Genomic DNA, 115,343 nt, shown 5'->3' with positions numbered 1-115,343 from the left:
ATCTACGCATGCCTGGGATATTATACAAGGCGTGCTCGTTGATGATCCTGAAAATTCTGTTGCCCTTAAGTTGAAAGCAACCATGGAAAAACATGCCGGTCCATGAGTGTCTCCCAATGAAGCACGGCAATAATGGCGATATGTTGTAATGAACATGGAAAAAAAACGTTTGCAGGAGAAGGTGCGTCAGACTGTATCAACTGTGATTGATGTCGTGCATAAAGTCAAAGAAGGCAAACACAGCCATGACGATGGTTGGGTCATGACGTCGATTCGCTCTGTTTATTATGTTATCACTTCTTTTTTATCCCATCGATGTCTTCTCTTAGCATCCTCGTTGTCATATACAACGGTGTTGTCATTTGTTCCATTCCTTGCTGTTGCATTTGCCGTGACAAAGGCATTTGGAATTTATGAGTCAGAGTTTATTCGGCAAGTATTACTGAAATTAACGGCTGATAGATCCATGGCTGTTGATGCAATTTTGGAGTATATCCAAAATACAAATGTCAAAGCTTTGGGGATTGTCGGTGTCGCGACATTGGTTTTTACAGCTATATCGCTTTTGTCAACAATAGAAGGGATTCTGAATATAATTTGGAATGCTAAAAGTCGTCAGTTTAGTTGGCGCAAGTTTTCTGACTATGCAACAGTTATCGTTGTTTGTCCGATATTTATTATTACTGCATTTAGTGCAACAGCTTCATTTGAGAATAATACATTTGTAAAATGGTTTCTTGATTTTCGTATTTTAAATTATATGTATTTGACTGTCATTTCTGTTATGCCACTTTTTATGGTGTGGGTGGCTCTTTTTATTTTGTATCGTTTTTTACCAAACACAAATGTCTCGCTACTTGGTGCTGCTATAGGTGCGATATTTGCGGGGACGTTATGGCAAATAACTCAAAATGTGTATATTAGCTATCAGGTTGGATTTGCCAAGTATAATGCTATTTACGGGAGTTTTGCACAGATACCGTTGCTTCTCATTTGGCTTTACATCAGTTGGGCTATTGTTTTAATTGGAGCTGAAACAGCGAGTGCCGTTCAAAATTATAGGACATATAGACAAGATCTTATGGTACGTTTCTATAGTCGACGTGATAAACATAAACTCATGTTGCTCGTCGTACTATATATTACTTGGCAGTTTGAGCACGGGAATAAACCAGCATCGACAGGGAATATTGCATCGCATTTTGGTGCTCCTCTTCGGTTTGTAAACGAAATTATGCGATTGCTATTTATGAATAATATTCTCCTTGCAGTCGATGATCCTCAGTCCCAGGAAACATATACATTTGCAAAACCACCAGATTCGTTGACAATACATCAAGTGTTACAAATGATGGATAATTATAGGGCTGGCGACGTTACAATACCTTTTGAGGAAGAATACTCTTTTATTAACTCGGTATATGACGAACTGGCACAGTTTGGCGGAGATAGTGCTATGACACTCCGAGAGTTTAACGTCCGTTTTGGTCATGATTTGCATCTCAATGTATCGTAAAAGAAGAAAATGAACTGTTACGTCTTATTGTAAACCGTATATTGTGTTGCATGGAACTTATCATTTCGATGTCCAAATCTTGGGTTGTGTTTTTCCGTGCGTCAGTGCTAAGTTAAGCACGGGATACTATGGAAGGTGCGTTTTATGTCGTACTGTCTTTTTCAAGGCTATACGCTGAGAAATTGATGATTGAGTATTTTAATACGTGGAGTACGTATGAGAAATCTTAAAGTTGGCCTTAAAATTGGCCTCGGCTTTGCTGTATTATTACTCATTATTTGCATATTTGGAGGGATGTCTATCCTGAGTATGCATGATGGCGCAATCAATGCGAGACGTATGGCTCAAGAATATGTTCCAGAAGTCGAAATGGCGAATGATCTTGAACGACATATTTTGAGTTTGATGTATGCCATGCGTGGATTTTCTTTGAGTGAGAACATGGTGTACAGGAGAGATTCTGTAGAAATTTTGAAGCAAATTGACTCAATTGTTAAAAAATCGCAGATGCATGCGCAAGTATATCCGGAGCTGGTCAAACTTCAACAAGAGCTTATTGGAGTAAAAGGTGCAATTGGGACGTATGCCAAACTGGCCACGCAGACCGAAGAGTCAATTGTAGCCATTCAAGAAGATCGTCATGCGATGGATACGGCTGCCGCAGCGTTCATGATGGCGGCAAATCAATATCATGATACCCAGGAGAAGGAATTAAACAATAGTATAAAACATCTTGACCCGAATACTGCATTGTTAGATCGTTATAATAAGTTGAATGTTCTCAATGAAGTCGTTAACCTGGGGAACGATATTCGAGTCAAGAATTTTAAATCTCAGGCACTTGATGATCCAACGTTAATGCGCAGAGGGATTGAGAATTTTTCTAAAATTACAACGCTTTTGCAGGATGTTTTATCGAATACCCGTCAAGATAAAAACCGCAAGGCTCTTGGTGACATCCAACATGCTGCCCAACAATATGAAGAAGCCATGGAGACTATGCTCGTCAAATGGGATGAGCTGGATAAACTGGATGCAGAGCGTGGAATTCTAGCGAATAAACTCCTTGAGTCTGCGAAGAGTATTGCCATTGCTGGTATCCAAAACACCGAGAAAATAGCAAAGAATGATGTTGCCAATCTCAATGCGTCCCGTATCATCATGATTATTGGACTTGTTGCCGCGTTGATTATTGGGATTCTTTTCGCGCTTTTTATCACCAAGACTATAACACGGCCTCTTTTTACTACTGTGGTCTTTGCGGAAACAATTGCCCAGGGAAATTTGGATAACGAGTTGGAATTGAAACAACGAGACGAGTTCGGACGCTTGGCAGACAGTTTGCGGGACATGGTTGCTAATCTTAAAGAACGAATTGTTGAAGCCAACATGAAGTCAGAAGAAGCCGCGACAGCGGCTGAAGAAGCAAAGTCGGCAATGGTTCAGGCTGAAGCTGCACAATCTGAAGCAATGGCGAAGACCGAATCCATGTTTGAAGCCGCAAGAAGACTGCAATCCGTGGTGGAAATCACAACGTCAGCTTCAGAAGAATTGTCAGCGCAGATTGAACAGTCGAGCCGTGGTGCTGAACAACAAGCACAGCGAGCAGCTGAAACCGCTACCGCTATGGAAGAGATGAATGCGACGGTCTTAGAAGTGGCCAAGAATGCGTCGACCGCTGCAGGAACGTCTGATGAAGCAAGAGAGAACGCAGAGAAAGGCGCTGGCATCGTTGCAAAAGTTGTCCAAGGTATTGGTACTGCGCAACGCCAAGCCTTAGCGTTGAAGGGCGATATGTCCAAACTTGGCAAGCAAGCTGAAGACATTGGGCAGATTATGTCCGTCATTTCAGATATCGCTGATCAAACGAATTTACTTGCTCTTAATGCCGCTATTGAAGCCGCTCGGGCTGGCGAAGCTGGTCGAGGATTTGCGGTTGTGGCCGACGAAGTCCGTAAACTTGCCGAAAAAACCATGACGGCCACCAAAGAGGTCGGCGATTCCATTCGAGGTATTCAAGATGGAACTCGTCGCAATATGAGTAATGTCGATCAAGCCGTCCAATCGATTGATGAGGCGACCGTTTTGGCCAATAGCTCCGGAGAGGCTCTTGAGTCTATCGTGCACCTCGTCGAGCAAACTTCGGATCAAGTTCGTGCCATTGCTGCCGCTTCGGAAGAACAATCGTCCGCAAGTGAGGAGATTAATCGCTCCATTGAAGAGGTGAATGTCATTTCCAATGAAACGGCTGAAGCCATGGCACAGGCGAGTGAAGCGATTATGGAAGTTGCTCGACAAAATCAGGAACTCAAAACACTTATTGAAGAAATGCAATCGGATGGGGATCAAGCGCCTCGGACCAAGGCGTTGGGATCATCGAAGAGACTTGCCCTGACATAACGGGATAGGTGCATATCCCGCGTAATGGACTTGAGCTTTACGATTGAGCATAGTCCCCAATGATGAAAAAGCGGCCTGGACATAGTTCAGGCCGCTTTTTTTGAGGGAACAGATTCAATATGTGCGTGCAGATGCGTGCCATTTGTTGCTTTATTTCACCTGTGTTCCGAAAGATCGATAAGCAAAAACATTAAACACGAGAAGGAGCGGGAGAACCAAAACCATGACCGTCGATTGAAAGCTTAGTGCATTTGACGATGTGGCCGCGACGGACATGCCATCTGCAAGAGAGAGAGTTGATGGGTCAAGGCTGAGAAGAAATGCGATCAGACCGAGAGCGGCAATGATGAGCCCCCAAGGAATCGAGAGCGAATGGGTTCTAAGGCTGAAAATGAGCATGAAGGCAGAAATAACGGCCAAAACCGTCAAGCTCAGAAACCACGCGAACAATCCTCCACTCACGTGCGGAGCAGGCATGATAGAGCACCGCAGTGTCAATCCAAGAATTGTCATGCTCACACCTGCGCCGGCAACGAGAAACATAAGGACATGGCGATGTATCAGGTGTTTTCCCTGCGCTGTGTGGTCAAGCCACAGTGCTCCTAAAAAGAGGGAAAGTGAAAGGAGGGAAGTCGTCACTATGGGAACGACTTTCCATAATAAGCTCGACGATGTGAATGCCGTTTGGCTTGTGAGTATCGCCGCAAAAATAATGCCCTGACAAAGGATTATGGCAAATGCTCCGAATCCGGCGAGAAAACGCCATGGTCGTTTGGCAGTGGCGTAATGTCGGTATTCGATGGCGATTCCACGAATGATAATTGCAACAAGCAGCCCTAGAACAGGTAAATATAATGACGAGAGTACGTCAGAATACAGTGTGGGGAAACCACCGAAAAGTGCTGCTCCTAAAATGACGAGCCATGTTTGGTTGGCGTGCCATATGCCGTCGATGGTTCCGAGTATGGATTCACATGTATCGTCATTCGACGCAGTCAACGAAATGAGACACACGCCGAGATCAAGAGCACTGAGTACGATATAAAGGACGAAAACCACCTCGCATGCCAGCGAAACAATTCCAAAGACAATCGTGGTGTTCATTGGATGCCCCCCGTTTCCGTTTCATATGTATTCGAAATACGGTTTTGTGTTGGAGGTATTTCGTCTGTATCTGGACCTTGGTGCAGGATGCGCCTGACAAAAAGAAGAAAGAAGACGAACAGCACACTATACAGCGCAATATATATCCAAAGTGACGTGATAACAGAGGACGAAGAGAGCGGAGTGGCCGCATCGGCAGTGCGGATCATGTTATAGACTATCCACGGTTGTCGGCCCACCTCACGCATAATCCAGCCCATCCAGACAGCGATATAAGCGAAAGGAGCCATGAGAACACAAGCCCAAAGAAGAGGACGTTGGGTTTGGAGTCGTGCCGGTGATAATCGGCCAGAACGCCACGCCCACGCAGCCCATAACGCAAGAAAGATCATACACGTTCCAATACCGACCATGATGCGAAATGAGTAAAACAAAGGAAGAATGGGAGGTCGGTCTTCGCGGGGGATGTCTTTGAGGCCGGTCACTTTGCCAACAGGATTGTGTGTTGCCAGCAGGCTCAGCACATATGGAATGCGCAACTCAATGATATTGCGTTCGTTGTCTGGGTCAGGCCAGGCAATAACGGACCAGGCAGCCCCCTGTCCCGGTGCATTTGTCTCCCAGTGGGATTCGGTGGCCGCAAGTTTTGCAGGTTGATGTTTGGCAACAGTTTGTCCTGAAAAATCTCCCGTAATGGCTTGGAGCGGTGCAAGAATCAATGCCGCAGCAATGGAAAACTTGAAGGAACGCATAAAGAAATCCGTCTTGATTCCTCGAAGTAAAAACCAAGCACTGACACCGCAAAGAAGAAACGCTGTTGTTGCCAGACATGCCAACCACATATGGGTAAAGCCAACGGGCATATCCGGATTGAAAATAGCGTCTGTCATATTTTTGAGGACAAAGACCCCATTGACCATCTCTCCGCCGGCGGGTGTTTGCATCCAAGAATTCGCCACCATAATCCAAAATGAGGATATCGTTGCTCCCAGTGCTACCATGCCGGTTGAAAAGAGGTGAAATCGGGGAGAAACACGTGACCAGCCCGCAACCATGATATAGAGGAATGCGGCTTCGATCATGAAGCCCAATGTGGCATCAATGGAAAGCATCTGACCGAGAAAATGACCGGTTTGTGTCGAAAACCCTGACCAGTTTGTGCCAAATTGAAATTCGAGCGGTATTCCACTGGCAACGCCTACTGCAAAGTTGAGCAGGAATATTTTGCTCCAGAATCGGGCTTGATGGTACCATCCTGCTTTTTTTGTCCTGAGCCAAAGAATTTCGGCCGTGAAAATAAAAATAGACAAGCCAATGCTCAGAAGCGGCCATGTGATATGAAATAGCGTGGTCAGGCCGAACTGAATTCGTGAGAGGACAATGTGGTCCATGCAAATTCTCCGGTCATTTGTCGTTTTTTTGCTGGAATGTACGCTTTCGACATGTGGAACTCTTATCCAGCGATGCGTTGGCCGTCACCAGAGAAAGGTGGGTGAGGCCTTGTGGAAAATTACCCACCATGCAGTGCCGTGAGGGATCGTATTCTTCGGCAAACAGACCAAGATCGTTTCCTACATCGACAGTGCGTTCAAACAATGCAAGAGCCTCTTCGCGACGCCCCTGACACGCCAGACATTCAACCAACCAAAACGTGCAGGCAAGAAAATATCCTTCACGTCCTGTAAGTCCATCACCGGTATTGCTGCTGTCGCCAGTCTGACGATATCGTAAAAGCAAACCATCTTCCATGAGTTCGTCCATAATACAGTCTACAGTACGGAGCATGCGTGGATCCATATGATCGACGAACCCGATGATGGGTAAAAGTAAAAGGGCTGCGTCCATCTGGGTGTTGTCATACGATTGGACAAACACACCTCGAGCGGTATCATACCCATGTTTTTCCACGTCATTCCGTATTGTATGACGGATTTCACCCCATTGATCAAACGGTGCCGGACGAGACAAACGATGGGCCAAAGATATTGCACTGTTTAGTGCAGACCAGCACGCTGCTTTCGAATGAACAAAGTGTCGGACTGGTCCGCGAATTTCCCAAATTCCCCGGTCTGGTTTGTGCCAATTTTGTATAGCTGCCTCGATCGTTTCGCAGAGAAACTCCCAGTAGTCATCATCCGGACAATGCCCAATATCATGCCATCGGTGGGCCAGATCAAGCAATTCTCCATAGAGGTCGTGTTGCTTTTGTCTGCTGGCGGCATTACCGACACGAACCGGGCCATGCCTGCGCCACCCTTCGAGCGTTGTAATATGGATTTCGGGCAGGCTGCGTTCTCCTCCCAAGCCATACATGATTTGGAGATCTTCTGCACTGCCGGCGGCGCTTCGTTCAATAAATCGTCTGAAGCCATCGGCTTCACGCTCAAAACCCAAGGCAACAAGGGCTCGGACGGAAAAAACCGCATCACGGACCCAACTAAACCGATAATCCCAATTGCGATCTCCTTCCAAACTTTCAGGGAGCGATGTCGTTGCAGCGGCGGCAATGGCCCCAGTGGGAGCATTGGTCAGTCCTTTGAGAATACAGGCTGAGCGCATGGCAAGGTCCGGGCGAGGCCCATCAGCATGACCTCGTTGAGCCCAACGCTGCCACCAGTCAGTGGTCTCAACGAGCATAACATCGAGTTCTTCAATCTCAGGAAGGGTATAATGCTGTGCGTCGATGATTTCGGGCTGACAATACATGCAGGATACTCTCGCTTTTTCTCCGGCTTGGAGTCGAAAAGAAGCGACAAGATTGTGTCGGCCATCTTTTTCCAACGTTGGAAGGCCTGTAATGAGAAACCCATCGGCTCCACCTATAACGGAAAAACACGGGCAATTATGCCCTCGAAGAGACTGTATCCAAGGACGAATTGCACCAAAATCGAGTCGTGGTGCAATATGAACGGAGAGGTCTACCCAACCGCTTAAGCCGTCAACGATACGAAGAAGTTGTTTGCGAGGAGAGAGCCTCCCACCTTCGCACATCGTAAGACAGTCCCGAAGGCGAACAGTCCCGGTTTTTGTTGTAAAGACCGTTTCAAGCACCAGGGTATTTTCAATGTATTGACGAGTCGACGAAAATTCGTCTGTTGGAGTTATAGAGAATGCCCCTCCACGTTCGTTGTCGAGCAGACGAGCGAATACTGCACGAGAATCAAACCTTGGCATGCAACACCAATCTATTGAACCCGTCTGAGAAACCAGGGCAGAGCTGTGACAATCAGAGATAAAACCGTAATTCTCAAGTGGGGAATATGCTGAATAAGGCGATGCTGCATTGGATGTATATTTTTTTTCTTTGGCCATTATACAATTCTCATAGGATTTACATCGATAAATGACGTCACTTGGTAAAGGGCCATATGTTTGTGCTGAAGAGAAAAGGAAAAAATCATAACCATCAATGCAGTTCTTATCCTTACTTATGTATATTTCGTTTCAGACAAGCAATACACATCAACATAATGCGATCACATTAACTTCTCTATGTTTACATATGCTCAGGGGAGGATGCATTTGTCAAGAAAGGAATAATTTCATCTTAAAATGGCTGTTTTATATGAGAGACATGGTTTCGAAATGATGACGATGTATTTCCCAAAATCGCGTTGACAATCGCAATAAGTTTGATAGGCTACATACTATCTTCCATACGTTCGTTTTTCCTTTAAATTATGGTATCGGCTCAGGAACGACTATGCACACGATGACCGGCACGTTGGCAACGGATTTGACTTTATGGACCCCTGGGGTCTTCACTCTGATTGTCTACATCTTCCTTGTTTTGGGACTTATTGGAACCATTCTGTTGCTGGTGGTTTTACTCAATCCCAGACGACCACGTCCGGAAAAAGGCAGACCGTATGAGTGTGGCGTCATTCCCACTGGCCATGCTCGTTTCCGTTTTCCGACGCCGTTTTATCTTGTGGCTGCGTTCTTTCTTCTTTTCGATGTGGAAGCAGTCTACATCGTCAGCTGGGCTGTCTCGTTTGAGAGGCAGAATGTGGATGCATTCGTGCGAATGACAGTGTTTATTGTCGTTCTTTTGGCAGGATTGTTCTGGATATGGCGTAAGGGAGGCCTGGAATGGGGCGTCAAGCCAAAACGATGAACGGTCAGCCAGGTGGAGACACCATGTCAGTATTCTCAGATATCATACAAGAGGACGGGCGAGTGTTGGGGCTTGCCGATATAGCAATCAATTGGTGTCGAAAAAACAGCTTGTGGCCGTTCTTTTTTGGTCTTTCCTGTTGTTTTGTCGAAGAGGCGACGACATTCACCGCTCGTTACGATATTGCCCGCTTTGGATCAGAAGTTTTCCGTGGAACACCGCGAGAAGCCGACGTCCTGATTGTTTCCGGGACAGTCTTCAAAAAAATAGCACCGGTTGTCTTGCGATTGTACGAGCAGATGGCCGAACCGAAATGGGTTATTTCCATGGGCTCGTGCGCCAATACGGGCGGCATGTACGATGTATATAGCGTGGTTCAGGGGGTGAATCAGATTATTCCTGTGGACGTCTATGTTCCGGGATGTCCTCCACGGCCAGAAGCGCTTTTGCAGGGGCTTGTGACATTGCAGGAACGTATTGCTCGCAACGAGCGTCCGATACGTCCCGTGCTTGGATTGTCCGGTGGACATCAAGGCGGAGGAGAGGATGTGCTGGTGGATGGAGCCTCGATGTTTCGAGATACACGAGGACCGGGCATGAACGGCATACCGGCACGAGGAAGTGACGTCACCCCACCGCATTTTTTTGATAGTCGATGTGATGATATGTGGACCCCTTCGGCACCGCGCATTTCATTGACAGCCGCACAAAACAATCTTGTACACGCCCTCCAGCAGCGATTTCCCGGTGATGTTACGATTGATGACAATGCCGTCGATATGCCCACCGTGACGGTTTCTGTGTCACTATGCATCGATGTTTTGCACTGGCTCAAATACGATGCGCCGATTCGATTTGTTCGCCTGGAAGATCTGACGGCCATCGATGAGCGGACGCGCCGTGAACTGGAGGGGCGTCCTGACTTCACCATGATTTATACGCTGACGTCATTGGATGATGCCAGTTGCTTTCGTGTCCGTGTTCCTCTTCACGGTGAGTATCCTGAAGTACCGTCGTTGATGCCGATTTGGCCGTCAGCGAATTGGTACGAGTCGGAAGTTTGGGATATGTTCGGCATTCACTTTTCTGACCACCCCAATCTGACGCGACTCATTATGCCAAAGGAGTGGAACGGACATCCGCTTCGAAAAGACGCAATTCATCGGGCAACCGAGATGTCTGGCTATACTACGGACGACGCCAGAGCCCTGCAACCGGTTGATGCCGCAGAGTTGTTTGTCGACCACTTGGGGAAACAGACAGGTGATGAAGAGTTTTTACTCAATATTGGTCCCCATCATTACAGTACTCACGGACTGATTCGTTTTGTCGTAGAACTCCACGGAGAAGAGATCACCGACATGGTGACCGAGATCGGCTACCACCATCGCGGAGTAGAGAAAATCGCCGAACATCAATCTTGGCATCAGTTTATTCCCTATACTGACCGCCTGGATTATTTGAGCGGAACAGCGAACAATCTCACGTATCTTTTAGCGGTAGAGAAACTGTGTGGCATTGATGTTCCCGATCGAGCACAGTGCATTCGAGTCATGCTGGCCGAATTTTTCCGATTGTCCAACCATCTTCTCTGGTTTGGCACATTTGTGCAGGATTTAGGAATGATGACGCCGATTTTCCATGCATTTCGCGAGCGTGAAATGATTATGGATATCGTGGAGACCATTACGGGAGCGCGTTTACATCCTGCCTGGCTTCGCGTCGGTGGGCTTGCTATGGATTTACCAGAAGGCTGGAAAAATCTCGTTGGTGATTTTGTTCGCATTTTCGGGAAACGTATTGACCATTATGAAAGTTTAGTTTCGGGAAATCCCATTTTCAAAGCGAGAGTGAAGGGTATCGGCTATCTTCCACAGCATGAGGCCATTGATTGGGGGATTACCGGTCCGAACTTGCGAGCAAGTGGCGTTGCCTGGGATTTACGCAAAGTCGCGCCGTATTCCGGATACGAACATTTTGATTTTGAAGTTCCTACGCGTGATGCTGGAGATTGTCTTGCTCGGTATGAAGTCCGTATGGAAGAAATGCGGCAGAGTCTTCGTATTATTGAACAAGCAGCGCGACTCATGCCTGGGGGCAGGGTGAAAGCGGCAGATTATCGATACAGCCTGCCTAATAAAGACGAGACCTTGCATGATATTGAGAGCCTTATTCATCATTTTATCAATGCAACCAGAGGGCCGAAAATTCCACCGGGCGAAGCCTACGTTGCTACGGAAGTCGCACGCGGTGAGCAGGGCTTTTATATCGTTAGTGATGGACTCGACATGCCGTATCGTTTGCACATGCGTTCCCCCGGATATGCCAATGTGCAGGCATTGCCGATGCTGGTGAAAGGACACAGTGTCGCCGACTTCATCGCCATTATTGGTTCTTTGGACTACATTTTAGCCGATATCGACAGGTAATTGCTGGGAGAGCGTCAATCCCGTGTTGTACCTATGGAAGACATATACACGTTAAAAACTATGCATTGGTTTTGTGATGCATTTCCTCTCGTGATTGCAAACGGTTTGTTGAGGATGAAAAAGCATGCTGCCTGAAGATCTGGAACAACGACTGCAAGATATGGTTGCTGCGGCAGAGTTCTCCCGCGAAAAGATCGTTGACGTGATGTATGTACTGCAAAATCATTTTGGCTATCTGACCGATTCGGCAGTACGTCACACGGCGCGTTTAACGGGTGTCACACCGGTTGAAGTCGAAGAACTGGCGACATTTTACGATTTTATCTATCGGCAGTCTGTTGGGCGATATGTCATTCATGTCTGTGACGGTGTCGTATGCTGGATGCACCACGAAAAAAATATTTTTGGTCATCTCTGCGACAGGCTTGGTGTGGGGATAGGTGAAACAACACCAGACGGTCTTTTTACAGTGTTACCGACGGCTTGCCTTGGTGATTGTCATAATGCACCGGCATTACTTATTAATGGAAAATTTTACGGCCCCCTGACCCCGGAAAAAGTCGATGCAATTTTGCAAGAACTGCGTGAAAAGGCCGAAGACGACCCCATGGCCATGTGCAGGTAGCCTATGCCTGAGCTCGTATTATTAAAGAATCAGAAACCCGGGAGAGCCGCTACACTGGAAGAGTATCGCGCCAGTGGCGGGTACGAAGGGCTCAAACGTGCATTAAACTCACTTGCGCCCAAAGAACTCATCACCATGGTGCTTGATTCAGGCTTGCGTGGTCGAGGTGGCGCCGGGTTTCCCACTGGACGCAAGTGGTCTTTTCTCAAAGACGATGCCCCGCATCCGCGGTACATCCAACTCAATACGGATGAGATGGAACCCGGCACGTTTAAAGATCGTATCCTCGTCAATACCGACCCGCATCTTGTTATCGAAGGTGTCATCTTGACGGGATACGCGATCCAGGCCCAGGAAGGGGTCTTTTTTATCCGGCCTTCCTACGAAGCGGACGCGGTCTTACTCGAAACATCATTGCAAGAAGCGCGAGATGCCGGGTATTTGGGAAAGAATATTTTAGGCAGTGATTTCTCCTTCGACATTATCGTGCACCGCAGTGCCGGCCGGTATATATGCGGTGAAGCCACAGCCCAAGCCAACGCTATTATGGGACGTCGACCCAATCCGGACAAGACAAGCCACATGATAGCAAGTGGTCTGTGGGGGCAACCGACTGTTGTTAATAATGTGGAAACACTTGCGTTTGTGCCTCATATTGTGCGCAATGGCGTCGAGTGGTTCAAGGAACTGGCCGCAACACCAGGGGGAGATGGCACGAAGCTTTACTGTGTCAGCGGCAAGGTCGCAAAACCGGGCTGTATTGAGATGCCCATGGGAACAACCTTGGGAGAGATCATATTTGAGCAAGCTGGGGGCATGCTTCACGGTGCTGAATTTAAAGCTTGTCTTCCTGGTGGCGCATCGACGGGGTTCCTGCGCGGCAACCATCTTTCGCTTCCTCTTGATTTTGAATCCATGAAAGGCGCAGGGCAACGTTTGGGGACGGGATCCATTATCGTGTTTGATAAGAAAACCTGCCTCGTTCAGGCCACAATCAATATTCTTTCATATTTCGCTCGCGAATCGTGCGGTTGGTGTACCCCGTGCCGTGAGGGCCTGCCGCTTATGTTGCAAGTGCTCAAAAAAATCGAATCGGGTCAGGCAACACCTGACGATATGCAAACACTCCGTATCATGGCGGCCCAGATGCGACATGCGTATTGTGGCCTGGCTGAAGGGGCGGCAGCCCCAGTGTTGGGACTTCTCGACGAATTTTCCGATGAAGTCCGTGATCATCTGAATGGCAAAGGGTGTCCTTTTACGCGCGACGGAAGCTTCCCGAAACCCGGCGCCTGGAATGACAGGTCGGTTAAAACCGAACGGAGAGGCCCATGAATCGTGTTGCGTGGGCAGTGGCCCGAGGTGTGTCATGCCCAAATTGATTATAGATGGTCGTGAAATCGAGGTGGAAAAAGGCACCTTAGTCATTGATGCGGCTGAACAGCTCGGCATCATGATTCCCCGTTTTTGTTACCACGAAGCCTTGGGCAACGTGGGTGCCTGCCGATTGTGCGCGGTTATGTTTGTGGATGGGCCGGTGAAAGGGTTGCGGATGAGCTGCATGGTCGAAGCCAAAGACGAGATGGTCGTTGCAACGAATCATCCCGAAGCGGTGGCGTTTCGATCGGCCGTCATCGAGTGGCTCATGGTCAATCATCCTCATGATTGCCCCGTGTGCGACGAGGGCGGGCATTGTCTCTTGCAAGATATGACCGTTGCGGGTGGGCATGGGAGTCGGCGTTATTGGGGGCCTAAACGAACGTATGCCGATCAGCATCTTGGCCCGCTTGTTCAACATGAAATGAATCGATGTATTCATTGTTATCGGTGTGTGCGCTATTACCGTGAATATGCCGGATACGAAGATTATGGTGTCTTTGGGATGGCCCAACGAGTGTACTTCGGACGGTTTTCTCCCGGACGTCTGGAGAGCCCCTTTGCTGGCAATCTTATCGATGTGTGCCCAACCGGGACGTTGACGGATAAACCTTCACGGTATCGGGCGCGACGATGGGATCTGCAACGCGGTGCAGGGATTTGTCTCCACTGTTCCTTGGGCTGCTCTATTACTACCGGCGTACGATATCGGGATGTTGTTCGGATTGAAGCGCGCAAAAATCCGGAAACAAATGACTATTTTATCTGTGACCGTGGTCGGTATGGTTTCGAATATGCTAACCTGCCGAAAAGGCCTCGTCAGGCACAGATTGATGGTCAGCCCGCCAGCATGGACGATGCCATTCTTGCCGCTGCTGCGCGACTTGAGCAATACAAAAAGACAAACGCACTCGCGATATATACATCCGCGCGAGCCAGTCTTGAAAGTCAGGCCATGGCAGTTCACCTGGCACATCATGCCGAGTTCCCTGCGCCATCATTTTTTTCCGGGCAATATGAACGGGAGATCGTTCGAGAGATCGTCGCGGAATTGGATGAAGAAATCGTATGCAGTCAAAAGGATATCCGAGACAGTGATCTGATTATTGTCGTTTTGGCCGACGCCTTGGGCGAAGCACCGATGTTGGCGTTAGCATTGCGGCAAGCTGCGCGCAGAGGAGCCGATGTCATTGTCGTTGATCCACGTCCAGTGGAGTTGCCATGTTCCTGCACACATATTCCTGCGTCACGCGCTCAGTCTATTGGGGTTTTGGGAGCGATAACTCGTCATACGTTTGCCGCGCCCGAAAAAGACAGCGGGTTTTATGAGTTCTGGGATCAGTTGCCCGATGCGTTCCCCAAAGAATTGGACGCCACGGTGTGCGATGTCGTTGCGAAAAAACTTTCACAGGCTCGGCGTCCTTGCGTGGTTTCAGGAACACGGCTGGCATCGGCCGGTTTTCCCGGTGTTTTTGCGGGACTTGTTCGATTGTGGCGAGAACGTGGCAAAGATGCTCGACTTTTTACCATACTCCCTGGACCTAACGCTTTTGGCGCGGCATTGCTTGACACGACAGCGGGACGAAGTGCTGAGGAATTGCTTCATGCCATTGAATCCGGCGATGTCACTGGGTTGATATGCGCCGAAGCAGATATCTTTTCCTGTTCTATCAACCGTGAACGAACACGAAAGATTTTGGAGAAGCTCGAAACATGCATTGTCTTGGATCATGTGCCGTCAGACACGAGCGAAATGGCACATGTGTTTATCCCCACACAAAATGTTTTTGAAGCTGGCGGCGGATTCGTCAACCAAGAAGGGCGGTTGCAATACTCAACACCGGTTTATGCCGGTGGGCTTCCGGTGCGACAAGATGGGGCAGGTAGTCATCCTCCACGCACGTTTTCTTCCCATATTCCAGGCGGTGATCCCAGACCATTATGGCAGGTGTTTGCGCAGATTGAAAATGCTTTGGTACCGCAATCTCCCTGCATTACATCAGGGTGGGATGTGATAAAAAATGTATTTCCCATTGTACCGGATACACCGCCACAGTCTTCGGATTGGGGAATGCGTCTTGTCCCGGCGATGAAAGACGGACCGCGCATCGGCGCCGTGGTGTGCCCTCCGTGTATTATCGGACCAGCGACCCTTGATGTGCTTGCCGTGGAAACTGTCTTCGGCACGGAAGAATTGTCGGCGTACGGTCGTCTTGTTCCTGGATTGGCTGCCGGGCCGGAAGCCTTCATGCATGAGAACGAAGCGGCAAAACGCGGTTTTATTCAAGACGATATCATTGTTATGTCTCTTGCTGATGGACTTGTACGCGCGGTGTTGCATGTGCGGAATGATATGGCCGAAAATACGTTGGTACTACGACGTCCCGAAGGCTTGTGTACATTGGTGGCCGGCCGCATACCGGATAGCGGTATTGAGCATCAGGTGTGGAAGGAACGTGAGAACGAGAACGCCGGGCGGGTTGAATACGACCCCATTGAAACCGGGGAGGAGTGTCCATGGAAACAACGATAATGTCCGTGGATTTCCTGCTTGGCGCAGGGTATACGATTGTCTTGATTGCCCTTGTCCTGTTTGTGGTCTTGACGCTGGCCGCATACCTCGTGCTTCTTGAGCGTAAGCTTCTTGGTCGTATGCAACTGCGGTATGGCCCCAATCGTGTCGGTCCCTTTGGCCTGCTGCAACCCTTGGCCGACGGCGTCAAACTGTTGCTCAAAGAAGATTTGGTTCCGGACGGCGCTGAGCGTTTCATTTTTCTTATTGCTCCAGCGATGATGGCCTTGGTGACATTTATTGGCTTCGCCTTCATTCCCTTGGGCGGAGACATCACCATATTCGGCCATACACTTCCCTTCGTCGTGAGTAATCTTGATGTGGGATTGCTGGTCATTTTGGCCCTGTCGTCTATCGGGGTGTACGGCGTGGCCCTTGGGGGATGGGCGTCCAATAACAAATTTTCTTTGCTGGGAGCGGTGCGCGGTGCAGCGCAAATGATCAGCTATGAGTTACCGTTGTCATTATCACTGGTGCCCATCATCATGTTGAGCGGCTCGTTGAGCCTCGTCGATATTGTGAATGCACAGGCCTCGTATCCATTTATCCTTGTACAACCTCTTGCCTTCATTATCTTTTTTATCAGTGCTCTGGCCGAGTCCAAACGGATTCCCTTTGATTTACCCGAAGCCGAGAATGAACTCCAAGCCGGATTTCACACAGAGTACAGCGGGATGCGTTTCGCTCTGTTTTTTTTGGGTGAATATGTCAACATGATCCTTCTTGGCGCCTTGGTTGCGGTCTTTTTTCTCGGTGGATGGCGCGGCCCGTTGCTCCCCGGTCCGGTCTGGTTGTTCATCAAAATTATGATTGTCCCTATTTTGTTGATTTGGACTCGAGGGACACTCCCTCGTTTTCGCTATGATCAACTCATGCATTTCTGTTGGAAAGTGCTTGTGCCGCTTGCACTCGTTAATATTGTGTTCACGGGAATCGTTCTTGTGGCCATGGGATCATAAAAACGGTGCACAGAGGGAGAGAACGTGATGGATATGAAAAAAAGCCTGTATGAAGCAGCAACCGCCGTGCTTGATGGAGGGCGTGGATTGCTTGCCGGGTATGTGAAAACGGCGCAAGCGACATTCACCCGCCCAATAACGGAACAATATCCCGAAGAAAAACGAATATTACCGGCCCGGTCACGTGCCCGCATTATTCTGACACGTTCTCCGGATGGGGATGAACGATGCGTGGCCTGTTATCTTTGCTCGGCAGCCTGTCCGGTAAGCTGCATTTCTATGGAATCGGCAACACGAGATGACGGCCGACGATACGCCGCCTGGTTTCGTATTGATTTCGGACGCTGCATTTATTGCGGCTTTTGTGAAGAAGCGTGTCCGACGTTGGCGATTCAATTGACGCCGAATTTTGAATTTTCAGCAACAGACATGCTCAACTTGGTGGCAGAGAAAGAAGATCTCCTCAAAGGGACAGGGGGCAAACATCCCCACTATGATTTTTATGCGCATGCCGGAGTGGCGGAGAAGTCTCCGAAAGGCACGCATGAAAATGAAAAGCCGGTCGTCGACTACAGGACGAATTTGCCATGAATGCGAACAGGAGACCGTCATGACCTTCTATGCGGGACTGTTTTATGTGCTTGCTGCGGCGACGCTTTTTGCCACAGGCATGGCGGTGACGCGCCGGGTGCTGATGCATGGCGTCATTTGGATGAGCTTGGCGCTTTTTGCCACGGCATTGATTTTTTTTCTGCTTGGTGCACCGCTTTTGGCGGTCTTTGAAGTCATCGTCTATGCCGGAGCAATTATGGTGCTGTTTTTATTTGTCATCATGCTCATGCAGCAGCGGAAAGATTCCTCCGGGAAAACGGCACCTCTTTTTTCCATCAAACGGCTCTTTATTCCATTGGCATTGGTTTTTCTTTCAATCATGGCGTGTGTGTCATTGCTTTCGTTTGAACCGTCCGGCTCACGTCTGTTGACATTGGCTCGTTCGGAACCGCGTGAGCTCGGTGCATGGCTTATGGGGGCGGCGTGGCCGGCTGTGGAGGCTGTCTCGGTGTTGCTTTTGGCGGCATTGGCCGGTGTCTTTTTCATCGGGCGGCGACCACTTGGACCGATCCTGATGTCATCACAACCGTCTGGTGGGACAGTGGAAACAGCACCGACGAGAGCGGACGAGGAGAAGACATCATGATTGTCCCTTTTGAACATGTCATCTTTTTCGCTAGTCTGCTGTTTTTCATGGGGCTTGCGGCCGTGGTCATTCGACGCAATCTTGTCATGGTGCTTCTTGGCGTTGAAGTCATGCTCAATGCGGCCGGTATTGTTTTTGTCGGTGCATCATTGCGCTGGATGTCTCTGGAAGGACAAGGATTCGTGTTATTCATCATGGGGGTGGCAGCGGCGGAAGTCGCCTTGGGGTTGGCCTTGGTTGTCTACGCCCGATCGCTCAAAGACAGCCTGGACCCAAACGATTTCAGCGAACTCAAGGGGTAGGCCGTGTTGGGATATGTTCTTCTCTGTTTGATCTTACCGCTTGCCGGGGCGTCAATTTTGGCCCTTGGAGGTAGGTTGATACCGCGCCGGGCTGGTGAGGTTATGGCCTGTGCCACCGTTGCCGGTTCGCTTGGCTGTGCCGTGTCGGCTTGGTGTATGCTTGTTCACTCTGGTCAGTCCGAAATAGTGGTGCATCTCGTCAACTGGTTTGAGGCTGCCGGACTCCATGTCGCCGCCAATGTTTTGCTCGATCCTCTGTCGGCCATCATGGCAATTATGGTGTGTTTCGTCTCGCTCATCATTCACATTCATTCTGTCTTTTTTATGCGGCATGATGTTGAATGGGCACGATATTTCGGTTTACTCAATCTCTTTGTCTTTTTCATGCTGGTTATTGTGCTGGCCGACAATATTGTGTTTCTCTTCCTTGGCTGGGAAGGAGTAGGCTTTTGTTCGTACGCGTTGATCGGTTTCTGGTTCACCGAGGTGGATCGGGTCATCGCTGGTCGAAAAGCCTTTTTAGTGACGCGTGTTGGTGATGTCGCGTTTGTTGCAGCCATTATCCTTTTGTTCACGCATTTCGGGCGTCTTGGACTCTCGGATATCACAAGCCACGCAGCCATGGTTTCCACCGGCATGGCAACCTTGTTGGGAGTATTGTTTTTATGGGCTGCTGTGGGCAAATCTGCGCAGTTGCCGTTACTCGTCTGGCTCCCCGATGCCATGGCTGGTCCGACTCCGGTTTCTGCGTTGATACATGCCGCCACCATGGTCACGGCCGGCGTCTATCTCCTTATGCGACTTTTTCCTCTGTTGTCCGTCTCCCCGGCGGCACTGGCAGCCATTGCCATTGTCGGAGCGGGAACAGCACTCTTTGCCGCGTGTGCGGCGTTGTTTCAACGCGACATCAAGCGCGTTCTCGCGTGGTCTACCATCAGTCAAGTGGGGTATATGTTTCTCGGCATCGGAGCCGGCGATCCCACTGGCAGCTTCTTCCAACTCCTCTGTCATGCTTTCTTTAAATCATTGCTGTTCATGACAGCCGGGATTGTCATTCAGGCGCTTGGAGAAGAGCATGATATTTTCACGATGGGGAAACGTACTCGTAAGGCCGCTCTTGGTGTCATGTGGGCGTTCTTGTGTGGAGCTGTTGCATTGTCCGGTTTACCGCCGTTTTCCGGATTTTTCAGCAAAGGCCATATATTGATGTACACATTTGGCCACCCGGACACGGATTATTTCGGATTGTGGCCTATACTCTATATTATCGGCTCCATAGGAGCACTTTTTACGGCGATTTATACATTTCGCATGTTCTTCGTCACCTTTACGGGAGAAGCGACCTATACGTCGCATCACAAGAGTGAACCGGTCCCAGGGGGAATGCTGCATGTCCTGTGGCCGTTAGCTTTGTTCGCCTTGGTGGCTGGAGCTTTGAATTTGCCCGAATCGTTTGCCCACCTCACGGGATTGCCTGAACACTGGCTGGAAAAGGCACTGCATTTTACGTCTTCGGTTGAGCATGAACCGCATGACATTGTCGAAGTCATTGACGGTATTCTCGCAGTGACGGGGCTGATTACAGCATGGGCATTCTTCGGGCCACATCGAAAACAGCGCATTCCATTGAATACGGAACAGCCAGGTTTGCCAGCATGGGCGTTTTCCGGGTTTGGCCTTGATTGCCTCTATACGCGGTGGATTGCCGGTTCTTATGTAAGAGCATCCCATGCGCTCTGGAGGGGAGCCGATGTCCATGGTGTGGATGCAGCGGCAAACGGGTTAGGCGCCTTGGCTTCGGCGTGCGCCGGTCAGGTCCGTCGCTTGTCCACGGGACAGGTGACCGGATATGTGTTGTGGCTTTTGGTGGGGCTGACGTTTGTACTTCTCGTGCTGGCCAGTGTGGGCATACGGTAACCGAAATGAGCATGCCATGAATACCTTTCCGCTTTTGACATGTATCGTCTTTTTGCCGCTTGCCTGTGGGCTTGCCGGTTTGGCTGTGCAGCGTCAACCCAATCAGGTTCGTATCCTTTGTCTCGTCAGTCTGTTGGCCGAATTGGCCTTACTGCTCGCCATTCCTGGCATGACGGGATATTCGGAACTTCATTTACGCGAAGATTTCACATGGATAGCGCCACTGCATGTGCGGTATACCCTTGCAATGGACGGTTTTTCCTATGTCATGGCAATACTGACAGTCTTTTTGGGCGGTCTTGGTATTCTGGCATCGTGGCGAGAAATTGAGCATCAAGTTGCGGGATTTCATGCGTTACTTATGGCGTCGTTAACATCGGCTTTAGGCGTATTTTTGGCGCAGGACGTGTTTTTGTTCTACCTCTTTTGGGAACTGCAGCTTGTTCCTATGTTTTTTCTTATCGGTCGATATGGTCACGAGGAGCGTCGCCAAGCGGCAACAAAATTCGTCTTGTTCAGTATCGCCGGTGGATTGCCACTGCTGCTTGCCGTTATTCAACTCATGTTGACGCGTACCGATTTGTCTCTGACAGCACTGACCGCCATGCCTCCAACTCCAGCGGTTCAGCACTGGCTCTTTGCGGCTTTCCTGTTGGCGTTTGCCGTTAAAACTCCCCTTGTTCCCGTGCATACCTGGCTTCCGGATGCACATACCCAGGCGCCGACAGCCGGTAGTCTGCTTCTTGCTGGCGTCCTCCTCAAAACCGGTGCGTACGCTATTCTTCGCTGGGCTTTACCGTTGTTTCCGCAGACGGCCGGAGTGGTTGCGCCTTGGCTTGCTGGTATCGGCGTCCTCGGATTGTTTTATGCGTCGTGGATCGCTTTGGCGCAAACTGATCTCAAACGGCTTGTTGCCTATTCGAGTGTCGCTCATATGGGCATGATCATGCTCGGGCTGGCCGCTGACACGCTTCTATCGCTCTCCGGTGCTGTGCTGCAAATGATTAGTCATGCGCTGACAACCGGGGGGCTGTTTATCATGGTCGGTATGCTTGTGGAACGCACTGGCAGCCGTGAATTTTCCGTGTTTGCCGGAATGTGGAAGCGGATGCCGATCTTCGGCGCATTTTTTCTCTTTTTTGCTATGGCCGCAGCCGGTTTACCGGGACTGTCGCAATTTGTAGGCGAAATTATGATTTTGATGGGATCCTTTGCCGCTTGGCCTGTCCTGACCTCTCTTGCGCTGGGAGGGCTTGTTGTTGGCTTGGTATATATTCTGAAAATGGTTCACGCGACATTGTACGGGCCGGTGAACGAGTCTCCCGATATCGAATTTGTTGATCTGTGTCCGCGGGAAATCGCGGTGTTAGCGCCGCTTGCTCTGGCCGTGCTTTGGTTAGGGCTGCATCCCTCGTCTGTTCTGGATTTTGTGAACGGGCCTTTGCTTACGTTGGCCGCTGCTGTCCCGAAATAACTTGCCAAGGAGCGTGCCATGTCCTCTGCCAGTCTCTATATGCCGCATCTCGTATTGGTTTTGGGAGCCATTATCCTTCTTGGACTTGGCGCATGGAATCAGATCCGCACAGCGTTGTACCCCATTGCGGTCGCATCGGTCATAGCCGCAGGAATCGCCTGTCTGGCGGCATATCCATCGGCACCGCCCACGGACGCGGCTTTGGCGGCGTTTTTTGATACGGGAGCGCTGTCTGCGTTTTATTTACCGGTGTTGTGTCTGCTTGGGGTCGTCGCATTGTTCTTTTTCGGACCGTTTGCCATGGAACGGCAGTTTGATCGCGACGAGCCGTATGCCATGTTGCTGTTTGCATTATGTGGAGCGCTTTTACTGGCCGGGGGAAGTGGGTGGCTTTCCTTATTTCTTGGTTTGGAACTCTTGTCGTTGCCACTTTACGTCCTTATTGCATCACATCCAATGCATTGTTCTTCCGATGCAGGAACTGAAGCCGCACTGAAATATTTTGTGCTTGGAGCGACTGCAAGCGCTTGCCTGTTGTTTGGCATTGCCTTGGTGTATGCAGGCAGTGGGAGTCTTTCTATAACAACAAGTCTTGCTCAACCGGAGGGTGCAAACACGGTGCTGTTGGGTCTGTGTTTTGTGTTGGCCGGTTTTGGGTTCAAACTGGCACTCGCTCCGTTCCATCTTTGGGCGGCCGATGTGTACCAGGGGGCACCGGCTCCCGTATCTGGTTTTTTGGCTTCTGTGGCGAAAGCGTCGGCCGTTGCCGCATTGCTACGAATTGCGATGGCTTTAGGTCCGCAATTTTGGCCAGCATTCACCGTGGGATTGTGGATTATGGCAGCAGCCAGCATGGTGCTAGGGAATTTTGCTGCTCTTCGTCAGACCAGTCTCAAGCGTATGCTGGGCTATTCGTCCGTTGCACACATGGGGTATTTGCTTATGGCTGTCCTCTCCGTGCGAGAGGCCGGTCCCGGCCCGGTCTTGTTTTACTCGGTGACCTTGGCCGTCATGGATCTTGGGGCTTTTGGTGGGTTGTCGTTGCTCAGTTCACGAGAGAGTGAAGCTGACCAATTGGACGATGTGCGAGCTCAAGGAGAAATTCGTCCGTGGAGTGCAGCACTCCTTGGACTGAGTCTGCTTTCCCTTGCCGGCTTACCCCCGACGGCAGGATTTACAGGAAAACTTTTTGTTTTTCGCGCAGCAATGTCGGCGGGGCATCTTTGGTTGGCCGCCATCGGTATCGTGGCTGCTATCGTCTCTATTGCCTACTATTTACGCGCTCTTGCCGCATTGTACTTGAGGAAAGCCTCGATCAACTGGACTCCACCTGTTGTCGGCATATCGGGGAGTCTTGCCATTATCCTGGTGTTTGGCGCGCTCTTGCTGTTGGGGATCATTCCCACGCCGGTGTATGATGCGGTTGCGGCAAGCGGAATCGGGATGCCGTAAGCCATGTCCTATTGCGTTTGTGATAGTCAGGAGACCACAGAAATCAGATTTTAATGAAAGAGAAGGGGAGAGGTGTCTGCGGCGTATTCGCTAAACGTTCCACCTCTCCCGTATTCTATTGCATTCTATTGACCGTTGCGAATCATACGTCCATCTTTCTCTTCTCCATCCCGGCCAAGCGTTCCTGGATATCTTCAAATGCGCTGGCTGCGGCCGTCGCACCTTGACCAACAGCGGTGACAATTTGACGAATTCCGCCGCGAACGTCTCCGGCTGCAAAGAGACGAGGGATGGTTGTTCGCAAACGTTCATCGGTCTTGATGCTGCCATCATCCTCGAGTGCCAAACCGAGATCTTCGGCCAGTTTTGAGTTGGATGCTTCACCAATGGCGACAAAGACTCCATTGGTTTCCAACTCGCGTTCTTCACCGGTGACGGTCTCACGTAATTTGACAGCCCGGACTTTTTTTGAGCCGAGTATCTCTTCAACAACCGCATTGGTGATGGTTTGAATACCTTCTTTCTGTACGGAATCCTGCAAATGCTGTTCGGCTCGAAACGCATCGCGGCGATGAATGATCGTCACATTGACGCCGATATTATGCAGGTAAAGTGCGTCCGTCAGAGCCGTGTTGCCTCCTCCTACCACAACGGCGGATTTGCCTTTGTACAAATACCCGTCACAGGTCGCACAATAATTGACTCCATGGCCGAAGAGCTCGATCTCTCCTGGAACATCAAGCTTTTTCCACGTGGCTCCGGTGGCGAGGATGGCGGCATGACAGAAAAAGTAGTGATGAGTTGTCAGTACTTCCACGTACTTGCCAAATTTTATTTCTAAGACCTCTTCTCCTTGGAGTATTCGGGCATATTGCTTGGCCTGTTCGGCAATAATATCCATGAGTTGCGCACCGGGAATATTGCTGTACCCCGGATAGTTCTCAACAACAGGTGTGATGGTCACTTGCCCACCAATCGCATTGCGTTCAAGGACGACTGTTTTGAGCCCGCTTCGGCCGGCATAAATCGCCGCGGTGAGCCCAGCCGGCCCGGCTCCGACAATGACGAGGTCGGCCACTTCCGCTTCAAGGGCATCATGGTCGTGATGATGATGCTCGGAGGCGGTTAATGTGACAAGCTCTTCAATAAACTGCTCTTCAGGTTCTAGGCCAAGGACGTTGAGTGTGTCATTGATAACGGTATGCGGAATACTGCCCACATTGTATTGTTCTGCTAAATCGGGATTCTCACCTGTTTCAATAATATGAGCGGACACCAGGTCGGGACGTTCAATGGCGGCACGGACAGCATTGACAGCCTGTCCCGGGCAATAAGGACACGATGGAGAGACAAACACTTTGACCACACGCTTGTCTTCGAGTTTGGCCATGTTGGCCCGGGATGCATCTGATAGCACCGAATCGGCTGCAGACACATAGAGAATGGTTTCCAGAAATGAACGCCCTTCTTCTCCCGATGGCGCTCCGATGAAGCGGATATCGTAACGATCCGGGGAAAAAAGAATCGTCGGAGAGCGATCCACGCCATATTTTTGAGCATCTATATGGTCAAGGTCACGATGGACCATGGTGATATGGGAGGATAACCTCGTTATATCACGGGTAAATTTGAGCGTGAAATCGTTAAACGTATCATTTTGACCGTCTTTGGTGAAAACGTAAATCGGTACCGGGCCGGCCAAAGTCTTGAAGGTCTCCTGTAACGTTTTTCGACTTTTTTCCGGCAAGTACCATTCTTCGTCATTTTTAGGGGCGGATTTGTCTTTACCAAGTCCGAACACCATTTTATCTCCTTGTGTTGCTGTATTGTATGCTGCCTGGAAAGAAATGTGTCTATGGTGTTATCATCGTTTCATCGTGCGATTCAAGATGCTTTTCTTTTTTCTGGCAGACTGCTAGATCCCTGATGAAACCCAAAGCTGCCCTTGTGGCAGCTCATGTTGAAGCCGAAGGAGAGAATACATGTCCGAAAAGAAACCCGGAATTGAAACACTGGCCCTCCATGCCGGGCACGTTCCCGACCAGGATACCCATTCCCGTGCGGTCCCTATTTATCAAACAACAAGCTATACGTTTCGCGATACCAAACATGCTGCCGATTTGTTTGGCTTGCGCGATTTCGGCTTCATTTATACGCGCATCATGAACCCTACGACGGATGTTTTGGAAAAACGCCTTGCGGCAATGCACGATGCTGCCGGGTGTGTGGCGACAGCGTCGGGGATGGCGGCTATTTTCTATACCGTTGCCGCCATTACACAGGCCGGACAGAATATTGTGTCCGGAACAAATTTATATGGTGGGACCGTGACGCTGTTCACGCACACCCTCAAACGTTTCGGCATTGAAGTGCGGTTCGTCGATACCGCCGATCCTGAGAATGTTGCCCGCGCGATCGATGAGAATACCCGGCTGGTTTTTATGGAGTCTATTGGGAATCCGCGATGTAATGTCCACGACATGCCGCGCATTGCCGAGATTGCTCATGCAGCCGGGGTGCCATTTGTGGTGGACGCCACGGTATCACCGCCGCCGATTTTCAATGCATTTGATCATGGTGCTGATATTATCGTGTACTCATTGACAAAAATCATTGCCGGACACGGGAATAGCATTGGGGGAGCCGTGTTGGAAAAAGGGATGTTCGATTGGCGCGTGGACGATCGGTATCCTGAGATCACGCAACCGGACCCCTCGTATCATGGCATGTCATTTTACCAAAGTTTTTGCGGGCTTTCTGCCGAAGAGGCTTCGTGTCAGGCGTTTGCACTTAAAGTGCGTACCGGGCTTTTGCGCGACATCGGCGCGGCATTGTCGCCGATGAACAGTTTTCTCATTTTGCAGGGATTGGAAACGTTGCCCCTTCGGGCTCGGGCCCATTGTGAAAATGCGGCAAAAACCGCTGCATTTCTGGCGTCGCATCCGGCCGTAAGCTGGGTGAACTACGCCGGGTTACCCGATCATACGGATTTTGAACGAGCGAAGACGTTTTTTCCTTTGGGACCGGGAGCGGTATTCGGATTCGGCGTGAAAGGTGGCGCTACTGCCGGGGCTAAATTCATTGAATCCGTGAAGTTATGTTCGCATTTGGCCAATATTCTCGATGCCAAAACGTTGGTGATTCATCCGGCAAGTACAACACATTCGCAGTTGACTCCCGAGGAATTGGCAGCCGCTGGTGTACCAGAAGATCTTGTGCGCATCTCTGTGGGAATTGAATACATTGACGATATTCTCGCTGATCTCGATCAAGCACTTCAAGCGGCGCAGGCATAGTCATCGATGGGTATTGATCATGAAAAGACACCATTTGCTCGGGCCAAACGGTCTTTAGGTCAGAATTTTCTTGTCGATGATAATATCGTTCGCAAGATTGTTGGCGCACTGGGATCGATTCACGAAGAAACCATCGTTGAAATCGGTCCCGGGCGAGGTGCATTGACCAAAGCCATAATGGCGGCTTCTCCAGGGCGGTATGTGGCGATCGAAATGGATCGAGAACTTGCTCCGCATATCAAGTCTACCTTTGCAGAGAAGGCCCGCGTCGATGTGATTTGCGCCAATGCTCTCGATATGCAGTGGGAAAAGCTCTCCGGGCTTGCACCGGTGAAGATTGTTGGAAATCTTCCATACAACGTTGCTTCACCGCTGATGTGGGATATTGTATCACGGGCCAGGCAATGGTCTCTGGCTGTGTTTATGGTTCAGTATGAAGTGGCGCGTCGTATTGTGGCTACTCCAGGAAATAAAGAATATGGCGGACTGTCTGTGTGGCTTCAAAGTTACGCAACTCCACGACTCTTGTTTAAAGTGCCACCATCGGTTTTTCGGCCTCGACCAAAGGTTGATTCAGCTGTTGTTGCGTTTGTCCCGCGTTCTTTCACTGAGTTACCTCTTCACGGGGCATACTTGGCTCGACTTATTAAACAGTGCTTCGGAAAGAGAAGAAAACAGATGCAATCCATCTTACGTGATGATTTTGATAGTGAAGTAGAGAGCATTTTCGTTGCCGCTGGAGTACATGGTCGTTCTCGCCCTGAAGAATTGTCGCCTGAAGTGTTCGAAAAATTATCGAATGTATTGGCGCAACGGGCCTAATGCTTGACTTGAGATTGAAAATTTTGTTTGATTCGCGCAATCTTGAATATCCGGGAAAGCCCGGTGGCATGGGATTTCTCGGGTCAGCCTCGTCGTGGGGTGGTGCTGTTCCGGTTTTCCCTTGTCGGTACTCTTGTTTGATTGCATGTACGAAGTCTATCGACGCCGACCTTTGGTATTGGACGGCATGATATGGTTGCACGAGGTGTTTCAGGGATGGCTGGGGTCCGGCCCGTGGCCGGCGGAGCGAACTTTTTGAGAAGGAGTGAGGACCGATGACGAAGGCTGATCTGGTCGGTAAAATTGCAGACAAGGCCGGGCTGAGCAAAGCCAGTGCCGAACGCAGTCTCAATGCATTTATTGAATCTGTGGAAAATACACTTGTGACTGATGGTAAGCTCACATTGACCGGTTTTGGTACGTTTCTCGTTGATGAGCGTCAAGCTCGCACGGGACGCAACCCCCGTACCGGGGAAGAGATTCAGATTCCCGCCTCCAAGGTTGTTAAGTTTCGACCTGGTAAGCTTCTCAAAGATGCAGTGAAGTAACTTTTCTACCCCATTTAACCATCTGGAGTTTCCCCCTATGTCGTTTATGATGATTCACGGTGAAACTGTCCACAGTCCGCTGCCGCAGGACCTTCCGTTGTGGTCGGCTGATCATTTTGTTTTTTTTAGCGTGCTCTATCTCGTTATTCTGATTTTAGGATCGGGAATGGGCTATGTCATCCTGAAAAGCCTCCGGGAAACCTGTGAGAAGGATGACGCAAACGCGCATTAAGCTTTTGTAAGCGTTTTCCGGTTCCCCAAGTGGAGCCGGAGAACGCTTTTTTCTACCTTTGAAAATCGACCAGCCGTATTTAGGCTGGACGAAATTTTTTTTGTTTTTGCATTGACAACCTTGTGTTGCGGCGATATGAATCTGAGTTCGATTTTGCCCGCATAAGGTCGGGAAGAGGGGAGGTGATTTGTTTGCCAGGTGTCTATCTTGATGAGTCGGATAACTTCGATATTGCGCTCCGCCGCTTCAAAAAGCAGGTGGAAAAGGCCGGTATTCTTTCTGAGCTGAAAAAACGCCAGCACTTTGAGAAGCCCAGCGTTATGCGCAAGAAGAAGAAAGCTGCCGCTCGAAAGCGGTTGCTCAAGAAAATGCGTAAATTCAATATGATGTAATGAATCTCCTCAATCAGATCGAAAAAGACTTCATCACGGCGTATAAAGCCAAGGACGAAGTGGTGGTGGCTGTTTTGCGAATGGTCAAAACAGCCGCCAAAAACAAGCATGTAGAGCTTGGTCGTCCTCTCTCCGATGATGAGACTCTGGATTTGCTGGCCAAACAGGCCAAGCAGCGTCAGGAGTCCATTGAACAATTTTCTAAGGCCGGTCGGGCGACCTTGGCCGAACAGGAAGAGCGGGAACTTACCGTTCTCCAGCGCTATTTGCCCGAGCCGCTTTCACCCGAAGCTTTGCAGGCGGCGGTTGAAGATGCTGTGGCCGAGACCGGCGCTTCGTCCATGAAAGATATGGGACGTGTCATTTCGACGGTCATGGCCAAGTATAAAGGGCGTGTCGACGGCAAAGATGTCAGTGCCTTGGTAAAGGCACGTCTTTCTGCCTGATACGCACGCTGCCAGCGCGTTCCGCGTTCAAACTCTGTTGCCTTTTTTTCTTCGAAGCTGCCTATGGAATCCAGAACACGCAGGCTGTTGGAGTTCCCCAAGGTGCTCGACGCGCTGGCCCGCAAAGCGCAGTCTTTGCCGGGCCGCGAGGCGTGCCTTGGGATTTCCTCGTTTCAGAACTCGTTTGCTCTTGAATACGCACGAGCTCTGTTTCGTGAAGCCGAAGTCTTTTTTGGTGAAAACCGATTTCGCCCCGGTGATTTCCCTGATTTGCGCGGTGTCTTCAGCTTTCTCGAAAGTGGAAGAGGACACCTTGATCTTGATGCGCTGTTTGCCATAGCCGATGTGCTTGGTGCTGCCAAGACGGTAGCCGAGTTGCTTGAAGAAGCGACCTCAACAGCGTCTGCGCTTGATCGCTACCCCTTTCTTATTGAGAAAATCAGAAAAGCTGACGACCCCGTAAAAACTCGCTCGGCGCTCAAGCGTTGTTTGGGGAAAGATGGCTTATTGCGTGACGAAGCCTCTCCGGAGTTGTTTACGGCACGTCAGGAAATTCGGGGTATTCACAAGACCTGCACGACGAAAGTCAAAGACTTCACCCAGCGTGAGGGCTTATCTGCCTTCTTACAAGACGATTTCATGACGATTTCGTCGGACCGCTATGTGTTGCCTCTGCGCACCAATTTTAAAGGAAAAGTTGCCGGCATTGTGCATGACTATTCCCAGACCGGGGAAACATGTTATGTCGAGCCGTTCTTTCTTGTTGAACTGAATAACCGCTTACAAGAACTCAAGCAGGAAGAACGCGAAGCAGAATTGGCTGTCATGATCTATCTGACCGGACTTGTTCGGGAGGAAGAAACAGCCATTCAAAGTGCGTTTGATTTGCTTGTTGATCTTGACGTTCTTCAGTCAAAAGTCGCCTTTGCCAGCGATCTCGATGCGGTGCTGCCCGATATTGACGAGAATGCGCCTTTACGTCTGGTCGGGGCCCGGCATCCGGTGCTCTTGCTCGGAGGCAAACGCGAACAGGTTGTTCCCCAAAACATTATGCTTGAGGCAGATCAACGCGGTTTGGTCATCAGCGGAGCAAATGCCGGCGGGAAAACTGTATGTCTGAAGACATTGGGACTTCTTGCATTCATGGCGCAATGTGGTTTGCCTGTTCCTGTCGAAGAGGGCAGCAGCTTGCCGGTCTTCAATAAAATTTTTGTTTTTCTCGGCGACGAGCAAAGTCTTGAAGATCATGTCAGTACATTTACGGCGCAAATTCGCCATCTGAGCACGGCATGGCCCGATATTGATGAAAAGACTTTGATACTGCTTGATGAATTTGGTGCCGGAACTGACCCCACGCAAGGCGCTGCTCTTGCACAGGCCGTTCTCGATGCACTCATGGAAAAGCAGGCATATGTTGCGGCGGCTACCCATTTTCCTGCATTAAAAGCCCATGCCTTGGCGACAGACGGCGTGCGTGCTGCCGGAATGTTGTTTGATCCGAAAACAAAAAAACCGCTGTATAAAATTGTATACGACCAAGTCGGCGCCAGCATCGCCCTTGATGTCGCCAGAGAACATGGTTTGCCTGATGCGATCTTGCAAAAAGCCAATCGCTATTTACTTCTTGATGATGGTGATTCGTCATCCGTGTTTGATCGTCTCAATGCTTTGGCCATGGAGCGCGAAGAGTTGCTTGACGATTTGCGTAGCCAGAAAAAAGAGTTTGAAGAGCGGAAAACGCGTCTTTCGGCTCGGTTTGAACGCCTGACCCACGAATTGACCGATGAAATGCGCGAACATGCACGCGAAATTTTGCGTAAATGGGAAGCGGGCAAAATTGGTCGAAAGAAGGCGCTGGATGAGCTCGGTAACGCCCGGAAGAAATTGGAAGAAACCGGACGGGAGTTTGCTGCCGAGACACCTCAGGAAGCCGCTCCTCAACCGCTTGATATCACGACGCTCTCTCCTGGTGATTCGGTGCGTCTTCGTTCGTTCGGTCGCAATGGGAAAGTTGTTGAGACAGACGCGAGACGCAATCAAGTCAAAGTCGATATGGGCGGTGTCAGCTTGTGGGCTGGTGCGGCAGACGTTGAAACGAGTATTGCATCTCCAGCTAAAGCCAATCGAACGGCCGGTGCAACCGTGGTGCCTCGTTCCAACGAATTTTTGAGTATGACACTCGATCTGCGCGGGAAGCGGGCCGATGTCGCAATTAGCGAACTCGAACGCTATCTTGACGCAGCCATGTTGCGCGGTGCACACCAAGTCGAAGTTGTGCATGGACGTGGGACTGGTGCACTTCGACGTGAAGTTCATGAATTTTTGCGACGTTTTCCTACTGTAGCCGGGTATGAGCTTGCTCCGGAAGATCGCGGTGGGGATGGCATGACCGTGGTGGAACTCAAATAAGGCGACAAGGCACGTATTCATGGCCGACACCATCGCCGAGGTGAAAGAGCGGATCGATATTGCCGATATCGTTCGTCGCTATGTCGAGTTGCGGCCTGTGGGGGGCCGTCTGGTTGGCGTGTGCCCATTTCACCATGAGACCAAAGGCTCGTTCAATGTGCATTCGGACAAAGGGTTCTATCATTGTTTCGGGTGCCAGGCATCGGGTGATGTCATTGATTTCTATAGCCGGATAAACGGACTTGGTTTTCGCGAAGCACTGGAACAGCTTGCAGCCGAAGCGGGTGTTGAATTGGATCGTGCACCCAATCCCGAAGCTGGAGCAAAACGCAAAAAGCGTAAGACCTGCTTGGCGATGCATGAACTTGCGGCTGCTTTTTATCGTGAGGAACTTGTGCGCCCGGGAGGGAGCGGTGCGGTTGAGTATCTCAAGGCTCGCGGTATGGATGGTAAAACCGCCAAAGTCTTCGGGCTCGGCTATGCGCCGGACGCATGGCGTGCCTTGGAGCAGCACCTTGAGCGTCATGGTTTTACTCCGGCTGAAATGGTTGAAGCCGGTCTTCTTGTCGAACGTGATGGGAAGGTCTGGGATCGATTTCGTGGCCGCGTGATGTTTCCTATAGCAGATATTTCGGGTCAGGTGGTTGCATTCGGCGCAAGAATACTTAGAGATGGAGAACCAAAGTATCTCAATAGCGCAGATTCACCGATATATAAGAAGGGCAATCATCTTTACGGTCTTTTTCAGGCACGACCCACATTATCACGCACGCGATCGGCGCTTGTAACAGAAGGGTACATGGACGTTGTGACCCTGCATCAGTTTGGGTTTACCAATGCATGTGGAGTACTCGGAACAGCATTGACGCCAAACCAAACCAAGCGCTTGGCCGGATTGTGTACAACAGTGACGTTGCTGTTTGACGGCGATGCTCCTGGACGAACTGCAGCCAGAAAAAGTGCAGAGATGTTTTTAGCGGCCGGATTAACCTGTCGTGTCGCACTGATGCCCGAAGGTGAAGATGTGGACAGTCTACTTCAATCCCATGGGAAAGTGGCTTTGGATGAACGTCTCGAAGCGGCGCTTGATGGGTTGGAGTATTGTCTTGAGATGGTGAAACGTGACCTCGCTCCCAAAGAAATGGTGGCGTGGGTCCGTAATTTTTTTGCGGGATTGGCCGATACAGGGTTGGCCGCCGCATATATTCCTAAAGTAGCCCTCGGGCTTGGTATGGCTGAGGCTGAACTACGGACCACGGTACTTGGCCGAGCAGCGGTCAAACCGCCGACCGCGGCGACCCAAACCGTCAACACCCGAGCCGCCAAGACAGCATCGGTTCGGCGGGATGAAACGGAAATTGTCGAATTTGCCATACGCCACCCTGAAACTATAGGTGACCTGGCTGAAAAAGGGACGCTTCTCGTCTTGTCTTCGGATTTTATGCGACATCTGTGGGACAAGCTTGTCGTTGCGGCCAAGTGCAACCAGATTGCGGAATTGTTTTCTCGGCTTGATGAAGCTGAACGGGCGTTTTGGGCGCAATGTGAACTCAAGGGGCCGATGTCCGAAAAAGACATGCAGACCCGGTATGCGGAGATTGTCCGATTTATTGCGAAAATGAGTCGTAAGCAGATGATACGCGACGTGCTCGAGGCCATGCGACACGCAAGGGCTTCGGGTGACGCACGTTCGGAAAAAGAGCTTTTTGCCCAGTACATGGACCTTTTAGGGGGGGACAATGAGCAACCTCAAAGAAATCCAGCAGATTAAAACCCTTATTGCCAAGGGCAAACAAAAGGGGTTTTTGACCTTCGACGAAGTCAACAAAGCACTTCCGTCTGAAGTCAATAACCCTGAGCAGATTGAAGAAGTAATTTCCATTTTTGATCAGCTTGATATTTCCATTGTCGATTCCGACAAGGAAGGGCGAAAGATCGAAGTGATGTCCTCCGAGTCAGAAGAATCTACCGATTCGTCAGGGCTCGAATTGACCGAAAGCGAAGATACGCTGGATTACTCCTCGCGCAGTACAGACCCCGTGCGCATGTACCTTCGGGAAATGGGCGCAGTCCCCCTGCTTGACCGTGAAGGCGAAGTCGTCATTGCCAAGAAGATTGAAAACGGGGAAATGGACGTCCTTTACGCTCTGGTTGAAGTTCCTGTCGCGATTGAGGAACTGGTCAACGTGGGTGAAGATTTGAAGCAGGGACGCATCAAACTCAAAGATGTGGTCAAGACCATTGAAGAAGATGACCCATCTGAAGACGAGATGAACCAACGTCAGCGTGTTATTTTCCTTTTGGAAGAACTCAAGGGGATCTTTAAGAAGCGCCGAAAGATTTATTCAAAGCTTGATTATTGTGCCCTGACGGCCAAGCGAGTCTTTGGTGTACAAAAGGAAATCATCGGTTTCAAGGATGAAGTGGTTTCGCGGCTCCGCGACATCAAACTTGAAAAAACACTCATCGACCGTGTTATTGAAACCGTTGAAGACTATGTGCGGCAGATGAATAACTGTCAGCGCGACCTGTCGGCCTACATTTTGTCGGTGGGAAAAACGCAGATTGAAATTCAAGAGATATTTCAGCAGCTTGACGAACGTGAAATCAATCCTGTTGTAGCCGCCGAAGAATTGGGCATGACCGTGGAAGAGTTGTTTTCATTCAAGGAAATGCTCTCTGCGAAAATGGAAATCCTGGCTCGTTTGCAAGACAAATGCTGCCATCAGGTTTCGGACTTGGAAGAAGTCCTGTGGCGCATTAAGCGAGGGAATTCCGCGGCTCAGCGCGCCAAGCAGGAGCTCATTCGCGCCAACTTGCGACTTGTTGTCAGCATCGCCAAAAAATACACAAACCGCGGCTTGCAATTTCTCGATCTCATCCAGGAAGGCAACATCGGCCTGATGAAGGCAGTGGACAAATTTGAATACCAGCGCGGGTATAAGTTCTCGACATATGCTACATGGTGGATTCGCCAGGCTATTACTCGTGCCATTGCCGATCAAGCTCGCACCATTCGTATTCCGGTGCACATGATTGAGACGATTAACAAACTTATTCGTACGTCACGCTATCTTGTACAGGAACTTGGGCGCGACCCGACGCCTGAAGAAATTGCAGAGCGCATGGACTATCCGCTTGAGAAAGTGAAAAAAGTCCTCAAGATTGCGAAAGAGCCCATTTCTTTGGAAACACCAATCGGTGACGAAGAAGATTCGAGCTTGGGTGATTTTATTGAAGATAAAAAGGCGCTGGCCCCGGCTGAAGAAGTGGTCAACACCAAACTTGGCGAGCAAATTGGTCGCGTCTTGTCCGATCTTACGCCTCGTGAAGAGCAAGTCCTGCGCAAACGTTTCGGTATTGGCGAAAAGTCCGACCATACGTTGGAAGAAGTCGGAAAGCTCTTCAACGTCACGCGTGAACGTATTCGTCAGATTGAAGCCAAAGCACTGCGGAAGTTACGTCATCCCGTTCGTAGCCAGCATCTGCGTTCGTACTACGAAAGCTAGAATTTAGCGCTACAACGAGTTTTTTCATGAAAACGCGGTCCCCGGATGAATATCTGAGGACCGCGTTTTTCCATTGAATGCGTGTATTCCGGAAATAGACGCATCATTTATATATTTCAGAATATTCTTACTGAAATTTATACTGTTGTCTGTGGCGTGTCTTCTTTCGATTCCTCATCTTTGAACGTTGCGGCAATACGTATAAACTCCTGTTCAATGGTGAGAAAAGTTTCGACGACTTCGGGATCGAAATGTTTGCCATCCCCTTCGAGAATGATGGCTTTGGATTTCTCATGGGAAAAAGGCGGCTTGTAGTGGCGTTTGCTGATGAGTGCGTCATAGACGTCTGCCAGGGCCATGAGTCGTCCGGAAAGTGGGATATTTTCTTCTGCAAGTCCGAGAGGGTAGCCAGAACCGTCCCATTTTTCATGATGGGTATAGGCGATTTCCCCTGAGAGATCGAAAAATTCTTTTTCATCTTGCCCACGGCTCGCATTCTCTACGATTTCTTTGCCGAACACCGTGTGTTTTTTCATCTCTTCAAATTCTTCAAAGGTGAGTTTGCCGGGTTTTAAAAGGATATGGTCCGGTACGCCGACTTTTCCGACATCATGTAATGGTGCGGAATGAAAAAGGAGATCAATAAATTCATTGGTCAGTTCCGGTCGATTGCCGCGTTTCGCTAATTCTGTAGCCAAGGCCTTAACATAATGCTGGGTACGTTTGATGTGCCCACCTGTTTCAGGGTCACGTGTTTCGGCAACCGCGGCCATTGCTTCCAACGTTGTTTGTCTGGCCCGGGAGAATTGTTTGAGACGAATATAGGCCAAGCGACGCTCTCGCGCATACAGAAGGAGAGATAGGATTAAAAGCAACACAAACGTTGTTCCAAACTGGCCAGACATGGGGAGCAACACGCCTTGAGCAAAAAAGAAAAATACACTCAGCACAGGAAAGAGGAGGCAGAGAAGAAGGGCTCCTGTTGCAGCCCATCCCGGACCTACAGAAACAAAAAGGAATGTCACTAACAGTCCTGTCACAAGCGTCGTTAACCCGGTATACGTCGTCTTCCATACCGGTGTCCGATAGGTTTTTCCGGATAAAGCATTTTCCGTAAGAATTGCATGCGTTAAGGCACCTGGAAGCTCTGGGCTCACCGGGGTATGATGCAAGTCGTTGAGACCCGCTGCCGAACAGCCTAGAAAGACGATTTTTCCTTGCAGTGTCTCCGGGGGGATTTCTCCGGTCAGGATACGCACGACAGAGAGTCTTTGGGGACAGTGTTCTCGATTCGGAAACGCGATGACCGCCATACCGGTTGCATCAACAGGAATACGTGTCTCGCCGATGACGAGGAGAGGACCGAACATGTCACTATCGATGGATATCGAATTTTGACCAAGCGCTTGCATTAATGTGGCAAGCGTGAGGTTTGGATACCATGCGCCGTTGTATGCAATAAGGAGCTGCATTTTGCGCAACATCCCATCACTATCCAGGCGCGTATTAATGAAGCCATACCGGGTGAGACCGGCTTGAATCTTTGGAGTATTGCAGAGCACACCAGATGCCTCAGGAGGCGATATGAGGTCCGTTTCACCGGTTACGTGCAATGGCGTTGGCGTGCATTCCACAACCGCGTTGTAGAGGTCGAAATACATGAAGATCGCGCCAACAGCTCCTGTTCTGTTAAAAACGTAACTTAAATATGCATCGTTGTCGTCAAGCCCCGGTGGGACGCCCTGGAATTGCAGGTTGAGGTCAAACTCTTTTTGAAATGCCTTTTGGATAGTGAGCAAAGAGGTCTGATCTGGCTCCGGGAAGATAATATCGAGGCCTATGGCGGTCGATTTGGCTTCGGCGAGAGTATTCATTACAGCCGCTATTCTATATCTGGGCCAGGGCCATTGACCGATAGAAACGATACTCTCTTCGTCTATATCAGCCATAATGGCCTGGTCCATTGAAGGATGTTGTGCACCGCCAAGACGAATAAAAGCATCGTGGACGGCATTATCCATCGTGATGACCGGAGGGAGGTTGCGCCATGCTAAAAATGCGAGAAGCGCAGACACAACGGCCCCCGTTACTATCACGGCCAGATTGGAAAGAAGTCCGAATGACCGTTTTTTCTGCCAGATGGAATCAAGCACAGCGTGACTTCTGAATTACTTAACGGATAAAAACTTCCACACGCCTGTTCTTCGGCTCGGACACACCGTCGGCTGTTGGAATGAGTGGGTCGTTTTCACCATGACTGAAGATGTACATGCTTTTTTCGGGGACTCCATCTTTCATAAGCAATGCTTTCACGGTTTCGGCGCGACGAAGTGAGAGCTGCAAGTTGTAATCTTTTTCCCCCATCGCGTCCGAATGACCGATGATGCTCACTTCAGGAGCCGGTTTGGCAAGGATTTCTTTGGCTATCCCCGGAATTTCCTTCAGAGATTCCGGCTTGAGCGTTGTTTGGTCTGAATAAAAATAGAGTAAACGACTGATGGGAGGCTGTGGTTCTGCTTGGAGAGCTTCGCCGAAAACCTTTTCTATTTTGGCGGTCGACATCGTTTTTACTGCATCCGGACGCTCTGAACTTCCAACTTCAGTATAGCCGTTTGCGGTGGAGATATGTTCCGAGGCTTGGGCGCCCGTAACTTCAATTTCACCTACGGTCCCGTTCTCGTCTGGTAACAAGACGACCGTTGTTTTCGCACACGCACTCAGAAACAATACCATGACCAGTGTCATAATGATCCGCATATCCATTCTCCCTACTGAACTTTGACCACAAATTTTGTTCCTCGAACACCGACCGTCGCTTTGGGTGTACGGAATGAAACGGATTTCGGATCCAGTTTGCCGAGTTTTCCCGAACTGTATACGGCGGAACCTTTTTTCAGGAAAACATCAAAAGCGTACTGTTTTTCCAGAGGGTTGAATGTATACTGTGCGACCGTCATTTCAGACGATTCTCCCATGCCGATTCGTGTTCCATCAATAAAGGTAAATCCAACCGAACCATCGCTTTTTGTTCGGATGATGTCACCCTTTTGGAGTTTGTCCCCGACAACCGGAACAAATGTTGTGCCTTTGCGTTCCACATCAACATCGCCCGCCACATCCTTCATCGTGGCTACATGATCTTGAGCTAAGGCCGAAGTGGCCAAAGCAGCCAAAAGCACGATGCTCGTTATGAAAATTCTCATTATTTTCCCTTCCATACTTCTGCTCCTCTTCACAATCTTGCAAAACTTGTTGGAAAACACCTCTTTTCCTCAATAGAGAGTATATTGTATGATTTGTCACCTGAACAGCTAGAGATTGTCAATACGATATGTACGTATTTCAATGCGTTCCTAACCATCTTGAATACCAGGCACTACAAGTACAATGGGTCATTTACCGTGGTGCGTTGTTGTAGAGCTAAAGATATTAAGAGATGTATTGGGTTATTTTTTACATTTTTCAGAAAAAAAGCTGAAAATTCGGTCTTTCCAACGGGCAGACGTTGACATGGGGATAGGGCGTAGGTATTTTTTATTATCTCGCACTGTCTGCATACGGCCGGGACTCTTTGGGTCGAGCCGGTCGGCCAGAGGGCCTATATTTCGTTTCTGTCCACTCCCTTCTGCTGGGCCCGTTTCAGGCCGGTGTCGCCTTTCTGAAGTCCGTCGCTTCCAGCTCAATGCTCAAACGAGAGGTGACTCCCCTTGGCATTTATTTCCTCAGATAAAACGTTTTACGATTTTCGTATTGAACGAGATCGCAACGAATGCATTGATTGCCAGGTCTGTGTTCGCCAATGTTCCTATGGCGCACATTATTGGGACGAAAATCGTCAATGCGTCCGACATGACAATTCCAAATGTATTGGTTGTCATCGTTGTGCTGCATTGTGTCCGACCCAATGTTTAACAATTCGAGAAAATCCAAGCACGTTTCGACCCAACGCCTTATGGCGATCCGTTTTCATTAAAAATGTTTACAAACAGGCAAACTCCGGAGGCGTGCTGTTGGCCGGTATGGGGAGTCCTGTCGATATTCCCATTTATTTCGACAGTCTTCTTCTCGATGCGAGTCAGGTGACGAACCCGTCAATTGATCCGTTGCGGGAACCAATGGAGCTCCGCACATTTCTTGGAAGTAAACCCACGCGACTTTCGTTTGAGCGTACAGATAATGGCCCCAAACTGACAACCAGATTGAAGCCGCAAATTCAACTTGAAGTGCCGATCATGTTTTCAGCCATGTCGCTTGGCTCCATTAATTACAATTTGCATAAAGCTATGGCGCGAGCGGCAACGGAACTTGGGACGGTTTACAATACGGGTGAAGGGGGGTTGCATCGATCACTCTACGAATACGGACCGAATACCATTGTACAGGTGGCTTCAGGGCGTTTTGGTGTCGATCGCGAATATCTCAATGCCGGGTGTGCTATAGAAATTAAAGTTGGACAAGGAGCCAAGCCAGGCATTGGTGGGCATCTTCCCGGCGAAAAAATCAATGATTTGATTTCGCAGACGCGCATGATTCCTCTTGGATCAGACGCCATTTCTCCCGCACCACATCATGATATCTATTCCATTGAAGATCTCCATCAGCTTATTTACGCGCTCAAAGAAGCCTCGCAATATCGTGTGCCGGTCAGTGTTAAAATTGCTGCGGTTCATAACGTTGCAGCGATTGCGTCGGGAATTGTTCGTGCTGGGGCCGATATTGTAGCGATTGACGGAATGCGTGGTGGTACCGGGGCCGCGCCGGCTATGACGCGAGACAATGTCGGTATTCCCATTGAACTGGCATTGGCTGTCGTGGATCAACGTCTGCGTGACGAAGGGATTCGCAACGATGCTTCCGTTGTCGCTGCGGGAGGCATTCGTTCGAGTGCCGATGTCATCAAGGCCATCGCACTTGGTGCAGATGCTGTCTATATCGGAACGGCAGCGCTTTTGGCTGTAGGATGTACGCTCTGTGGGCGTTGTTATACCGGAAAGTGCCCGTGGGGTATTGCCACGAACGAGGCTTCATTGGCTAAGCGCCAGAACCCGGATGTGGCGACAAAGAAATTGATCAACCTGGTACGGGCCTGGGGACATGAAATTGAAGAAATGCTCGGCGGCATGGGACTTAATGCTATTGAAAGCCTGCGGGGGAATCGCGAAAAACTGCGCGCCGTGGGGTTGAACCAGGTTGATCTTGATACGCTCGGTGTCAAACCGGCGGGAAGGTAGACGTATGAAAAAAGTCCATCCCATAAAAGAGGTTTGTATAGGGTGTCATCTGTGTGAAATCGCTTGTGTCACAGCACATTCTCAAAGTGGCGATATCGTTATCGCCTGGCGTGAGGAGCGACGACAGGGGTTGATTGAGTCGTGCCGGCACGTTGTACACAAAGGCCCGGTATGCGTGGCTTTGAGTTGTCGTCATTGCGAGGAACCGGCATGTGTCGCAACATGTATTTCCGGTGCCTTGACCAAAGACCCCGTCTCCGGACGCACCGAATATGATGCAAGTAAATGTGTCGGGTGCTGGTCGTGTCTCATGGCGTGTCCTTTCGGAGCTATCCAACGTCATCCCACACGGAAATGTATTGTCAAATGTGACCTCTGTGCTGGTCGAGAAACTCCTGCATGCGTTGAAGCATGCCCAAACATGGCGCTTGTCTTTGAGGATCGTTCCAAAAAGAAAGACTGATATTGCATGGTAATGCTTTCGCCGAATCTCGGCCTGCAACGCCTGCGAGGAGAAGATCGCTCATGAAAGCTCCCCTTCGTGATTACGACTTTCAAAAAGACATCGCCGGTTGTGGTGTCTTTGGTGTCATCGATAAGAAAAAGAATCGTATTCCGGGCTCTATGCCCATACAAGCCATGTGTACCATGCATGATCGTGGTAATGGGCTTGGGGGTGGGTTTGCAGCCTATGGAATTTATCCTGAACTTGCTGGAATGTATGCGTTTCATCTTATGGCCGATGATCAACATGGACTCGATCAAGCTGAAGAAATCTTAAAGCATTTCTTTAGAATTCATGAATCGCAGCCTATCCCGACACGGAAAACTTTGGCGATCGCCACCCCCCCGTTGGTCTGGCGTTTTTTTTTAAGTATGCCGGAGAGACGGCCGGAATGGGTGGAGCTGAGCGAAGAAGATTATATTGTTGCTGTAGTCATGCACATCAATACGCGCACAGGAGCATTTGTATTGTCCTCGGGGAAAAATATGGGAGCCTTCAAAGGCGTGGGATTTCCCGAAGACATTGCCGAGTTTTTCCGGCTGGATGAGTATAGTGCATATCTTTGGACCGGACACAATCGTTTTCCCACCAATTCACCGGGGTGGTGGGGCGGGGCTCATCCGTTCACCATCCTGGATTGGTCTATTGTTCATAATGGTGAAATCTCGTCCTACGGTATCAATAAACGGTATCTGTGCGAGCACGATTATGAATGTACACTGATGACCGATACGGAAGTCGTGGCGTATCTTCTTGATCTTTTGGTCCGAAAACATGGGCTGACGCGACGTGAAGCAGCCTGGGTCTTTGCGCCGCCGTTTTGGGATGAGATAGACCGTATGCCCGAACCACAAAAAAACGCATTTACGGCCTTGCGTTCTGTTTACGGATCGGCCATGCTCAACGGCCCCTTCGCCATTTTGGTGGCGGATTCGACATCGCTGATGGGACTGAATGATCGGATCAAACTGCGACCGCTCGTTATCGGAGAGCAGGGAGATCGGGTATTTATGTCGAGTGAAGAAAGTTCCATTCGCGATGTTCAACCCGATCTGGATCGTGTGTTCAATCCGAAAGCCGGTGAACCCGTCATTGTGGAAGTGGAGGGGTAGATGACCATGGATACTCTGTGCATCAATGCCAATGGGATAGGCTATCGCCAACTCAATGAACAGGTTCGTGAGGCTTTGGCCCGGGGAACGACGCATTTCGAGATAGATAATGTTTGCGGTCAGCGCTATATTGCCGCGGCTGCAACCGGTGATGCCGTGTCATTCCGATTGTGTGGAGTTCCTGGACAAGATATGGGTGCCTTTCTTGCTGGACCGTTTATTCGGGTTGAAGGCAATGCTCAAGACGGCGTGGGAAATACCATGGATGCCGGAACCATCGTCATCAATGGTTTGGCTGGTGATGTCCTCGGATATGCCATGCGGGGCGGACGAATTTTTGTACGAGGCGATGTCGGGTACCGTGTTGGTATCCACATGAAAGCCTATAAAGAAAAATGTCCGATCATCGTGGTAGGAGGCAAAGCCGGTGATTTTCTTGGCGAGTACATGGCCGGAGGGGCCATTATTGTACTCGGTATGTATTCCGGCAATCCCAACGCACCCCTTGCCGGGCGGAGCCTTGGGACGGGAATGCATGGCGGAGTCATCTATGTTCGAGGCACAATCGATCCGTATCAACTCGGACCAGGGCTTATCGCCGAGTCTGCGGATGAAAATGACCTTGCCTTTTTGGCGAAACATCTTGATGATTTCGCCAAAGAATTTGACGTTGATGCCAAAGAAATTCGAGCCGAGGGATTTTGCAGAATCAAGCCATTTTCGCATCGACCCTACGGCAATTTGTATGTTCCGACTTAGGATGTTTGCAAACCAAATATGTGATTACCGTTAAGGAGGATTCATGTTTTTTGAAAGTGTTGCTTACGCCATGGGAGGGGCGCCGGGTGGCGCCGAGCAAGGCAATCCGATTATGTCAATGTTGCCGCTTATTCTCATGTTTGTCATTTTCTATTTTTTGCTTATTCGTCCGCAGCAGAAAAAAGCCAAAGAACATAAGCAAACGCTGTCGAGCCTGAAGAAAGGCGACTTTATTATCGTCAGCGGAATCTATGGCCGCATTATGGAAGTAAGCGATGAAGTTTTGTCGGTTGACGTAGGAAACGGCAACCTGATAAATGTCAACCGCAATTTTGTTTCCGGTTTGGCCGAAAAACCTTCCATGCCGAAAGAGCAGCGTGGAAAGAAGTCCAAAGCCAAAGCTGTGGAAGCGCCTGCTGAACCGGCCAAAGAATCTGCTGACAAGGCTGCCGAAGACGACGCTTCCTAAGGTCTCATGCCGGGCATTTCACGCACACTCGCATTGATGGGAGTGCGTGTTTCTCATGTGATCAACCAAGCGCTCTCCAATCGTTTGATCGGAAGAGCGCTTGGTTTTGCCGTTGATGTCGGTGTTCCAGTTCGTGACACCTCATGCACCGCGAAGGAGCTAAAATGTCGAGCTTGCGTTGGCGCATCGCCCTTGTTGTTGTGATCGCCGTATTGGGAATTGTGTATACCTTGCCGTCGTTTCAAGCGGTTCGTGACTCGTCGCTTGGGGCCGTTTTACCTGAGGACGAAATCAATCTCGGACTGGATTTACGCGGAGGAATCCATTTGACGCTCGGCGTCGATGTGGACAAAGCTGTGGAAAATTCTTTGTCTCAAATGGGGCAGGATATTAAAGACCAAGCGAAAGAAGATGGCATTGCTTTGGTCCGGTTTACCCCGCAGAAAGATGACACGCTCTCTTTTTTATTGACCGATGCTTCCAAAAAAGGCGCGCTTGATACGGCCATTACAGAACGTTTCGGTAAAATTCTTCAGGTTGTTTCAGCAACACCCGAAGCGGATAACCGGATGCGTTATGTAATTGAATTTCTCCCGACCTATCGGCGATATGTCGCTGATTTGGCTGTGGACCAGGCCATCAAGACGATCCGGAACCGTATCGACCAGTTCGGAGTTGCGGAGCCGGATATTCGCCGTCAGGAAGGCAATCGTATTCAGGTTCAATTGCCTGGCCTGCAAGACCCGCAGCGTGCAATTGAGATTATAGGCAAAACCGCCCACCTTGAATTCAAGATTGTCAACGATAAGGTCGATCTCGCCAAAGCGCAGAAAGGTTTGCTTCCTCCCGGCACCGAATTGTCGGCCATTGTTACACGAAATTTGGATGGTACCACGACGGATCGACCGATTGTCCTGGATAAGGATACGGTCATGACCGGTGAATATATTTCCGATGCGAATGTCGGTTTCGATCAGTCGAACCAAGCCTATGTTTCTTTGACGTTTAGTCCCCGTGGAGCGCGGCTTTTTGAGCGTGTTACCGGAGACAATGTTAAGAAACGGATGGCTATTGTACTTGACGGAAAAGTCTATTCCGCTCCGGTCATTCAAGAAAAAATCGCAGGCGGTAGAGCCAGTATTACCGGGCACTTCACAACGGAAGAAGCCCGTGACTTGGCGATTGTGCTTCGCGCCGGTGCGTTGCCTGCACCCGTCAATGTGCTTGAACAGCGCAGTGTCGGTCCTTCCCTTGGACAAGAATCCATTGAAAAGGGTGTCTATTCGGCACTCGTCGGATTTAGCTTCGTTGTTATTTTCATGGTTATTTACTATCGGTTTGCGGGAATTGTGGCTGACGTTGCCCTCATTTTGAATATCATTCTTATTACTGCCGGCCTGGCTGCATTCGGCGCAACGCTGACATTACCCGGCATCGCTGGTATCATTTTGACCATTGGTATGGCGGTCGATGCCAACGTCCTCATCTTCGAACGTATTCGTGAAGAGGTGCGGCGCGGGTTGACCACCCGTGCTGCGGTGCAGGAAGGCTATAGCCGCGCTACGTTGACAATTCTTGATGCGAACATCACAACGGTCATTGCTGCGCTTGTCTTGTATGAATATGGAACTGGTCCTATTCGTGGTTTTGCCGTGACACTTATTTTAGGCACGATTGCCTCCATGTTTACGGCAATTTTTGTTTCTCGTGTCTTGTTCGATATTTGGCTCGGCATGAAGCAGCATAAAAGCTCTGCATTGAGTGTATAAGGCGTTTTCCATGCCCGGTGAGTTCGGGTATGTCTCTGTTTTGACGAACGCGATCGGAAAGACCGGTCGCGTTCGTCTTTTTTTATGCTAGAACAGGGATGCCATCATGTCTGGCATGATGCTTCCTCGTACTTCCTGGGGGCGACAAATCATGTGAGCACCATTGAAGCTCATGTTTTTCAACGGCACTTCGAATCTATCGGGAGGATACTATGCCGGTGACTATGACTTCCAGTACTGAATATCATGATGCCGTAGCGTACGCGCGGCATACCATGACGGGGCGTATGCTTGATTGGACTAATCAACCATCCGTCTACAAGATTTATCGCCACGTGCCACAACGTCCGCTGTCTTGGCCGAAACAATTGCCACATACCGGATATTTTGACTGTTTGCACCAGGCGCAGCGAAAACAGCCGTTCAACAGGGCTCTTGATGAAGAGACGTTGGCAGTACTTCTTGCTTCATCCGGAGGGATATCAGAGGTCCGTCCTGCACAAGGTGGTGAAATTCATTTACGAGTGGCACCTTCTGCCGGTGCTCTGTATCCTTGTGAACTCTATATTGCAGTCCGCAACGTGGCTGGAATCGAGCCTGGATTATATCATTACTTTGTTGCACAGCATACGCTCAGCAAACTTCGAAGTGGGGTGTTTACAGCGCAAGCCATGGGAATCGAAGGGAGGGCGGAGAATGCTGCCGCACTTGTTTTCGTTTCAACTATTTTTTTTCGCAGTGCGTGGAAGTACGATAAACGTAGTTATCGCTACCTCAACCTGGATAGCGGACATGTGATCGAGGCAATGGGGGCTGCTGCCGATGGTCTTCATGTTGGATGTACCCAGGATTGGGTTTTTGATGATGATGCAGTTCATCGGTTCCTTGGAGTCGATAGAACGCGTGAAGCCTGTCTTGCTATTATGCATCTCAATGCAAAGACAGCACACCAGGAGCGTGAAGAATCATCGGTTACCGTTGAATCGTCGCTGAGCGGGTTAAGTAAAGCCGCACCACAGGACGATACCCCAGAGGCGGTTTGGGCAATCCATGCGCTTACGTCGGCAACGGGAGCTGTCCGGAAAGAATTGGCAGAACCGAAGGTATCAGGAGACGCTTCATCCGATACGAATTGGCGAGCCCTGGATATTTTAGATGAGCGTCAAGTTGACGAGAAACCGCTTTTTGAGACTGTCATGTTGCGCCGATCCAAACGCAATTTTATTACGGAGACCGTAAGACGTGAGACATTTTCATTGCTGGCATCCTGTTTTGCTCAGCCGCTTTCCATGGCGAATGAGGAGTTTGTCACGTCACACATCGGCATTGCCATGGCGTTACAGTCTATTGAGGGGTGGCAAAATGGAATTTATTGGTTGGACACGAATCGTACTCATGCTCGACAAGCTGCGCATGGCAGTTTTGGTCCAGACATCGCCAAAGCGAGCTTGGAGCAAATGTGGCTGTCCAATGCAGCTCTTCTTGTTGGATTCTTTCTTCGTTCCGGAGAGATAGATAGGCATCTTGGACCACGGGGATATCGTGCCTGTATGATGGCGTGCGCAGAATTCGGCCATCGTCTCTATCTTGGCGCTACCAGTCTTGGTTTAGGAGCTTGTGGTATCGGGGCGTTTTATGATGAGGAAGTGGCGCGGTTTTATCACGCGCAATCGGGGGAACGACCTGCGTATATTGTTGCTGTTGGTCCGATCAAAAAATAGCGTACCAGCCGCAAAAAGCGGCCGGTACGCCCATGCAATGATTAGACACCGACATCCATACGAAATGGATTGAAGCTTGTGTTGTAGTCGTAATAGTCTTCGCGTTCGGCATTCTTCAAGAAACCAACAATAAGATAGGTCAGTGGAGTAAAGAGAATCTCGACCATGGTTTTGAAGATATAATTGGAAATAATGATCGTGATGAGAAGATCGGTGGAGAATACGCCCCAAAAAGCGATGACAACAAAAATGACAGTATCGACAAACTCTCCCGCGATGGTCGAACCGATAGTCCGTACCCAGAGAAATTTGCCTTTGCTCACGATTTTGAGCCTGGCCATGGCATAGGAGTTGACAAATTCTCCAAGAAAATAGGCAACAAGCGATGCAATGACGATGCGGGGTGTCAAACCGAGGATCGTTTCATATGCACTTTGATGTGGCCAGTCTGCTGCAGGAGGTAGTGCTCCGACAATCATGAGCACGGTCGACATGAGAAATGCGGAAAAGAAACCGAGCCAAATCACGCGACGGGACCGGCCATATCCGTACACTTCAGTCAGGATATCGCCAAAAATATAGCTCAATGGGAATAAAATCGTGCCACCATCGAAGGTGAACGAGCCCAATTCGAGAATTTTAGTTGAAGCAATGTTCGAGATCAGCAAGACGCTGACAAAAAAAACAGTGATGATGTCCAAGTATCTGAATTGTTTCATGAAAGTCCTCTTTCTTCGGAATGATGAAATACAAAACAGATAAATCTATTCTTTTTCTTATGCATTGGCAAGTGTACATAACACAGAGCAACATATGAGCATTCGTGTGATTCGTTTTCGTTTGTAATGCGGAAAGAAGTTGACGGGCGAGCAAGACGCTGACCTAAATTGTATTATGATCAAAGAACTGTCAGCGTGTTATGGCCTGCTCCCAGGCATCCATAAGTGATATAGGCCGGTTTCAAGTCCGATTGCTGTGCCAATCGTCCCGAGATCAATAAGAGACGCGTTTGCGTTTGAGGAGCTTGGGTTGAAATATGTATCATCGTGGATTTTGTTGCGGCGATAGATGATGACTTTGGGATCGTCATCAAGATTGGCCTTGGTTGTGGCCAGTTCAATCGCATCATCCATGTACCCTATCGTATCAATGAGTCCGTTTCTCTTAGCCTGGCTGGCCGTATAGACTCCGGCTTGAGCGATATCGGCCAGAGCGCTCTCCGAGACATGGCGCCGTTTTTTTACGAGTTCGAGAAAGCGGCTATTGAGGGTATCTATCATTGACTGGACGAGTTTTTGCTCTTCGGGAGTCGACTCCCGAAACGGTGTTCCCATGTCTTTGAGTTTTCCGGATTTGGTGACTTCCGCACCGACCCCAAGTTTATCCATCAATCCCTGTACTTTCGGGGTGATAAAAATCGTTCCGACTGACCCAACAATACTTGTCGGGTGAGCGACAATAGTGTCAGCCGCCATGGATACATAATATCCTCCTGAAGCGCCGACACTCATGATGCATGCCACCATGAGTACATCGTGGTCACTGCGAAAGCGCATGAGCTCATGGTAAATGATATCGGCGGCAGTCACGGTACCACCGGGACTGTTGACGAGAAGCACGACAGCTTTGATGGAGTCGTCTTGTGCTGCTTTGTGCAAGATGGAGGAGACCGTTTGCACAACACCGGGACGTTGAGACACGAGCCCTTCACGCGGTGATTCCGAAAGAAAGCCTCGGATCGGGATGATAAGAACCTTGTTTGAGCCGGAGCCTTCAAGAACATACTCTTTGAGCGGATCGCTTGCTTTGCCGAAAACATCGACATTTATCGTACAACCGACACTCAATAGAAGTAGAGCGAGCAAGGCGGTCAGGGCACAACACAAAGGAGCTCGTAATATCATGGGAGGGCACCGTTATTGATCGTCGGCCAAGCGGCTATCCACCCGCAAAAGCCGGAAAAATGTCTATGCGGTCTTCATCCTCCAGGAGCGTGTCCAAGGAGGCTGTGTTTCGGTTGACGAACACCATGAAACTTTCGGTATCGTCAAGCCCCATTCGCGAAAGCAAGTGCGCAACCGTTTCGTCTACAATGTAATCGTGTCCGGCTGGAGCGCAATCGAGACTGTCACATGACGAAACAGGATGATATTTTATATAGAGCGCCATTCCTGTCTCCCGTTTTGCACGTTTTCTGGGAAAGCGCGTTATGCCATAGTGTTTGCTGCGGGCCAAGTCTGTTGCGTTGCAAAATTTTTGGATAAGCAGGAATGGGGATGCCTGAATTGGAAGATCCTTGACGTATCACTGCTTTCTCGAACTCTCCTTGCTTCGTGAGCTGGCTCGGTTTATAGCTGGTAATATGGATATCCGAAATTTGTTCAAGTGCAATGCTAAACCTGCTCATTTGATGGTTTTGAATGAGTGAAGAAACATCAACATACCTACACGGGGGGTGCCATGGCACAAAGGAATCTTTTCCAATTTCCAAAAGGAACCCTTGCCGGTATGTCCCGTCGCGAATTTCTGAAATGGCAAGCCAAAGGAGCATGTGCCATGGCCGCGTGCGCCGGGGGCATACTTATGCCTTCAGGACTGTGGGCAGATGTAGGGTGTGACATTGGTCTGGCCAAAGGAGACCCTGCTGCCGCCACACGGGCAGCCGTTGGGCTTGTTGGAGGTATGGAAGCCTATGTCAAACCGGGGGACAAGGTTGTCATCAAGCCGAATTTTTCTTTTGCCAATCCACCTGAAATGGCAACAACAACGCATCCTCTCGTGGTCTCATCGCTTGTGGCTATGTGTAAAGAAGCGGGAGCTGACCGGGTTCGCGTTTTGGACCATCCCTTAAATTCGGTTGAACTCTGTCTGCAGCAGACTGGTATCAGTACAGCCTGCCAAGCTATCGACCCGAACGCCGTTCATGCCGTTGTCGATCGTCGTCTTTATGCCGAAACCGAAATATCTCAAGGCAAAGCATTTCGGACAACCGATGTCATGAAGGATGTCCTTGAAGCGGATGTTCTTATCGCTGCTCCTGTGGCCAAGTCGCACGGTTCGACTGGAGTGAGTCTTTCCATGAAAGGTATGATGGGACTCATTTGGGAGCGCGGTATCATGCATTATCGTTTTGATTTGAACGAAGCGATTGTCGATTTGTGTACTTTACTTAAAGCTGATCTCGCTGTGATCGATGCAACCCGAGTGTTGACGACAAACGGTCCGTCCGGTCCGGGGAAAGTCGATATTCTCAATACAGTGATTGCTTCCCCCGATATGGTCGCAGCCGATGCACAGGCCGTAACCATATCCACGTGGTATGGCCGGTCTTTTCGGCCGAATCAGGTCAAGCATATCAAATTAGCCGCCGAACGTGGGTTGGGACGACTGGATATTGAAAATCTGCGTGTGAAGCGAGTGGAAATCTAATGGTCGATTTCCGTCGTGTTCTCCAGACCATTTTTCTACTCATTTTTTGGCTCTTGCTCGGATTGACGGTTTTTCCGTTTGTTATCGGAATTACTGTTCAATGGGCGCTTGTTTTCGATCCGTTTTTGGTCGTGGGAACGGCGTTGGCAACACGGACCTTTCCGGCCATGTTCGGCCTGGGTATACTTGTCTGGATGTCGGCTTTGATCTTGGGACGTGCCTTTTGCGGGTATATGTGCCCTATGGGGGCGACCCTGGACCTTGTCGGTTGGATATTACGTTCACCTCGTAAGCCTGCGATGTGGTCTCCGCGCTTGTTTCGATGGAAATTTCTGTTTCTTATTGCCTGTCTTGCCGCGGCTACATTTGGAGTATCACTGGTTTTTCTGGGTTCACCACTTTCTCTGGTTACGCGGTTCTATGCACTGCTTCTTGAACCTGTGGCGTCATTTCTTGGAAATACGGTTCTCGATGGCATGCGCACGGCCCTCGACTGGGTCGGTATCGATGCATTGCGGTATATTCATTGGGGATCACGGAAATATGCTGCCGTGGCATTTGTGCTTGTCACATTTGGTGCGCTATTCTGGTTGGCTCGGACAACACCGCGTTTTTGGTGTCGGTATCTCTGTCCGGCTGGGGCCATGCTCGGTCTGGCTTCGAGACGGCCAATTGTTCGGCGCCGCGTCGATGCCTCTTGCATCGACTGCAAAAAATGCGTCGCCAATTGTCCTATGAATGCCATCCCCGATGATCCTCAAACGACCCGGCTGGATGAATGTATTCTGTGCCAGACCTGTGCGCAGGTCTGTCCCGTTAGGGCTATTGCGTTTACGCGTCTCTCCGACCAGTCACAGCACCGTACACATGTGGACGACCTGTCTCGCCGCGCTGTACTGACGGCAGCTTCAGCCGGAGTCGGGGTCGCAGTACTTGTATTGACGGGGCTGCATGAATCGGCGTCCTTCGATGACGGTGGGGGACGCATTATGGACCCGACTTTGATTCGGCCACCCGGTGCCGTACCGGAACACAGCTTTCTTGCGGCCTGTGTTCGCTGTGGTGCGTGCATGCGCGTGTGTCCGACCAATATGTTGCAACCGACGTGGCTTGCGTCGGGATTTGCCGGATTATCCAGTCCGATTGGTGTTCCCCGACGCGGACCGTGTGAACCATTGTGCAATGCATGTGGTCTCGTTTGTCCGACTGGAGCTATTCGACCTCTTATCTTGGAAGAAAAAATGTGGGCCAAAATGGGAACGGCTCACATTACACGGCAAAAGTGCCTTGCCTGGGAACTTGATCGGAAATGCCTTGTGTGTGATGAAGCGTGTCCCTACGATGCGATCAGTTTGCGTCAGGTTCCGGGGATTGTTTCGGCCGTGCCATTCGTTGACGAGAATAAATGTGCAGGATGTGGTTTTTGCGAGCGGTATTGTCCTGTCACAGCTTTGCCGGCCATTTCGGTGGAACCGATGGGAGCCGTTCGTTTGGCGTCGGGATCCTATGCCGAATATGGTCGTGCAGCCGGTTTGACGATAAGCCGAAAAGTAAAAGTCGCACCGACTCTTTCCAATCAGGAACAGGATACAGGGGAGCTGCCGCCAGGATTTCTTGTCGATTAAACGCAGAAAAAAGCCAGAGTCTTGCATTTATCGTAAAAATCATTAGGGAGTTGACCTTACCTCTGAGGTCACAGAAGTATGCTCTACGTCAAGCACCGTATTGCATCTCACGGTTCGACTTGATTCTCATTTTATGGTGATGGATAACGGAAAAGGAATGGATTTATGGAACCAGATGAAATTTCACAACGTATTGAAGAACTTCAGCCACTCGTGGCAGCGGTCAAAGCAGAAATGGCCAAGGTTGTTGTCGGCCAATTCGATTTGATTGAAGGCTTGCTTATCGGGCTGTTCACCAAAGGGCATATATTGCTTGAAGGCGTTCCCGGACTCGCCAAAACGACTGCGGTCAAAGCCTTGGCTGCGGCCGTACATGCCCGCTTCAAACGTATTCAATTCACCCCGGATCTGTTGCCGGCCGATATTCTCGGAAACCGTGTTTATCATCCTGAAACTGGCTCTTTTTCGACGAAAAAAGGACCACTCTTCAACAACATCATTTTAGCTGATGAGATCAACCGTGCCCCTTCGAAGGTGCAATCCGCGTTGTTGGAAGCCATGCAGGAACGGCAGATTACGATTGGTGAAGAGACATTTCCCCTGGATGATCCATTTCTTGTGCTTGCCACGCAAAACCCAATCGAACATGAAGGCACATATCCCTTGCCTGAAGCGCAAGTCGATCGATTCATGTTAAAAATCATTCTTGGGTATCCGAGCATGGAGGATGAGCGTGAAATCGTCAAACGCCATGGTTCGGCCTTGGCTGAGCCTCCGCAAGCTGTTCTGACACGTCAAGGATTGGACAGTATCTCTCGCGTCATACAAAATGTGTACATTGACGACGCTATTCTCGAATATATTCTTCGCATTGTTTTTGCTACCCGATTTCCCGGTGAGTCCAATCTTGGTGATATTGCTGGGTTTATCGAGTTCGGCGCATCGCCGCGGGCGTCAATCTGTTTGAGTGAAGCTTCCCGTGCTCGGGCATTTCTGCATGGTCGAGAATATGTTGTCCCCGATGATATCAAGGCCGTGGCGCTCCCTGTGTTGCGGCATCGATTGATCTTAACCTACGAAGCGGAAGCCGAATCTCAAGACGCTGACGCGGTTATCCATCATATTCTTGCGCACGTCCCGACTCCGTAATCGCGTCGTTCCATCGTGAAAACTCTGTTCTGAAAGGAGAGGCCACAGGGGCAGGCTTGGTCATGGCTTTTCTCACGCAGTGGACGGCTGCGAAGATGATCGTTCGTAAAATCGTCATAATGCAGTCATCTCATTGTGTTACCGATTGTCGACGTTCGGAGAATTGTTTCCGAAAATTTCATCAAGGCTTGTCATTATTTCTTGTGCGCTGTGTTGATTTTGCGACGAGCCTTCAGGAACGTGAACGAAGACAATGATTATGAGTACCATGATGTCTGCTGTGCAATCGAAAGGAACCGTTGATTCTTCTGAAATCGGGAGCAATGGATGTCGCGAGACGGACAATGCCGAAATACCTTCGGCACAGTTTCTCCTGTATGGGAATGGCTCGCTCTGTGAAAGTGAATATGTCCCAGGGGTCACCCAACTCCCCGAATTACTGGATGATCAGATTTTGTGGGTAAAAGTTCTTGGTATTCATGATTATCCATTTGTGAAGACAATATGTGAGCAATTCGCAATTGATGATGATTTGTTAGAGGATACGGTCGATACAAGCATGCGGCCGCGATATCTTGAATTGGATAACGGGATCTCCATTACCATCAAGAGCATCGACATTGATCCTGTAACGCGTTCAATCCATGCCGAACATGGAGCGATGATTTCCATGGGGCAGGTCGTTTTGACCTTTCAAGAGTGTCGTACACACCCATGGAATGATTTTGTGAAGCGATTGCGCCGAGGAAGACATTGGAATAAAAGCGATCCGCATTACTTGGTTTTTTCACTGGTCGATACGATATTGGACCATTATCTGGCATCGATGGGCTCGATGACAGATACCTTACAAGAGCTTGAAGACAAGCTCCTTGATGTCCAAACGCAGGAAACACTTCTGGAAATGTTTCGGATCAAGCGTGAAATTGCCTTGTTGCGAAAAAATATATGGCCCTTACGTGAAATTGTTCAAGGGCTTTCGCATAAAAGGAAATCCAAAAAAGTCAGTGAATATGCGCTCGATATCTTGCGTGACATTCGAGATGACGTCAAAGAAGTCATTGACTTGCTCAATACGGTGGACAACGTCATTACGGGTCTTATTGATTTGAATTCAAGTATTGCCGATATGACGATGAACAGAGTGATGAAAGTGCTGACCGTCATGGGAACAATCTTTCTTCCACTCACGTTTATTACCAGCTTGTACGGGATGAACTTTAAAAATATGCCGGAATTGGAATGGCACGACGGCTATTATATTGTTCTTGGTGTCATGCTCGCCATTACTCTCGGTATGGTATGGTTCTTTCGTCGTAAGCGATGGATTTAATCCTCTAAATCAGCATTTTTCCATAGAGGAAGAAACACGTTTTCTCGTCCGTCAGGTGCACCCGATATGGATTTTTCATAGACCTTGGGGCACTATGGCATGATTCTTCGCACGGCAAATGATGGATGCGAAACGATGTGTGCCGTGGAATTCGAACAGTACATATGACGTTTTTCCGCTCGATTCCCCCTCATGCAGCAACGCGACAGTCTTTGAGACGCTTCTCAAAATGCAATGCGTTCTCGTTACTGGAGAGACATGATATGATTTCCCCGCCGCTTTATAAACAGCTTCGCCGTATTCACCTTCGAGGAAAACGTATTTCGGATGCACTCATGGCCGGTCATTTTCGATCCGTCTTTCGAGGACATGGTGTCGAATTTGAAGAAGTCGGGGTGTATGACGAAAACGATGACGTGAAGCATATCGAATGGAACGTCACGGCCCGTATGGGGAGACCGTTTGTTAAACGATACCGTGAAGAACGTGAACAGACCGTCATGTTGCTTGTCGACACGAGCGCATCGCTCGGAGTGGGACATGTCGGGCACCGCAAACTGGAAACGGCGGCGGAGACCGCCGCGTTGCTGGCTCTGTGTGCGCAGGGAAACGGTGATGCTGTTGGGGCCATGTTGTTCAGTGAATCCGTTGAAATGGTTTTGCCGGCAAAAAAGACGCAATCCGCAGTCTGGCGAATTGTCCGCGAAATCGTCGGCGTCAATAGAGCCACGGGAAAAACATCGCTTCGCACTGTCTTGGAAGAATTTGGCCGCATGCATAAACGCCGCGCTATTGTCTTTCTCATTTCCGACTTTGCTGACACCGGTTACATGGATGCCTTGCGCCCTGTCGCCGGTCGACACGATCTTGTGGCAGTCATGGTTCATGATCCTTTGGACTTTGATTTGCCCGAAGCCGGGATTGTTCATGCCGTTGATCCTGAAACTCATGAAACGGTTGTCTGGGATTGTTTCGATGCCGCTTCTCGCAGACGATTTCATACTGCGGCAATCGCCGATTTCGAACAGCGTCAGGCGGAATTACGTGCTGCCGGAGTGGATATTGTAGAATGCAGTACAGATGCTTCTCCTGTGGATGCACTGTATCGTTTCTTTCGGCTTCGTGAACGCCGCCTCGGGAGATAAAAAAACATGGCAGTAGACGAAGCCATACAGGATATTGTGGATATCAAGCCGCTGCTTGCGGCTCCGTCGCCATCTTCTTTTTGGATGGTGTGGATGATACTCGGTGTAGGGCTCTGCGTACTTGGCATCATTATTATATGGTGGTGGCGCCGAAAACGACGTTCTGAAACCATATCGCCACGCGCCGTGTTGAAGGGGTATATTCAACACATGGATGATACTGGGCTGTCAGATGGGCAGTGGTATACGGCGATGACCAATGTTGTACGTCAAACGGCTGTGATTGCATGGGGTGTGCAGGCTTCAGGGCTGACCGCGGCAGAGTTGGCATCGCTTGTTGAGTTGCAGACGCCCGATTCCGCATTGGGACGAGACGTTGCCGCTGTGCTGGTGCGCAGTGAAGCCATGCGTTTTGCGCCTGAAGGCAAGACTTCGGCAATCGGTGCCGATCAAAGAGCAATGGATCGCGAGACAATTCATCGTTTTGCAACTCGCACCGCCTTGCAGGACCGTGTACGTCATGGAGGCAAACATGATTGAGTTTGCCCATCCGGTATGGTTCGTCTTGTTGTTGGTGCCGCTTGCCGTGTGGATCATAACCGTGCGGCGTCGCCGGAAACAAACGGGGTTGACGGTGACATCGGTACGCCCGCCAACTGGAATGTCGTTATGGCTTCGTCTGTATCGAGTATTACCGATCGTTCCCCCGTTCGTCTTGACGCTGCTCGTCGTTGCGTTGGCTGGACCGCATGTCGGTCACGATCGAACCTATGTTCCGTCAACTGGAGTGTCCATCGTCTTGGCCGTCGATGTCTCGGAAAGCATGGCCGCGCTCGACTTCACGCTTGATGGAAACTCTGTCAACAGGCTGGCTGCCGTTAAAGCGGTCGTGGATGATTTTCTCAAGAAACGGCCTGGTGACCGGATTGGGTTGGTTGTGTTCGGATCCAATGCCTATACCCAGGCTCCGTTGACCCTTGATCATGACGCTTTAGCTTTGGCGTTGGATCGCGTCTCTATTGGTGCAGCTGGATCGAAAACCGCGGTCGGGGATGCGCTGGGCATTGCCCTGAAGCGACTGGAAGATGTGGACAGTACATCCAAAGTCATCGTGCTGTTGACCGATGGACGATCCAATGCCGGAGAGATATCGCCGGAATCAGCCGCGCTTGTGGCTAAACAAGCCGGTGTTACTGTCCACGTCATTGGGGTCGGAAGCGATAAACCGGCACCGTTTATCATCAATGATCCGCTGTTCGGTCAGCGGGTTGTTCATCAGCGTCTGGAAATCGACGAACCCTTACTGCGGAGTATCGCCGACGAAACAGGTGGTTTGTTCTTTCGCGCGTCCGATACCGAGGGGCTGCGCCGTATCTATGATACCATCAATACTTTGGAAAAAAGTGACTTCAAGGTCATGACATTTGGCGATACCACGCCTTTATCCGGATGGTTTATCGGTGCTGCGTTCGGACTCATGTTGGTGTGGATGGTCTTGACCGCAACCCGATTATTGAGTGCGCCATGACATTTGCTCATCCTGAATATTTTTGGTTTTTGCTTGGTTTGCCTCTCGTTGCTCTGGTGCTTGTACGGGCCATGCGAAAACGAGACAGACTGTTTGCCGGGTATGTTGGAGCGGCCGATACGTCTCGAGGACGTATCGTACGATGGTTACGTATTGTTGCCTGTGTGCTTGGGCTGGCCTGTCTTCTTGCCGCTTTGGCGGAACCGGTGGCCGATACGGCGCAGACCGTGAATCTCAAACGCGATGGCGCAGCACTGATGGTGGCGTTGGATTGCTCCAAAAGTATGCTGGCTGAGGATGTGAAACCGAATCGCTTGGAGCGCGCCAAGCGAGAAGCCATTGATCTGACGGATCGGCTATCTGGAGACAAAGTCGGTTTAGTTGCGTTTGCCGGCGATGCCTTTGTGCAATGTCCACTGACTTTGGATTATTCGGCGTTTCGATTGTTTTTGAGCGTTGTCGGACCCAATTATTTCCCGGTTGGCGGCTCAAATTTGGCTCAAGCTGTGGATGTCGCGTTAGAGGCTTTTTCCGGCAACGAAGGTGCGGGGAAGGCCATCATCGTTATCAGTGACGGCGAAGAGACGACAGAAGAAAATGAAGCGCGGATGCAGGACGTTGCCGAAAAAGCCAAATCCATGGGGATACGTATTTATACCATGGGCGTGGGCACGACGCAGGGCGCTCCGGTGCCCTCTGCAAAAGGGTATATGAAGACGTCGGACGGCTCTATTGTTGTTTCTAAACTTGATGACGGGTTGTTGAAGAAAATCGCTACGATCACGGGAGGACTTTATGTCGATGCCGTGGGGACGGACGATGACCTTGACGTACTTTATGATAAGACGATTCGTCGCGATATGACACGGACAACCTTTGAAGAAACCCGCCAGCAACGCCGAACGGGGGATATCTCTATACTTGTTCTTGTCGCTTTGGGGTTGTTTGCGTTCGTTTTTGCCAGACCGGGGGGATATGCTGGTCGATGGATACTTGTTCTGGCGTTGGTCATGGGAATACGCTGTCCGGTCTGGGCCATGGATACGACCGATATCGAACACCTGGCACAACAGGCGTATGAGGCTGAGCGATACGATGAAGCCCTGGCTTTGTATTTGAAAGCACAGATTGAAAACCCGACATCATCGGCGTTGTATTACAATATCGGCAACGCGCAGTATCGTTTAGGACATTTCAAAGAAGCGGCAACACAATTTGCTGAAGCGTTACGTCAAGGAACTCCTGATCTTCAGGCGCAAGCCGCCTATAACCTCGGCAATGCCCGGTTTAAAAATCATGACATAGGCGGCGCTATCGAGGCCTATGAAACCGCGTTACGCTTAAATCCTAATGATACGGATGCGGCCAAGAACCTTGCATTTGCCAAACAGGTACAACAACAGCAGAAGCAGCAACAAGAGCAGCAGGGTTCATCTTCTCAGGAGCAGCAACAGCAGGAGAAGAGTGAGCAACAGGGAGATTCCTCGCAAAATCAAGGAACTCCAAACAATAGCGGTGAATCTAATTCGTCGGAATCTCCTGGGCAGTCCGGGACAAACACGCCGTCTGAATCTTCCGCACCGTCAGAACAAACCGGTGGAGAGAAAACAGAACAGCACGACAATGCGTCGTCGAAAAATCAAAATACGGACCAAACGTCGCAAAGTCAGAATATCGGTGAGTCTCACAAACAAGACCCCGAAAAGCAAAATGATATGTCGTCTTCACAGGACGAACGACATCTCGATAATGGTGAAGAAGCATCTGCACCGGATACCGCTTCTTCTGATTCGGAGGCGCCTCTGTCCGAGCGTCTGCAGGCAATCGATGGAGAAGGCGAGCAGGGCGATGATGAGAATACTGAAGCGATGAGGCAAACTGCCGTTGCCGGTAAATCAGATGAACCATCGGAAACATCGACAGAAAGCGCCGATCAACGCGTCGGTCTTGGTGTGTTGGATCGGCTCCAGGATATGCCGGGCGGGGCGCTTCGACCGACGGCGCGCAAACAGCAGGTGACAAAGGACTGGTAAGTATGACCATTTTGGGGTCCAGATTTCGGGAAAGGCATCATATATTTTCTCTACAGTGGCTGGTCTGCGCAGTGCTCGTTATGCTTGTTGTCTCACTCGCGGGCTCGGCATTCGCTCAAGAGGATAATGCTCCTGAGGCGCTTGTGGATCGGAATACTATCGCTGTTGGGGAATCTTTATTTCTTCGTGTCATGGTACATGGTGGAGATGCCGACATCGACACATCGGTGATTACAAACTTTGAGGTTGTTTCTCGAGGCACAAGCACTCAGATTGAAGCCGGGATGAGCGGTATTGAGCGCACCACAACCTATTCATATACCTTGATTCCGCAAAAGAGCGGTGAATTGCAGATCCCTGCGTTACCTGTGAAAACAGATGATGGGACACAATACACAAAACCCATTACCATCACGGTCACTCCCGATACGGAATCGTCCGATAAAGATATATTTCTTCGCGCCACGGTGAGTAATGCGACGCCGTGGGTCGGCGAGCAAGTTGTCTACACTTTGACCGTATTTCTTGGACTTCCGATCAGTAATGCACAACTTGGCGAGCCAGAATTTTCCAAAGCGGATGTTGTCCGATTAGATGGACAGACTGAGAGCGAAGAAATCCACAATGGACGGCAGTATAAAACAGCAACGTTTCGTTTTATGGTCACGCCATTAGAAGCAGGTGAGATTGCCGTTAAACCGGTCACATTGCGAGCCGATATGCTTGTGCCCACGAGAAACCGAAATCTGCCGGGTCGAGGTTTTGGGCAGGGTTTTGCCGGGATGGATCGCTTCTTTTCGTTTTCGGATTTGCAGCCCGTCGCGTTTCGCTCCAATCCGGTCTCTTTGACGGCAAAAGCGTTGCCGCCTGTTCCCTTTGGCACAACGTTTTCCGGACTTGTCGGCGATTTCACGTTGGATGTTGCGACGGATGTGACATCTGCTCGGGGCGGAGATTCCGTGACCATGACCGTCACCCTTTCGGGGCGAGGGAATGTTGCCAGTGCAAGTTTGCCGGCAATTGTGTGGCCAGAGGGCATGAAAGTATACGATGATGCTCCTGAGCGGGATGTGAATACCGATGAGAAAGGATATTACGGGAAGAAGACATTTCGTCTGGCGCTTGTTCCAGCCAAACCGGGCACTTTTGTCATTCCGTCCGTGCACATCACGTATTTCGATCCTGTTGTGGGGAAGTATAAGACACTGGAGTCGGAGCCCATTTCATTGACCGTGACGGGGCAGGCCGTGATAGCTTCGCCGGTGCCTTCCATCGATTCCTCAGAAAAAATAGTACAGTCGCAAACACCCGCAACCGAACCGGTCATACAGCTGCAACAGACACCAATTCGACCGTTACGTCGAGGGCCGGTCGTCCTCACTGATGAAATGTCATTTGGGCCGTTGCTTTTCGGCGTTATCGCACTTGGCTCGACAGCGCTATATGTTCTTTTTCTTTTAGTACGTCGTTTTGCTGCACGGCAAACTCGACGCATTCAACAAGCCAAGCGCCGAGTTGTGAATCATGCGCGCCGAGCTTTGCTGGCTGATACCGATGAAGCCATGCTTGAAGCGGCTGGTCGCGCGCTTGAGTCTGTTCGTCAGTTTTCTTCGAACAACAGTGCCCTTGAGCGTCATATCGAAAAACTCAATACCATGCGTTTCCGCCCGATACCGCCGGGACACGAGGAAATCCGTACCGCAACGGAGGAAGCGTTGCGTATTGTGGAGGCGATATGCCGATAAAATGTGTAGTTCTTACTCTCTGCTTTGTTTTGACGGCTTCAATGGTTACCGCTGCCAGTGAAACTCTTGATCGTAACACGCTGTATACAGATGGGCTTGCGGCGTTCGATCGCGGTGAATACGGTCAGGCCGCCGAGCTTTTCACCCGATTGACTGACGAGGGCGTCTCGAATGGGCCACTTTACTATAATATCGGGGTATGCCGACTGCACGAAGGACGCATTGGCCTTGCACGCGTCTGGTTTGATCGAGCTGCCTATTATATGCCGTCTGATCCGGACTTACGCCAAAACGCGGCGTATGCGGCTTCGCATGTCGGCAAAACCGGCGATGCAATGCCGCAGTCGACATTGGCAGCACTGCTTGTCTTGCCGCGGATTCTTCCGGCTCCCGTGGTGTACGCTATGGCCGCTGTTCTGGTGATGTTGTGTTGGATAATCCTTATGGTACGACGGTTGCGCCCGAATATGGCACCTCCAGCGCTTGGAGCGGCCTCAGGAGTGATCGCCTGTTTTGCTGCGGTATGCGTTTTGTGTGCTGCGGTGCTTATCTGGCAGACAGTATGGATACGTCAGGCCTACGTGGTGACGGAAAAGGCAGAAGTCCGTTCCGGCAATACGTCTTCGGCGACACTCTTGGCAGAACTCCCCGATGGGAGTGCCATACAACTCGTCGAGAATATGGGAGAATATGTTCGAGTTCGGTTTGGAGATGATAGAACCGGATGGATAGAGACGACAAGCGTCGTCGCTCGTTAATTCTTTTCTGAAAGCATATTCCGTCCAGCGGTGCATCTGCACCGGTGAATGGCAATCCACAAAAGGAGTCGCACAATGTGACTCCTTTTTTTGTGTGCGTTCAAAGGGGGATTGATCACGGTGAACGGTTCTAAACGGACTGTCAGTGGCTTTGAAATTTCGTGTTTGAAATTGTCGAGGATTTCCGACCACTGACCGAAAACCGTATGCAATATTGTTGTGTTGCTTGCTAGAAAGGAAGGCATGAAGAAACCGCAACCTTGGAGGCTTTCATGACACAGCAACACACCACATATGGTGTCTTTGGTGACTCCATGAATATGCAAATGCAGAGAGCAGAATGCGTCGATATGACGAATTTCGACAGTGTTACTGTTTCATCGCAAATCAAGCGCGGTTTTCTTTCTTATCATGTCAATGACGTCATGCGGTATGGCATGGCTGTTATGGCATTCGTCGGCATTGTGTTCGTCTGAGCCCTTATTTCCCCAAACTCTTAAACAGGAGACAGACATGAAAAAGAACGAAAAAATGCAAGCATATTGGAAGAAGAACCTGACATATATGGTTGTCCTCCTGTCTATTTGGGCTCTCGTTTCGTATGTATTTGGAATTTTGCTTGTGAGCCAGCTCAATGCATTCCATCTTGGAGGATTTCCATTGGGATTTTGGTTTGCTCAACAAGGATCGATCTTCGCTTTTGTTCTCATTATTTTGGCGTACTACATTCTCATGTCCAGGCTCGACAAAGAATTCGACGTCCACGAGTAATTCATACGTATAAAAAAGAGGTGTCTCATGTCGATCATGGCTTGGACATATATCATGGTGGGAGTGACGTTCAGCATCTATTTGAGCATTGCTTGGATGTCGCGTGTTAAGGATACAAAAGGATTCTACGTTGCCGGCGGAGGGGTGCCTCCGCTTGCCAATGGAATGGCCACTGCAGCAGATTGGATGAGTGCAGCATCATTTATTTCCATGGCTGGCCTCATTTCGTTCATGGGATATACCGGCTGTATTTATCTCATGGGCTGGACTGGAGGATATGTTTTACTGGCATTGCTGTTGGCGCCGTATCTGCGCAAGTTCGGCAAGTTTACCGTGCCTGATTTCGTGGGAGACCGGTATTATTCGTCAACAGCTCGTGTTGTGGCATTGATCTGTGCCGTGTTTGTCTCCTTGACGTACGTCGCTGGTCAAATGCGCGGGGTGGGCATTGTGTTCAGTCGTTTTCTCGAAGTCGACGTGGATACCGGAGTCTATATCGGGATGGCCATAGTGTTTTTGTACTCCGGATTGGGCGGTATGAAAGGCATCACGTGGACCCAGGTGGCGCAATACTGCGTGCTCATTCTGGCGTTTCTCATTCCAGCCGTGGCGATTTCGTTGAAGATTACGGGGAATCCAATTCCACAGCTCGGTTTTGGTGACACCATTGCTTCAGGCACGGATGCAGGAGCGTATCTGCTTGATACGTTGAATAAAGTCAGCGTTGATCTCGGTTTTACGCAATATACATCAGCTTTTGGTCCGGGAAACAAGTCGATGATTGATGTCATGGCGATTACCATGGCGCTCATGGTGGGGACGGCCGGATTGCCGCACGTTATTATCCGGTTTTACACCGTGCCGAGTGTGAAAGCAGCTCGTTTGTCGGCATTTTACGCAATCTTGTTCATCGCGATTCTCTACACGTCGGCACCGGCAGTGGCTTCGTTTGCCCGATACAACATGATTAAGTCGTTGAATAACGTGCCATATGAAAATGCACCGTCCTGGTTTTTGAACTGGGAAAAAACCGGGCTCATTGCCTGGTTGGACAAAAACGGTGATGGACTGATTGAATATCGTGCAGGGAAGGCGTTTACCGGAACACCGCAATTTACCGGCCAGGTGGGCGCGTTTGGGCAACCGTTGTTGTCGAACACACCGACCGATAGCCCCAACGAGCTGTACGTTGATCGTGATATTATGGTGCTTGCTAACCCGGAAATTGCCAAATTGCCGGCTTGGGTTATCGCGTTGGTGGCTGCTGGTGGACTTGCTGCGGCGCTGTCGACGGCATCGGGATTGTTGCTGGTTATTGCGTCGAGCATCTCTCATGACCTGTATTATCGCATCATCAATCGGCAGGCTTCGGAGAAACAACGACTCATGCTCGGCCGCATCATGATCGGGGTGGCGGTGTGTATCGCCGGCTATTTCGGCATTAATCCGCCCGGATTCGTGGCACAAGTGGTGGCGTTGGCGTTTGGACTCGGCGCATCATCCTTTTTCCCCATTCTCGTGCTGGGTATCTTCTGGAAGCGAGCCAATCGACAGGGAGCAATTTGGGGAATGGTGTCTGGTATTGGGTTTACGATGTTCTATATTGTGCAAACAAAATTCATGGGGGTTGCTCCGTGGTTCTTCGGCATCAGCCCTGAGGGCATCGGTGCCGTGGGCATGGCCATCAACTTTATGGTGACAATCGTCATCTCTTTGATGACGTCGCCTCCGCCAGAAGAAATCAGCGAGATGGTGGAAAGTGTGCGCATTCCGCGCGGAGCAGGCGCCGCCGTGGATCACTAACAATACAAGAACGTCGTTTTCAATCATTAATGTCATATCCGTACACCGCCGTCGAAAAAAGCGACGGCGGTGTTTGCGTGATGAGAGAGAAGGGCTATGGTATAATGGAAAAGACCGTCTAACCTCGTCGGAGAGTGTTCCATGTCTAGCCATGATTTGCCCGACGCCGACCCTGTTTTTGTTAGGGATTTTCTGGCACAAACCCTGCCTTTTCGTTTTCTTGATTCGACAATGCTCATGACCTTAGCCAAACAGTGCACGATAGATTTTTATCCTAGACAAACCATCGTGATAGAGCAGGGACAGGCGGTCGTTGATGCCTTGTATCTTATTCAGCGTGGTGGCGTGCGTTTATTTGTTCGTGACGATGAAGGAACGGTGACACTTCTTGATTTTCGAGGAGAAGGAACCACCTTTGGTGCCACAGCTATATTTCGTCATGGATCGTCCGACGTCTGTGTGGAAACCATTGAGGATACGTTTGTTATCAAGCTTCATAAGCAGACATTTCTTGACATAGCTGAAACGCAACCAGTCATTGCCAACTATTATTTGAAGGTCTTGTCTCGGGACTACTTGTCAAAAGCATTTGTAGAAATGCGTCGACGAAAGTCGTTTATACGTGAAGAGGGTTCATTTTATCTCTTCAGTAAGCGAGTAGGAGACGTGGTGTCCAGGCCGGCTGTTACCGTCGATTTTGGACGAAGTATTCAACGGGCTGCCCGGGATATGCTCAAACAAAATGTCGGTTCGCTATTGGTTCGAGAGCCGTCAGGTGCGGTTTCCGGAATTGTAACAGATAAAGATTTACGCATGGCATTGGCGCTCGGCATTGATTCGTCGGCTGGCGTGGAAACAATTATGTCCACACCGGTTGCTTCTATTGAAAGTCATCACGTCTGTTTCGATGCATTGCTCAAAATGATGACCGGTCAGATTCATCACCTGAGTGTGACACGGAATGGTGATGTTATCGGCGTGCTCACATCACATGATATCATGGTTTTGCAAGGGAAATCACCCATGTCATTGTTTCGCGAGATTCGGTCGCGCGAACGTCTGGATGAGCTGTATCCCATGGCGGAAAAGGTGCCGCAAATGGTACGCAATCTCGTTGAAGAGGGAGCCAAAGCCGGCAATATCACCAGAATGATTGCCATCATAAACGATCTCATTGTGGAACGGGTGCTTCACCTCGTCTCCCAGGAAATTGGTCCGGCTCCGGTTTCGTATTGTTTTCTGTTCATGGGGAGTGAAGGGCGCCGGGAGCAAACTTTTGCGACGGACCAAGACAATGCGCTTGTCTACGCGGATTGTGAGGAGGACTTTTTAGAGAGAGCGGCAAACATTTATTTTGAAGCGTTTTCACAACGCGTCACTGAAGAACTCGTCAAATGCGGATATCCTCGATGCAACGGGGAGATTATGGCGTCCAATCCTGCATGGCGCAACTCGCTTTCTGCATGGAAACGTATCTTTGATGACTGGGTTCATGTGCCGCATCCGCAAGACGTGATGCACGCTTCCATCTTTTTTGATTTTCGTGGCGGGCATGGTCATGTTGCATTAGCCGAAGATTTACGCCGCCATGTTATTGCTCTTACACGTGAGAATGACGTTTTTTTGCGCTACTTGGCGCAGGATTGTCTCAAGAGCAGACCCCCGTTGTCTTTTTTCAACAATTTTATTGTGGAAAAAGACGGAGAACACCGAAATACGCTCGATATCAAAGCGCGTGGCTTATTACCATTGACGGATTTCGCCCGTGTTTTGGCCTTGCACGCCGGTATATCCGAGACCGGAACACTCCTTCGCCTGCAGCTTGTACATGAGAAGGGACTGCTGCCCGATGATTTGTATCAGGCATCAACGGAAGCTTTTGAGTTCTTATTGCATTTGCGCCTGGTGCACCAGTTAGAGCGTGTGGAGCAGGGTGTTCCCCCAAATAATCATATCGAGCCCTCTCGATTGTCTGAATTGGAAAAGCGCACACTTAAACAAGCGTTCGCCGTTATCGGTCGCATTCAGGCTCACGTGAACGATGCCTATCATTTGTCACTCTCATAAGAATTTTCATATTGAGGATTACATACAGTATGCACTGGCTTCGACAATTATTTTCACGTCATCCCTTACCGGAATTAATGGCTAAAAATCATAATGCGTTTCGGCGCTTTGATCAGAAACGTCCTTTGGATGAATATGAATTTGCTATTGTTGATACGGAACTCACAGGACTGTCTGTCAAACGTGATGCGTTGGTATCTATCGGAGCCGTGCGTATTAAAAATCTCGTTTTGCACCCGGCAGATGCTTTTTCGTGTCTTATGAAGCCCGACCGCAACATTCCAAAGTTTTCTACCCTTATCCACCACATCACGCCAGACGATGTAGCTCAAGCGCCGCGTGAATGCGATGTTCTTCCCGCGTTTATTAATTATCTGGGTGATAGCCTCATCGTTGGACATCATGTTGGACTCGATATGGGATTTCTCAATGCGGCGTGTGTTCGATTATATGGTGTTGGTCTGAAGAATCCTTGTCTCGATACGCTGTTTCTCGCCAAAGTGTATGATGAGGAGTTGTGGGGGAATTATTATCGACGTTTTGACCTGTCCCTTTCGTATAATTTGGCCGATCTGACAAAAAAGTATGGACTTCCTGAATTTACCCCACATGATTCGCTGCAAGACGCTTTGCAAACTGCCTATCTGTTTCTCTTCCTCGTCAAGCAGTTGAGAAAAAATTGGGGCAAGGGACGTATGACAACGCTCAAAGATCTCTATTTGGCAGGTCGAAACTGGCGTTGGTATTTATGATAGTGCGCTCTTATAAATGTCATGAGCAATCACGGCACAGAATTCGGCGGCATGGAATGAATGTACTCCATGCCGCCGTTGTCGTTGGGTGAGCGTTACAGCGTGGCGTAAAGTCGTTTCTGCCGATATCGTTCCACTGGTTTCATGACCACTTCATTGAGTCCTATGGAAAGAAGAGTGGTCACGATGAGAGAAACCAAGGCATATTGATGCATTCCCCAGTAAAATTGCACCATGGCAATGGTGAAGAATTGAGAAATGTACATGGGGTAAGACAGTTCGCCGATTGTTCGGTCAAGGCGATTATGTTTGGTACGGGCAAAAAGCAGTGGGATAACAAGAACGGAGAGACCAAAGATAAACGTTTCCTTGAGCTTGTTGGCAGGAAGGTATTGATAGAAAAAGAGGCACGCGAAATAGAATGCAATGATCATGTTTTCCAAACGGCGAGATAAACGGATGCGATCCAGTCCCCGGTAGATTCTATGACTTAAAATGCCAAGGAGAAAAAAGCAAAATTCAGCAGGGAAAAAACGCATTCGCCACGGATCGTATGGAAGAGTCGTGGCCTCGAAAAAAACACGCAAAACTGCGCTGAACATAATGAGAGCGAACAGAAGGGGAAAGCGGCGGCGAACGAGAAAAGGAGCAAGCAGGTAGAACATGATTTCCAGATTTAACGTCCAGGCCTGCGGTACAATCAAAAATATCCACATAGGGATTGGAGCGAACAAAGCATCTGTGGAGAACGCCATGGAACCTGATGGTGCCAACTCTGTGAAAAAACACAGATCTTGCCCCACAATTGCGAGGTTTGAAAAGAGCATATAGAAGACACTCAATGGCTTCATATCTTTCCAATATGTTATCCATGTCCCAAGGAAAAACCATTTATTGAGGATAAAATGGCTTGCTAAAGAAAAGAGTATGCACAGGACAAAGACAGCAAGGTACGTGGGGAAAAGACGAAGCAATCTGTTCGTGAGAAAAAGTTGATAACTTCCAGGCCCCGTATACTTATTACTAAGAATAAGCGACATATAGAAGCCTGAAATAATGAAGAAAATTTTAAGGGCAACGTAGGCGTCCGTGAAGACAAATCCAAAAAGCGGAGCCGAGTGGTTAATAATGACAATGCAAGCGAGAAAGTAGCGAAGAACACCCATATGTGTTTGTTGTCTTGCTCGAGAGTTTGGAATCCCAGCGGTCTGTTTGGGGCGGCCGTGTCGACAAGGATTCACCTGTTTGAAAACAGTAGGGCCGCCAGCATGACGGCCCCCGGAAATCACAGGCTAGTTATTGTCTTTGAGAGCTTGGGTGAGTTTGTCTTTGTCGTCCTTGAAGAGTTTGTAGTTGATTGCATCTTCCAATGCTTGCCAACTCGCTTCAATGACATTGTGAGAGACACCCACCGTTACCCAGCGTTCTTTATTGTCACCCGATTCACAGAGTACCCGGACATGTGAAGCCGTGCCGCCATCTTCGCGTTGCGTTGCCGAGAGAACACGGACCTTGAAGTCCAAAAGCCGCATTTCAGAGAGCTTAGGATAGAAGCCCTGCAATGCTTTGCGTAAGGCAATGTCCAAAGCATTGACGGGGCCACGCCCGGACGCTGCTGTATGTTCTTCTTTTCCGCCCACTTTGATTTTGACCGTAGCTTCAGTCAACGGTTCATCGCAGTCGATTTGTTTCCAATCAATAATGCGGTATTTAAGCATGGTGAAATACCGACGAGCACGCCCAAGCACACGGTTGAGGAGAAGTTCAAACGAGGCTTCAGCAGCAGTAAACTCGTATCCCATGCTTTCGCGTTCTTTGATGATGGAAAGCAATTCCTGAACAAAGGGGTCGTTTTTGTCCAGATGGAATCCATATTGTCTGGCTTTGACAAGAATATTGCTTTGGCCGGCTTGGTCGGACAAAAGAATACGCTGTTTATTACCAACAATTTTTGGACGAATATGCTCATACGTCAGCGGGTTCTTTTGAACTGCACTCACATGGATGCCTGCTTTGTGGGCAAATGCCGAATCTCCGACATAAGGCTGCCGTGAAAGCGGAATCAGGTTGCAGACTTCGGAAACGAATTTCGCCGTGGGGGCAAGAAGTTTGAGGTGTCCCTCGGGGAGACACGTCATTCCCATCTTGATTTCGATATTGGGAATGATGGAACACAAATTTGCGTTCCCACAACGTTCTCCATATCCGTTCATAGTTCCCTGAACTTGTACAGCTCCGGCTCGAACGGCGCGTAACGAGTTGGCAACGGCAAGTTCCGAGTCATTGTGTGTATGAATCCCCAACTTTGCATTGGGCAACTCTGTGCGTACAGCAGTAATAATGTCGTGGATGTCTTGCGGCAGGTTCCCACCATTGGTATCACAAAGCACAAGAACATCGGCGAAACTTTCATGCGCACGCTTGAGTGCGGCCAGAGCGTATTCCGGATTCGCCTTGAACCCATCAAAAAAATGTTCGGCATCAAAAAAAAGCTCTTTTGCGTGAGGTCGCAGGTAGCCGAGCGAATTTGAGATAAGATCAAGGTTTTTATCCAGCGTGATGCGAAGGGCATCGGTCACATGAATATCCCAGCTTTTACCGAAAATCGTGATGACCGGCGTTTCCGCCTTCACAAGCTCTTTCAGATTGACGTCGTTCTCCGCAGTCCCTTTGGGGTTGTGCGTGCTGCCAAACGCTGCAATCTGAGCATACTTGAAATCGTAATTCTTGATGTCCTTGAAGAAGCGTTTGTCGGTTGGGTTGGAACCGGGCCATCCGCCTTCAATATAATGCACACCAAGTTCGTCAAGCCGTCTGGCTATACGAACTTTATCTTCAGCCGTTATGTTGATGTCTTCGGCCTGTGCTCCGTCTCGCAGAGTGGTGTCGTAGATTTTGATTGTGCTCATTGCTCCTCGCAAACAGATTGTACCTTCTTGTCCAAACCAAACGCGTCATGCAACGCGCGCACTGCCAATTCGGTGTATTTTTCGTCGATCAGGCAGGTAATCTTGATTTCTGACGTACTGATTAATTTGATGTTGATGTTTTCTTTACGTAAAACATCGAACATTTTGGAGGCAACCCCTGAGTGGTTGCGCATACCGACGCCGATGACCGATACTTTGGCGACATGCAGATCGTGCTGTACCGACGTGGGATCGATTTCAGTATCAATAGATTCAATGATTTCCATTGTCTGTTCAAGATCGGCACGAGGTACCGTGAATGTCATATCGGTGTGCCCGTCACGCGAAGTGTTCTGCACGATCATATCGACGAGAATACGCTTTTCTGCGATAGGGCTAAAAATGCTTGCCGCAATGCCTGGTTTATCGGTGACGCCCCAAATTGTAATGCGGCACTGATCCTTATCGTACGCAATGCCGGAGACAAGTACATCTTCCATTTGCTGATCCTCCTGAATGACGAGGGTGCCGGGGGCGTCCGAAAAAGTGGAGCGGACAAGCACCGGAACGTTGTATTTTTTGGCGAATTCAACCGAGCGAATTTGCAAAACTTTAGCTCCCATGCTGGCGAATTCTAGCATTTCATCATACGTAATCTTATCAAGTTTTCGGGCCGTCGAACACATATTGGGGTCGGTCGTGAACACCCCTTCGACGTCGGTGTAAATTTCACAAAGCTCAGCATTGACTGCAGCAGCCAATGCGACGCCCGACGTGTCGGAACCGCCACGGCCTAAGGTCGTGATGCGGCCATCGCATGTTACGCCCTGAAAACCGGCCATGACAAGAACATCGTAACGTTCGAGCAGGCTTTTGATTTTTTCGTCATCAATATGATCAATGCGGGCTTTCGTGAAAATACTATTGGTCGTCACTGGTATCTGGATACCAAGGAGAGACCTGGCGGAAATGCCGGCATCCTTGAGGAGCATGGTAAAGAGTCCTACTGAAACTTGTTCCCCAGTGGAAACAATAAGGTCAAGTTCAGCAGGATCAGGGTGATTTGACCAGGTTTTGGCCAAGCCGAGAAGGCGATTGGTTTCCCCCGACATTGCCGAGAGAACAACAATCATTTTATAGCCTTCATCAAGGCCGCGTTTGACCCGGACAAGCACTTTTTTCATGCATTCGAGGTCTGCAACGGATGTTCCTCCGAATTTTTGAACGAGGATGCGCATGTGATGCCACTCTTTGTTTTTTGCGTTGATCGCGCGCCACTGCAAAAGGGAATTCCCGCGCTATACACATTTATTGCCGGCTACGCATAGCAGCGAGGCCCTTGCAGATCGATTGCCGAAGTGGATCGGTATGGTCCGTAACAAGTGTACATACGGCCTGCCGTCCTGTCGGTGTAATCGTTAAGGCAATGTCCAAATGACGTTCCAAGGCAAGTTCATTTCCCAAACGTTCAGCCCATTCGATAATAATAAATCCAGACTCTCGACCAAATGGAGTATCAAGGTACTCATCTGTCGTTAGACAGGCGTCTTCAGTTTCGAGCCGATACAGATCGAGATGAGCCGTTGGCGGGCGCGTCGGGTACAGATTGGCGAGGTTGAAGCTCGGGCTGGACACGTCGGCGTTTTCACCGCCGGGCAAGGATTCGATGAAGCCTCGGACAAACGTGGTTTTGCCTGAACCCATTTCTCCTTTCAAGCAAATAATGCAGTTTTGCTGTAAAGGCGTAAGTGTATACGTAAAGAAATGTCCTAATGCCAACGTCGCATTCACGTCAGGAAGTTCAATGGGGGGACAAACGATCGTATCCATTGCAGTCCATACGTATTTTAGGATGCGTTTGGCGTCGAACCTGCACCTATAAGAGTACTTAAAATATCGCGCATACCGATAATGCCAACAAGCTTAGCATCTTCTACGACAGGCAAGGTGTGGTAGCCTTTATCGACCATCAGCGTCGCAACATCTTCAATTGAAGTGTCTGCGCTGACTGATATCGGGTTGCGTGACATAGCGCCTTCGACGTTCAAGGCAGCGATACGTTCCATTTCACGATCAAAGTCACGCAGGGAATCAAATGGCAAAAATCCGTCCAATATGGAAAATACCGAGGGAAGTTTGAGTTTTTTTTGCTGCGCAACGAGGTCGGATTGGCACAGAATACCAATGAGTTTTTTGTCGGCGTCGACAACGGGAACGCCATTAAAACCTTTTTCGAGCAAGAGCTTGGCCGCCAGGATGATCTCCGTATCGGGAGCCAATGTGACGACGTCCTTGGACATAATGTCTTTTGCTTTAAGCATGTAACCACTCCTTGAGGGCGTGAGGCATGATGTCAATGATTTCTGTGGGAAGGTTGCCCCGGTAAGGATAATCCTTTTCCAGAGCCAATCCACAAAGTCCATGCCAATATACTGCCAGACAGGTGGCAGGCAAGAGGGAAAATCCTTTCGCTGCGAGCGCGCCGATCATGCCAGCGAGAATATCTCCGGAACCGCCAACAGCGAGGCATGGGGCAAAGATAGGGGCATAGTGTATTGGAGCAGGTGCTGTTTCCGGTGTCTTTCCGGACATGATGAGTGTTCCTGGCCCCTTGAGAACAAGCGTTGCGTCGGTTTTTTCTGACAAACGACGAACGGCAGCAGGACGATCAGCTTCGACTTCGGGAATCGACATACCCAAAAGTCGTGCCATTTCACCGGGATGAGGTGTCAGAACTGCCGTATGTGGCAATGATTTGAGAAAGTTTGGGGCTTCGGCCAAGTGAAAGAGCGCATCCGCATCGTACACGGTCGGGATAGTGATATGGTTAATCAGTTCTTGTAAGAAAAGCCCAGCTTCTTGTGTCCGCCCCATTCCCGGCCCAACAACAAGCGAATCTGTTTCACGCATTTTGTCGAAAAGAAGAGAAACAAGATCGGCGGACCAGCCATCGGTTTGTCCTGTTGGCATGGTCATGATATCAGGACATCCCGCTTTCAACGCCGTTTCTACGCCACCTGGGCAGGCGACCGTCACAAGACCCGAACCCGCACGCATAGCTGCCAGACCACATAACAATGGAGCGCCGGTCAATCCCCGTGAACCACCGATGACGAGGAGGCGTCCAGCACTGCCTTTGTGGATGAAAGGGTCTTTCGTATCGAGCAATTCCCCAAGTTCAGGACCAAGCCCGACATGTGTCGCGGGATGGGCTGCCTTGACCTGACGAGGAATACCGATAGAACGGACGATCAGACGGCCGACATAGGGTTGGGCTTGAGGTTGGACAAGGCCAAATTTCGCAGCTTCGAATGTGACGGTGACATCGGCATACACGGCAGTTGGTCGAGCATGCCCAGTCAAACCATTTACCCCTGAGGGGATATCGACTGCGAAGACAAATGCTGACTGGCCGATCGTATTGACAGCGTTGACAATATCAACAAAATCCTCACGCAATTCGCCAGAGAAACCGGTTCCCAGAAGGCCATCAACAAGGATATCCGGGCGGGGAAATCTCGTCAGTTGGTCAGGGCGAAGTGTTGCGATCGGAATACCAAGTTTTTTTGTCAGTTTGAGATTGTATCCGGCTGATCCTTTGTATCGGTTCTGCGGTTTGGTCAAATAAATAATGGGATCGATGCCATCATCGAGCGCAATGCGAGCCATGGCCAGAGCATCTCCGCCATTATTTCCCGGACCGGCCAAAAAAGCGACACGCTTTCCTGTGAGGTCACCAGCCTGTTGTCTGAGGACAGCAACAGCTTCGCGGCTGGCATTTTCCATAAGAACGTGACCGTGAATACCGATTTCTTCAATAGACGTCTTATCCCAAAGGGCCATCTCTGCAGGAGTCGGGAGCGGGGTACATTTCATGGTGTTTCTGCCTGTTTTTCATTGACCGGCGTATTGTTTTCAAGAATGACGACTGCCGCAGCCGTATCTCTGCCATGTGTGAGACTCAGGTGAATGGATGTAACACCCATCTTTTGGGCCAATACTTCCGCTTGACCAGCAAGGGTGAGGAACGGCCGTCCCGATGGGGCAGAGCGCACTATAAAACTGTGAAACCCAATGCCACCGGTAAATCCCGTACCAAACGCTTTGGCCGCAGCTTCTTTGGCCGCAAATCGTGCACTGATGGAAGGAATCGCCTGTTTGGCTAAATGATGACATTCCTCGGGAGTCAGAATCTTCTCAAGAAAGCGTTCACCATGGCGTTCCAAGGCCGTACGGATGCGGTCAAGTTCCACGATATCGATACCGAGTCCCACAATCATAATATATTGATGCTGTTCAAAGCTTAATCGCAAAATCCGGCAATAATGTCGGCCATTGTTTTGACGGCTTCGACAAACCCCGTCAAAACAGCGCGAGACACAATGGAATGACCAATAGAGTATTCGCTAATGCCGTGCGTTTTGGAAAACGCATAGATATTGTCATAATTGAGACCATGCCCCAGATTAACACGAAGCCCGAGTGTACGTGCATACGTGGAGGCCGTGACGAGTTTGTTAAATTCGCCTGTGGCATCCTCAGGAGTCGGTGCATCGGCATAAGCACCAGTGTGCAATTCGATGTAGTCCGCCTTGACTGCAACCGCAGCATCGACTTGCGCCTGATCCGGATCGATAAACAAGCTGACCTTGATGCCATCTCCTTTGATACGAGCAATGTAATCTGTTAATCGAGCTTGCTGACCAACGACGTCGAGACCACCTTCCGTGGTGAGTTCTTCTCGTTTTTCTGGTACGAGGCAGACCATATGCGGTTTGGTTTTTCGAGCAATACCTTCCATTTCTTCGGTAGCGGCCATTTCCAGGTGAAGTCGGGTTTTGACTGTTCGCGCAATGAGTTCCACATCGCGATCTTGTATATGGCGTCGATCTTCGCGGAGATGGACGATTATCGCACGCGCTCCAGCCAGTTCGGCAAGGTGTGCGGCAGTAACAGGGTCAGGCTCGATGGTTTGTCTGGCCTGGCGAATTGTGGCCACGTGGTCGACGTTGACGGCGAGCAGAGGCATGGGGATCTCCTTGTATTGTCATCATCGCAATAAAAGCGGCGAAATTGTGAAACAAAAATGGTTTAGAATGTTACGAAGAATTGTTTGGAATTGCAACGTATGGAGTGATAAAAGCCATTAATAGGAGTTTTTAGGGGAGTGGAAATGATATTGTAATTGGAGACACTGGTTGTTGACAAGGCTATGAGCTGGTCGTAGTAGAGACGGCTTTCCACACACACCTACGCTTTATGAGTAAAACCTACCCAACAAAATTTCTGGAGAATAATTCACCATGAACGTATGCATCGTCGGGACCGGATATGTCGGTCTAGTTAGCGCTGCTTGTTTTGCTGAAATGGGCAACGACGTGTGTTGCGTCGACATTAACCCCACGATTGTAGAAAACCTTCGGAAAGGTATCGTCCATATTTATGAGCCTGGATTGGACGAGCTTGTCAAACGCAATGCTGATCAGGGACGACTGACCTTCACCACGGATCTGGCTGAAGGGATGGAGAATGCCCTGTTTGTCTTTATTACCGTAGGTACGCCTCCGCGTGAAGATGGCTCGTGCGATTTGAGCTATGTTTACGGACTGGCCGCTGAGATCGGCAACACCATGGAATCTTATAAAGTTATTGTCGACAAGTCGACAGTTCCTGTTGGTACTGCTGATGAAGTGCGTTCCATCGTGAAGAAAGAGCTGGCCGCCCGGAATCATGATATTGAATTCGACGTGGTGTCCAACCCCGAATTTTTGAAAGAAGGGGATGCGGTCAATGACTTTTTGAAGCCGGATCGTGTTGTCGTCGGTACGGAAAATGTTCGTACGGCAGAGCTTCTGAAAGCCCTGTATGGCCCGTTTGCCCGGAGCCGTGAAAAGATGATTGTCATGGGTGTTCGCAGTGCGGAAATGACGAAGTACGCTGCTAACTGCATGTTGGCCACGAAGATTTCGTTTATCAACGAAATTGCCAATATTTGTGAACGGGTTGGCGCAGATGTCCGAGATGTCCGTGCTGGAATCGGATCGGATCATCGCATCGGCTACCAGTTTATTTATCCTGGCGTCGGGTATGGGGGATCGTGTTTCCCCAAAGATGTCAAAGCTCTCATTAATACCGCACGGCAATACGGTTTTGAACCGCAACTTTTAGCGTCGGTGAACGATGTGAATAACCGGCAAAAGCTTGTTTTGCCTGGTAAAATCGAAAGCTACTTTGAGTCTCGCGGCGGAGTGGAAGGGAAGACCTTGGCGTTATGGGGGCTTGCATTCAAAGCGAATACTGACGACGTCCGTGAAGCCGCTGCGTTTACGCTTATCGATGCGCTGACGGCGAAAGGCGTTCGGATTCGTGCGTTTGACCCCGTTGCTGGAAATAATGCGCGAGAACACTACGAAAATAATTCGCTCGTCGAAATTGTCGATGAACAGTATGAAGCATTGTCTGGAGCTGACGGCCTTGCCGTTGTCACCGAGTGGAACCAGTTCAGAAATCCTGACTTTCCGCGTATTGAGAAAGCTCTGTCCGATGCGATTATTTTTGACGGGCGCAATCTGTACTCGCCACAATTAATGGCTGATTTTGGCTTTGCATATATTTGCATTGGCCGCCCTGACGAGCTGCAATAATACAACATAATAAAAGCGCGGTTCGTTTTCGGACCGCGCTTTTATTATGTTGTAAAGAATCAAAAGTTGTAACGAAGCGGCAAAGATATCGCGTTAGCGACCTGCACCGATGCTTTTCCAGCAGGTTCTAATCATAAGTTCCTGCAAAATAAGCCTTTCGTATTCGTTCGAATTCTCGTTTTCCTGGCTTTCTTCTTCAACGAGGATACGTTCAAGGTATTGAGTTTCTTCCCAAAAATCGAGAAGTTCTTCGTCTGCCAGGGTTTTTATCTGGTCTTCGAGCGGAAATTGGTCCGCATTCGGGGAGAATTGACCCATTCTGGCGTTGCCCTCCTTGCCGCACTCTATTGTACGCTGCGATGTTTCTTCGATTTTGAATGAACATTGCAAATTTTGCAATACCTAGAGGCGAGCAACTTACCGAAAAAAACGCTGTGAGCGAAAATTTCATATGAATGGTTTGGAGAAACCTGTAAAAAGAAGTCGTGAGTTGTTGCCAGTGTGCGTATTTCCATATAGAAATGAAGTGACAAACTGCTGGCACTGGTCGTATTCGACTTCATTTTCTTCTCTACCCGGGAGATTTGTGCATGGAAGAAACCCAGAAGAGGCAAGACGCAGAATTGATGCAGCTTGTCACCTTCAGTATCGGTGAGGAGGAGTTCGGGGTTGATATCCTGAAAGTTCAGGAAATCATCCGGATGATGGAAATCACCAAGGTCCCACGCGCCCCTGATTTTGTCGAAGGCGTGATTAATCTGCGCGGAAAAGTGATTCCGATCATCGATCTTCGCAAACGTTTTGGTTTGTCTTCCCGGGATCACGACAAACATACCCGCATGATAGTAATTGAAATCAATAATATGATTGTTGGGTTTGTTGTTGATTCTGTCTCTGAAGTGCTGCGGATTCCGTCGAGTACGGTTGAGCCGCCACCGCCCGTTGTTTCCGGCCTGGAATCGGAATACATCAGCGGGGTGGGCAAACTTGAAGATCGTTTGCTTATTTTGCTTGATCTGGATCGATTGTTGTCCAGCGAAGAACAGGACATTCTGTTGCAGGTATAACGGCATCAAGACACAGCCGCTGAATGCAACGGCTGTGTCTTTCTCTGTTTGTGCTGCGCAAAAAAATGTTTCAACGTTTTTGCTGCAGTTTTTTTTCTTGTCTTTCCGGAGCGTATCTGTACCGGAATCGTTTACATGACCAGCCGACTCTATTCGTGTTCGTGCGTTGTTGACCTTGTCTCCTGTCGGAGATCTAAAGGCGGCTTTCTGTGCTGTATCCTAAAGAAATAAAAGATTTTTTTGAAAAGAAGACGGATGTCGCGCGTATCTATAAAAGTGGCGTTGCATCACTGGCTTTTTTGTGTCTCGAGCTCGTTTCGCAGGGGAGAAACGCTGTTGTTCTGGTGCCTGGCGCATCGGAGTTAACGCGTATAACAAGCCTTCTTCAATTGCTTTTTGCTGAAGACGAGATGGTTCCTCTATGGGAACGACGCGCCATGGCGTTACCAACGTGCCTTCCTCAACGACCAACATCCGTGAATTGGGCGAAGCGTTGGGCTTTTTTGTATGGCCTCGAAACGATGCAGAATGCACGTATCATGGTGCTGACGGCGGATAATTTTATCCCGAAATGGCCCGAACGCGATGTGTTAAGGGAAAATTCACTGGTTATCTCCAAAGGCGAGGAACTCCTCCATGAAAGTCTTTTGGAACAGGCCGTTCAGTGGGGATATCAACGACGTGCGTATGTCAATGATCCTGGAGAAATAGCCGTACGCGGCGATATTCTTGATGTCTTTCCTCCTGGATACAAGCATCCTGTCCGCCTTGAATTTTTTGGCGAAGAAGTCGAGGCATTACGCCTTTTCGATCAATCGAGCCAACGCTCTCTGAGAGAACTCGATAGCGCGGTTATTTTGCCGGCCGCACCGGCGGTGCCGTCTCCTGGGCTCGTGACCAAGGCTCGAAGTATGTGGAAAGAGAAGGCGACAACGGGTGAGTTGTCTCGTCATCTCATGACCCAACTTGATGATCAGCTTGAGAGACAGGAAGGGTTGATGTGGCCCGGCTTGTTTTATGAGAATCCCACGCGTCTTGAAGAATGGTTTCCCGCTGATACGGTGTTTGTATTGGCCCGAGCAACAGAACTTCGGCCGCGTATTGAAGAACAGGAATTCGCCTGGCGTGAATTTTTCGCAGAAGAACGAACAGCTCTTGAAGGGGGCTGGCCTCGTGACATGATCGTCTGGCCAGAAGGGTCGGCACGCAACGTCTGGGTTGATGCTCCTCAGATTATTTTTGAGGACTTGTTATATGGGCATGGAAAATCCGGTGTCGATTTACCGGAACGATCATTAGAAAGTTTTCATGACTTATTTTGGAAGCCGGATGAACTACGTCGGCCCTGGGCTACACTTGTCAAAGCGTTAGCCGACTGGAACAAAACTCGTCGACAGACAATTCTTTCGTTTCATACAAAGCGGTCCCGCGACAAATTCCTGAAAATGACAGCCAGCGATGGGCTGGGATTTCATACTGAGTACGGCCTTGATGCCACCGGGTTGTTTGCACTCATATCGCCTTTGAAAAAAGGGATGGATATCGACTGGAATCAGACGTTGATTCTCGCTGAAGATATCTTGCAACCTTCCGGAAGTTCAACGCATGACGCTGCAGCAAAGAAAGCCTTCGAAGGATTGACAAGCTTCGATGATATTAATCCCGATGATTTGCTTGTGCATCGTGATTATGGCGTTTGTCGATTTGAAGGATTGTCTCGACTGAATATTGGCACGGTTGCCAACGACTTTTTGCTGCTCATGTTTGACGCCGACGATAAACTCTACTTGCCGGTAGACCGACTTTCGTTGGTAAAACGCTTTAAGGGACCGGAAGGCGCTTCACCATCGCTCGACAAGCTTGGAGGGACACGGTGGAAGGCATCACGTTCACGAGCCCAGAAGGCCATTGAACGCATCGCCAAAAATCTTGTTGAAATGTATGCATTTCGCAAGGTGGCCAAGGGATATGCATACGGCCCGATGGACGACTTGTACTGGGAATTTGAAGCAACATTCGGCTTTGAGGAAACTCCCGATCAGGAACGGGTTATTGCCGAAGTTTTTCGCGACATGGAACGTCCGGAACCGATGGACCGTCTCGTCTGCGGCGATGTCGGATTCGGGAAAACCGAAGTTGCAATGCGGGCCGCGTTTCGAGCTGTTCTCGATGGAAAACAAGTCGCGATTCTGTGTCCAACAACCGTCTTGGCTGAACAACATTTTCAGAATTTGAGCAAGCGTATGGAAGGATTTCCCGTGAAGGTCGGCATGCTCAGTCGTTTTGTCCCAGCAAAACGGCAGAAAGTTGTCCTGAATGAGGTTGCGCGAGGTCAGATTGACATTCTTATCGGTACCCACCGGTTGCTCTCCAAAGACGTGATATTTCCAAACCTGGGATTACTTATTCTCGATGAAGAGCAGCGTTTCGGCGTGAAACATAAAGAACGCATCAAGGAGATGCGGAAGAATATTGATGCGCTGACGCTGACGGCAACACCGATTCCACGTACCTTACAGTTATCCATGTCCGGCTTACGTGGATTAAGCGTTATTGAAACTCCGCCAACGGATAGAAAACCGGTTGAAACGGCGCTCATTGAACGCGACGATGCCATGCTCGCCAAGATCATCCAACGCGAGCTCGATAGAGAAGGGCAAGTATTTTATGTGCATAATCGGGTGCAAGATCTGGAGACTGTTACTGCGAAAGTCGCTACACTTGCACCGAATGCACGAATCGGCATGGCGCATGGCCAAATGCCGGAAAAACAGCTTGAAGAAGCCATGCATAAGTTCTGGCATGGTGAGATTGATATCCTTGTCTGTACGGCTATCATTGAATCCGGCTTGGATTTTCCCCGCGCTAATACATTGATTGTTGATCAGGCGCACATGTTCGGGCTTGGCCAGCTCTACCAGCTTCGTGGGCGAGTTGGTCGAAGTGAGCGCCAAGCATACGCATATTTTATGACACCGTCGCTGGATGCGCTTTCAGAAATTTCAAAAAAGCGGCTTCGCGTCATTTTGGATATGGATTATCTCGGGGCGGGATTTCAAGTGGCAATGGAGGATTTGCGACTACGCGGTGCCGGAAATATTCTTGGAGAAGCCCAGTCAGGACATATCGCAAAAATTGGTCTCGATTTTTTTCTGGAAATGCTGGAAGACGAGGTGCGCCGGTTGAAAGGAGAAGCTCCAAAAACCGAAACCGAACCGGAATTGACATTCGGTGTCAAGGCGCGCATTCCCGAAACTTACATTGAAGATGCTGCGGAGCGGTTGCGTTGGTACAAAGCCATGACCAGCGCTGAGGATGACGCGCGACTGGCCGGAATTCGGGCCGATATGGTGGACCGTTATGGACATGTACCTGAAGAGTTGGAAAATTTCCTGGCAGCGCTGTCATTGAAGCGAACGATGGCAAAACTCGGTGTTGAGAAAGCGGATTTGTCTACTCGAAAAGTTGTCATGCATTGGGCGAAGGATAGTCAGGCAGTTGATCCAACTCGGATATTCGCGTTCGTTGATGCACACAGCAAAAATTCAAAATTGCTTCCTCCGGCAGGACTGGAATGGCGACTTCCCGACAACGAAGTACTCCCGGTTTCTCTTGCCAAAGCCTGTGATGCGCTCTCTGAATTGGTGTAATGCATGGTGATGTCAATATTTCAATGCGTATTATCCTTTCCGATTTCGTGTTCGTTCAAATGGGGTAAACGATGGACACCCTTGCTTTGTGTTCTTCTGCTTTGTTCCATGGTTGTCGGTTGTTTGGGGAAGGATGAACAAACCGGCACCGTGGCAACGGTGAATGGGGAACCCATTCTTTATGATGACCTCAAATTTACCTTCGATCTAGCCAATTACGGTCGCCCTCATGACATTGCTTCAAACCCTCAAGTATTTCGTGAAGAATTTGGTGCGGCGTTGGCGGACCTCATTGTTGCGAAACTCGTTGAACAGGAGCTTGAAAAACAAGGACTTGCGGTGGACGAGGTCGAGTTTGAGCAAGCCTCAGACCGTATTTTTGCTGAATATGGAACCAAAGATAAGGCTGCCGTATTACGTGAGGAGAACATTGATAAGGACATGTGGGAGCGGAGTTTTCGGCGTGACCTCGCATTTGAAAAATTTTTGCGGACAGTCATTGATCCCTCTATAACAGTTGAGATCGCTGAGGCTGCGCAATATTACAAAGACCATCCCAGTGAATTCTATCAACCTCGGCGCATTCGCTTTTTTTTCCTGCAAGGCCCCCGTGAAGAGACCGTTATGGAGGCTGCTCGTTCTATGTCGCAAGACGAACATCAGGGGACGTCACTTCCGAAGGCCATGGAACATATTCACCAAGAAGAGCTTTTTTTACCGGTAGAGCGGATTCCCCAAGAGTGGATTACACCCATTGAGCAATCCCGCACACAGCATAAACCCATTGTATTTAAAGCAGACATGGGGTTTCAAGGTTTCGTATTTGTTGAAGATATTTCTGCACAGCAACTAGACGCGGCCAGAGCGTTTCCACTGTCACAGCAAGCGGTTTTGGAAAAGAAACGAAAAATGGCATTTTCCAAATGGCTTGCCGGGACAGTACAAGCGGCCGACATTGCTGTGAGTAGTCATCTTCTTCCCAATTTTTCTATTGCCGATGTCGTTCATGAGCAGAGCCTTTCAGCTTTTAATTCCTCCGATACAGATACGGAGCATCTGGAAAACGTTGAAGAATCCGAAACATCAGCTCCACGCGCATCGCAGAAAGGTCCCTAATGTTCGTTGCATCCGAGAAGAATTCAGACTACACGAGTTGAAACTTGAATTTGAGAGTGCGGTGTTGACAATTTACCGAAATAGCTTGTCCCTTTGTTAAGGTATTATCGAAGTTATTTTTCGGTATTGGATGTCTAATTGATTGTATTCGGAGGATAATGTGACGCGAAAATGTCTCTCCATCCTGTTTCTCATATTTCTTGTCTCCAATGTTTCTTGTTTCGCTCAAGACGTTGTGGATAAAGTTGTTGCCGTCGTCAATGGAGAAATTGTTACGTTGTTTGAGGTCGACCAGATGATGGATGTATATCTCAAGCAAGCCAAGAAAAAATCTTCAGATCTTGACGCAGCAACAAAGCACAATTTGCGTCAAAAGATTTTGATGAATCTCATTGATGATATTTTGCTTCGACAAGAAGCGGAACGTTATGGAATAAAAGTTACAGAAAAAGATATTCGTACGCATATCCGCGAGTTTCAAAAAAGCAAGAACCTTACAGATTCGCAATTTGAGGTCGCATTGCGGCAACAAGGTCTGACACGACAAGAATATGAAAAAAGTCTCAAGAGAGAGCTTGTAAAAAAACAATTACTGGCTTTTCAGGTGAATCGCAAAGTTGTGGTAACGGATGAGGAACTTGCATCATTTAAAGAAACGGGTGCTCCAATACCGACTGCCGCAGCGACGCCATCGAATACAAAAGCAATTGGCTTGATTATGGTTTCGGATGCTGCAACCGTTAACTCCATTGCACAACGCATAGCGTCCGGTTCTTTGACGTTCAGCCAAGCTGCCAAACAATATTCTTCCGGCCCCGGTGCTGCTCAAGGTGGACATTTGGGGAATATTACCATTGGTGATCTTGCACCGCAGTTGCAAAAGGCGCTTTCCAGTGTTTCCCCTGGTGAAATATCGGAACCAGTGCAAATGGAAGGAAAATACATCCTTTTGACGTATTTGGATTCAAACGTCACCACCGACGCTCCTCAGTTGTCTGTGGATCAAATGGCAAACAAGCAACTGTATGAAATGCTGTATAAAACAAAATTGGAAAAGCGATTCCACGAGTATTTGGAACAGTTGCGAACACGAGCGGTCATTAAAATTCGTTTAGACGAATAAAGTCGACAATAAACGCAAGAGATCCCGGTTTTACCGGAGTCAACCGGTTCATAACGCAACGAGGCTGGAATAGCCGGCAAGACGAAGGAGAGAGGGGTATGGATTTGCTGGAATTGGGCACAGCCCTTCGTGAAGAGCGAGAGCGGCAAGAGTTGAGTGTAAAGGACGTAGCCGATCAAATTAAAATTAGCCGTCATTGCCTGGAAGCAATAGAAGGTGGTCGGCAAGAAGAATTGCCTCATCCCGTGTACGCCAAAGGGTTCATCAAAAATTATGGTCGTCTGCTCGGTTTTGACCAGGATGAACTCAATGAAATCTTGTCGGAAATTTTCGTCATGGAGACGGAGCCGATTCGAGAAGTTTCTCGAATCGATGCGTCTGAAGCTTCCACACGCATTCGAGCCGGCGGTGGATCTTCCTCGAATACAACACTTTTTGTTGCAATAGTTCTGTTCCTCGTCATTATTGCGGGAGGCGTGTGGTTTTTGTTTTCGCGGCAGGCGAGTCAGAAAGATCTTGTTAACATGAGCTTTCTCTCAGACATTTTTTCTTCGAAAACGGCATCAACCGAGCCCCCGGCAAATTCGGAGACTTCTTCAACGGAGACATCAACCGAGCAAATGTCCCAGACTGCGACGCCAACGCCGATTCCTCAACAAAACGTCATGCAAGAATCTTCTGCAAGTCAAAGCATCAACACACCGCAAACTCTTTCAACAGATGACGTAGCGAATGAACCTCCGACATCGATGTCATCAAAATCGTTGACTGACGCTGGACAACAGGCTGAAGGCACTGATGCAAATGCAGCCGAGAAGGCGATGGCTCTTGAAGACGGGAAAAAGTGGGTTGAAGTCTTTGCAAATCAGCCATGTTGGCTCGAAGCTGGTACCGACTCCACGAACCTGAAAGAAATATTCTTGAAAAAAGGACAACGTTTTGTCGCCAAGTTCGAAGGCAATTACATCATGCGCGTCGGTAATGCAGGAGGAGTCTCGGTGACTCTGAATGGAGAACCATATCCCCTTACTGCAGCTCGGGGTGAAGTGAAGACCTTGCATTTTCAATAAATCTGGATTGAAGACGAATATTGCCGGAGTATGAGGAACAGGACTACCTTTCCGGTTCCAAGGCGTTGCGATCATGGAGTCTACTGAGCAGACGTTGATCCTGAAGACTGGACGAGTCAAAGAGAATGACCTTTGGCTCAAATTATTCTCACCTCACCGCGGTGTATTTACGGCATTTGCGTTTGGAGGATTGCGAAGCCGGCGTCGTTTTTGTGGATGCCTTGATGTCTTCAATCACGTACTTTTCACCATCCGCTCCCCTGGAAATGGAAAATACCTGCAACTCCTTGAAGGTTCTCTTATAAACGGATACCCAAATCTTCGCCGTGATCCCTCCAAATTGGGAGCGGCGGTGAATTGTCTTCAGTTTTTTGATGCGGTCCATATCGGCCCTGAAGGAGCCCAAACTGCATTTGAACTGATGACGAACACGCTGGATGCTATCAATGGGGAGAACCAGACGCCGGCCATGCTCCCCGTGTTTTTTCGGCTAAAAGTTTTACTACAGCAGGGAGTTTTTCCGCAAACAACGTTCTGTTGTCGATGTAACCGCCCACACGATCCAGCTGTACAGGGAGTGGTCCAGGTCCATACTGGAGAAGGAAGCATTGTATGCTCGGACTGCGCCAACGATGGAGAGAAGGACGTTATCAACCTTGATCCTTGGACGCTTGATATTATTGCTGCTGTCGCGATGAGTGATCCACCCGCGTGGAGTGGTTTGATTGTGACGGAAGAGTCGGCCAGGGAACTCGATATTATCATTGATCGGTTTGTCGGTCGTCATCTGGGGCTGAACTGGAAAGATGGTCGATTCATCGCTTCATGATCGAGTTATCGACACAGCAACACGCAGAGCTTGTGTGCATTTCGTAGGGGATACAAAGACTGTCCTGCGAAACTGGAAATTTTTTACGTATTTCAATCAGCAATTCATGTCAGGAGCCATCCATGCATTTCCAAAACGTTATTTTGACCTTGCAGGAGTACTGGACCAAGCAAGGTTGTATTCTTGTCCAGCCATACGACATCGAAGTTGGGGCAGGTACATTCAATCCATCCACGTTCTTTCGCGTCATCGGTCCCGAGCCTTGGAATGTGTGCTATGTCGAACCGTCACGGCGGCCAACGGATGGTCGATACGGGGATAACCCCAACCGACTGCAGCATTTTTATCAATTTCAAGTGATTCTCAAACCTTCACCGGATAATGTTCAGGATATGTATTTACAAAGCCTGGAAGCGCTTGGCATCAGCCCGGCAGAGCATGATATCCGATTTGTCGAAGATGACTGGGAGTCGCCCACGCTTGGCGCTTGGGGACTTGGTTGGGAAGTCTGGTTGGATGGCATGGAAGTCACGCAGTTTACGTATTTTCAGCAAACCGGTGGTATTGACCTCACGCCGGTCAGCGTGGAAATTACATATGGTCTTGAGCGTATCTCCATGTATTTGCAGCAGAAAGAATCCGTATATGACCTGATGTGGAACGATACGGTGACATATGGGCATGTATACCATCAAGCAGAAGTGGAACATTCCAAATACAATTTCGATGAAAGCGATCCCGAGATGTTGCTTGGCTTCTTTAATTCCTATGAAGCTGAATGCAAACGGCTTTGTGAAGCCGGTCTTCCGTGGCCTGCCTATGATTATTGCCTGAAATGCTCGCACACCTTCAACCTGCTTGAAGCGCGTGGCGCGATCTCCATTACGGAGCGCACCGGTTATATCACACGGGTCCGCAATCTGGCCTCGGCGTTGGCGCGACTCTATGCGGTTCAACGCCGTGAGTTGGAGTTTCCCATGCTTGACCGTGAGCAAGCCGCGCTGTTGTTGCAGGATTAAATACCAGGCATGACGCAGTGTGAGAAAGTCACTGTGTCTGACAATGAAGGATGCAAGCACATGGCAACGTTTTTATTTGAAATTGGCTACGAGGAAATGCCGGCGCGGTTTCTTGCCCCACTGGCAAAAGATATGCGTACGCTTCTGGCCGAAGGACTCGAACAAACTAAAATTGAATACGAAGACATGCGTGTCAACGTTACGGCTCGGCGGCTGTCGGCGGAAGTTACAGGAATGAGCGAGATCACTCGCCAAGAAGAAGAGGTCGCGATGGGACCTCCAGCCAAAATCGCCTATGATTCGTACGGCGCACCGACTCCTGCTGCAACAGGTTTTGCAAAGGGGCAGGGGGTGGTTCTCGAAGATGTTTTTGTCATGGAAACCAAAAAGGGTGATTACCTCGCTGTACGGAAAAAAACAGGCGGAGAGCCGTCTCTGTCTATTTTACCTTCCGTTTGCATGCACGTCTTGGAGCGGTTGAGTTTTCCGAAGAAGATGCGTTGGGGCAGTCAAGATGCCACATTTGGCCGACCTGTACGCTGGGTGGTTGGACTGCTTGATGAAAAGGTCGTTGACTTTACGTTCGCTGGAGTGGTGTCGGGCCGCACGACCTACGGACACCGCGTTATGGGAAATGGTCCTTGGGAGATTCCGACTGCAACGGATTATGAATCCCTGATCACCGACCAAGGTCGGATCGTGACCAATGCCCAGACGCGTCTCGACACAATTATTCAGCAATGTCAGGCGTTGGCTGGCGAAGTGGATGGAATGCCTGTCTTCAATGATTCTCTTCTCCAGGAAGTATCGGGACTGGTGGAAGCGCCAATGGTCGTTCGTGGTGCCTTCGATAAAAAATATCTCGAAGTGCCGCGTGAAGTGCTCTTATCGAGCATGGAAGGCCACCAAAAAAGCTTTGGTATTGAAGGCAAGAACGGCGAACTGCTTCCATATTTCTTGACGACAATCAACCTGGTGCCGAAAGACCTTGAGCTTGTCCGTAAGGGATGGGAGCGTGTCCTGAAAGCACGTCTGGAAGATGCTCGCTTTTTTTGGGAAGCCGACTTGTCCGTTAGTCTTGAACGCTGGCTGGAAAAGCTCGAACATGTTGTGTTTCTTGGACCTCTGGGTAGCATGGGAGATAAATCCCGTCGTTTGGAACGCTTGTGCGGCATGTTTGCCAAGTCTGTCAATCCCCAGCTTTTGCTTGATCTTTCTCAAGCTGGTCGTTTGGCCAAAGCTGACCTTGTCTCTGAAATGGTTGGCGAATTTGCTGAGCTTCAGGGCATCATGGGCAGCATTTACACAAAGCGTAAAGGGGAGAGCGAGAAAACAGCTACAGCCATTGGAGAGCAATATCTCCCAGAAGGGCCGGACAGCCCTGTTCCCTCCAGTCTCTCTGGTGCATTGTTGGCTATGGCCGATAAGCTTGATACGATGGCAGGGTGTTTCGGGTTGGACATGGTTCCGACTGGAGCAGCCGACCCGTATGCTTTACGTCGGGCAGCTCTTGGGGTGTGCCGCATTCTGATGGAACACAATCTTCACCTGTCTTTATCTGAAATCGTGGACAACGCGTTTGCAGGGTACGAAGGCACATCGTTTCGCCTGTCCGTTGAAGAAGCGCGGGACAAATTGCTTGATTTCATAAGTCAGCGTCTCCGGGCCTATTTTCAAGGAAAAGGATACGCCACAAAGGTTGTTGAAGCCGCTTTGGGTGGTGGGGTTGATGATGTCCCCGGATTAGCCGCTCGCTTGGCAGCCCTTGATGAATTCAGTCAAAGTCCTGATTTCGAGCAGGCGGTTTTGACATTCAAGCGTGCCGCCAACATCATTCGCAAGCAGGGTGATGAGGCTGGTGTAGAATTGTCCGGAGTCATCCGTCCGGAACTGTTTGCAGAGCAGGCGGAACGCGATTTGGCGGGAGCTCTTGAAACAACGGGCCCACGCTTTGATGAATTGTGGACACAAAGCGCATTTTCCGATCTTTTCGGATTGCTTGGAGAATTACGACCTGTTGTCGACGGTTTTTTCGACAATGTCATGGTGATGTGCGACGACGCTGATATACGTGTTAATCGCCTGAATTTACTGTTGGCATTGGTTTCTCGATTAGGACGACTGGCCGATTTTTCAGCGTTACAAGTCTAGCCTTATATATACCGGCACAGTGAAGCCGTACCGGCAAACGCAGCGGGATGATTGAAAAACCCAAGAAAGGCTTGACATGAGTCTTTCTTGGGAGTAAAAAATTTCGCTTTGTGAATCATTACTGACTTTTTTCATACCAGAAGAGATAACAAGGAGGAATCCCCTTGGCGAACCATAAATCCGCCCTCAAACGTCATCGTCAGAACCTGACGGCTAATGCTCGTAATCGCATGATGCGTACCCGTATTAAAAATGCCGTCAAAAAAGTTCGTACCGCTATTGATGAAAACAACAGCGAAGCCGCTACAGAAGCTTTCAAGGCCGCGTCGTCGATCCTCGACAAAGCTGCCGGCAAGAAAGTCATTCACTGGAAGACGGCTGCTCGCAAGGTTTCCCGTCTGAACGACGCTGTTCGAAAAATCGAAGCCTAAATATGATGGTCCATACGGCTGCCCTTGGGCTGCTGTATGAAATATTTTATGCCGTCTGAAAGGCACGACAGCCCGCCTGAAGTGACACACACTTCAGGCGGGCTGTGTCATGTGCATCATACGACTTTTCTTTCTCTGCTTTGCAGTGGAGTTTCCGTTTTTTCCGAATTTCGGCATGATAGGATGCTACGAAGCGGTTGCCGAGGAAGACTGTTTTTTCGCGTCTTCGGTTTCAGGCATATCGTGATATTTCTCAAAGACCCACGACAAGCCGGGAACGGCATCAATTAAGCCGAGTTGACGGCAATACTCTCCAAATAAAATTAAGCTGGCTCGTTTTTCGTCGCTTAAATCATAACCGACGTTGTCAAAGTATTCGAGTAACGCTTCTGGGGAAATCCAGTCGCGCTGATGATCTCCTTGAATCAGCTTCGGCAGGTGACTCGGGAGTGTTTGCTGTATTTCATCAAGCGCCCTACCTAAATGGCGAAGCTGCTCTTTCTTGGCTTTTGACAAACCGACACGCGCAATCCAGACGGCAAAAACAAACGGTAGGCCTGTGAATTCATGCCATAGCGTGCCAAGGTCAAAGATATGCCAATCGTCTGGAGGCTCAAGAAAGATTTTCAAGGCGATATCGCCAATCTCAAGACATGGAATACCATGCTCCACACCGGTGCCAGGAGCGATATTGATCCATTTAGGCTCTGGAAGCTTCCAATGAAAGCGCCAAAGAACGCGCAATAATGCGATGGAGCTTGCGGAGGCGGTTGTTAACCCGACCTCACCTCCGTTTTCTACATATTCGGTCAATTCATCGCGATCCAGTGGCGAAAGGAACAGGACGCTCTGAATAGGGCCTGTTGTCGCACTGATACTGATGTCGGGTAAGAGTTGAAAGTGTTCGGCATGTTTGAGGTAGAGGAATGAAGACGATGGAGAGACATCGATGTCTGCGCATAAGAGCGCGTTGTTAAGATCTTCGGGATGACCATGGCTGAATTCAAGTTCGCTTTGAATTGGGTGCGATTTGAGTTCTTCAAATAAAGGCCAGACATTGAGATAGCGAATGCGACCAATGCGCAGAGGTTCATTTTTCATGGATTGGAGGTAGCCGATGATACGTATTGTGACAAGTTGAGAATAGGCTTTGAGAAAAAAAGAACAAAGGCGACCTCGAAAACGAGGACGCCTTTTCAAGCTGAGCACGATCTGTTGAATTAACTGATCTTACGCAAGCTGAGAAATCAAGGTTTCCTTGATCGATTCGATGGTGCCTTCACCATTGAGTTCGATGTATTTGGTTTCGCCTTTGGCGGCCAAATCTTTGTAGAAGTATGCAGCGGCCAGGGTACCGTCTTCGGTGTTGTAGTAGATATCGTGGCGTTTGTTGATGGCGCCTTCGTCCTGGTCGTCGGCGCGGGAGGTCAGAGCACCACCGCACACGCGGCATTTATCTCCGTCGGGCTTGATGGCGTCGATGAAGATGTTGTTGGGGTGGTTGGGGTCGTTTTCACAGAGGCGACGGCCCATGATGCGGTTTTTAGCCACTTCGCGAGGCAGAAGAATTTCGATAACGTAGTCGAGTTTCAGGCCTTCTTTCTGCAAGGTTTCCCACAGTTTTTCAGCCTGGACTTTGTTGCGGGGAAAACCGTCGAGGAGCCAGCCGTTGGCGCCTTTGCTCTTCAGGGTTTCGAGCACCATGGGGATAGTGATATCGTCGGGCACGAGGTCGCCACGATTGATGTATTCTTTAGCTTTTTTGCCGAGTTCCGTGCCACCGCCGATATGTTCGCGGAAAATAGCGCCGGATTCGATGTGAGCCAGGTCGTATTTTTTCTTGACCAGGGAACCTTGAGTGCCTTTACCGCTGCCGTTGGGGCCAAAGATCAGAATATTCACAGATTGCCTCCTTGAAAAATTTTTCACAAAGAAGTGTTCCTTATCCCTGGTCGTCGCCTGTGTCAATCTCGACACATCGTCTCGATCGTTTGGGCTTGGTTTCGAAACGGACGCCTTGCCGGGTGACGACGGCCTGTGTTGGGCCGGGAAATTGGACGGTCTTATTGCGATGTTTTGCCACAACGGCGTTATCGAGGTTGAAAAGTAGATCTGATCGTGATCGACTTCCTGGAATTGATTCCAGTACCGTTTTATAGGCTCGTAAACGTGCTGCCTTGGTGCTCTTGCGAAGAGCGTCTTCGGGAATCAGTAATGATGAATCGTTTGTCGAGTCAGCATGAAGGAGAGGCAACCCGTTCTCGTCAAACCATTCTTCATCATAGCGAGCCATACGCCAGAGATCTGCGACCTGTCGTAAAAATACGGGATTTTCTTTGAGAAAGAACGGTAAGAGTTCGTGTCTGATACGATTCCGCAGGAATGTTGGATCATTGTTGGAGGCATCTTCACGCCACTCAAGACCAAGCTCTTCGGCCATCTGGCGAAGTGTTGTTTTGGAGGTGAGCAAAAGTGGCCGGAGAATGCTGCGTGATGTATCGCAACCAGGCATACCGCCAAGGCTGGGCCAGCCTGTTCCGCGGAGCAATCGCATGAGCATGTCTTCTGCCAAATCGTTGGCATGATGCGCCAAGACCGTCCAGTTTGCACCAATACGTTTGGCAACCGTTCGATAGAGGGCATATCGCATATATCGTCCGGCTTCTTCCAGCCCTAAGCCTTTGCGTTGCGCAATGCGGGCGACATTTGTATGAAATATATGACAGGGCATGGATAGACCGGCGCAAAGGCGTTCGGCAAATGCGGCATCCTCTCCAGATTCTTTCCGGAGTCCATGATCGATATGTATACCGTGGAGGTTTAAATTGAGGTGATTGCGTAGCGCAAAAAGGATATGGGCCAGAACCGTCGAATCCAGCCCGCCAGAAACAGGAATAAGCAGTGTGGTGCCCGAAATTTCGGTGTGGAGTTCTTTGTGAACAAAAGACTCCACACCAAGGCAAAAACGCGCCCAACGTGAGGGGAGATCGGCCAAATGTACAGGATTGGCGTGCATATCCCTGGGCATGTTGCGAGATTATACTGGAATATCAAGTTCGCGGATAAAATCATCCAGGGAGTCCATGAGGTGTAAGCGTAGCTCCGGATTGCAATAAGTTATGCACGAGCAGCGTAATTTTCCCAAACCACGGACCAGAAGTTCCATTTTGACAAAATCTCGACCGATTTCAATGGCGACAATGTAGGGGCCACAGCTCTCTTTGTGGCTTTTTTGTTCTTCGGTCAGGAACATTTCCGGAACAGGAAGATAGAAGACTCCTTCCAATGAACTAGCCAGCCCCTTATCTTTGAGCCGCTTCTCGATTTTTTTCAAATCGGCTGTGGTCAGTTCGTCGATGAGATACGAACGCATTGGCGATCCCCCTTCTTGCCCGCAGTAGGCACTTAGTTCTTGTTTTGACGCCGGTCCTTGTGGGCGTCTTCAGGCGCTTTTTCGTTGTCGAGATTGAACATGCGCCTGGTCACGTCGAGAAAGCGTTCGCCAGCCTCTTCTTCGGCGGCGCGGCGTTTTAAAAAGATGACGGGATCATGAAATATTTTATGACTGATGGAATAGGCCAAAACTTCAAGGGCCTGACGAGTTTCGTCGCTGATGTCTGGTCCAAGTCGTTTGAGCGTTTTCCCCAATTCTCGAGCTGCAATTTCATCCCCACGCTTCAGTAAATCGACAATGGTCGGTTGAAGATCAAGCGATGCAAGCCACGTATCAAATCGTCCAACTTGTTCTGCGATGATGTTTTCCGCTTTCTCGGCTTCATCACGGCGCTTGGCAATGTTTTCTTCGACGACTTCTTTCAAGTCATCAATATCATAAAGATACACATTGTCGAGGCTATTGACGTCAGGGTCGATGTCTCGTGGAACGGCAATATCGATAAAAAACATCGGACGATATTTACGTTGTTTCATCACACGGCGCATGTCTTTGGCCCGAATGATGCTTTCTATTGCACCAGTGGACGAAATAACGATATCCGCTTGGCCCAGACATTCAAGCAAATCATCGAACGGAGCCGGCCTTCCTCGGAAGCGGGTGGCCAGTTCTTCGGCCCGTGAGTACGTCCGGTTACAGACGACAATATCTCGTACTCCGGCTTCGATGAGATGGGTTGCAGCAAGTTCGGCCATTTCACCTGCGCCGATGAGCAAGGCTCTCTTTTCTTTCATTTCGCCAAAGATGCGTTTAGCCAATTCAACGGCAGCATAGCTGATGGAAACGGCACTGGCACCGATACCGGTTTCGGTACGTACGCGTTTGGCGACAAAAAAAGCTTTATGCAAGAGCCGATTGACAATGACCTTGGCCGTACTGCTCTCAACACTGGACTGATACGCCTGTTTCAATTGACCCAGGATTTGAGGTTCGCCAAGCACCATGGAGTCGAGTCCGGCCGATACGCGAAATATATGGCGAACAGCATCAAGATCTCGATGGATGTAGAGATGCGGTCGCAATTTTTCAGCGGTCTTACCTGCATGCTTGGCCCAAATTGAGAGCACGATGTCTTCGGCCTCACAGTCCTGTTCAGCAACAACCAAGCATTCTACCCGGTTGCATGTGGACAATACAAGGCTCTCACGAATAGCCAAACTTTCAGAAACAAGTTTGGAGGCAAAAATACCCGGATCTGCCAAGGCATAGCATTCCCGGATATCAACGTCGGCGGTCCTATGATTTAGACCGAAAAGGATAATGTCATGGCGCATGGATTAGGCTGCAAAGCTATGGTGGGTCGGCAACAGAAAATTGATGCCGAGCATGGATAAAAAGGTCAACGCAAATACCCAGATGGCCAGCCAGGCTGTCTTTCGTCCCTGCCAGCCGAGCATGGTACGCTGGTGGAACAAAAAGGCAAAAAGCAGCCAGATAATAACGGCTACCACTTCCTTGGGATCCCAGGAAAACACCTTATTCCACGTCAGACCGGCCCAAATGAAGCCCGTAACGAGCCCCAATGTGTACAAAGGAAATCCTACAACAACGGCCCATTGGTTCGCACGATCGATGGCGGATAACGAGGGGAGTGCTTTGGCGAAGCCAGCCAGTTTTTCTTTGGTTTTGATTTTTCGTTCAAGATATAAATACATGACACCGGCCGCGCAAGCCATGGTCAAGAGGCTTATGGCGATAAATAATGTGCCGATATGCAAACCAAAGAACAAACCGCTCAGATAGGCCGGCAATGAAACTCGAACGCCGGTTGTGGCGTACGCAGACAAGTAGAGTGTCAGTGCCAGTGGAGCCGCGCCAAGACCAAGAAATTGCAAGCGGAGCTTCCACCAGATAACAAAGTAGATCAAAACAACCGACCACGCGAGAAGGCTGATATAGAAGTTGCTTTGTGCCAGAACTTCAGCTCTCCCGGCGAACAGGGTAACAACAAGAAGTGTGGTATGGCAGAAGAACCCCGAGCCGGTAAGACAATACGCGAGTTTCTTGGCCGTGGAGCTCTCTTTGAGCACTCCGACGAAAAGCATCCCTGCTCCAAGCAAATACAGGGCGATGACGGCAATAGAGAGCACATTAGCAAAGGTCATGAAGCAAATCCTCAATCCGTGGATGCGCCTCTGGAGGTAAAATTTCTTCCAGAGCTGCTTTGGCCCGGCTTCGATCTTGCGCAGCAAGGGCGTCCATAAGGTCGGAATGGACCAACCTTCTGAAAAATTCCGAGTTTACTGTGGAAGGATAACCCAAGTCAATGATAACCGGTCGCAGTCGACGCATGAGGGTGAGCATGGCGGCGTATTCTTCACCGAAAACGGTATCGAGTTCACGACGAATTTTACGCGCGAGAGCCGGGCTGGCTCCCCCTGTAGAGACAGCAACGGTCAATTCTCCTCGATTATGAACAGCGGGTACAATAAAACTGCATTTCTCAGGTTGATCAATAATATTGCATAATATACCGCGAGCATGACACAGTCGACTGATTTCAGCGTTTAACATGTCATTGCTTGTGGAAGCTATCACAAGAAATCGTCCATTGAGGTCTGTTTCGACGAAGGACCGGTTGGCGAAAACGACGCGGGGATCATCAAGGAGTCGTGACAGCTTTGGGGAAGGGGCAGTAATATCAACCACGAGAAGCTCCTTCGGGTTGGCCTCCAGCAGCCCCTCGACTTTACGAATGCCGACACCTCCAGCGCCAACAACAAGACAGCGCTTATCTTTGAGGTCGATAAAAATAGGGTAATATCGCATGCGCATCCTTTAGCACAGCCGGTGGCCGGGGTAAAACAAGGAAAAGCACTTCCTTTTGCGGCCAACTTCGCGTACCGCACAAAATCAGTATTCATTACGAGGCCCGTATGCAGCATATACTTGTTATTCAATTGGCCCGTTTCGGCGATATCATCCAGACGAAACGTCTCGTTGCAACGTTACGCGCACGACATAATACGACTGTCCATCTTCTTGTAGATGCGTCCATGGTTTCCGTTGCAGGGTTGTTGTATCCTGATGTTGTCGTCCATGCTATTGATGCCCATGCCGGAGCAGGGCATACCGATATGTCCCAGCGATTTGACTGGACACTCAAGACGCTTTCCGCATTGCGTAGCATTGGGTTTGAGCGTGTTTACAATATCAATTATTCGGGCATGAGCCAGGCCCTCTCCACGCTGTTCGATCCTGATATCGTGCGAGGGTATGCGTTATCTCACGGACAGGCGACAAAAACCGACTGGAGTAGGCTCGGGTTTCGACTCACCGCCAATAGACGAACAAGTTGTCTCAATCTCGTTGATTTTTGGGCGCATTTTACGCGTCAGCCTCTTCCTGCAGATCAAGTGAATCCAATACCGCAATCATCCGGAGGAGGGATTGGCGTTGCACTCGCTGGCCGCAACGCCCGTCGTAGCCTGCCTCCAGCACTGTTGGCTCGTGCCACTATGACCATGGTTCACAGTATGGGGGCACGCCGGATTGTTTTATTGGGCACAGCAGCAGAATCAGCCTCGGCACGAGAGTTTATGCAACATCTCAAGCCTGGGTTTCTCGAAAAAGCAACCGACCTGACCGGGAAAACATCGTTTGCCGATCTTTTTGAAATCGTATCCGGGCTTGATCGTCTTCTTACTCCCGATACAGGACTCATGCATTTAGCTGCGCATGTTGGAACTCCGGTAACGGCATTCTTTCTCTCGTCGGCCTGGTGTCATGAAACTGGACCGTATGGTCCGGGACATATGATCTGGCAGGCGGTATTCCCGTGTTCTCCCTGTCTCGAATCCAGGCCGTGTCCAATAAAAACCGCTTGTCGTACTCCCTTTGAAGACCCCACATTTCCACGTTGTCTCGCCAAACCGCAAGCAGCATCTCTTCCTCAAGGACTTGTCGGATTTTCCACGGAACTCGATGCACTTGGCGTTCGTTGCGTACCTCGGTATGGAGAAGACGACCGTGAAAAAGAACGGGAATATGTGCGTTCTTTTTTACTTCGCCATCTTGAATTGTCGTCCCCTGGTGCCGTTCCTCTGTCCTCTGAACAGGCTGGGACCTTGTATTCAGAGCCTATGTGGATGTTGCGCTTTGACCATGGCCGGGGAGATACCTTGCAATTTCTGTCGCCTGCACAGTGAAATCAGGAGAATGCTTCTGTGACTACACCGTCCATGCCCTCTGTTCGTGTTCTTGTTGTGTTGCCTCTGTACGGCGGGTCGCTGCCCGTTGGCCGATTTGTCATGTCTGCGTTGACTTCTTTGGGACATACCGTTGAAGCGTTTGAAGCCCCTGATTTTTACTCCGCGTTTACCGCCTTGAAAGAGCTGCGGGTTTTTCCCGAGAAATACGACTACCTCGAGCACGAGTTCGTTCAATTTCTTTCCAAGGCGATACTGGCCAAAGTAGAGACATTCGAACCTGATCTTGTGTTGTCTATGGCACAGGCACCATTGTCTCGTCAGGCGCTCAAACGGTTGCGGCGGGATAAGGTACCGACGGCGATGTGGTTTGTCGAAGATCACCGTGTTTTTCCGTATTGGGAAGTCTTCGCGCCATTGTATGATTTCTTTTTTGTCATTCAAAAGGAGCCGTTTCTTTCGAAACTTGCTGGAATCGGCGTTGAAAATGCGATGTACCTTCCTATGGCCGCCGATCCGAATCATCATCGTCCTTTGGAGTTGACGGTACAAGAGAAGCGGAAATATGGCTCGGATATTTCATTTCTCGGTGCAGGATACCCCAATCGGCGTGTCGCCTTCCGGGAATTACTCGGTTTTGATCTGAAGATTTGGGGAACAGAATGGGATGGCGACGCGAACTTGGCACCGTATGTTCAGGAAGAAGGTCGGCGAATTGATCCTGCTACAGCAGTGAAAATTTACAATGCATCGAAAATCAATCTCAATCTGCATTCCAGCATGCAAGCGAAAACGCTCGTTACTGGCGATGATTTCGTGAATCCACGAACTTTTGAACTCGCCATGTGTGGAGCCTTTCAACTTGTAGACAATCGGCAATTACTTTCAGAGCACTTTTCGTCCGATGAACTCGTCACTTTTGATTCCATGGAAGGACTCAAAGCGCAAATAGACACGATGCTGCGTGATGAGGACGCACGCCATGTCATGGCGCAACGCGCTCGAACGCGTGCTTTGGCCGAACATACCTATGCTGCACGCATGCAATGTCTGCTTGATTTTGTCGCCTCGCGTCTGCCAGGCTGGCCGCATCGGGCATCATATGACACGGCGTTATCCGAGCTTCCAGAAGCGATTCGTCAACAAGTTGGCCAACTGTTGGAACGCCATGGACTGCGCCCAGAAGTCTCTTTTACGGATCTCGTCTGGACTTTGCGCAAACAGAGTGATCCATTAAGTGAAATGGAAACGGCCATCCTGTTTCTCGATGAATGGCAGAAACAGTATGGCCGTCAACATTGACAGATATGATGATACTATCTCGTCCTGCTAAGCAGGGATTATGACGACTACACGTTGTGGGAAGCGCTGTGCAGCTTCGTAAAATTACAAACCAAGCTGGGCAAGCAGATCGTCGACATCGTTCTGTTTGACATCGCTCTGCGGGCCTTTGAGGTCGTTGACCGTTTTATTGGCATCGGCATCGATGTCTTCCAGGCTCTTTTCCGGCTCTTTCTCACGGGCCTTCATTTTCAGACCTGTGCTGAGATACAGATCAAGAACGATGCGTTCAACCTTCTTCAATGCTGAAATGATGAGCTTGATACGTTGTCCGGTGAGATCCTGGAAACTCAACGTTGTCATGATTTCCATAAGATCCTGATTGAGTTCGTCATTCGCTATACGGAGTGCGTTCAGTTCATCCTCATTCACCGAACCAGCCTGCATGCTATGTAAAATCTCATTGGACTTTGACTGGATATCCATATGTTTCTCAATGATATCCATTATATTCGAGGTTGCTTCTTCTGTCGTCTGTAAAACCTGGTCGAGTTGGTCGGCCGCTTCATTGAAAAGCTGATCTGCTTCTCCTGGGACGACTGCTGCTGCTGCTGATGATGATGCGCTGGAAGAACCGCCACCTTGTTTGGCCGAATTAATTTCCTTGTAAATATTCTGGAGGCCTTGGCGCATGTCCTGGTTGAGACGGCGATAGAATTCGCTTTCAACGATGCTTTTGGACAGGTTGCGTGATATCTCACTCTCAATGGCTTGGGTGATATTGTCACGAAGATTGGCGACAATCTCCATGGAAAGCTTCTGCATCATTTCTTGCAGAATTTTATCGCTATCGAACATGACGTGCTCCTAAATGCATCTGTTGAGAGGCGTGGCGAGGAATATCAAACCGTTATGGCGCGTTGTCAACGAATGCTTCACAACACCGTAAGACATAATCGGTGCCTCCCTCAACGTTTGGGTTACGATCCATTGTCGAGTTGAACATCCATGGCTTTGACAGGACAGACGGTTGTGCACATGCCACAGGCCGAACATTTTTCCAAATCAAATGTGACAAAACGTGATTGTAAATCAATGGACAGTGCTTTGGTTGGACACAGGGCCGTGCACATTCCACAGTGGATACACGATGCTTCGTCTCGAGATATCTTTTGCTCGACACCTGAAATTGTCACACCATGCTCTTTGAGATAATCCATGCCGTCCTGATATGCATCGGCCAATCCGCTGATCTCCATGATCATATGTCCTTCCTGTCGAGGAGTGATTTGTGCTTTGAGGATATTGAAGCACAAATCAAAATTGCGTGACAGGTTACAAACGACGGGTTGATTCATGACATCAGCATCAAAAGAGAGGTAAATGATTTTACGAAAGCTGTTTTGCGGCATACATGTATTCTTCATTCGCCTTCAGGCGTTGTCGTTACAGAGAAGCAAGCACATTTTTGGCGCGCGTTGCTTCAGCTGAATTTGGATATTTTGAAATTAGATCCTTCAGAACGATGGCTCCGGCACTTTTATTGCCCATGCGCATAAACGAGATACCTTGTTTGAGCATGGCTGCCGGATATTTGTTGCTCGAGGAATATTTTTCAATGACGTCCTGATACATCAGGGCGGCGTTGGCAAAATCTCCTTTTTGATAATACGCTTCACCTTGCCAGAAGAGAGCATTCGGGGCCAGGGAGTCGGAGGGATACGACGAAACAAAGTCTTTCCATACAGCAATCGCTTGGTCATATTGCCGATTTTTGAACGCCTCAAGACCACGCTCATACATCGCTTTGGACGACTCTGAAGCTTCACTACGCGCTACAGGTGTTGCGCTTGTGCCAGTTGTTCCGGAAGGAACATAGGCTTTTTGAGTTTCGTAGACGATAGGTTCCCCTTGCGACGGGCTACTGGGGGGCGTTGTCGTCGTGGCAGAATAAGGTGGTGATGCCGGTGCAGGCACCACTGATACTGTAGTGGGTTCGGAGGGAATTGGCGGAGCTGTGGCGATGCCAATTCTCGAACCTTGCTGCTGAGAACGGGTCGGCCTGACCGGTCGTTCCAGTTCTATAGCCAACTGTGAAGCAATTTGAGCAACATTGGCTTCAAGTGCGCCCACGCGGTCCGAAAGCGATTCTCCATTTCCCGAACCGGCAACGGAATCGACCTGATATCGGAGTTCTTCTACACTGGAGGACAACCGTCTGACTTCCCCTTTAAGTGAATCAAGGTCAGCCCACATGTCTGCTGGTGTAGACAAAGAAGATGATTGCGATGCGCCCGGCATGGTTGCCGTTGAGACATTTTTCTTTCCGGCACAACCGCTTAAAAGCATCAAGCCGCATGCGCTGGCTACTGCCAATTGGGACAGATGATGTTTCTTCATTCAGGCAATTGTCCTCGTTTACGTCCAAAAAAGATGTAGGCCAATCCACCAATAATAGGAACAAAGACGGCCGCAGCAATCCAAATCATCTTTTCATTGACCGTTGGGAAATTCCGGCGAAATGCGTGCCAAATAGCCCAGAGGTTGGGAAGAGCGGGAATAAGGGCGATCACATAGATCCAGATCATCTGCTGCGCGTCGATATTTGACAGTCCAAACATGCTTCCTTCCATTCGTTGTCAGACGATATGATGCGTCAATGGTCTTACGCTTTCGTTTCTTGACATGCAATCTGTTCACATGTCGATGTTAAAGCGAGCGGTCATGCCCGTCCTTTCCTGAAAAAAGAAGACAGAGCGCCAACAGCAGGGCACCGGTTGTAATGGCGATATCAGCGACATTGAACGCTGGCCAGTGGTAGCTGCCAAATTGGAAATCAAGAAAATCGATGACTTCTCCAAGGCGGATCCGATCGACAAGATTGCCGATTGCTCCGCCTAGAACAAGCCCGAGAGACGCATTGAACAGGGTGTCTTCGTTATGAGAACGTTTCAACATCGACCAGATTAACACCAATGCCAGGCAGGTTATTCCTATAAAAAAATATGCCTGCCAGTTCGAATCGGCATTGTTGAGAAAACCAAATGCTGCTCCTCGGTTGAGGACAAAGACAATGTTGAAGAAATTATCCACAACGGGAAACGAACTCCACAATGTCATGGTCGATGCAATGTATGCTTTCGTTGCCTGATCCAGGATGATAATACATACAGCCAGGCCAATGGCGATAATATAGCGTTTTGCCATAGAATCCAGGTATCTTTGATACAGGCTAAAGGGTGGAAATCACAGCAGCACAGCGCGGGCATACATCAGGGTGCTCGGTGTTGCTGCCACGTTCTGTTGTTTTGATCCAGCAGCGCTCGCATTTTTCACCAGGCGCAAGCTCGATGACAATGCCAAGTCCTTCCAGTTCTTCGGCCATAACTGCAGTATCCGGTGCTTCCTCTAACGGCTTCACCGTGACGGTCGAAGCAATAAGAATCTCACGCAGGTCGATACCAGGGATGGCATCAAGCTCGCTTTTGAGACTTTCGGAGACATACAGCGTGACGGCGGCATCCAGCGGATGACCAATATCACCGGCTTTTCTCAAAGGTTCTGCCACGCGAGCGGTTTCAGTCTTGATGTCTGCAACTAAATCCATACGGCCGCGTTCTTCTTCAGGCATACGCAGGTTCTGGTCGGGTTCAAACGCAAATTCGAAGACCGTCGATCCGGGACCGCGCTGGCTTTCCGGCATGTGCTGGTAAATTTCTTCGGCAGTGAAACTCAGCACCGGTGCCATACACTTCAGAAGTACACTCAAAATGCGCCACAACGCTGTTTGTGCAGAACGGCGTTCCAAGCTTTTGGGGGCGGTCACATACAGTCTGTCCTTAATGATGTCGAGATAAAACGCACTCAAATCGGTGATGCACATGTTGTACAGGCCATGGAAGGTCTTATGAAATTCATATTTCAAATAGGCCTGTTGAATATGGTCATATTCACGGAATGCCGTATCTTGTGCATAGCGATCAAGAGGCAGCATCTCGGCGTCGGCAACACAATCTGTCGTCGGATCGAAGTCGCTGATATTGCCCAGGATGAAGCGGCATGTGTTGCGGATACGACGGTAGGCTTCAACCAATCGTGCGAGAATTTCTTCGGAGATGCGTACATCATCCTGGTAATTCACCGAGGCGACCCAAATCCGCAGAATCTCTGCCCCGTGTTGGTCAATGATTTCCTGGGGCAGGATACCATTGCCAAGCGACTTGGACATTTTTCGTCCATCGCCGTCGACAACATAGCCGTGGGTTAACACGGATTTGTATGGAGCAACACCACGTGTGCCAATGGAGGCAAGGAGCGAACTGTGGAACCAGCCACGGTGTTGGTCCGAACCTTCCAGGTACATATCGGCCGGAAATCGACATTCCGGACGTTTTTCGAGAACTGCAGCAAAGCTCGTCCCAGAATCGAACCAAACATCAAGGATGTCGTCTTCTTTGTCGAATTCTGTGCCACCGCATTCGGGACATGTCAGGCCTTCGGGGACAAGATCCTTAATATCGGCTTCGAACCAGTAGTCACACCCAAATTTATGGCCAGCGAATCGATTCGCGATTTCTTTGACCCAATTGGGATCGAAATAGGCATGATCGCATTTCTTGCAGAGGAGAGCGATAATGGGAACGCCCCACATGCGCTGACGAGAAATACACCAGTCTGGACGGTTGGCAATCATGCCATGGATGCGCTCGCGTCCCCATGAAGGAATCCATTGGACATCCTTCTCAATGGCGTTCAGAGCTTTCTCTCGCAGATCGTTTTTTTCCATGGAAATGAACCACTGGGTGGTTGCCCGAAAAATAACCGGCTCTTTGCAGCGCCAGCAGTGCGGGTAGGAATGCTTGATTTTTTCTTGCCCAAGCAAATGACCAACTTCCTGCAATTTTTCGATAACAAGAGGATTGGCCTCGAAAATAGTCTTTCCGGCAAAGTAGGGGACAACATCGAGAAATCGGCCTTCGTCGTCAATCGGCGACAGCACTTCGAGATTGTTCCGCAAGCCGGTTTCAAAGTCTTCCCGACCATGTCCTGGCGCTGTATGAACCAAACCGGTTCCGGTGTCCAAGGTAACATAGTCTGCTGCAACCAATGGGGAAGGTCGGTCGTAAAATGGATGCTGTGCAACGAGACCGATAAGCTTTTCGCCGAGAATTTCCGTTTTGATGGAATAGTTTTCCCAACCAAATTTTTCTGCACAGCTTTCCAGTAATTCTTTCGCGACAATATAATCGCTGCCGTCACAGGAGACGAGCACGTATTCGAACTCTGGATGCAGTGCCACGGCCATGTTGTCGGGAAGTGTCCAAGGGGTCGTGGTCCAGATAACCGCATACGTATTGTCTGTATCTGCTTCGGGTAAAACGGAATTCAGTGTGGTATCGGTCAAGGGAAATCGAACGAAAATAGAAGGCGAAGTGTGATCAGCATATTCGACTTCCGCTTCGGCCAGAGCCGTTTCACAAGAAATACACCAGTGAATGGGTTTTTTGCCGCGCACGACACTGCCGTTTTCCACAAATTCCCCAAGCGTATAGGCCGTTGCCGATTCATACTCGGGATTCATGGTCAGGTAGGGATTGTTCCACACGCCGAAAATACCCATGCGCTGAAATTCCTGGCGCTGGATTTTTACAAATTTTTCAGCGTACGAACGACATTTACGCCGAACTTTGATAATGGGAATATCTTTTTTGTCGAATTTTGTTTCCTGTTCGACTTTCAGTTCAATGGGCAGTCCGTGACAGTCCCAACCGGGAATGTACTGTGCGCGAAATCCCATAAAATGCCGTGATTTAACGATAATATCTTTGATGATTTTGTTGAGGGCATGCCCCATGTGCAGGTGCCCGTTGGCATAAGGAGGGCCGTCATGGAGGACATAGTCAGGTTTGTCCGCATGTTTCTCGACCATTTTGCCATAGACATCGTTTTTTTCCCAGAACTTCAGCAGTTCCGGTTCCTTTTGGCGCAGGTTGGCCCGCATAGGAAACTTCGTTCGGGGCAGGCTCAACGTCTTTTTGTAATCGCTCATGAGTGCATCTCTTTGTAATATATGCTGAATTGTATGATTTCCACGATCGTGGCGATAAACGAAGAAGGCTAAGTTGGTCCATAGCGAAAGGGAAGTCAAGAACGGGCTTGACCTTTTATGGAAAACGACCTGAAATGCCATGGCCGTCGCCATGGGCTCTGAGGAGGTCATGGCGTGAAACGACTTGCCCATTACGCGACAATCGCTTACACCCCCGGCAACTTACGCACACGATTAACCTCAGGATGGATATTAAGCGCCATGCCCAAGCGGACAGACCTGAAAAAGATCATGATTATCGGATCCGGCCCCATTGTCATCGGACAGGCTTGCGAATTCGACTATTCCGGTTCCCAAGCCACCAAGGCTCTTCGCGAGGAAGGCTATGAAGTGGTGCTGGTCAATTCGAATCCGGCCACGATCATGACGGATCCCGATATGGCCGATCGGACCTATATTGAGCCGATTGAACCGGGAACTGTGGAAAAAATTATTGCCCGTGAACGTCCGGACGCCCTGTTGCCGACTCTGGGCGGCCAAACTGGCCTGAATACGGCCGTTGCACTGGCTGAATCCGGTATTCTCGATAAATACAATGTTGAACTTATCGGCGCATCGTTGCCGGTTATTAAGAAGGCTGAAAGTCGCGAACTCTTTCGCGAAGCCATGGACAATATTGGACTGAAGGTTCCTGAGTCGGGCATTTGTAAAACCATGGACGATGTGCGCGAATGGGGACAAAAGATTTCCTTTCCCATCATTGTCCGCCCGGCCTATACACTCGGCGGAACCGGTGGCGGGGTCGCCTACAACATGGAAGACCTCGAAGAAATTGCCGGACGCGGGCTCGCGGCCAGCCTCAAAAGTGAAGTTATGCTTGAACAATCCATCCTTGGATGGAAAGAGTTTGAGCTTGAGGTCATGCGCGATAAAAATGATAACTGCGTTGTCATTTGTTCCATTGAAAACATTGATCCCATGGGTGTCCATACCGGTGATTCCATTACAGTGGCCCCAGCGCAGACTCTGACCGATGTCGAGTATCAGCTTATGCGGAATGCCGCGCTCGATATCATGCGTGAAATCGGAGTGGAAACCGGTGGATCGAACGTCCAATTTGCGGTCAATCCCGAAGACGGGGAGATGGTCATCATCGAGATGAATCCTCGGGTATCGCGCTCGTCGGCTTTGGCATCGAAAGCGACTGGGTTCCCCATTGCAAAAATTGCCGCCAAGCTCGCCGTAGGCTACACGCTTGATGAGATCCCCAACGACATCACTCGGGAAACCATGGCCTCCTTCGAGCCGACGATTGACTACTGTGTTATCAAAATTCCCCGATTCACATTTGAAAAATTTCCGGGCTCCGAGGATTATTTGACGACGGCTATGAAAAGCGTCGGCGAAGCAATGAGCATCGGCCGTACGTTTAAAGAGTCGTTGCAAAAAGGACTACGCTCTTTGGAAATCGGTATGCCTGGCTTGGGGAAACATTTTCAGGCATGCGAACTCAACAAAGACGAGTTGCTTACCGCAATCCGCAAACCGACGTCGAAACGTTTGTTTGAGGTGCGACATGTCATGATTTGTGGCGCCACAGACGATGAAATTTACGAAGCGACCCGTATTGACCCATGGTTCCTGCGTCAGATCCGCGAGATCATCGATATGGAGAATGCGCTGCATCAGTTCATTTTGAGCCATTCCATGACGGCTGATAATCCAGAATTACAGGATATATTGCGCCGCTCCAAGGAAATGGGATTTTCCGATGTGCAACTTGCCGCCATTTGGAAACGGTCCGAAGCTGATATCCGCGCATTACGCAAAGAATGTGGAATAGAGCCGACGTATTATCTCGTTGATACGTGTGCTGCGGAGTTCGAAGCTTACACGCCGTATTATTACTCCACGTATGAAACGGGTCGGGAGATCGAACGGACAAGTAAGAAAAAAGTCATTATTCTCGGTGGGGGGCCCAACCGCATCGGGCAAGGGATCGAGTTTGACTATTGCTGCTGCCACGCCTCCTTTGCGTTGCGGGATATGGGAGTGGAGTCCATTATGGTCAACTCCAACCCGGAAACGGTAAGTACGGACTACGATACTTCGGACAGACTCTATTTCGAACCTCTCACGTTTGAAGATGTGCTCAACATCATCGAATCGGAAAAACCCGAAGGGGTCATTGTCCAATTTGGCGGTCAGACACCGCTGAATCTTGCCGTCCCCTTGTTGCGAGCTGGAGTTCCCATTCTTGGTACTTCGCCGGATAGCATTGACCGCGCGGAAGACCGTGAACGCTTTCAGGCTCTCTTGAAAAAGCTCGATCTTCGCCAGCCAGCAAATGGAACCGCCATGTCATTCAATGAAGCGGCGGTCATTGCATCAAATATTGGCTACCCCGTGGTTGTTCGCCCTTCCTATGTCTTGGGTGGGAGAGCCATGGAAATCGTGTACGACGAAGAAGGGCTCATGAGCTACTTCAAGGTTGCGGCTGTCGTTTCAGGCGAGCATCCGGTCCTTATCGACAAGTTTCTGGAAAATGCCATTGAAGTCGATGTGGACGCGATTTGTGATGGTGAAGAGACATATGTTGCCGGTGTTATGGAGCATATTGAAGAAGCCGGTATTCACTCGGGCGACTCGGCATGTGTCCTGCCTCCGCATTCACTGTCTGCGTCACTCGTTGAGGAAATCAAGCGTCAGACCCGTGCGCTTGCCGAAGAACTTGGCGTTGTCGGTCTTATGAATATCCAGTTTGCGGTGAAAGACGGTCTGGTCTACATTCTGGAAGTCAATCCACGTGCGTCGAGAACATCACCATTTGTTAGCAAGGCTACGGGAGTGCCTTTAGCGAAAGTGGCCACGCGTGTTATGATGGGAGAACGATTGAAAGATATCAACCCCTGGGCTATGCGCAAATCTGGCTATTTTGCGGTGAAAGAATCGGTATTTCCCTTTAACCGTTTCCCTGGTGTCGATATTTTGCTTGGACCGGAAATGCGGTCGACAGGCGAAGTCATGGGCGTTGATGAATCGGTAGGTTTGGCGTTTATGAAAAGTCAGCTTGCAGCCGGACAACGCCTCCCCGAAGGCGGGGCAGTGTTCATTTCGGTCAATGACCGTGACAAGGCAAGTCTGGCTGACGTCGCCAAGGCGTTTGGAGATATCGGGTTCGAGATTCTTGCGACGAAAGGCACGGCAGCGCACCTGGAGTCCCTTGGTATTAAGGCGAAGCACGTCTTCAAAGTGCATGAAGCCCGACCCCATGTGGTCGATCTCATTAAAAATAAAGCAATCGATCTCGTTATCAATACGGCATCGGGAAAGAAAACGGTCGAGGATTCGTCGCTTCTGCGCCAGACCACGCTGCTCTATGGTATTCCGTATACCACGACGATCGCCGGGGCTAAGGCCATGGCGCTTGCCATCAAAGAGAGTCAGGGTGTCGGTCTCGACGTCAAAAGCATTCAGGAATACTATACGCACGAAGCCTGAGGCTTTAAAGGCAGATTTGGTTTATGAAAAAGGAATATTGCGGACTGTTTGGCATTTACGGACATCCTGAAGCGGCACGCATGTGCTATTTTGGCCTGTATGCCCAACAGCATAGAGGACAGGAAAGCGCAGGCATCGTCACCTGGGATGGTACGAAAATTCGAGAACAGAAGGGCATGGGACTTGTTGCCGATGTCTTTAACGAACGCCATTTGGGAAAAGAACTGAAGGGCACCGTTGGCATTGGTCACATCCGCTATTCCACTACTGGTGCATCGCTTATCCGGAATGCACAGCCGTTTATGGTACGATTTGGCGATATGCAATTGGCCATTGCCCACAACGGGAATCTCATCAATACGATCGAGTTGCGGAAGGAACTTGAGGCAACGGGGTCGATTTTTCAGACGACGATGGATAGTGAAGTTTTTGTCCATCTCATCGCGAAATACTACCCCACACATACGCTCGAAGAATCAATCATCAAGGCGTGCCGCAAGGTCAAAGGGGCATATTCTCTGCTTATCATGGCCAATAATAAGCTCATTGCCTTGAAGGATCCCAATGGCTTTCGTCCGCTTATGCTTGGCCGGGTAGGGGATCATTACGTATTTGCCTCCGAAACCTGTGCCTTTGACCTGCTTGAAGCGGAATATATGCGACCTGTCGGGCCAGGAGAAATGGTGGTATTGGAAGACAAGTGTCTCAAAACCTACCAAATTCAGGAACCGAACGGTATTACACAATGCGTTTTTGAGCTTATCTATTTTGCTCGACCTGACTCCTTGGTTTTTGGGGAAGTGGTGTATGAACGGCGCAAGTGCATGGGAGGGATTTTAGCCCAAGAAGCACCGGTCGAAGGCGACTATGTCATGCCATTCCCGGATTCCGGTATCTATGCCGCGGTTGGATATGCACAACAGTCGGGGATTCCTTTCGAAATGGCAATGATCCGTAACCACTATGTTGGCCGGACGTTTATTCAGCCATCGCAAGATATGCGTGACTTCAGTGTTCGGGTAAAGCTTAACCCCGTGAGAAGTATGATCAAAGGGAAGCGCATCATTATCGTTGAAGACTCGATTGTCCGAGGAACAACGATTCGTACCCGAGTGAAAAAGCTGCGTGAGCTTGGTGCTCGAGAAATCCATATGCGGGTCAGTTGTCCCGCCATTACGCACCCGTGCTTTTATGGTATAGACTTTTCCTCTAAGGGAGAGCTCATTGCTGCCAATAACAGTGTTGAGGATATTGCGCGTTTTATCGGGCTTGATTCTCTGCACTATCTGACCATTGATGGACTCCTGCAAGCTGTGCACGCCACCGAAGGCAAACCTCGTTATTGCTTGGCTTGCTTCACCGGTGATTACCCCATTGCACCGTGCCCGGCGAATCAAATATGCAAAGAGGACGAGGTCGCCTTGTCCTGGTAGAGGGTTCATGCGTCATTCATTTGCCTTGAGCAAAAAAATCGCCGGTGTTTATGGTGGTCAACCTACGGAGTTGACGCCATGAACACCGGTTTTGTTTGGATGAGGCCAACAGGTCCGACGACATGGTTTCTTGACCACTTTTGGGGAGCTGCCGATACTGCTGCCGAGTGGATTTCACGGTTTCGTGACTTGAATCACACAACGGTGCTTGATTTCGGATGTGGTGATGGAGCTACGGCGCTAGGCTTGGTGTTGCGCCATGGGATTGAGGAAGCTGTTGGCGTGGATATCAACCCTTCTTTTACACATCTTTTGACGAAAGCAAGTCATGAAATTTCGATAAACGCACTGCCGGAAAATCTTGCTTTTTTTCACATTACACCCGGGGAATGCCTCGCTTCACGATTTTGTCCCGATGTCATTATCTCGTGGTCTGTATTTGAGCACGTCGACCCGGCGGTTCTTCCTGCCATCGCAAAAGATTTTTGGGGTATGTTGCCGGAGGCAGGGCTCGTTTTTCTTCAAGTTCATCCGCTGTATTATTCACCCTTTGGTTCTCATCTCTTACAATACATCACAGATCCATGGGCGCATCTTTTTCTCGATGACGAAGAGCTATGGCAAAAGCTTGTTTCAAGCACACAAGTCGTTGAGGCAGTATTTCAGGATTCGGCGTATGATGCCGTCACTATTCTGGAACGAAAGCGCTTTTTATGGCGTGAATACTTGAGCTTGAATAGATTGACAAAAGAAGCACTCTTACAATTCTTTTTGGATGTTGGATTCCGTCTTGTTGGTGGACGGCGGATGACAACAGACCTTCCTATTCCACAACAACTTCTTCGACAATATCCACGAAGTGCACTCGAAACTCTAGGAGTTGAGATCCTTTTGCAAAAAAGTGAAAGCTGATTCAGGCGTGGAGGGAGAATGTAGCTGAAAGGGGAGCGGAGAGAAGAATGTCTCACAGAGACAATACATTAATACATTGTTCATGTGACGCTCGAAACGAGTGACGTCACACAACAAACACACAATATGCACGTGATATCACTGCAACCGCAGTATACACACCAGCGGTTGCAGTGTTGAAATATGTGTTATTCGAAAATCTTATCGATTTTAGCGCCCAATGTTTCCGCGGTGAACGGTTTGACAATGTAGTTGGATACTTTTGCCTGCACGGCTTCGATAATATTTTCTTGTTGAGCTTCAGCCGTAACCATAAGAAAAGGCATGTTGGCGAACTCTTCGCTGGAGCGGACTTTGCGCAACAACTCAATGCCGGGCATTTGGGGCATATTCCAGTCGGAAATGACGAAATCGATGTTGCCCTTGTTGAGTGCTTCCCAGGCGGTTGTACCATCGTCGGCTTCTACGATATTGGCAAATCCGAGTTGGCGAAGAATATTTTTGATGATTCGGCGCATGGTTGAAAAGTCATCCACGACCAGAACCGTCATGTTCTTATCTGTTGCCATGAATCAATCCTCCAGATGTTCAATTGAATTGAGCCACAAGGCAAAGTCGGCATACCGCGAGTTGCTTCCTGAATGTGAAGAAGCCTATGCCGGCGTCAACTGGACCAAGTCGCTGGCCATGTGAGACGAAGTCTTCACCGTGACGTGTGGCGGGTCGCCACGTTATTTTTCAAAAAACCGATGCCATTTCAAGCATGAATACATGAATTGAACTCATGCTTCGCGGTATGGAGAAGCCACGAATCAATCAACATTGTCATTACGCATAGTGACATTGTTTCTGTGTCGCGACAAGTCTCCATTAATCTGAAAAAGTTATTTGTTTTTGATATGTGCAAGCGATTCCGTCAAGACCCATTTCAACAAGAATCATCCTTGGCAAGAAACTTTTATGTTTTTAGCAACAGAGCGTCACATTTTTCATATCTCCATGCTGAGACAGTCACGCTTTGTTTGCAATCTCCAAGGGTGTCTTTTGCATTCTGCTATGTCAAAAGAGCCTGCGCAAAGTCTTGCCCATTGAAGGGGCGAAGATCTTCCATTTTTTCTCCAAGTCCGACAAAAGTAATCGGAATACCGTACTCTAGCACAATCCCGACAATGACACCGCCCTTTGCAGTTCCATCAAGTTTCGTCAAAACAATTTCATCGATATCAACGGTTTGATTGAAGAGTTTAGTTTGGGAAAGGGCATTTTGTCCCGTCGTTGCATCAAGCACGAGGATCGTGCGATGCGGGCTCCCCGGATGTTTTTTAGCAAGGACTCGTTTGATTTTCTTGAGTTCTTCCATAAGATTGGTCTGCGTGTGTAAGCGACCAGCCGTATCGACAAAGATAATGTCATATCCTTCCTTCACGGCAATATCGAGAGCTTCAAATGCTACAGCCGCTGGGTCAGCCTGTTCTCCCTTGGAATAGAACCCTGCATCGACGCGTTTGGACCAAATTTCGAGTTGTTCGATAGCAGCAGCACGGAATGTATCGCCTGCAGCAACAAGTGCTCTTTTTCCCTGCATCTGCGCGCGATGGGCCAGCTTAGCGATTGTTGTCGTTTTGCCTGCGCCGTTGACTCCGATCATAAGGACGACTTCAGGTGGATTGACGGCCTTGATTGTTGGTTTGCTTTTAAAAATTTCGGCCAGTTCTTCTCGCAGCAGATCTTTAAACTGTGCAGGATCATTGATACCTTGCTTACGAGCTCGCGCCTTAAGTCGATCCATGAGTAAACGTGTAGGATCAAAGCCAACATCGGCCATGATGAGGATTTCTTCGAATTCGTCCCAGAAATCATCATCCATCGTGGTGTGTGAACTGAGGAGGTTATCAAGCTGCTTGCTGATTTGTTCCTTGGTTTTGTTCAATCCTTCAGACAATTTCAGAAAGAGCCTGTTGCGCTCGTCTTCCTCGTCTTCCAGTTCCAAAGCAAGAGCAAGTCGATATTGGAGCTCAGATCGAAACTCTTCAACTTCCTCGTACTCCATGTCCTCAACCCAAGAACGGAATCGACCGATAAAATCTTGTGTTTCGTTCTCAGGAGCTTCCAAGCATGTGAACAGAAAAGAAAGGCGTTCCCAGAGCTCAGGACCCGCTGTTTCAACACCCTCAAGAAGGATTGTGAGCCAAACAGACAATTTGGGTTCGGCTTCACGCAGGGAAATGAGTAAGCGCTGTTGCCAATCCGTCAACGAGGAAGGAACCGGCTCTGTCTGAGGTTCCTCAACGGACTGAAACGGTTCAGGTGATTCCGCTGCGCTCTCTTCAATCGTCTCTGTGACAGGGACTTCTTCGAGGTCTTCTTCAACGATATCCGTTAATTCGAGGATGAATTCTTCGCCTGCATCAAAGACATCCTCTTCAAGAGCCGTGTCGTTCACGGAGATGTCCCTTGCGTCGTCGAAGTTGACCTGGCCAGAGGGGGAAGTCACTGGCTCCGGAAGAGGAGTGTCTTCTTCATGAAACGTATGGTCTGAAGTTTTGGATTCACTTTCAATCTGGATTTCAGCCTCGGTTCCGAGTTCCGCATCATCATTGTCTTCGATATCTTGTGCGACTGCGGAAATCTCGAAGCCGTCTGATTCAAGCTCCGGCAGAGCGGGAGTATCGTCGGCTTCTGGCGATGTTTCCTGTTCAGGAGTTACGAGCGGTTCTGGTTCCGTCTCAGGCTCCATTGGAGTCTCCAGCTCCGGTGCATGAAGCTGCTCAGGGGAAGCCTCAAGAGATGGTTCGTTTTCGCGCACACTGAGAACAACGGATTCAGGTTGAGATGTATCACTGATTTCCGCTGTCGTTTCCGCCTGAGGGGCGGCGGATGCTTTTGGTTCTGGCTCCTGTTCTTCCTCGGTTTTCTGTTCCGTCGCGTGGGGATGATCAGGAATCGCTTCTACGGAAGGTTCGGTATCAGGTACACCGAGCACATCAAATCCAGGCTGAAGAATTTCGTCGACTTCCGGTGTTATTTTCTGATCCGGAGTAGAGAGTGCTTCTGGTTCTGGTACTTGAAAGAACGTAGATTGTTGTTCGATGTCCAGAGCAATGGACTCTTCCGAAACCGTGACATCCAACTCAGATGGAGAGACTGTCTCCGGCTTTGGCTCGCTTTCTGGTTGCGAAACATCTTCAGATACGGTGTCGGTCGCCAGTTCAGACGTTGACTGAAGGAGATCAGGCTCGGTTTCAGGCTCGGATATTTCTACAAATTGTTCTGGTTGTTCAATCTCTGCATTAGGCTGCAGCTTTGTACCTTCTTCTGTGTCGATCGGTTCGGGATCGGGGTCAAAAAACGATCGAGTCTTTTTGGGGGGCTCAGGAATCTGTTGAGTTTCGGCGGTCCCCGTTTCTTCTGAAGGAGGTGGTGTATCCTCCTCAAGAGGAGGCGCTTCTGAAGGAGAAGAGGCAGATTCTGTTTGCAGATTCTGCTCTTCTTCGTGTTCTTTATTTCCCCACAGCGATTTGATTTTGGTAAAAAAACCCATATGGAATCCTTAAGAAAGTGTCATAGTGGACGATGTTGATCGATATTATTGATGAAGTACTCCTATGTCGAGGCGTACGCCATAGACATTTCTGAAACTTCTTGACCGCTGATCCAGGGACGCCTTCTAACCTCTTCACGCCGGAGAGGCAACCGGGTTGCTTTCAAGACAGAAATTCAACTTCAACCATGACTTGGATATTTTATCCTGACGATTTTACGTGTATAAAACCTCGATAACGAGATCAATGATAATGAGGCCTGAGATGAAAATACGAACACGGATTGCTGATGCCCTGACATGTGAGTCGCCGCAAGATCAAATCTTTATAAAAGGATGGGTGCGTACTCGACGCGATGCCAAGGGATTTTCGTTTTTTGAAGTCAATGATGGATCATGCCTGAAAAATATTCAGGTTATTGCGGACCACAGTATCCTCGAAGAGGACACGCTGAAGGATATCGCGACTGGAGCTGCCATAACGGTGGAGGGGGCACTGGTTCCATCACCTGGAAAAGGTCAGAAGTGGGAAATTCAGGCCCGTGATATTGGGATTCTCGGAAGCGCAGACCAGGCCGTGTATCCTCTGCAAAAAAAACGTCATTCTGATGAATTTTTACGGACAATTGCCCATTTGAGACCACGAACCAATAAATACGGTGCCATGTTTCGCATGCGGTCCCAACTTGCGCATGCTGTACACGCGTATTTTAGGGATCGAGGGTTTTACTATATCCAAACCCCTCTTTTAACAGGCTCAGACTGTGAGGGGGCTGGTGAAATGTTTCGTGTTACGGCCTTGCCCGCAGGGGAATGGGGGCATATCGCAGGCGCTGACCAAGGGAAGTCTGATTTTTTTGGAAAAGAGGCTTACCTGACGGTATCGGGGCAACTTGCAGCAGAGGCCTTTGCCTGCTCTTTGGGGAGTGTTTACACCTTTGGACCAACGTTTCGTGCGGAGAGCTCGGATACTCCACGCCATGCTGCTGAATTTTGGATGGTTGAGCCAGAAATGGCGTTTGCCGACTTACAAGAAGATATGGATGTTGCGGAGGATCTTCTCCGACATCTTGTGTCTTATATAATGATGCATTGCCAAGATGATCTCGAATTGTTTGCCCGATTTGTCGACAAAAATCTCATGACGGATCTGGAAACAGTGGCATCTCAGCCGTTTATTCGGCTTCCTTACATCGAGGCTCTTGAGATTTTGCGGAGTTCTGGGAGGAAATTTGAATATCCCACAGAATATGGGTGTGATCTTCAAACTGAGCATGAGCGGTATCTTTGCGAAGAGCATTTTAAACAGCCAGTCATCGTTTTTGACTACCCGAAAGAAATCAAAGCGTTTTATATGCGACTCAACGACGATGGGAAAACGGTTGCTGCAATGGATGTTCTTGTTCCTCGTATTGGGGAGATTATTGGCGGAAGCCAACGTGAAGAGCGATTGGATGTTTTGCAAAGCCGCCTGGCCGACCAAGGGCTCGATATGGAGTGTTATGATTGGTATCTTGATTTGCGTCGGTTTGGTTCGGTTCCGCACGCTGGATTTGGGCTAGGGTTTGAACGGCTTCTCATGCTGGTAACAGGGGTTCGCAACATACGAGATGTTATTGCGTTCCCGAGAACGTACAAGCATCTTGAATACTGATTCGAACTTAACATGTTGTTATTTTCATTGTAAGCGGGGATGTTTTTTGCTTTTTTTTGAAATATTTCCTTGACGGGGAGGTATCATCTGCCTATAAGCTTTTCTCTGCGTTGCACGGAAGTGCTCCAACAACGAAACTGATTCGTTTCGAAAAAAAGTTGGAAAAGGCTTGACGGCAAACTTCGGGTGGCGTAGAGAAGAGATCCCGCAACAAACTGGCCTTGCCAGGGCGGTCAAAACGTTTCGAAAATAAATCGAAAAAAGTTGTTGACAGCGCGGACGGGATTCACTAGCTTCTCCAACTCGGCGACGACAAACGCGCCGGCACCGCAAAGGCGGTGGGAGAAGAAGACGAAGGTCTTTGACAATTAAATAGCGAGTCGAGTGATAAGAAAGTCAACCTCGTTTTAGACGAGAGTTTTGGCAAACTCAAAAGTTTTGAACTGGAGAGTTTGATCCTGGCTCAGATTGAACGCTGGCGACGTGCTTAACACATGCAAGTCGTGCGAGAAAGTTTCCTTCGGGAGATGAGTAGAGCGGCGCACGGGTGAGTAACGCGTG

The 115,343-nt window shown here is 49.4% G+C and carries 96 protein-coding genes and 1 rRNA gene (1 of these 97 running past the window's edge); 63 read left to right on the top strand and 34 right to left on the bottom strand.

All coding sequences use genetic code 11. The features are described 5' to 3' along the window. From G451_RS32335 to G451_RS0105055, 3 genes are all read left to right on the top strand, one after another. Positions 1 to 106, top strand: partial view of an HD domain-containing phosphohydrolase gene (locus G451_RS32335; protein ID WP_051261168.1) — the final stretch only. Its footprint begins 1,916 nt before the window's first position; the window shows 106 of its 2,022 coding nt (coding positions 1,917-2,022); its start codon lies beyond the left edge, outside the window; its stop codon occupies positions 104 to 106. A 48-nt stretch (positions 107 to 154) separates the two neighbouring features. Beyond that, positions 155 to 1,516: a YihY/virulence factor BrkB family protein gene (locus tag G451_RS27710; protein ID WP_211236332.1), complete on the top strand. Its 1,362-nt coding sequence runs from the start codon at positions 155 to 157 to the stop codon at positions 1,514 to 1,516. A 216-nt stretch (positions 1,517 to 1,732) separates the two neighbouring features. Then, a complete protein-coding gene (locus G451_RS0105055; RefSeq protein WP_027183403.1) occupies positions 1,733 to 3,916 on the top strand; it encodes a HAMP domain-containing methyl-accepting chemotaxis protein in 2,184 nt (727 codons plus the stop codon). A gap of 150 nt (positions 3,917 to 4,066) precedes the next feature. Here the strand turns inward: G451_RS0105055 and G451_RS32330 are convergent, their stop codons facing one another. The 3 genes from G451_RS32330 to G451_RS27695 are packed head-to-tail and all read right to left on the bottom strand — an operon-like array spanning position 4,067 to position 8,332. Continuing rightward, positions 4,067 to 5,020: a cytochrome d ubiquinol oxidase subunit II gene (locus tag G451_RS32330; RefSeq protein WP_027183402.1), complete on the bottom strand. Its 954-nt coding sequence runs from the start codon at positions 5,018 to 5,020 to the stop codon at positions 4,067 to 4,069. Beyond that, on the bottom strand, positions 5,017 to 6,411 hold the full coding sequence (locus tag G451_RS27700) for a cytochrome ubiquinol oxidase subunit I (RefSeq protein WP_051261166.1): 1,395 nt from the start codon (positions 6,409 to 6,411) through the stop codon (positions 5,017 to 5,019). Before G451_RS27700 ends, G451_RS32330 begins: the two co-directional genes overlap by 4 nt. A 13-nt stretch (positions 6,412 to 6,424) precedes the next feature. Next, a complete protein-coding gene (locus tag G451_RS27695; RefSeq protein WP_051261165.1) occupies positions 6,425 to 8,332 on the bottom strand; it encodes a glycoside hydrolase family 15 protein in 1,908 nt (635 codons plus the stop codon). A gap of 391 nt (positions 8,333 to 8,723) precedes the next feature. Between G451_RS27695 and G451_RS0105035 the strand changes: the two genes are divergently transcribed. From G451_RS0105035 to G451_RS0104980, 12 genes are all read left to right on the top strand, one after another. After that, entirely contained in the window at positions 8,724 to 9,137 is a 414-nt protein-coding gene (locus tag G451_RS0105035; protein WP_051261164.1) for an NADH-quinone oxidoreductase subunit A, read from the top strand. Positions 9,138 to 9,160: 23 nt separating this feature from the next. Further along, a complete protein-coding gene (locus G451_RS0105030; protein ID WP_084448412.1) occupies positions 9,161 to 11,566 on the top strand; it encodes an NADH-quinone oxidoreductase subunit B/C/D in 2,406 nt (801 codons plus the stop codon). A 124-nt stretch (positions 11,567 to 11,690) separates the two neighbouring features. Further along, entirely contained in the window at positions 11,691 to 12,191 is a 501-nt protein-coding gene (nuoE, locus tag G451_RS0105025; RefSeq protein WP_027183399.1) for an NADH-quinone oxidoreductase subunit NuoE, read from the top strand. A gap of 3 nt (positions 12,192 to 12,194) precedes the next feature. After that, on the top strand, positions 12,195 to 13,526 hold the full coding sequence (locus G451_RS27690; protein ID WP_084448385.1) for a complex I 51 kDa subunit family protein: 1,332 nt from the start codon (positions 12,195 to 12,197) through the stop codon (positions 13,524 to 13,526). 34 nt (positions 13,527 to 13,560) lie between these two features. Then, a complete protein-coding gene (gene nuoG / locus G451_RS27685; protein WP_051261163.1) occupies positions 13,561 to 16,101 on the top strand; it encodes an NADH-quinone oxidoreductase subunit NuoG in 2,541 nt (846 codons plus the stop codon). Beyond that, positions 16,086 to 17,099, top strand: coding sequence for an NADH-quinone oxidoreductase subunit NuoH (nuoH, locus tag G451_RS0105010; RefSeq protein WP_245587773.1), 1,014 nt, complete (start codon positions 16,086 to 16,088; stop codon positions 17,097 to 17,099). Before nuoG ends, nuoH begins: the two co-directional genes overlap by 16 nt. Before the next feature lie 27 nt (positions 17,100 to 17,126). Continuing rightward, the gene (gene nuoI / locus G451_RS0105005; RefSeq protein WP_034640849.1) at positions 17,127 to 17,690 is read left to right on the top strand and encodes an NADH-quinone oxidoreductase subunit NuoI; all 564 of its coding nucleotides are present in this window, start codon (positions 17,127 to 17,129) and stop codon (positions 17,688 to 17,690) included. Between the two features lie 19 nt (positions 17,691 to 17,709). Then, a complete protein-coding gene (locus G451_RS27680) occupies positions 17,710 to 18,297 on the top strand; it encodes an NADH-quinone oxidoreductase subunit J family protein (RefSeq protein ID WP_051261162.1) in 588 nt (195 codons plus the stop codon). Beyond that, complete coding sequence (gene nuoK / locus G451_RS0104995; protein WP_027183396.1) at positions 18,294 to 18,599, top strand: NADH-quinone oxidoreductase subunit NuoK; 306 nt, start codon at positions 18,294 to 18,296, stop codon at positions 18,597 to 18,599. The genes G451_RS27680 and nuoK overlap by 4 nt, the downstream gene beginning before the upstream one ends. Before the next feature lie 3 nt (positions 18,600 to 18,602). Continuing rightward, entirely contained in the window at positions 18,603 to 20,516 is a 1,914-nt protein-coding gene (gene nuoL, locus G451_RS0104990) for an NADH-quinone oxidoreductase subunit L (protein ID WP_027183395.1), read from the top strand. Between the two features lie 16 nt (positions 20,517 to 20,532). Next, positions 20,533 to 21,990, top strand: a complete 1,458-nt coding sequence (locus G451_RS0104985) for a complex I subunit 4 family protein (protein WP_027183394.1) — start codon at positions 20,533 to 20,535, stop codon at positions 21,988 to 21,990. Positions 21,991 to 22,008: 18 nt separating this feature from the next. After that, positions 22,009 to 23,442, top strand: a complete 1,434-nt coding sequence (locus G451_RS0104980) for an NADH-quinone oxidoreductase subunit N (protein WP_027183393.1) — start codon at positions 22,009 to 22,011, stop codon at positions 23,440 to 23,442. Between the two features lie 142 nt (positions 23,443 to 23,584). On the opposite strand, the gene G451_RS27675 is transcribed toward G451_RS0104980, so the two are convergent. Beyond that, on the bottom strand, positions 23,585 to 25,246 hold the full coding sequence (locus G451_RS27675; RefSeq protein ID WP_051261161.1) for an FAD-dependent oxidoreductase: 1,662 nt from the start codon (positions 25,244 to 25,246) through the stop codon (positions 23,585 to 23,587). 178 nt (positions 25,247 to 25,424) lie between these two features. Here G451_RS27675 and G451_RS0104970 point away from each other — a divergent pair, with 178 nt between their 5' ends. The 9 genes from G451_RS0104970 (at position 25,425) to rpoD (ending at position 35,096) form a co-directional block, all read left to right on the top strand. Beyond that, a complete protein-coding gene (locus tag G451_RS0104970; protein ID WP_027183392.1) occupies positions 25,425 to 26,738 on the top strand; it encodes an O-acetylhomoserine aminocarboxypropyltransferase/cysteine synthase family protein in 1,314 nt (437 codons plus the stop codon). Positions 26,739 to 26,744: 6 nt separating this feature from the next. Then, the gene (gene rsmA, locus G451_RS0104965) at positions 26,745 to 27,560 is read left to right on the top strand and encodes a 16S rRNA (adenine(1518)-N(6)/adenine(1519)-N(6))-dimethyltransferase RsmA (protein WP_027183391.1); all 816 of its coding nucleotides are present in this window, start codon (positions 26,745 to 26,747) and stop codon (positions 27,558 to 27,560) included. Between the two features lie 275 nt (positions 27,561 to 27,835). Continuing rightward, positions 27,836 to 28,108 carry an HU family DNA-binding protein gene (locus G451_RS0104955; protein ID WP_027183389.1) on the top strand — a complete coding sequence of 91 codons (273 nt, stop codon included), beginning with the start codon at positions 27,836 to 27,838 and terminating at the stop codon, positions 28,106 to 28,108. Between the two features lie 49 nt (positions 28,109 to 28,157). Then, the gene (locus G451_RS0104950) at positions 28,158 to 28,340 is read left to right on the top strand and encodes a hypothetical protein (protein ID WP_027183388.1); all 183 of its coding nucleotides are present in this window, start codon (positions 28,158 to 28,160) and stop codon (positions 28,338 to 28,340) included. A 191-nt stretch (positions 28,341 to 28,531) separates the two neighbouring features. Then, positions 28,532 to 28,732: a 30S ribosomal protein S21 gene (gene rpsU / locus G451_RS0104945; protein ID WP_027183387.1), complete on the top strand. Its 201-nt coding sequence runs from the start codon at positions 28,532 to 28,534 to the stop codon at positions 28,730 to 28,732. Continuing rightward, positions 28,732 to 29,178: a GatB/YqeY domain-containing protein gene (locus tag G451_RS0104940; protein WP_027183386.1), complete on the top strand. Its 447-nt coding sequence runs from the start codon at positions 28,732 to 28,734 to the stop codon at positions 29,176 to 29,178. The genes rpsU and G451_RS0104940 overlap by 1 nt, the downstream gene beginning before the upstream one ends. Before the next feature lie 63 nt (positions 29,179 to 29,241). Then, complete coding sequence (locus G451_RS0104935; RefSeq protein ID WP_027183385.1) at positions 29,242 to 31,587, top strand: endonuclease MutS2; 2,346 nt, start codon at positions 29,242 to 29,244, stop codon at positions 31,585 to 31,587. A 19-nt stretch (positions 31,588 to 31,606) separates the two neighbouring features. Beyond that, entirely contained in the window at positions 31,607 to 33,358 is a 1,752-nt protein-coding gene (gene dnaG, locus G451_RS0104930) for a DNA primase (RefSeq protein ID WP_027183384.1), read from the top strand. Further along, positions 33,327 to 35,096, top strand: a complete 1,770-nt coding sequence (rpoD, locus tag G451_RS0104925) for an RNA polymerase sigma factor RpoD (RefSeq protein ID WP_027183383.1) — start codon at positions 33,327 to 33,329, stop codon at positions 35,094 to 35,096. The genes dnaG and rpoD overlap by 32 nt, the downstream gene beginning before the upstream one ends. A gap of 137 nt (positions 35,097 to 35,233) precedes the next feature. Here the strand turns inward: rpoD and G451_RS0104920 are convergent, their stop codons facing one another. The 3 genes from G451_RS0104920 to G451_RS0104910 are packed head-to-tail and all read right to left on the bottom strand — an operon-like array spanning position 35,234 to position 38,314. Then, the gene (locus G451_RS0104920; protein ID WP_027183382.1) at positions 35,234 to 37,249 is read right to left on the bottom strand and encodes a CHASE2 domain-containing protein; all 2,016 of its coding nucleotides are present in this window, start codon (positions 37,247 to 37,249) and stop codon (positions 35,234 to 35,236) included. 19 nt (positions 37,250 to 37,268) lie between these two features. After that, entirely contained in the window at positions 37,269 to 37,853 is a 585-nt protein-coding gene (locus G451_RS0104915) for an OmpA family protein (protein WP_027183381.1), read from the bottom strand. An 11-nt stretch (positions 37,854 to 37,864) separates the two neighbouring features. Next, positions 37,865 to 38,314: a FecR family protein gene (locus G451_RS0104910; protein ID WP_051261160.1), complete on the bottom strand. Its 450-nt coding sequence runs from the start codon at positions 38,312 to 38,314 to the stop codon at positions 37,865 to 37,867. Between the two features lie 489 nt (positions 38,315 to 38,803). On the opposite strand from G451_RS0104910, the gene G451_RS0104905 reads away from it, so the two are divergent. The 7 genes from G451_RS0104905 to G451_RS0104875 all read left to right on the top strand — a co-directional run bounded on the left by G451_RS0104905 (position 38,804) and on the right by G451_RS0104875 (position 46,662). Next, positions 38,804 to 40,327, top strand: coding sequence for a glutamate synthase-related protein (locus G451_RS0104905; protein ID WP_027183379.1), 1,524 nt, complete (start codon positions 38,804 to 38,806; stop codon positions 40,325 to 40,327). 4 nt (positions 40,328 to 40,331) lie between these two features. Continuing rightward, positions 40,332 to 40,790, top strand: coding sequence for a 4Fe-4S dicluster domain-containing protein (locus G451_RS0104900; RefSeq protein ID WP_027183378.1), 459 nt, complete (start codon positions 40,332 to 40,334; stop codon positions 40,788 to 40,790). Positions 40,791 to 40,852: 62 nt separating this feature from the next. Then, a complete protein-coding gene (locus G451_RS0104895; RefSeq protein ID WP_027183377.1) occupies positions 40,853 to 41,944 on the top strand; it encodes a class II glutamine amidotransferase in 1,092 nt (363 codons plus the stop codon). Further along, complete coding sequence (locus G451_RS0104890; protein WP_027183376.1) at positions 41,945 to 42,703, top strand: GltB/FmdC/FwdC-like GXGXG domain-containing protein; 759 nt, start codon at positions 41,945 to 41,947, stop codon at positions 42,701 to 42,703. A gap of 43 nt (positions 42,704 to 42,746) precedes the next feature. Next, on the top strand, positions 42,747 to 43,172 hold the full coding sequence (gene yajC, locus G451_RS27670; protein WP_051261159.1) for a preprotein translocase subunit YajC: 426 nt from the start codon (positions 42,747 to 42,749) through the stop codon (positions 43,170 to 43,172). Positions 43,173 to 43,336: 164 nt separating this feature from the next. Continuing rightward, positions 43,337 to 44,941 (top strand): protein translocase subunit SecD, encoded by a 1,605-nt coding sequence (gene secD, locus G451_RS0104880; RefSeq protein ID WP_027183375.1) that lies wholly within the window; start codon positions 43,337 to 43,339, stop codon positions 44,939 to 44,941. 212 nt (positions 44,942 to 45,153) lie between these two features. Continuing rightward, entirely contained in the window at positions 45,154 to 46,662 is a 1,509-nt protein-coding gene (locus tag G451_RS0104875) for a SagB family peptide dehydrogenase (RefSeq protein ID WP_027183374.1), read from the top strand. 41 nt (positions 46,663 to 46,703) lie between these two features. On the opposite strand, the gene G451_RS0104870 is transcribed toward G451_RS0104875, so the two are convergent. The 3 genes from G451_RS0104870 to G451_RS27665 form a co-directional block, all read right to left on the bottom strand. Next, complete coding sequence (locus G451_RS0104870; protein ID WP_027183373.1) at positions 46,704 to 47,381, bottom strand: queuosine precursor transporter; 678 nt, start codon at positions 47,379 to 47,381, stop codon at positions 46,704 to 46,706. A gap of 198 nt (positions 47,382 to 47,579) precedes the next feature. Beyond that, positions 47,580 to 48,566, bottom strand: a complete 987-nt coding sequence (gene sppA, locus G451_RS0104865; protein ID WP_051261158.1) for a signal peptide peptidase SppA — start codon at positions 48,564 to 48,566, stop codon at positions 47,580 to 47,582. 34 nt (positions 48,567 to 48,600) lie between these two features. Further along, entirely contained in the window at positions 48,601 to 48,831 is a 231-nt protein-coding gene (locus G451_RS27665; protein ID WP_034640844.1) for a MoaD/ThiS family protein, read from the bottom strand. A 291-nt stretch (positions 48,832 to 49,122) separates the two neighbouring features. Between G451_RS27665 and G451_RS0104855 the strand changes: the two genes are divergently transcribed. The 15 genes from G451_RS0104855 (at position 49,123) to G451_RS0104780 (ending at position 66,800) form a co-directional block, all read left to right on the top strand. Next, the gene (locus tag G451_RS0104855) at positions 49,123 to 50,091 is read left to right on the top strand and encodes a DUF362 domain-containing protein (RefSeq protein WP_245587772.1); all 969 of its coding nucleotides are present in this window, start codon (positions 49,123 to 49,125) and stop codon (positions 50,089 to 50,091) included. Continuing rightward, on the top strand, positions 50,091 to 51,716 hold the full coding sequence (locus G451_RS27660; RefSeq protein WP_034640841.1) for a 4Fe-4S binding protein: 1,626 nt from the start codon (positions 50,091 to 50,093) through the stop codon (positions 51,714 to 51,716). Before G451_RS0104855 ends, G451_RS27660 begins: the two co-directional genes overlap by 1 nt. Before the next feature lie 165 nt (positions 51,717 to 51,881). Then, a complete protein-coding gene (locus tag G451_RS0104845; RefSeq protein WP_027183370.1) occupies positions 51,882 to 52,865 on the top strand; it encodes an AAA family ATPase in 984 nt (327 codons plus the stop codon). A gap of 259 nt (positions 52,866 to 53,124) precedes the next feature. Then, on the top strand, positions 53,125 to 54,198 hold the full coding sequence (gene corA / locus G451_RS27655) for a magnesium/cobalt transporter CorA (RefSeq protein WP_169727823.1): 1,074 nt from the start codon (positions 53,125 to 53,127) through the stop codon (positions 54,196 to 54,198). Between the two features lie 263 nt (positions 54,199 to 54,461). Next, complete coding sequence (locus G451_RS0104830) at positions 54,462 to 55,343, top strand: DUF58 domain-containing protein (protein ID WP_027183368.1); 882 nt, start codon at positions 54,462 to 54,464, stop codon at positions 55,341 to 55,343. A 6-nt stretch (positions 55,344 to 55,349) separates the two neighbouring features. Next, positions 55,350 to 55,883: a DUF4381 family protein gene (locus tag G451_RS0104825; protein WP_027183367.1), complete on the top strand. Its 534-nt coding sequence runs from the start codon at positions 55,350 to 55,352 to the stop codon at positions 55,881 to 55,883. Further along, positions 55,876 to 56,871: a vWA domain-containing protein gene (locus G451_RS0104820; RefSeq protein ID WP_027183366.1), complete on the top strand. Its 996-nt coding sequence runs from the start codon at positions 55,876 to 55,878 to the stop codon at positions 56,869 to 56,871. Before G451_RS0104825 ends, G451_RS0104820 begins: the two co-directional genes overlap by 8 nt. After that, positions 56,868 to 58,904: a vWA domain-containing protein gene (locus tag G451_RS0104815; RefSeq protein WP_027183365.1), complete on the top strand. Its 2,037-nt coding sequence runs from the start codon at positions 56,868 to 56,870 to the stop codon at positions 58,902 to 58,904. The genes G451_RS0104820 and G451_RS0104815 overlap by 4 nt, the downstream gene beginning before the upstream one ends. A 2-nt stretch (positions 58,905 to 58,906) precedes the next feature. After that, on the top strand, positions 58,907 to 60,649 hold the full coding sequence (locus tag G451_RS0104810; protein ID WP_027183364.1) for a BatD family protein: 1,743 nt from the start codon (positions 58,907 to 58,909) through the stop codon (positions 60,647 to 60,649). Beyond that, positions 60,640 to 61,407, top strand: coding sequence for a tetratricopeptide repeat protein (locus tag G451_RS0104805; RefSeq protein WP_027183363.1), 768 nt, complete (start codon positions 60,640 to 60,642; stop codon positions 61,405 to 61,407). Before G451_RS0104810 ends, G451_RS0104805 begins: the two co-directional genes overlap by 10 nt. Before the next feature lie 272 nt (positions 61,408 to 61,679). Further along, positions 61,680 to 61,883: a hypothetical protein gene (locus G451_RS0104800; RefSeq protein WP_027183362.1), complete on the top strand. Its 204-nt coding sequence runs from the start codon at positions 61,680 to 61,682 to the stop codon at positions 61,881 to 61,883. Between the two features lie 37 nt (positions 61,884 to 61,920). Further along, entirely contained in the window at positions 61,921 to 62,178 is a 258-nt protein-coding gene (locus G451_RS0104795) for a DUF4212 domain-containing protein (RefSeq protein ID WP_027183361.1), read from the top strand. A 27-nt stretch (positions 62,179 to 62,205) separates the two neighbouring features. Further along, on the top strand, positions 62,206 to 63,981 hold the full coding sequence (locus G451_RS0104790) for a sodium:solute symporter family protein (protein ID WP_027183360.1): 1,776 nt from the start codon (positions 62,206 to 62,208) through the stop codon (positions 63,979 to 63,981). A 141-nt stretch (positions 63,982 to 64,122) separates the two neighbouring features. After that, entirely contained in the window at positions 64,123 to 66,048 is a 1,926-nt protein-coding gene (locus G451_RS0104785; protein WP_027183359.1) for a DUF294 nucleotidyltransferase-like domain-containing protein, read from the top strand. Positions 66,049 to 66,077: 29 nt separating this feature from the next. Beyond that, a complete protein-coding gene (locus G451_RS0104780) occupies positions 66,078 to 66,800 on the top strand; it encodes a 3'-5' exonuclease (RefSeq protein WP_027183358.1) in 723 nt (240 codons plus the stop codon). A 95-nt stretch (positions 66,801 to 66,895) separates the two neighbouring features. On the opposite strand, the gene G451_RS0104775 is transcribed toward G451_RS0104780, so the two are convergent. From G451_RS0104775 to G451_RS0104740, 8 genes are all read right to left on the bottom strand, one after another. Beyond that, positions 66,896 to 67,966 carry an acyltransferase family protein gene (locus G451_RS0104775; RefSeq protein ID WP_027183357.1) on the bottom strand — a complete coding sequence of 357 codons (1,071 nt, stop codon included), beginning with the start codon at positions 67,964 to 67,966 and terminating at the stop codon, positions 66,896 to 66,898. A 126-nt stretch (positions 67,967 to 68,092) separates the two neighbouring features. Then, on the bottom strand, positions 68,093 to 69,709 hold the full coding sequence (gene cimA / locus G451_RS0104770) for a citramalate synthase (protein WP_027183356.1): 1,617 nt from the start codon (positions 69,707 to 69,709) through the stop codon (positions 68,093 to 68,095). Then, positions 69,706 to 70,947 (bottom strand): aspartate kinase, encoded by a 1,242-nt coding sequence (locus tag G451_RS0104765; RefSeq protein WP_027183355.1) that lies wholly within the window; start codon positions 70,945 to 70,947, stop codon positions 69,706 to 69,708. Before G451_RS0104765 ends, cimA begins: the two co-directional genes overlap by 4 nt. 70 nt (positions 70,948 to 71,017) lie before the next feature. Next, positions 71,018 to 71,539 carry a tRNA (adenosine(37)-N6)-threonylcarbamoyltransferase complex ATPase subunit type 1 TsaE gene (tsaE, locus tag G451_RS27650; protein ID WP_051261156.1) on the bottom strand — a complete coding sequence of 174 codons (522 nt, stop codon included), beginning with the start codon at positions 71,537 to 71,539 and terminating at the stop codon, positions 71,018 to 71,020. A 17-nt stretch (positions 71,540 to 71,556) separates the two neighbouring features. Next, positions 71,557 to 72,030 (bottom strand): CBS domain-containing protein, encoded by a 474-nt coding sequence (locus tag G451_RS0104755; protein ID WP_027183354.1) that lies wholly within the window; start codon positions 72,028 to 72,030, stop codon positions 71,557 to 71,559. Continuing rightward, positions 72,023 to 73,585 carry a bifunctional ADP-dependent NAD(P)H-hydrate dehydratase/NAD(P)H-hydrate epimerase gene (locus G451_RS0104750; protein WP_027183353.1) on the bottom strand — a complete coding sequence of 521 codons (1,563 nt, stop codon included), beginning with the start codon at positions 73,583 to 73,585 and terminating at the stop codon, positions 72,023 to 72,025. Before G451_RS0104750 ends, G451_RS0104755 begins: the two co-directional genes overlap by 8 nt. Beyond that, the gene (locus G451_RS0104745) at positions 73,582 to 73,989 is read right to left on the bottom strand and encodes a holo-[acyl-carrier-protein] synthase (RefSeq protein ID WP_027183352.1); all 408 of its coding nucleotides are present in this window, start codon (positions 73,987 to 73,989) and stop codon (positions 73,582 to 73,584) included. Before G451_RS0104745 ends, G451_RS0104750 begins: the two co-directional genes overlap by 4 nt. Before the next feature lie 23 nt (positions 73,990 to 74,012). After that, entirely contained in the window at positions 74,013 to 74,738 is a 726-nt protein-coding gene (locus tag G451_RS0104740; protein ID WP_027183351.1) for a pyridoxine 5'-phosphate synthase, read from the bottom strand. Between the two features lie 274 nt (positions 74,739 to 75,012). Here G451_RS0104740 and G451_RS0104735 point away from each other — a divergent pair, with 274 nt between their 5' ends. Beyond that, positions 75,013 to 76,353, top strand: a complete 1,341-nt coding sequence (locus G451_RS0104735; protein WP_027183350.1) for a UDP-glucose dehydrogenase family protein — start codon at positions 75,013 to 75,015, stop codon at positions 76,351 to 76,353. Between the two features lie 93 nt (positions 76,354 to 76,446). Here G451_RS0104735 and G451_RS0104730 read toward each other — a convergent pair whose 3' ends face one another. Further along, the gene (locus G451_RS0104730) at positions 76,447 to 76,671 is read right to left on the bottom strand and encodes a hypothetical protein (RefSeq protein ID WP_027183349.1); all 225 of its coding nucleotides are present in this window, start codon (positions 76,669 to 76,671) and stop codon (positions 76,447 to 76,449) included. Positions 76,672 to 76,943: 272 nt separating this feature from the next. Here G451_RS0104730 and G451_RS0104725 point away from each other — a divergent pair, with 272 nt between their 5' ends. The 9 genes from G451_RS0104725 (at position 76,944) to rpsT (ending at position 88,809) form a co-directional block, all read left to right on the top strand. Continuing rightward, positions 76,944 to 77,420, top strand: coding sequence for a chemotaxis protein CheW (locus G451_RS0104725; RefSeq protein WP_027183348.1), 477 nt, complete (start codon positions 76,944 to 76,946; stop codon positions 77,418 to 77,420). A gap of 209 nt (positions 77,421 to 77,629) precedes the next feature. Beyond that, positions 77,630 to 81,070, top strand: coding sequence for a transcription-repair coupling factor (gene mfd / locus G451_RS0104720; RefSeq protein WP_156921518.1), 3,441 nt, complete (start codon positions 77,630 to 77,632; stop codon positions 81,068 to 81,070). 81 nt (positions 81,071 to 81,151) lie between these two features. Continuing rightward, the gene (locus G451_RS0104715; protein ID WP_169727822.1) at positions 81,152 to 82,186 is read left to right on the top strand and encodes a SurA N-terminal domain-containing protein; all 1,035 of its coding nucleotides are present in this window, start codon (positions 81,152 to 81,154) and stop codon (positions 82,184 to 82,186) included. A 160-nt stretch (positions 82,187 to 82,346) separates the two neighbouring features. Then, positions 82,347 to 83,309 (top strand): peptidylprolyl isomerase, encoded by a 963-nt coding sequence (locus tag G451_RS0104710; protein WP_027183345.1) that lies wholly within the window; start codon positions 82,347 to 82,349, stop codon positions 83,307 to 83,309. A 98-nt stretch (positions 83,310 to 83,407) separates the two neighbouring features. Beyond that, entirely contained in the window at positions 83,408 to 84,379 is a 972-nt protein-coding gene (locus G451_RS0104705) for a helix-turn-helix domain-containing protein (RefSeq protein ID WP_027183344.1), read from the top strand. A gap of 73 nt (positions 84,380 to 84,452) precedes the next feature. Then, positions 84,453 to 85,208, top strand: coding sequence for a DNA repair protein RecO (recO, locus tag G451_RS0104700; protein ID WP_027183343.1), 756 nt, complete (start codon positions 84,453 to 84,455; stop codon positions 85,206 to 85,208). 122 nt (positions 85,209 to 85,330) lie between these two features. Beyond that, entirely contained in the window at positions 85,331 to 86,227 is an 897-nt protein-coding gene (gene glyQ / locus G451_RS0104695) for a glycine--tRNA ligase subunit alpha (RefSeq protein ID WP_027183342.1), read from the top strand. A gap of 60 nt (positions 86,228 to 86,287) precedes the next feature. Further along, positions 86,288 to 88,378, top strand: a complete 2,091-nt coding sequence (gene glyS, locus G451_RS0104690) for a glycine--tRNA ligase subunit beta (protein WP_027183341.1) — start codon at positions 86,288 to 86,290, stop codon at positions 88,376 to 88,378. Between the two features lie 164 nt (positions 88,379 to 88,542). Next, on the top strand, positions 88,543 to 88,809 hold the full coding sequence (rpsT, locus tag G451_RS0104685) for a 30S ribosomal protein S20 (RefSeq protein ID WP_027183340.1): 267 nt from the start codon (positions 88,543 to 88,545) through the stop codon (positions 88,807 to 88,809). Positions 88,810 to 88,995: 186 nt separating this feature from the next. Here the strand turns inward: rpsT and G451_RS27645 are convergent, their stop codons facing one another. The 7 genes from G451_RS27645 to G451_RS0104650 all read right to left on the bottom strand — a co-directional run bounded on the left by G451_RS27645 (position 88,996) and on the right by G451_RS0104650 (position 95,032). Then, positions 88,996 to 89,910: a menaquinone biosynthetic enzyme MqnA/MqnD family protein gene (locus G451_RS27645; protein ID WP_084448411.1), complete on the bottom strand. Its 915-nt coding sequence runs from the start codon at positions 89,908 to 89,910 to the stop codon at positions 88,996 to 88,998. A 129-nt stretch (positions 89,911 to 90,039) separates the two neighbouring features. Beyond that, the gene (locus tag G451_RS0104675; protein ID WP_027183339.1) at positions 90,040 to 90,711 is read right to left on the bottom strand and encodes an adenylate kinase; all 672 of its coding nucleotides are present in this window, start codon (positions 90,709 to 90,711) and stop codon (positions 90,040 to 90,042) included. 40 nt (positions 90,712 to 90,751) lie between these two features. Continuing rightward, positions 90,752 to 91,837, bottom strand: a complete 1,086-nt coding sequence (gene tilS / locus G451_RS27640) for a tRNA lysidine(34) synthetase TilS (RefSeq protein WP_084448377.1) — start codon at positions 91,835 to 91,837, stop codon at positions 90,752 to 90,754. 9 nt (positions 91,838 to 91,846) lie between these two features. Further along, positions 91,847 to 92,182: a hypothetical protein gene (locus G451_RS0104665; RefSeq protein WP_027183338.1), complete on the bottom strand. Its 336-nt coding sequence runs from the start codon at positions 92,180 to 92,182 to the stop codon at positions 91,847 to 91,849. Positions 92,183 to 92,214: 32 nt separating this feature from the next. Further along, positions 92,215 to 93,537 (bottom strand): glutamyl-tRNA reductase, encoded by a 1,323-nt coding sequence (gene hemA / locus G451_RS0104660; RefSeq protein ID WP_027183337.1) that lies wholly within the window; start codon positions 93,535 to 93,537, stop codon positions 92,215 to 92,217. 3 nt (positions 93,538 to 93,540) lie between these two features. Next, the gene (locus G451_RS0104655) at positions 93,541 to 94,368 is read right to left on the bottom strand and encodes a cytochrome C assembly family protein (protein WP_027183336.1); all 828 of its coding nucleotides are present in this window, start codon (positions 94,366 to 94,368) and stop codon (positions 93,541 to 93,543) included. Then, positions 94,355 to 95,032, bottom strand: coding sequence for a precorrin-2 dehydrogenase/sirohydrochlorin ferrochelatase family protein (locus tag G451_RS0104650; RefSeq protein WP_027183335.1), 678 nt, complete (start codon positions 95,030 to 95,032; stop codon positions 94,355 to 94,357). Before G451_RS0104650 ends, G451_RS0104655 begins: the two co-directional genes overlap by 14 nt. 107 nt (positions 95,033 to 95,139) lie before the next feature. Here G451_RS0104650 and G451_RS27635 point away from each other — a divergent pair, with 107 nt between their 5' ends. Continuing rightward, a complete protein-coding gene (locus tag G451_RS27635; protein ID WP_051261153.1) occupies positions 95,140 to 96,411 on the top strand; it encodes a glycosyltransferase family 9 protein in 1,272 nt (423 codons plus the stop codon). 33 nt (positions 96,412 to 96,444) lie between these two features. Beyond that, entirely contained in the window at positions 96,445 to 97,713 is a 1,269-nt protein-coding gene (locus G451_RS0104640) for a CgeB family protein (RefSeq protein WP_027183334.1), read from the top strand. Between the two features lie 84 nt (positions 97,714 to 97,797). Here the strand turns inward: G451_RS0104640 and G451_RS0104635 are convergent, their stop codons facing one another. The 6 genes from G451_RS0104635 to ileS all read right to left on the bottom strand — a co-directional run bounded on the left by G451_RS0104635 (position 97,798) and on the right by ileS (position 103,741). Continuing rightward, entirely contained in the window at positions 97,798 to 98,550 is a 753-nt protein-coding gene (locus tag G451_RS0104635; RefSeq protein WP_027183333.1) for a protein phosphatase CheZ, read from the bottom strand. 122 nt (positions 98,551 to 98,672) lie between these two features. Next, entirely contained in the window at positions 98,673 to 99,104 is a 432-nt protein-coding gene (locus tag G451_RS0104630) for an NIL domain-containing protein (protein WP_034640833.1), read from the bottom strand. A 34-nt stretch (positions 99,105 to 99,138) separates the two neighbouring features. Beyond that, positions 99,139 to 100,092 (bottom strand): tol-pal system protein YbgF, encoded by a 954-nt coding sequence (gene ybgF / locus G451_RS32325; RefSeq protein ID WP_051261152.1) that lies wholly within the window; start codon positions 100,090 to 100,092, stop codon positions 99,139 to 99,141. Next, complete coding sequence (locus G451_RS0104620; protein WP_084448376.1) at positions 100,089 to 100,313, bottom strand: PLDc N-terminal domain-containing protein; 225 nt, start codon at positions 100,311 to 100,313, stop codon at positions 100,089 to 100,091. Before G451_RS0104620 ends, ybgF begins: the two co-directional genes overlap by 4 nt. Before the next feature lie 88 nt (positions 100,314 to 100,401). After that, positions 100,402 to 100,899: a signal peptidase II gene (lspA, locus tag G451_RS0104615; RefSeq protein ID WP_027183330.1), complete on the bottom strand. Its 498-nt coding sequence runs from the start codon at positions 100,897 to 100,899 to the stop codon at positions 100,402 to 100,404. Positions 100,900 to 100,924: 25 nt separating this feature from the next. Then, positions 100,925 to 103,741: an isoleucine--tRNA ligase gene (gene ileS / locus G451_RS0104610; RefSeq protein ID WP_027183329.1), complete on the bottom strand. Its 2,817-nt coding sequence runs from the start codon at positions 103,739 to 103,741 to the stop codon at positions 100,925 to 100,927. A 261-nt stretch (positions 103,742 to 104,002) separates the two neighbouring features. On the opposite strand from ileS, the gene carB reads away from it, so the two are divergent. From carB to G451_RS27625, 3 genes are all read left to right on the top strand, one after another. Continuing rightward, the gene (gene carB, locus G451_RS0104605; RefSeq protein ID WP_027183328.1) at positions 104,003 to 107,242 is read left to right on the top strand and encodes a carbamoyl-phosphate synthase large subunit; all 3,240 of its coding nucleotides are present in this window, start codon (positions 104,003 to 104,005) and stop codon (positions 107,240 to 107,242) included. 23 nt (positions 107,243 to 107,265) lie between these two features. Continuing rightward, the gene (gene purF, locus G451_RS0104600) at positions 107,266 to 108,675 is read left to right on the top strand and encodes an amidophosphoribosyltransferase (protein WP_027183327.1); all 1,410 of its coding nucleotides are present in this window, start codon (positions 107,266 to 107,268) and stop codon (positions 108,673 to 108,675) included. 78 nt (positions 108,676 to 108,753) lie between these two features. After that, positions 108,754 to 109,587, top strand: coding sequence for a class I SAM-dependent methyltransferase (locus tag G451_RS27625; protein WP_051261151.1), 834 nt, complete (start codon positions 108,754 to 108,756; stop codon positions 109,585 to 109,587). Positions 109,588 to 109,775: 188 nt separating this feature from the next. Here G451_RS27625 and G451_RS0104590 read toward each other — a convergent pair whose 3' ends face one another. Continuing rightward, complete coding sequence (locus tag G451_RS0104590; RefSeq protein WP_027183326.1) at positions 109,776 to 110,156, bottom strand: chemotaxis response regulator CheY; 381 nt, start codon at positions 110,154 to 110,156, stop codon at positions 109,776 to 109,778. Between the two features lie 485 nt (positions 110,157 to 110,641). Next, positions 110,642 to 113,128 carry a signal recognition particle-docking protein FtsY gene (gene ftsY, locus G451_RS35280; protein WP_084448375.1) on the bottom strand — a complete coding sequence of 829 codons (2,487 nt, stop codon included), beginning with the start codon at positions 113,126 to 113,128 and terminating at the stop codon, positions 110,642 to 110,644. A 265-nt stretch (positions 113,129 to 113,393) separates the two neighbouring features. Here ftsY and asnS point away from each other — a divergent pair, with 265 nt between their 5' ends. Together asnS and G451_RS0104570 are read left to right on the top strand one after the other, a co-directional pair. Further along, positions 113,394 to 114,782: an asparagine--tRNA ligase gene (asnS, locus tag G451_RS0104575; protein WP_027183324.1), complete on the top strand. Its 1,389-nt coding sequence runs from the start codon at positions 113,394 to 113,396 to the stop codon at positions 114,780 to 114,782. A gap of 440 nt (positions 114,783 to 115,222) precedes the next feature. Next, positions 115,223 to 115,343, top strand: a 16S ribosomal RNA gene (locus G451_RS0104570); the annotation flags it as partial.

This window comes from Desulfovibrio inopinatus DSM 10711 (assembly GCF_000429305.1).
Taxonomy (GTDB): domain Bacteria; phylum Desulfobacterota; class Desulfovibrionia; order Desulfovibrionales; family Desulfovibrionaceae; genus Alteridesulfovibrio; species Alteridesulfovibrio inopinatus.
The sequence above is the reverse complement of the archived record's forward strand: the minus strand, read 5'-3'. Positions and strand labels throughout refer to the sequence as shown.

What these genes read in the sequence shown, in the direction of transcription:
- G451_RS27710 (WP_211236332.1), top strand. Translation starts at nt 155, where the DNA reads ATGGAAAAAAAACGTTTGCAGGAGAAGGTGCGTCAGACTGTATCAACT.
- G451_RS0105055 (WP_027183403.1), top strand. Translation starts at nt 1,733, where the DNA reads ATGAGAAATCTTAAAGTTGGCCTTAAAATTGGCCTCGGCTTTGCTGTA.
- G451_RS32330 (WP_027183402.1), bottom strand. Translation starts at nt 5,020, where the DNA reads ATGAACACCACGATTGTCTTTGGAATTGTTTCGCTGGCATGCGAGGTG.
- G451_RS27700 (WP_051261166.1), bottom strand. Translation starts at nt 6,411, where the DNA reads ATGGACCACATTGTCCTCTCACGAATTCAGTTCGGCCTGACCACGCTA.
- G451_RS27695 (WP_051261165.1), bottom strand. Translation starts at nt 8,332, where the DNA reads ATGGCCAAAGAAAAAAAATATACATCCAATGCAGCATCGCCTTATTCA.
- G451_RS0105035 (WP_051261164.1), top strand. Translation starts at nt 8,724, where the DNA reads ATGCACACGATGACCGGCACGTTGGCAACGGATTTGACTTTATGGACC.
- G451_RS0105030 (WP_084448412.1), top strand. Translation starts at nt 9,161, where the DNA reads ATGTCAGTATTCTCAGATATCATACAAGAGGACGGGCGAGTGTTGGGG.
- nuoE (WP_027183399.1), top strand. Translation starts at nt 11,691, where the DNA reads ATGCTGCCTGAAGATCTGGAACAACGACTGCAAGATATGGTTGCTGCG.
- G451_RS27690 (WP_084448385.1), top strand. Translation starts at nt 12,195, where the DNA reads ATGCCTGAGCTCGTATTATTAAAGAATCAGAAACCCGGGAGAGCCGCT.
- nuoG (WP_051261163.1), top strand. Translation starts at nt 13,561, where the DNA reads ATGCCCAAATTGATTATAGATGGTCGTGAAATCGAGGTGGAAAAAGGC.
- nuoH (WP_245587773.1), top strand. Translation starts at nt 16,086, where the DNA reads ATGGAAACAACGATAATGTCCGTGGATTTCCTGCTTGGCGCAGGGTAT.
- nuoI (WP_034640849.1), top strand. Translation starts at nt 17,127, where the DNA reads ATGGATATGAAAAAAAGCCTGTATGAAGCAGCAACCGCCGTGCTTGAT.
- G451_RS27680 (WP_051261162.1), top strand. Translation starts at nt 17,710, where the DNA reads ATGACCTTCTATGCGGGACTGTTTTATGTGCTTGCTGCGGCGACGCTT.
- nuoK (WP_027183396.1), top strand. Translation starts at nt 18,294, where the DNA reads ATGATTGTCCCTTTTGAACATGTCATCTTTTTCGCTAGTCTGCTGTTT.
- G451_RS0104985 (WP_027183394.1), top strand. Translation starts at nt 20,533, where the DNA reads ATGAATACCTTTCCGCTTTTGACATGTATCGTCTTTTTGCCGCTTGCC.
- G451_RS0104980 (WP_027183393.1), top strand. Translation starts at nt 22,009, where the DNA reads ATGTCCTCTGCCAGTCTCTATATGCCGCATCTCGTATTGGTTTTGGGA.
- G451_RS27675 (WP_051261161.1), bottom strand. Translation starts at nt 25,246, where the DNA reads ATGGTGTTCGGACTTGGTAAAGACAAATCCGCCCCTAAAAATGACGAA.
- G451_RS0104970 (WP_027183392.1), top strand. Translation starts at nt 25,425, where the DNA reads ATGTCCGAAAAGAAACCCGGAATTGAAACACTGGCCCTCCATGCCGGG.
- rsmA (WP_027183391.1), top strand. Translation starts at nt 26,745, where the DNA reads ATGGGTATTGATCATGAAAAGACACCATTTGCTCGGGCCAAACGGTCT.
- G451_RS0104955 (WP_027183389.1), top strand. Translation starts at nt 27,836, where the DNA reads ATGACGAAGGCTGATCTGGTCGGTAAAATTGCAGACAAGGCCGGGCTG.
- G451_RS0104950 (WP_027183388.1), top strand. Translation starts at nt 28,158, where the DNA reads ATGATTCACGGTGAAACTGTCCACAGTCCGCTGCCGCAGGACCTTCCG.
- G451_RS0104940 (WP_027183386.1), top strand. Translation starts at nt 28,732, where the DNA reads ATGAATCTCCTCAATCAGATCGAAAAAGACTTCATCACGGCGTATAAA.
- G451_RS0104935 (WP_027183385.1), top strand. Translation starts at nt 29,242, where the DNA reads ATGGAATCCAGAACACGCAGGCTGTTGGAGTTCCCCAAGGTGCTCGAC.
- dnaG (WP_027183384.1), top strand. Translation starts at nt 31,607, where the DNA reads ATGGCCGACACCATCGCCGAGGTGAAAGAGCGGATCGATATTGCCGAT.
- rpoD (WP_027183383.1), top strand. Translation starts at nt 33,327, where the DNA reads ATGAGCAACCTCAAAGAAATCCAGCAGATTAAAACCCTTATTGCCAAG.
- G451_RS0104915 (WP_027183381.1), bottom strand. Translation starts at nt 37,853, where the DNA reads ATGCGGATCATTATGACACTGGTCATGGTATTGTTTCTGAGTGCGTGT.
- G451_RS0104910 (WP_051261160.1), bottom strand. Translation starts at nt 38,314, where the DNA reads ATGGAAGGGAAAATAATGAGAATTTTCATAACGAGCATCGTGCTTTTG.
- G451_RS0104900 (WP_027183378.1), top strand. Translation starts at nt 40,332, where the DNA reads ATGAAAAAAGTCCATCCCATAAAAGAGGTTTGTATAGGGTGTCATCTG.
- G451_RS0104895 (WP_027183377.1), top strand. Translation starts at nt 40,853, where the DNA reads ATGAAAGCTCCCCTTCGTGATTACGACTTTCAAAAAGACATCGCCGGT.
- G451_RS0104890 (WP_027183376.1), top strand. Translation starts at nt 41,945, where the DNA reads ATGACCATGGATACTCTGTGCATCAATGCCAATGGGATAGGCTATCGC.
- yajC (WP_051261159.1), top strand. Translation starts at nt 42,747, where the DNA reads ATGTTTTTTGAAAGTGTTGCTTACGCCATGGGAGGGGCGCCGGGTGGC.
- secD (WP_027183375.1), top strand. Translation starts at nt 43,337, where the DNA reads ATGTCGAGCTTGCGTTGGCGCATCGCCCTTGTTGTTGTGATCGCCGTA.
- G451_RS0104875 (WP_027183374.1), top strand. Translation starts at nt 45,154, where the DNA reads ATGCCGGTGACTATGACTTCCAGTACTGAATATCATGATGCCGTAGCG.
- G451_RS0104870 (WP_027183373.1), bottom strand. Translation starts at nt 47,381, where the DNA reads ATGAAACAATTCAGATACTTGGACATCATCACTGTTTTTTTTGTCAGC.
- sppA (WP_051261158.1), bottom strand. Translation starts at nt 48,566, where the DNA reads ATGATATTACGAGCTCCTTTGTGTTGTGCCCTGACCGCCTTGCTCGCT.
- G451_RS27665 (WP_034640844.1), bottom strand. Translation starts at nt 48,831, where the DNA reads ATGGCGCTCTATATAAAATATCATCCTGTTTCGTCATGTGACAGTCTC.
- G451_RS0104855 (WP_245587772.1), top strand. Translation starts at nt 49,123, where the DNA reads ATGGCACAAAGGAATCTTTTCCAATTTCCAAAAGGAACCCTTGCCGGT.
- G451_RS27660 (WP_034640841.1), top strand. Translation starts at nt 50,091, where the DNA reads ATGGTCGATTTCCGTCGTGTTCTCCAGACCATTTTTCTACTCATTTTT.
- G451_RS0104845 (WP_027183370.1), top strand. Translation starts at nt 51,882, where the DNA reads ATGGAACCAGATGAAATTTCACAACGTATTGAAGAACTTCAGCCACTC.
- corA (WP_169727823.1), top strand. Translation starts at nt 53,125, where the DNA reads ATGAGTACCATGATGTCTGCTGTGCAATCGAAAGGAACCGTTGATTCT.
- G451_RS0104830 (WP_027183368.1), top strand. Translation starts at nt 54,462, where the DNA reads ATGATTTCCCCGCCGCTTTATAAACAGCTTCGCCGTATTCACCTTCGA.
- G451_RS0104825 (WP_027183367.1), top strand. Translation starts at nt 55,350, where the DNA reads ATGGCAGTAGACGAAGCCATACAGGATATTGTGGATATCAAGCCGCTG.
- G451_RS0104820 (WP_027183366.1), top strand. Translation starts at nt 55,876, where the DNA reads ATGATTGAGTTTGCCCATCCGGTATGGTTCGTCTTGTTGTTGGTGCCG.
- G451_RS0104815 (WP_027183365.1), top strand. Translation starts at nt 56,868, where the DNA reads ATGACATTTGCTCATCCTGAATATTTTTGGTTTTTGCTTGGTTTGCCT.
- G451_RS0104810 (WP_027183364.1), top strand. Translation starts at nt 58,907, where the DNA reads ATGACCATTTTGGGGTCCAGATTTCGGGAAAGGCATCATATATTTTCT.
- G451_RS0104805 (WP_027183363.1), top strand. Translation starts at nt 60,640, where the DNA reads ATGCCGATAAAATGTGTAGTTCTTACTCTCTGCTTTGTTTTGACGGCT.
- G451_RS0104800 (WP_027183362.1), top strand. Translation starts at nt 61,680, where the DNA reads ATGACACAGCAACACACCACATATGGTGTCTTTGGTGACTCCATGAAT.
- G451_RS0104795 (WP_027183361.1), top strand. Translation starts at nt 61,921, where the DNA reads ATGAAAAAGAACGAAAAAATGCAAGCATATTGGAAGAAGAACCTGACA.
- G451_RS0104790 (WP_027183360.1), top strand. Translation starts at nt 62,206, where the DNA reads ATGTCGATCATGGCTTGGACATATATCATGGTGGGAGTGACGTTCAGC.
- G451_RS0104785 (WP_027183359.1), top strand. Translation starts at nt 64,123, where the DNA reads ATGTCTAGCCATGATTTGCCCGACGCCGACCCTGTTTTTGTTAGGGAT.
- G451_RS0104780 (WP_027183358.1), top strand. Translation starts at nt 66,078, where the DNA reads ATGCACTGGCTTCGACAATTATTTTCACGTCATCCCTTACCGGAATTA.
- G451_RS0104775 (WP_027183357.1), bottom strand. Translation starts at nt 67,966, where the DNA reads ATGGGTGTTCTTCGCTACTTTCTCGCTTGCATTGTCATTATTAACCAC.
- cimA (WP_027183356.1), bottom strand. Translation starts at nt 69,709, where the DNA reads ATGAGCACAATCAAAATCTACGACACCACTCTGCGAGACGGAGCACAG.
- G451_RS0104765 (WP_027183355.1), bottom strand. Translation starts at nt 70,947, where the DNA reads ATGCGCATCCTCGTTCAAAAATTCGGAGGAACATCCGTTGCAGACCTC.
- tsaE (WP_051261156.1), bottom strand. Translation starts at nt 71,539, where the DNA reads ATGGATACGATCGTTTGTCCCCCCATTGAACTTCCTGACGTGAATGCG.
- G451_RS0104755 (WP_027183354.1), bottom strand. Translation starts at nt 72,030, where the DNA reads ATGCTTAAAGCAAAAGACATTATGTCCAAGGACGTCGTCACATTGGCT.
- G451_RS0104750 (WP_027183353.1), bottom strand. Translation starts at nt 73,585, where the DNA reads ATGAAATGTACCCCGCTCCCGACTCCTGCAGAGATGGCCCTTTGGGAT.
- G451_RS0104745 (WP_027183352.1), bottom strand. Translation starts at nt 73,989, where the DNA reads ATGATTGTGGGACTCGGTATCGATATCGTGGAACTTGACCGCATCCGT.
- G451_RS0104740 (WP_027183351.1), bottom strand. Translation starts at nt 74,738, where the DNA reads ATGCCTCTGCTCGCCGTCAACGTCGACCACGTGGCCACAATTCGCCAG.
- G451_RS0104735 (WP_027183350.1), top strand. Translation starts at nt 75,013, where the DNA reads ATGAACGTATGCATCGTCGGGACCGGATATGTCGGTCTAGTTAGCGCT.
- G451_RS0104730 (WP_027183349.1), bottom strand. Translation starts at nt 76,671, where the DNA reads ATGGGTCAATTCTCCCCGAATGCGGACCAATTTCCGCTCGAAGACCAG.
- G451_RS0104725 (WP_027183348.1), top strand. Translation starts at nt 76,944, where the DNA reads ATGGAAGAAACCCAGAAGAGGCAAGACGCAGAATTGATGCAGCTTGTC.
- G451_RS0104705 (WP_027183344.1), top strand. Translation starts at nt 83,408, where the DNA reads ATGGATTTGCTGGAATTGGGCACAGCCCTTCGTGAAGAGCGAGAGCGG.
- recO (WP_027183343.1), top strand. Translation starts at nt 84,453, where the DNA reads ATGGAGTCTACTGAGCAGACGTTGATCCTGAAGACTGGACGAGTCAAA.
- glyQ (WP_027183342.1), top strand. Translation starts at nt 85,331, where the DNA reads ATGCATTTCCAAAACGTTATTTTGACCTTGCAGGAGTACTGGACCAAG.
- glyS (WP_027183341.1), top strand. Translation starts at nt 86,288, where the DNA reads ATGGCAACGTTTTTATTTGAAATTGGCTACGAGGAAATGCCGGCGCGG.
- G451_RS27645 (WP_084448411.1), bottom strand. Translation starts at nt 89,910, where the DNA reads ATGAAAAATGAACCTCTGCGCATTGGTCGCATTCGCTATCTCAATGTC.
- tilS (WP_084448377.1), bottom strand. Translation starts at nt 91,837, where the DNA reads ATGCCCAGGGATATGCACGCCAATCCTGTACATTTGGCCGATCTCCCC.
- G451_RS0104665 (WP_027183338.1), bottom strand. Translation starts at nt 92,182, where the DNA reads ATGCGTTCGTATCTCATCGACGAACTGACCACAGCCGATTTGAAAAAA.
- hemA (WP_027183337.1), bottom strand. Translation starts at nt 93,537, where the DNA reads ATGCGCCATGACATTATCCTTTTCGGTCTAAATCATAGGACCGCCGAC.
- G451_RS0104655 (WP_027183336.1), bottom strand. Translation starts at nt 94,368, where the DNA reads ATGACCTTTGCTAATGTGCTCTCTATTGCCGTCATCGCCCTGTATTTG.
- G451_RS0104650 (WP_027183335.1), bottom strand. Translation starts at nt 95,032, where the DNA reads ATGCGATATTACCCTATTTTTATCGACCTCAAAGATAAGCGCTGTCTT.
- G451_RS27635 (WP_051261153.1), top strand. Translation starts at nt 95,140, where the DNA reads ATGCAGCATATACTTGTTATTCAATTGGCCCGTTTCGGCGATATCATC.
- G451_RS0104640 (WP_027183334.1), top strand. Translation starts at nt 96,445, where the DNA reads ATGCCCTCTGTTCGTGTTCTTGTTGTGTTGCCTCTGTACGGCGGGTCG.
- G451_RS0104635 (WP_027183333.1), bottom strand. Translation starts at nt 98,550, where the DNA reads ATGTTCGATAGCGATAAAATTCTGCAAGAAATGATGCAGAAGCTTTCC.
- G451_RS0104630 (WP_034640833.1), bottom strand. Translation starts at nt 99,104, where the DNA reads ATGCCGCAAAACAGCTTTCGTAAAATCATTTACCTCTCTTTTGATGCT.
- ybgF (WP_051261152.1), bottom strand. Translation starts at nt 100,092, where the DNA reads ATGAAGAAACATCATCTGTCCCAATTGGCAGTAGCCAGCGCATGCGGC.
- G451_RS0104620 (WP_084448376.1), bottom strand. Translation starts at nt 100,313, where the DNA reads ATGTTTGGACTGTCAAATATCGACGCGCAGCAGATGATCTGGATCTAT.
- lspA (WP_027183330.1), bottom strand. Translation starts at nt 100,899, where the DNA reads ATGGCAAAACGCTATATTATCGCCATTGGCCTGGCTGTATGTATTATC.
- ileS (WP_027183329.1), bottom strand. Translation starts at nt 103,741, where the DNA reads ATGAGCGATTACAAAAAGACGTTGAGCCTGCCCCGAACGAAGTTTCCT.
- carB (WP_027183328.1), top strand. Translation starts at nt 104,003, where the DNA reads ATGCCCAAGCGGACAGACCTGAAAAAGATCATGATTATCGGATCCGGC.
- purF (WP_027183327.1), top strand. Translation starts at nt 107,266, where the DNA reads ATGAAAAAGGAATATTGCGGACTGTTTGGCATTTACGGACATCCTGAA.
- G451_RS27625 (WP_051261151.1), top strand. Translation starts at nt 108,754, where the DNA reads ATGAACACCGGTTTTGTTTGGATGAGGCCAACAGGTCCGACGACATGG.
- G451_RS0104590 (WP_027183326.1), bottom strand. Translation starts at nt 110,156, where the DNA reads ATGGCAACAGATAAGAACATGACGGTTCTGGTCGTGGATGACTTTTCA.
- ftsY (WP_084448375.1), bottom strand. Translation starts at nt 113,128, where the DNA reads ATGGGTTTTTTTACCAAAATCAAATCGCTGTGGGGAAATAAAGAACAC.
- asnS (WP_027183324.1), top strand. Translation starts at nt 113,394, where the DNA reads ATGAAAATACGAACACGGATTGCTGATGCCCTGACATGTGAGTCGCCG.